This window comes from Paenibacillus rubinfantis (assembly GCF_001486505.1).
In the GTDB taxonomy this organism is placed as follows: domain Bacteria; phylum Bacillota; class Bacilli; order Paenibacillales; family Paenibacillaceae; genus Fontibacillus; species Fontibacillus rubinfantis.
In genome coordinates, this window is the sequence record NZ_LN909065.1 from 1093753 (window position 1) to 1209095 (window position 115343).

Consider the following 115343-nt stretch of genomic DNA (forward strand, 5'->3'; position numbering starts at 1 on the left):
TGATGTCTACGAAATTCTGTTTGGTTGGGACCGCATATTGCTGCCCGTCCACGTTAAATCCGGAAAGCGCGGCTTCCGGTAAAATCGAGCCCCAATTCTCCATGAGATCATTGATCGGTTGAAGCAGATTCCCGGCAACCAACGGTGCCAAATCCGCTCCCGGCCATACGACGTTGATATCGGACAGGTTGTTGGCAGCTGCCAGCGTGCGCAGCTTGGTTTTATACTGGGCGGATGGTACGCCGTCCTGCTTGATCACGATGTTTGGATGCTGCTTCTCGAATTCGGCGATCCGCGCTTTGTAGACTTCGTTATCCACGTTTGGAGAAGTCCATGGATGCATCATGTTCAAGGTAATCGTCTCTGCCTCGCCTGCACCGCCGCTGGCATTGTTAGTGCCGCCCGCCGCATTTTCTTTGCCACAAGCTGCCGTGAACAACGTCAGCACCGCAATTAAACCGAGTAATACCGCTTTCTTTCCTCTGTGTGATTTGCCCATAATCAACCCTCTTCTCTTGTTATTTTGAATAAATTCCATAAACATAACATAAAATGAACGTTTTTATTTCGATTCCTGTTATGTTACCTATTATAAAAGTCGTTGTCTTTCGACTATATCCCACAATCTTTCGATTATATCCGAAATATTAAGCTAATTTTTATGATTTTGAATGATCTGGCAAGAACCTATGTTATATTAATTAACATTATTTGGGTAAGCGCTTGCAAGTTTGTACTTAGAATAACCGCAATCCCGCGGTTATTCGCAAGCATGCCCTTAGGCCTGCGGTTCATTCAAAATATAGTCAACAAGCTCCTCGACCGGTACCGTAGCCAGAGCGATCGCCGTATCGGTCACCCCATAGTAGATGTAAAGCAGCCCGTCCTTAACAACGTTACCCGTCGGGAAAATGACGTTTGGAATCTGATAGCCGAACTTCTCGTAATACGTTTCCGGTTCCATGATGAAGTTTTTCGTGCGGGCGATCACCTTCTCCGGGTTCTCCAGATCCAGCAGCATGGCCCCTACGCGGTAGACCACCTCGTCGTCCACGCCGTGATACAACACGAGCCATCCGCGATCCGTCCGGACCGGCGGCGTCGATCCGCCGATTTTGCGCGATTCCCAGGCCATGTTTTCCGCTTTCGCCAGCAGCTTTGGCTCCTCCCAGTGGATCAGATCGTCCGAATAAGTGATCCACATCGCCGCTTTCTCCGTCCCATAGGCTTCGCCCACGTACTCCTCCGGCCGGCGCAGCAGCACGAACTTGCCGTTAATTATCTCCGGGAACAGAATGTTGTCGCGATCGTTGATGTCCAGCGGCGTCGTATCGGCCACGAACTCCCAATCGATCAGGTTCTTGGAGGCGAGGATTGACGAGCGCGTCAGCCAGTGGCCTTCCTGTTCGCCCCACCCGTCCGGGTATTTCGGAATCGAACGCTCCGGCACGCCCCGGCCTGTCGGATAATAACTCATCGCACACGGGCGTAGTGCGTAGTTTAAATAGAACGTATCGTCGATTTTGACGATCCGCGGGTCCTGCACGCTGCCGTATGGGAACCCCAGCATGTCCGGCGTAACGATCGGCTCGTCCTTCACGTGGGTGAAATGCACGCCGTCTTCGCTTTCCAGCAGCCCAAGGTAGTTTTTGCACGGGGTGAGCGATCCCGCCGTCCGTTCGATCATATAAAATTTGCCGTTATCGATAATGACCGCCGGATTGAATACGGTTACTTTTCTCCATTCGAAACCTCCCGGTACCACGATCGGATTATCCGGATGCCTCGTTATCTTCATCTGTGCTCCTCCTCATGAAACCCTATAGATATGGATCTTTATAGCTATTATAGCCCTGGCCTTCCGGCGGAAATATCCCATAAACTTTCGAAAACATCTGAATAATTCGGATGGTTTAGCGCGATTGTATTCGGTTTTTCGCATAAAAACCCCAGATCGTTGCGCATTCAAGGCAACAACAATCTGGGGTTTAGCGTTCATTCGATCCGCCGCATTACGCGTCATAATCGACGATGTAATTTTGCAGCTCCGTATTGTAGTAGCCCACGCTGTACTCGGCCAAGCTGCCCAGGACATCCCGTGAATACCGCGACCGCTTCAGCACAGGGACTCCGTCGGCCAACTGCAAGAACCGCTTCGCCTCGTCCGGCGGAAGGGACACCGCAAACTCGTCCCGGAGCTTGTCCAGCGAAATCCCCCACTCCTCCAGCACATCATAAAGCGAATGATCGCGGAAATCCTCAAGCTCCGGTTCTTTCCTGGGGCTCTTCACGTAATGCTCGTAAAAAATATAAGGCTGGCCGTCAAGATAATACGCGCGTTCCAGCTTCAGGCAGCGCTCCCCGAACATCCCATGGAGTTCAGAGCCCACCTCGTTCCGCACCGTTCCGGCGCGGAGCCACTCCTTGCGGATTTGGTGGTTCTCCTCCACCAAAATCTCCGTGAAGTGCTTCCACTTGGACCACTTCGCGGCGGCTTTATTGCGGATCACCTTGGTGCCTTTGCCGCTGCCCTTCTCCAGATAGCCTTCTTGGACCAGCTCCTGGATCGCGCCACGGACGGTGATTTTACTGACGGCGAATTCCTGCTCCAGCTGAGGTTCGGAAGGAATATTGGATCCGAGCGGGTAAACGCCGTACAAAATCCGCTCCTTCAGGATGTTTTTGATTTGCAAATATAACGGCCGATCTTTACGGGACAAATTCATGGCCCCAACTCCTACCTTTCTACATCACCGGCAGCGGATTGCTCCATCGCCCGGAGGATGTCTGCCTCCGTCGCCATCGGGGTATCGCCCGGCACGGTATGCGCCAGCATCCCCGCCGCCGCGGCGAACCGGACGGTCCGCTCCGGGGTGAAGCCCTCGAGCTCCCCATGAATAATCCCGCTCGCAAAAGCGTCTCCTGCCCCTATTCTATCATAGACGGAAAAGGTCAACCGATCGGAGAAAACAAGCTGTTCCTCCTTGTACAGAAAACCGCGCAGCGAATGGGAGTTGTCGCCGTGGATCTGGCGGTGCGTTCCAGCGATCGCGGAGATGCCGTACTGTTCCGCCACGGCCGGAATCAGCTCCCTCAGCTGTTCCTCTCGTTCCTGCCGATCCGTGTTCATCCCCAAGGTCAACATCGCGTCTTTTTCATTCATCATCACGATGTCCGCTAGTCGCAGCATCGCTTCGTAATGCGGCTTCGCCTGGGCATATTCGCCTTCCCCCCAAAGGGACGGTCGGTAGTTGCAGTCGAAAATCACCTTGCCGCCCTGACGCTTAACCGCTTCGGCGAATGCATTCATATGCGAGCGCACACCGTCATTCATCGCTAGCGTAATCCCGCAGAAATGAACCGCATCGATACCGGCAGCGATGTCCGCGAAATCGTACGCCCCTTCGGGTGCGGTGTTAAAGCTGCTCTCTAACCGGTTCGAGTACGTGACGCGGCTAGGCCGTACGCCAAAGCCGTTCTCCAAAAAGTACATGCCAACGTACTTACCTCCCTTTACAACGCGTGCAGTGTCAATGCCCAGCTTGCGCAGATAGGCGGTCGCAGCGTCGCCCAACGGGTTATCCGGCAAACGTGTAACCAGCGTCCCGGCATGCCCGTAGCGAGACAAGGCCGACACGACATTCACGCCGGTGCCCGAAAAAGAATACTTCAACGTATCCGCCTGCGCTAACGTCTCGTAACCCGGGACCTGCAGGCGCATCATCACTTCGCCAAAGGCGGCTATGCGGCGTTTAGGCATAAGCATCCGCCAACTGTTTCATCATTTGGGTCAGCCGCAGCACGTCTTCTGTGCGGGTGTTGCCGGTCGCTTTGTCGATGATCGAAGTATAGACGTGCGGAATGACCTGCGGAACCCCAGCTTCCAAGGCAATCCGCAGAATCGCCTCGAAATTGTCCAGATCGATCCCGCCGGTGGGCTCCAGCGCAAACCCCTCCTTGGCACAGGCCGCCGCTACGGCACGAAGCTCTTCTTCGCGGCTCAGCCCTTGCATCGGGAAGTATTTGAGGGCATTCCCGCCCATATCGCGCACCAGCGCAATCGCCGCTTCCACCGGAACGATCGCTGGCTTCTCCTGGGCCGCGCTGAACGGGCCGGTGGAGATGTTCACGTATCCCGCTTGTCCCGTCGGCGAAACCAGGCTGTTAATCCAGCTGTCTTGCCCGCCGAGATTTGCCCGGGTTGCCCCCACCGCCGGGAACACCTGATTGATGTGGCTGCCGGGATAATGCTTGGCGATTTCCGCGACGACCGCCGCCTGGCGGTTATCGCCGGCGCCTAGGCCAATCGATACGGCGTCGTCGATTTCACGTCCGTACGCTTTCATTGCGGTGACGGCTTCCTCAACGTTGGGATAGTCCTTGGACAGAACCCCAACCAGGACGTAACCCTCCGCAGCTTCAAACACTTCCTTGGCGTTCGGAATGTCCTTGGCTAGTACATTGAGTGCCACCCGTTTTTTGTAAAACCGTTTTGCTATCTGTGACATCTTATCGTCCTCCTGCCAATTCGCGAATTCTAGCGGCGATCACCTGGATATCGTCCCCCATAAGCGGACGTGGATCGATATCGAAATATCCCTGTCTAACCCCGTAGTCCCGCGTATAAATCGCGATATCTCCGGTCTGTAGCGCATGCACCATGGCCTTCGCGTCGATGCCAGCCTGCTGCGGATCAACCTGCACCCGGGCCCGATATATCGCCCGACCGGCTTCGTCCTGCACGATGGAAACCCGGATGCCCGGGAGCTCGCTGAGCGGCATTAGCGTCTGCAAAGCCGCTTTTTCCCGCTCGCTGTTGTCCGGTTTGGCGGCGTACTCGTCCAAGGCCTGCAGCAAGCCAAACGACGTCTCCTTCCCCACCTTCATACTCCGTCCGATGCCGTGCAGCTGCACCTTCACCCATTCGATGTAGCTGCGTTTGCCGGCAACGATACCGGAGGTCGGGCCTTCGATCGCCTTGGAGCCGCTGTAGATCGCCAGATCGGAGATTTTCACGTATTTCTGCAAATCCTCCTCCGCCGCCGCGTCCACGATCATCGGCACGTGGTTCCGTTTCGCCACCTCCCACGCCTCTTCGACGGAGATCATGTTCTTCTGAACAGCATGGTGCGATTTTACGTAAAGGATCGCCGCGGTTTTATCGCCGATGGCGTCTTCGATATGCTCTGCCCGGCCTTCGTTGGCATAGCCGACTTCCACCAGCTTGCCGCCGCCGAGGTACACCATCGTTTCTACCGGAGCGCCGTACTGCACGTTGTGGCCTTTCAGGATGATGATTTCGTTCCGCGGAATCTCCTCCTGATGCAGGCGCAAACTTTTGCGTCGGTCGCCCCGCGTCACAATCGCCGCTACTGACAAGGCGATGCCGCTGGAGGCCGAATTCACGATCACCGCCGCCTCCGATCCAACATGCTGGGCGACATAATCCCCCGCCTTATCGACGAGGTCGGCCATTTCGACGTAGCTTTGACCGCCTTGCTTCATCGCCTCCATCACGGTATCGCTAGGCGCGGAAACACCGAGAATACTCATCCGCCCGCTGGCGTTAATGACCCGTTTAAGGCTGTACTTCGCATTTAATGAACTTTCCATGAATGATCACTCCTTTGGCTTCAATACGGCGGTTCGAAACACGCCGTTCGCCTTCCGAATCGATGAGCGCCGTTGGTTCTTCTTTAACGGCAAACAACGTTAAATTCGCCGGGTCCCCCACTTGAATGCGGCCAAGCTCTTCTCTGCCCAGCCACTGTGCGGCGCGGGTGGTCACCGCCGCGATAACCTCTTCAAGCGAATATCCGAGATAGAGGAATTTGCTTAGCACGTTCGCCATGCTGTATACCGGACCGTTCAGCCGATTGCCCCGATAGATGTCGGTGCTGATCGTATCCGGGTTGATGCCGTGCTGCATTGCTGCCTCAGCCACCCGGAAGGAGAAGCTCGCCGTGCCGTGGCCGACATCGAGATGCACGCCCCGAGCGATGGCATCGGTCAACACCGGGAGCGGTTCGCCCGATGCCCCAAACAGATTGTTCGCTTTGCCGTTGAGATAATGAGTTACAATATCTTTTCGCTGTAGCAGCGGAATGACCTCCCGGATATCGGGCGGCGCCGAGCCGATATGCACCATCAGCGGCAGTCCCGTTTCAAGTGACAGCTCCCGCGCGATGCGCAGCGGCGTGACGCCGTTCTCTCGAACGACGCTTTGGCTGATCCGGGCCTTCAGGCCGACGATAGAGTCACGGTAATCCGCCTGCGCTGTTATCACTCGATCACGGTCGATCCAGTCTAATTGGGACAGTTCATCGACGCGTTTTAACCCGATCCGCGAGATGTTCAAAAAGGCCAACAGGTTGGTCTCCGCCCGTTTCCCGTTCGCCACTAAATCGCCGATCCGGTCCGCACCGCAGCTGCCGGCGTCCACAATCGTCGTGACGCCCTGCTTTACGCCGATCTCATCGATCTCGTCGCCGTACGGGTCAAATTCCGGAAACGCATGGACATGCATATCAATCCAACCGCTGGACACGTAAAGGGAGGGGCCTTCCCATTCCAGCTCCCCGCGTGCCTGACCAGCTCCGGTGATTTCAGTAATCGTTCCGTCTTCGATCACGATGTCGATCTCTTCCCCGTTCACTCTTTTGACATGGCGGAGAACAACTCTTTCCTTCATATGGCTCGCCTCTTTTAGTAGATCGTTGTCATGTTTGCGATTGGGTTTAGCATAACACAGAATTTTCCCTCTGAGAATATAACGTTATAACGTTTAAAGGTGACGTGGCTGAAATCCTTCAATCGTCAGCTCGAACCCCACCTCAAACATACGCCTCCACGGAAAATGCAGCCCGTTCAGCCGTATCCGTCGTCCTTCCTTGATATCCGCAAAATAGCGCGATACCGCCTGGTTCATTTTCTCCGCTAGAATCCCTTCAACCTGCTCCAGGCAATGTTCCAACGTATAATAACATGCATTCAGCCGGGGAAGATCGTTTGCCAGCATGTCCTGGCGGACCAGCGACTGATACAGAAAATCTTCCGCCAAACGGTGGTAATAAAAACGGCGGCTCGCTTCATACGCCTCCGCCAACTCGCCCTGTACCCAGCGATCCGCGTAATATGAAGCGATCACCAGGTGGGCAATCACCGTCCCCAGCGTGTTCCCGGAGGTATTCCAGCCGGCATAGGCCGTTAATTGGTCCAACCGCCCTTGCTGCTGCAGCAGGTTCATCAGCACCGGATCGCCGCCGTTACACGTCGCCACGTCGCCTAAGGCCACCCGCTTTCCTTTCTGCAAATAAGCTCCCATCGCTTCGGCGATTTCCCGGTAATGAATTTCCGAGAAGTAGGAGCGATGCCGTTCTTGGAACGGGATCTGCTCGGCCATCCCCGCCTGATCAACCGCCGGCGAGTGGACTAGGAGCACGAGATCCGTTTCGGCGGAATGGTCGGCCAGCACAGCTCCAACTGCAGTGATATGCGATTTGACGCTTTCGTTTAGGCTGCGATCCTCGTATTTGGGTTTGATGAATGGCCCATGGGTAGAGGAGTAACGCACAAAAATCTCCGGCTTGTACTGTTTGATTTCCCCAAAAATTCGGGCAAACATCGTACAGCCGACCTCATCGGCTCCCGGATAGATCAGGACCTTATCCAGCACGTTCAGCACTTCCACGCGATAAACCATCATTTGCTGCTCCGCCCGAGAAAAGCCGTATTGAGAATTGTCGTCCAGCGGGATGACCAAGTGGTCGATCACACCTTCACGGACCAGGGTCAACACGTGTTGGTTCACTTGCTGATTGACCGCACGGCGCTCCACAAAATCACTTAAATACGCTTTGGGGATCAGCCGCATCACGTTTTCCAAGTCTTGTTGTTCCTCGGAGGTCAAAGCCTCCTGCTTCGCTTTGTCCGTCAGATAGCTGTATTTAAAAATCTGCCCGCCATAAAACTTATAATAATCCGGCTCTTCTTCATCCTTATTGTTGTTGGGCACGCGCATAATCAGATTAAAGGCATGGATTTGGACGCGGGGATTGCGGCGCTTGATTTCCCCAAGTACCTCCAGCCGCCGCAGGCACTCCTCTGGAGATAAATGATGCACGCGGGACGGCACGATCCCCCCGTAAACGAGCAGGTCGACCGACACAAGCAAGTAATCCGCCCCCTCCGCGGCCTCGATCAACCATTCCCGAATCGCACTCGTATCTGCGGGGCGTTTCTTATTCCCCAGCATGGAACGGTCTGGGACATCGAGCGTTACGTCCGTCATCTCCGCCAGCTGTCTGGGGAACAACGCATTACACGGCCTTTCATCCAGCGGCACATAAACCACCTTTGCCATAAAAGCTACTCCTCCCGTTCGACTAATTTCCATCGAAAACAGCGCATAGCTCATTCTACGCCTAATGTAATCTTAGCCTCCCGGGAGCTCAGGAAATATCCTATAAATTTACGAAAATATCCTAAAATGTTGTGAATTTGCATCGTTTGATGTGAAAACTTTGAATACTTTTTCGGACCTTACGATCGTAGCTACATCAAACCAAAACAAAAAGAAATAGCCCCCCCACGTGTGAAGTGCACCCCTTAGAATAGACGTTGGAAAAACCCCTGGTTATTCCGATGAATTCTAGGGGGTGCATTTTTATTATGGCAATAAAGGGACAGCGGTTTAAATCATACTCAGAGGAACTGAAGTTGGAGGCGATACGGCTTCATTTGGAGGAAAAGTGGACGTATCGGCAGATTAATGAGCACTTAGGGATTCAAGATAAGGATCGGATGAAACGATGGATGCGGAAATATCGCCAACAAGGAGAGTTTGGTCTACTCGACCAACGGGGTAGACGGAAGGAATATGTGGATCAGAACCGCTATACGAAGCAGTTACAACGGGAGAATGAGATGCTAAAAAAGTGTTTGGAAATCTGGAAACAGGAGGTACGGAACAGAGGTATACGTCCATTCGGAAAGCCTCACAATGGTACAGCATCAGCAGTTTGTGCAAGTTGTTTGGTGTCTCCAGAAGCGGATACTACGCTTATTTGAAACGTCAATCGAGGATGGATCGGGATAACGAAGCGAAAGCCTTAATCCAAGCCGTATATGCTCGCTATCATGGTATCTATGGCTATCGACAAATTCAACTCTTTCTACTGCAGGATGAAGGTGTGCGGATGAATCACAAGAAGATCCTACGTCTTATGCAACATTTAGGGTTACGCTCACACATTCGCCGTAAGCACCGTTTTAACTATGCTTCAAATGTAGACGGGCGTGTTGCTGAGAACGCGCTACAACGCCAATTCAAGGCCGATGCACCCAACCAGAAATGGGTAACGGACATCACGCAGTATCGGGTTGGGGAGACCTGGCTGTATCTCTCGGCGATTAAGGACTTGTTTAATAATGAAATCGTAGCGTATCACATGAGTCTACGCAATGATAATCAACTCGTACTTCAGACCTTTGAGAAAGCCTTTAATAAGACGAAAGACGTGACTGGATTGATCGTTCACAGCGATCAAGGATTCCAGTACACGTCTCACGCATACCACGACATGCTGCCCAAGGTTGGCGCCCAAATCAGCATGTCCAGACGAGGCAACTGTCATGACAATGCCTCCATGGAGAGCTTCTTCTCGCATCTCAAAACGGAAGGGCTCTACCCCTATCATATCCGAACTCTAGACGAGGCACAAAGGCGAGTTGAGGAATATATTGAGTTTTACAATAACAAACGACCGCAAAGAAATCTAAAGAAGCTGACGCCGAGTGAGTATCGACGCCAGCTCGTAGCCTAGGGGCTTTTTCCAATGTCCACTAAACGGGGGCTTGACCACGTGTTAGATAAGGGTCTATTTCTTTTACCAACTACAGCCGACCGCTCTTCTAAGCGGCTGTTGCCAGAGTGAAGATGATTTCAAAAATGCCTCAGGAAACGTGAGGCCGCCCGTTAACCACAGGAACGCAAGCCAATATATTCTCGATTCGAAAAGCCCGGGGAGCGTTGGAAACCAGGCAGGTTGCCCGAACCAATCCTCCCCGCACATTATGAACTTCGATCCGCCGCTGCGTGATCTTCCCCGTACGGTCAACGTAGATGATTTCTACGGTTCGACCAATGTATTTTTTCACCAGGGTCATCTCCAGATAGGAACGTTTGTTTGTATTATATGCAAACAGATGTTCTTTATTCAACTGGAAAATAAAACTTCACTATTCCTTCTCTTTCGTCCTTCCCTGACGATTATTCCCAAGCTCGAATAGCCCCGTGGCCGACAAACCTGCCAAACCTCCCGCCCAAAGTCGCAGCACTAACTCCATTTCCGTAAAAGGGTAAGCCGCAGCTCCGACCAATATGCCGATGATCACCCCGATGAAGGGGATCAGGTTTTTCGGCAGGTTGACGGTTGTTTTGACGAGTTGGACCAAGGCTAATACAAATACGGACAACACCGAGGCAAAGGCCAATACATTGGTTAAAATTTCGTTTTGCATGACTTCCCTCCTTAATTATTTATTGCTCCGGAATGCCTGCGGCACGGCGCAGATAGTTCGCCAGATTGTTAAAATGCTGGGCCCGCGCCGGATTCCCTTCATCCCGTGCCTTAAACCAGGCCGGCGAAAGCCAGCGGAAGATGATTTCCTGTGCATTGCTTTTGGGCAGCGGAATCAGCGGGCCGGCGGAAGAAGAGGAGCCCAGCGGAATCCCCGAAGCGACCCGAAGATTGTTCGCTAGATTGTGAAAATGTGTCATTCCAACCTGATCTCCCTTGGCTCGCGAGGCGAACCAGGCGGGAGAAACATAGTTGTCGATCAGCGATTGCGCGATGGAAGCAGGCAGCGGTGTAAAAGACGTACTCGAGTTTGGCGTCGGGCTAGGTGTACGCATCACGTTGAGTTCTGCCGAGACATCGTCCAGCAATTTATTCAGCGATATTCCGCCTGTGGCCAACGCTTGATCGGGATCCTGTCGTCGGGCGGGATCCAGTTGACGGTGGGATGGGATAAAAACGTAAGGATTCTTGTTCCATTTGCTGCAGCAATAGGCCAAATACCAGACATACCGCTTGTACGCTTCCGTAAAGTTTATGCGCCCGCCGTAGCAAAATTCCACCCCAATCGCCGCATCGTTGGCATCGTAACCAAATAAATCGTTGTCGGTCTTGACGTTGTATAGGACGTGCCAGGCTTTCTCCGCAGGATCGGAACCGGTGCCGGTCGGTATAATCTCAAGGATTTTCGTATCATCAATAAATACATGGGCCGATGCGGTACGATTCGTTTGCGAGTTAAAATAGGCATAATGATTGTCCGCTGTTGCGCCCGGGTTTCCCGAGTCATGAGCCACAAAAAACTCCGGCGTTCCGGTCGACAACCTCGCCCCGGGCCGTACATTCGGCCGCTTCGCGACGTATCGCCTTTCAATATTATATTTTCGTGTATCCATATGCGCGTTCACCCCTTCCATTCATACTATTCTGCTAGGTGGCTAAGTCGCTTGTGCGCTTGTTTGTCCGATTCCAAGGCAGCTAAGAATAAAAGAAAAAGAGCCTGCGATATTAAGCAGACTCTTGGTATAATTTAGCAACTGAACTTGGGTGGGACAGTATCGCCTCCGGAGGGGAGGTGATGCGTATGAAATTTTCGTTTTCGGAAGTGATCATGCTAGGCATGTTTGTCCGGGCACTGCTTACTTACCTGAATAAACGAAAATAACCCGCCCAGGTTAGCGCCAACGGTGCGGGTTATTCTCTGATGAACATTTGGAGGTTTCCCACCCAAGTGTTGTACCGGGGAGGCTGTGGCGCAGCCTCCTTGTTTCTATTGTTAGCTTAGCATACTCTGCCATATACCTCAATAAATTACAGGGTGTTTATTCCTCCAGCCGATCGATCCGCTTATGGGCTTGTTTGGCCGATTCCTCAACGCGCGTCAGCCGCTCGGAGAAGGCTTCAAATCGCTGGCCTTGCAGTTTTTGTTCGACTTTCATGTCGTCAACACCCCGTTTGATGTATTCTACATCCGCCCGCTGCACGGCCTCCGCCTCGGCCGACTCCTCGGCCTCCCGTTTCGCCGCCTTCGCGCGCCCCGCCCACCCCAACGCAACCCCGCTCACCGCCGCCAGTACGGAGGTCACCGCAGTGATTATCGTAATATCCATGATTACACCTTCTTTCGGGGAAAATGAAGAGCCCTCGGGGGACCGAGGACGTAAAAAATATATATTATTCGGATTGTTGTTGCATAGTTTCGTCCTTTAGCTCCGTTGCGGTTATTCCCAGGCTTCCCAAACATAGTTTCCTAACGGTACATTATTAGAGTTTATTTGCCAACCACCATCGAATACTAGGGGAACAGTAGCGTTGCCGGTATTAGAAGACAAACTACTATTATTAGAAATTATTTCAGCCACTCCAAATGCGTTGGTTGACGGAACAAATATATAGAATCTATATGCGCTGTTAGTTTGCAAAGTAGCCCGAACCATAGATGGCTTAAAGCCCAGTCCGCTTACAGTAAACAAAGAGCTTCCAGAAACCCTAGTATCGATACCAGAACCGTATCTTCTACCAGTGATGATCTGTCCTATTTTTGTTGCCAACTGCGCAAATGTATCGCTGCCTGATGCCGCAACCCCTTTGCCAGTAATAGCGGCAGCGACCGCATCCTTTCCGTTACTGGCAGATGTAAAAAGCTCGTTGATTGCAGCGACCGCATTACCTTTGGCCGTCGTAAGTAAGTTTGAGAGAGTACCAACCGCATTATCGACGGTACTTTTCAACGCGATGTCATCGGATGCCGAAGGGGCTGCAACTTTCGCCCGGCCGGCAGCGTCGCGTACAATGATGCGGCTCGCGGTAGCCACTGAGGTTGCACCGTGGGCCGTGGTTAGATTTGCGTGTGACGTTAGTGCGGACTGATCCGCCTTTTCCACCAACTGCGCAGCAAAACTATCACTAACAGCCTTCACCGCCCTAGACGTCGCTGCCCGATCCTCCGCACTACTATCCGTTTCATTCGAAAGCTGCACCTTCCCCTTCACCGTCAACGAGGCATCAGGGAAGTTTATCCCCCCTATTGCTTCATCAATCTTATCCCAGTTCTCATTCAACATCGTTTGAATATTAAAGGTTTCGTTTCCGTCGGCTATGGGGTCTTTTTTGAGCAAATTGAGATTTGGTGTATTAGTTGCCAACCGGATCACCTCCTGCAAATTGGTTTAATGGGATATGTTCCAGTTCATGAAGCGTTAAAACTCCGTGAACATCACGAATCAACATATAGTTAAACTCAAACTCTACCTTCAGATGCGACGGCTTCAATTCCTCGATGGCCGCCTTTAGATCATCCAGGTTTGGCGGTATGCCCACGGTATCCACGAACTTGACCGTAAACCCCCACTCCCCCGGCTGAAAAGAAACCTCCACCCTCCCCCGGTCATACGCCTCCGCCACGTTCTTCACCAACCGCCCGGAAAACTTTCCGCTGCCGCGCAGCTTGGATTCGACGACGGCACGGCGTTGATCCAGCGGTTTAGTAGAGTCTGTCGCGATGCCAAGCTCGCTCTCCCAGCGATCCAAGCCCCAAGTGGCCGTGCGCACAAAGAACTGCTGAAACGTCTCATCCAGCGCCGCGAACAGCTGATCCATCTCCGTGCCTTTGGTGTTCATATCCGCTTGCATGACTCGGGAAGTCTCGTAATAACCCGGAAGATAGGAGAACATTTCACGTCCGCGGGGACTGGTCAACAAAGACTCACTCATACACATCCACCGTCCCCAGCACGGCAACCTGGCCTGTGTAGATCTCCAGATTGGTGTCCGCGTTGCCGTTCACCGTCAATTCGGCATAGTCGATAATCGGCGGAATGTCCAGCAGGATCGCGGCAATCCGCGTAAACCGGACCAGCGGGTCGACAAAAGCCAGCTGCTTCAAATACGCACGTACGCCATCCTCGATGTTCTTTTTCACTTCGACCATCGTCACCCCGCTGGCCAGCGTGAGCTTCACGCGAATATCGATCGGCACCTCCTCGGCGGCCATTACCGTCACGATCGGTCCAGCCGGTGCCGTACCTTCGCCTTGCCCGTCCTGCGTCGGATCGATGTAAGCCTGCGCCGCTGCAACGATTTCGGGATTCGCCGCCCGTTTGTCCGCATCAAGCAAGTAAATGCCAACCGTTCCAGGCCCTTGCCACAACGGCTCCACCTGCGCTCCTCCCACGCCGGGCACCTCCCCCGCCCACTTCAGATAATGCGCTTTGTTCCCGCTCGTCCCCTGATTCCGCACCTGTGAAAAAAACCGCTCCAACAGCAGCTCATCCGACTCGACATCGGCACCGCCCCGCGTAGCCTCCGGGTTCGTAACAGCGGTCACTCCGCTAACAGGCGTAGCCATCACCTGAATAACACCAGCTGGTACGACACCCGCTCGGCCTGGAACCAACGCCCGAATCGACGCCATGCCTTCGCCATTTTGATCCAACATCACGGCTGCCGTCGTTTCATATTCCATCGACGCCTCTGCCGAAAACTCATCCGCCGGCGTCGCCACAACCGTCCCCGCAGGCACCGTCCTCCCCGGCTCCCCGGTAAACCGCACTATCCCCGTCGCTGCCACGGCCGGCCGCCGCGTAACGCCGTGCTCCGCCGCCCGGAGATCGAGATACTCCCCATACGTCGTGCTCGCAAACCCCCGCGCCAGCAGCTGTTGCGCCCACGTCGCAGCCTCCGACAGCATGAAGGCCGCCGGTGCCTCTGCATCCCAAATAAAAGAACCCTCGGATTTATCCAGATCCGAAGGCACTCGTTCCAGCATTCGCTGCATAATCCGCTCTTCCGTCTGATCCTGCAAATAAAGCGGCAAATCCGCCATCACGTCACACTCCCTTCAACCAGCAACTCATCTTCCCTTACGTTTTTGACCCGGCAAGTAAATCGACAAGCATCCACCCGCCAATCAAAAACAAACCCGTCCACGCTCAGCGTCCGCGGGTCCACCATCAGCGTCTCCGTCGCGATCCGCCGGATTTCGCTTTCCTGAACGGCCCTGCTATAACCTTGGCCGATCAACTCTTCAAACTCCTGACCATAGGTACGGGAGTAAATCACATGTCGGTATCGCGGGGTACGGATCGCTTTTTCGCACCACATCTTCCAGGCGGCGATCTCGTCGGCTGGGGCGATTTTTCCCGTAGGCGTCATCACAAACTCCCCGGCTTCAAAGTCAAACCTCCAGCTCCGCCCAAACGTCACACCGTCTTCAACCGATTGCTGCCCGTCCAGTCCTGAGACCTCCCAAGAATCCGCCACCGCCTCCGGAAAAAGATTAGCCATTCCTGCTCACCACCCTGCATAACACAATCGCGTCATTCCCGCCGTTCAGCGGCAGTACCAGTACGCGGTCGCCGGGCTGATATTTTAGCGACAGCACCGTGTCTTTCGTTTCCGAAGGCACAAAGGTAAACTCCCCTTGGCCCTCCACATGGCCACCTCCGCTATCCTTTAATCCGCGGACCCCTCCGGTCAGCGTCAAATCCGGCAGCTTCAGCGTTCCTGGAAACTCCGCAACCAAGTATTCTTGGATTTCGTGCTTAAAACTGTCCAGCTTCAGTCCCGTGCCCGTCACGGTCCCAAGCTCTGCCGTCACACCGGTTAGCACCTCGGCTGCTTTCCTAGCCGCATTTTCCCGCAGCGAAACAGCCAACGCCGAATAAGGATCATAGGTCAAGAAAATACCTCCTTTTCACGTCGTTTATCGTCGCAAGCTCCAGCGTCATATGCCCGGGAACCCCTAACTCATGCGATACGGAAGTCACGATCAGGTTCAGCCCGTTAAAATTCACTTTGTCCCCCGCCCGAATCGTGTTTAGATCGATACATGTTACGGTATAGGACTGCTGCTGGCCGGTCAGCATTGACTCGGCGAATTTTTTGGCGGCCCCGGCGGTTTTAACGTTCTCGTCCTGCATGATCCGTTGAAGCACGCCGTAGTTGGCGGTTTCCCCGCTCGCTACGGCCAACACCTTCGAAGGCGCATTGTCGCCCCGATCCTCTGCCCCTATGACCTTCACTCGCGTCACCGTGCCTTCCAGCGTCCGGGTTTGCGTCGCTTCCTCCAGTTGCTCCAGCTTCCATACCACTTTATTGCTGCCAATTTTGAACAGGGTTAATCCGGCAGGCGTCATTCGCGGAATGTACATGTCCCCGCCAGCCTTCACCGTCTCCTTCAAATCGGACAAGATCATGTTGTAAAGGGTTTGCGGGCGATAGACGGCTTTTTTCAGCTTGGTTTTCGTATCCGGAACCGTATCCAGCGGAATGCCCCAGTCTGCAGCGTATTTCCGGAGCCGCTGAGCTGCGGTTCCCCCTGACGGAAACAGATACTCATCCTCCGATTTCGCCAAATAAATCGTCCGGTCATACACCGTAACCGTCATACGCTTCGTCTGCTTCAAGGTGCTGGAGCAATCCCACACCACACCCGGGTGTAGCAACGGAACCATCTTTCCTCCAGAAGTAACGCCACCGTTCGCACCGTTATACGGCACGCCGCTAATCCGAATCTCCTGCCCCGGTTCAATCCCCGGAAAAGAAGCCGGAATGCTCAGTCCAATCGTGCCTTGATACGAAATCTGATCGAGCGAATCCTTTAGCGAGAGGCTCTCAACCAACTCCCGCAAGTAATATTTGTTTTGCAGCACCACTTCGTAACTCACTGTGGCATCACCAGCTTTTGACCGGGCTTGATTCGGTTCGGGTCCTTGCCGATCGTTTTTTGATTTGCACTGTAGATCTGCTGCCACTTCGAGCTGTCGCCCAGCTCAAGCTTCGCGATTTTGGACAAGGTGTCACCGGATTTCACTACATAGGTTTTTGCCGGTTTCTTCGTGTCCGGGCGGGTTGATTGGGTTGTGGAGGCTGCCCCGCTTGCCCCCGTCTGAGCGTGCACCTTCATCTCTCGCCAAGTCCTGGCGCTCAGATCAAAGTACACATCCCCTGGCTCCCCGCCGCGAAAGGTACTGTTATGTGCCGCAATCGTCACAAGCACATTTACAGCCGTATCGGTAATAATCAGGCGGACCGGGGACTTGCTGTTCATCATCGTCGTAATCCGGTTCATCGCCTCCTGCGGATCGGGGAGGTCTTGATAATTGCAATACCCCGGATCATAATCCGCCGGAAAAAAAGAAGAGAAGGCGATCTCCTTCACCCTCTCTCCAGCCGGAAAATCATATTCCCCCAGCGATGCGATATTTACCGTCTCCACGCCTTTGCTCCGGGAGATCGTAATCTCCTCCGGATTGACGGGTAACACAAAACTCTGCCCCGCACCGTCAATGAAGTGAATCTCCATACGTCTCGGCTCCCCTCCCCTACTTTAGATTTTGCATGGCAAACCGCACTTCGTTGGCGATTTTCCAGCCGGCGGTCTCGGCCAACTTTTGATAGTCCAACTGGTCTTTGTTAACCGTTAAATTGATGGTCCCCTCTGAGAGAGAAACATTAACGGGGGCTGGACTTTGGTTGTAACTGGCTCCACCGATTTTTGACTTCACTTCTTCCGGCAGTTGGTAATAGTTTGGTACCGGGGTACCCATTACCTTTGGAACATTTGCGTTTGTTCCTGGACGTGTAACTCCTTGTAAACTAGGAGCCATGCTTCGGTCGGAATAGACTTGAGGTTTGGGTTTGATTTTCCCATGAAGAAGATCATAAATAAAACCACCAATTGGGTCACCTAATGAATCACCTGCAGCAGCACCAAGGGCAGGAAAAAGAACCGTCCCTACACCGCCAGTTACCGGGGCAGTAAAAGTTCCGAGAGCTGCACCTCCAGTCCCTAGTAATCCCGCTAAAACAGCAGAAGTAACTTTTTGGTATCTCTCCTTGCCGGGTTTAGCCGAAAATATCTCATAACCGTCCATAAGGAGCCCAGCGTAGCCTCCAATCTTTTTTACAAAAGGTGTTACTCTTTTACCCCAGAACTGCGCACCTTTTGTGCCTGCTGCCGTAAATTGCTCCATTTTCTTTGGTGAGATTTTAGTCTCAAGTTTCGATTGCCAACGGGGCCACTTTTCTTGCCAATACCGCTTTACGGAGTTTACGGCTTGCTTGAGTTTACTCTCAAGTGCTTCCTTGTAGCGGTCTTTAAAAATTTCATTAATAACTTTACCGCCGAATTCTAAAACCGATTTGATCGAATTGATACTATTAGTAGTCTCTTCTCTAGGAGCTGTATTTGAACCAAATGCTTGTCCCATTTTAGAAAAGGTTTTTCGCGTAATGTTAATGGGGCTCCATTTACTTCTAACTGAACTTTCAGCAATCTGTATAGGATTTAGCATTGACAGAATAGTTTTATATTTAGTTAGACAAGACCTATTATCATCCTGTCGTGGAACATTGTTTGTTTGTATTTCTGCAAAGCGATGAGACAGAAAGTCATAAGCATCCAACTTCGGAAAGCCTGTAAAGCTAGAAAGTGGGGGGGGTTGCATTTTCCACATTTTTGAGTTTTCATTAACTAACCCCTTTCCCCCACTCGATTGACCATTAATTCCAGTTCCTAGATTTTCATTGATCGTCTTCTTCAACCCGTCTCCCAGCATTTCTCCAATCGTCGAAGATATCCGCCTCAACGTACTCTTCCCCTCGGACTTCATCCAATTGGAAAAAGAATCACCAACCACGGCCTCCCAGTCAACACCTGCGATGGAAACTTGCCACGGTTCAGCAGACAATGCGACGAGAGAAGCCCGAAGCTTCAATGCGGTAGCCGAGACGCGATCGCTCATTTGCACCACAGGCTTCGGCGTTGTTCGGTGCAGACGAGTTAGCACCTCTTCCGCCTTTCGGGCGGCGGACGTCAGGCGGTCGTCCAGGGTGAGAATGGGCTTGATCCGGGTTTTGCCGAACAGCGTCGCACGGCGCTGGGTTTGTTGCATCAGCTTGTCCAGGCTGCGAAGCTTTTTGGCGGTTCGATCCACGTCACGGTCGTTGGTCTCGATATCGAGGATATCATTGTCCTCTCTGGCCATCGTCGTCGTACCTCCTTTCTCTCTATTTCGAGCGAGCTATAACCCTACCGTCCAGGTCGTCCCTTACGCCCATCAAGACGGCAAAATAACGGTACTTTTTACAGTAAGTCTCTCAACCCGCCAAGCGGGTGGAGCCCTTCACAAGGAACACCTCACAACATCTCTAACTCCCGTTCCGAAAAAGCCCGCAGCAGCAGGCGCTCTCCCTTCGGGAGCGACCAATATTCCCCGGGGCGAAGATGATGCCGCGTCCACATATGGAACAGCAGCGTCGTCATGCCGCCGGAGCTGATTAGTTTTTTACGTCTTCGATGTCGACGCCAAACCCGGAAATCTCCAGCACCTTATCGCCCACGGCGTCGAGCTCCCCGGCCAGCAGCAGGCGGCGAACCGCCTCTTCTCCGCCGGACAGCTTCAGCCGGCTGGTCAGACGCTCGTCGCCCCAGCCGCTTAACTTCACGCTTGGCGTCTCCGCGTCGTGATCGCTCCTTCCGTCGGTCTTTTTCACCACTTCCAGCATCGAGGTGGCTTCCTTAATCAACGCCGCGTTAAACAACTCGCTGTCGATCTTCTCGGTCACCTGCCCTTTGGTCGTCTTGCGGACCGTGCAACGTTCGCGGATCGCGTCTACTTTGCTGGACGTCAGGCCGCGCAGCGTCACGCGTAGTCCCAAGCGCCCGATAAATACGGCTTCCTCCGGCAAATTCGCCACCGTCTCAAAAAGCCCGTCCAAAATTTCCTGTTCGCGAACCGGATCCAATGCTGAATATTCACTCATGATCGCTTCCTCCTTCGGATATCTTTAAATGTGTTTCTCGAGCCATAGCGGTACAAAAGGGCGTTATTCCAAACGAAATCGGTCTCCCAAGAAAAATAAGACCCCTTCATGGCCTTATTTATGTGAAATAAACGCAAACCAGGCGTTCAACGGCCTTAACTCCGAAAATAACGCCCTAAATGTCCGCTAACCCCAGACGAACTGGGTCCAACTAGGCCGTTGCAGGTTCGGGCGGTACTATCCCCGCCCTAGCCTGACAGTCGCTCTACTTAAGACGCCACGATCGGGTCCAGCAGCTCGTACGACTCGAACGTAAACGGCGTTTCCTCCGTCACCTCTTCGCCGGCGGTCCAGTTGGCTAGGACGATTTTATCGACCATGCAGTTGTTTAACTGGATGCGTTCAAAGCCGTAGGCTTCCGGATCGTCTAGCTTATGAATGATCGAAAATTTCTGAAAGCCGCGCGCGATCATATCGGACGTGACCTTGTAGCCGCTCATGGTGCCGATGCCTTTTTTGCGCCCTAGCTTGTACACCGTATAATCGGTGCCCACCAGGTTCAGCTCCTTCTTCTCCGCCTCAACGCTGGCCTCCAGGTGGTTCAGGTTCGACTGCCATACCCCTTCGATAAAAATCTGGCCAAACGTCCCCATCATCACGCGGCCGGGATCAAGAAATTGTGCCATCGGTTAACTCCTCCTCAAATGTAAAAATCGAAAAATTATTGCACGTAAAACGTGCCGAAAATTTGCTCCATCACATCGGTATCATCCGCCGTCCAAGCCAGGAACACCTGGTCGTCTTCAGGCGTGAATTGCGGTGCGCTGCCATAGAAGCGCGGATCCAGCGTCACGTCGAACCCGGTCGCCTCGATCACGTTCTCGGCAGCCAACGTCTGCAGATATTGCTTCCCTGCACCGATCAGCGCCAGACGGCCTTCCTCGGTGTTGTTCACCTTGCCGATATAGGCATCCTCGGCAGTCCGCTGCAAATCCGCGTTGATTTGGTCCATGACGCGAATCTTGCGGATCTTCTTCCAGCCCTTGTTCTGCCCCTCTCGAGGCGAAACAAGGCTGTTCACGCCGCGCAGCACCTTCACCCGGCGGCCGTCGTGCACGAGCAGGAACACGCCGCCTTGCACGGCCTGCTCCTGCTCGGAGCGCGTCCAGCGCCGCGTGACGTCGTCGAACGGCGAAGCCGCGTACGTCGTCGACGCCTTCAGCGGCTGGCCGGCGATCAAGCCCGCGACCCAGGCGGCCACCTGCGCCGACGAGTACGCCCGGCCGTTCAGCACCGCGCCGGTGCCGACGTTCACGACGCCCTCGTGATGGCCGTATCGTCGGCGGCGGAGCCGCCCAGCACGGCGATGACGCCCTTGCCTTCACTGCGGACGCGCTTCACCCAAGCGACAACGCTGGTCCGCAAAGCCGCATCCGCTACGCCGTCCAGCGTCAGCACGTGGAAGTCCTGCGTCTCGAACGCAGACAAGGCCGAAGCGTACTCGGCGTTCGTAAGCCCCGCGATCCCGCTGTCCCCGCCGGTCAGCACCGCCCCGGATACATCCGCCAGCGTGCCGTTGCCCAGCGCCTCGGCAACGATCCATGCATTGGCCGGATCGCCGTTCACAGCGGCGGCCGCTTGCTCTGCCGAGCCATCTCCCAACGGGAACGTCCGCAGCAAAGCCGTACCTTCATACAGCTTCAGCTCCTTGCTGCCGGGAAGCGACAGACTCGGCTCAACCGATACGACGAAGTCGTTGCCGCGCTTGCCGGGATATTTGGCCTTTACCTGCAGCATGGCGGCACCTGACGAATCCTGAAGCGTTAACGACGCTTCCGCGGCGGAAGCCCCAGCCAGCCGGTAGGCCAGCAGTTTTTTCGGACCTCCTAGCAAAGCGAGATACAATGTACTAAACGCCGTCGCGCCATCCGATTCGTCCTCCCGGAACAACTCCCGGATCGCCGCCTCACTTCCCACTTCCATGAATTGTCCAACCGGCCCCCAATGGGCCTTTACCGGAGCGACCACGACGCCGCGCGCCCCCGCCTGGATGGCGTTCCCCGCCGCGCTGACGAAATTCATATACAACCCGGGCAACACCGGTTGATCCGTTACATTCCATGTTCCTCCTGCCATGACTTACAGCACCTTCTTTCTCAGAAATTGATCCACGAGCCGTTTCGCCTCGTCGATTTGAAATAAGTGACCTTCCTTGCCTAACATAGCCCCGGCCAAAACTTCCGGTTTGACGCCAAGTACCGCCTCGCAGCAGGACAGCAACTCCTCCATGCGGTAACCGCTAGAGCCGTCTGCCGCTGCTAAAGCCGGTGCGGATTCAGGGCGACTTGATTTTTTTCTTGCCACACCAGTTCACCTCATTGTCGATTGATAAAAAACGGATCGCATCAGCGGCGCTTCCGCCACCGGCTTGGATGTGCGCGAAAGCAACGTGACGGTAAGCGGCCCCTGTACCGGCGAACTTTCCGCCGTTCCCTCCGGCTGCAAGCTCATCTTGGGATCGGCGATTCGCAGATATCGCTTGGCCGCTGCGTCCAGCGGGATTTTTACCGCTGTGCCCAACGCTTCCAGCAGCCGCAGCACCGCCGCATGCTCCCGGTCCGCATCTTCCGCAAGGATAAAAGCCGTCATCCGCTTTTGAACCTCATACGACGACGGCCCCAACGCTCTCACGTCCATGCCGATCATCCGCCACATCAAGGCTGGAGCAGCTGCACCTGCTGGCCACATCCCGCAGTATACTTTCCACTCCGGCCCCAGCACCGCCAACGACCAGCGCGCTAGTTCCGTCATCCAGGGATCATTTGTAATCGGCACCGGTTCCGGAGCTAGAGTCATTTCATCTTCAGCAATGGCAATCACCTCCTTTCCAGCATCCCATCCCCATAGACACATCGCGGTAAGCTGCAAAACTGCTTGGTTCCCTCCAACCGCCCCCAGATGCACCCCTGGCAACGCGCCGGCTGTACCCATTCGGGTTCACATGGATACGGCGGCGTTTTGTTCTGATTTCGCATCGTCCCCCCTCCTTTCCAAAACAAAAACCGCTGACATGTTCAGCGGTCCTCATCAGTCCTCGGTTGATTGGGTTTTCCTTCCCTTTTCCTTCCACGCTACCAATGTAACATGGGAAAAACCAAACGAACGGACAAGTGACGGACACTTGCCGGACAGCTATCGGACAACCTAGAATCCACTTGAACAACAAAAAAAGCCGGCGTTCAGCCGACTCCGTGTTTTGCCGTTTGCGGTTCTTCCTTATAGACCTCCAACTTCAGGGCCGCCGCCAGAAGGCGGATGGCGCTGGCTTTGATGCGACGGTACGTCCGGTCACTGATGCCCATCTCGCCGCAGCTGATAAAATCGTATTCGGCTTTCTGATCCAAATAACTCCGCCGTATGACCTCTCGCTGCTCCTCCGACAGCCGCTCCATCGCCAGATCCAGCAGCTCCGATTTGCGAATCAGCTCCGCCTCCTTATCCACGTTCCCGATCGCCAGTCGTTCTGTCGGCTGATTTACGGCGTGGGTAGCGCCATGATACCGGGGCTCATACCCTGCGGTGATGAACGCTTCCTTGCGGATCCATCCGATCTGCCGATATCGTCTGACTTCCTCCAACCGCTTCTCCACCGCAGCCCGGGTTGCCGCTTCATCCACCGGCAAGGAATCGAATAAAGCATGATACACATGAATGCGTCTTCTCCCCATCAGAATTCCCTCCTACATATAGTATATTGCCATTTTGGCAAATTGAATGTTTCCCCACTAGCTCTTCCACTTGCTTGTCCAAACATACATCCGCCTTCCACTTCGATACGCCCTCCATTCACCCCCTCTTTTTTACCAATTTGGTAACCGTATCCTGATTATATGTTGCCAATTTGGCAATGTCAAGCCGTATTATTACCGTTTTGACAATATAATATAATTCCATTTTCTCCATCTTCTCTTTACCAATTTGGCAACTTGTGCTACACTAAATGAAACGGCAAGGAAGAGGAGTAACCATGCAAACGCTAGGCGATCGGATCAAATATTTACGTGAACAACGTCAGCTCACGCAAAAAGACCTGGCCTCCCAAGCGGACATTTCGGTCGTGCAGTTGTCCCGTTATGAGACGAACGACCGCAAGCCGGATCCGGAGGTGCTGCGCAATATCGTTGACGCCCTGGATACCAGCGCCGATTACTTGCTGGGTCGGACGCCCGACCCGTCTCCTGCAGCGGAGAAAGGGATGAGCCTGTCCTTTTTCGGCGGTCCTGAAGCCTATACGGCCGATGAAATCGCTATGATGGAAGCGGCTTTGAAAGCGTATCGGGAGCAGAAGAAGAAGCTGCTGAACGGGGACGAAGCGAAGTAGGAATAGCATTCGAAACCCATCGAACAGAACGATGGATACTTACATATAAAGACTCCAAAGACGGCCCTGATTCTGAAGGGCCCTTATTTCGGACCACAAACCGAACATACATTCTGATTTGAGGTGATTTGGATGTTATACGCCTATTATCATGAGACCCATCTGGAACAATGGATTAACGCCAAATATTTGAACGACGGGATATCGTCTCCCTCCGACCTCGACATTGAACGAATTGCCGAAGCCTTTGGCATCGGGCTGGTATACGGGAATTACCCCTCCTTTTCGGATAACGAGGAGAACGTGATTTTTCTAAACAAAGGGCTGGAGGTGGTTCAAGCCCGAGTGATCTTCTTTCACGAGTTATGCCATGTGCTGCGTCATGCCGGGGATCAACGGCGGATGACGGAGCTGTTTATGCACGCCCAGGAAGCCGAAGCGGATCAGTTTGTGCTCTACGCGGCTATTCCCTTCTATATGTTCGCCAAGCTGCCGGTGCCGGATCATCGCAACGAGGCGGTGGCTTATATCGCCGAGCAGTTCCATGTTCCGCCGGAGCTGGCGGAGCAGCGGCTGGACCAAATCCAGCGGCGCGTGTTGCACGGCAGCCTGATCGCGGCGGCTCAAGAGGCGAACCGCCGCCAGCGCGAAGCGGAGCGAGGGTGGTCGCCGGAGACTCGGCGTATGTTGTCGCAGCTGGAACGACAAATCGGCGGACAGGGAGGGCGGTAAGGATGCGGATCGCGGCATATTGCGACTTTTATACGGATTCCACCCGCCCGCTGCAACTAATCGTTGATGCCGGACCGGGCGAGTTGGATTGGTCAAAGACGCTCTACCTTCCGGTGTCCAGCCCTTTTGCGCCGTTCTCCGCCGAAGACTTCGGCGATTTGCCCGGCGTTTCCGTCCTGCTGGAAGACCTTGTCCGCCCCAAAGAACCGCCGAAATCTTCCGGCGGCCAAAAGCAGGACCCGTCCTCCCTCGTTCATGCTCAAGCCGTTCTGGGCATTCGTCTCCCGCAAATTGCCGCCCGCTGCGGCGATCCGGATGAGATTCAGCGCTTGGTAGTACAGATGGATGATGTCGAAGAAGTCCTGGGTTATGAGCGAGGTTGATTGGGGCGGTCGTACTTCACCACCGGCCACTTCTGCTTCCGCAGCGCATCCATGAGCAGGGGGCCCACATGCAGATTGTCTTGCACCAGCTCGCGCGGCGTCAGCGCCATCCACTGGTTTAACGATACGTCTACAAACCGATCGCTGCGGAACATCTCCAAGAACCAGATGCTGCGGTCGCCGGTATTTTGAATATAGTGGCCATAGGCAAACGGGACGTACCCCACATCCCCGGCCCTGACGTCAAAGGTGCGGGCGGCGCCCCCTCCGGCGAACACCGTCATGCGCCCTTTGCCGGTCAAATAATACTGCCATTCGTCGTTGTTTGGGTGCCAATGCATTTCCCGCATGGCGCCGGGTTTGATCTCCACAAGGGCGGCTGCAACCGTTTTAGCGATAGGAAAATTGGTAGAATCCGCGATCCGTACGGTCCCGCCCGGCGTGACGATCGGTTTCTGAGCCAGCAAGCTATGCTTGAAGCTGACGGGAACTTCTCCGTAGGGCGAAGTGATTTTTTGGCTGGCGATCGGCCCCGGGACGCGGTCCTGGAAGATGTACACCTGTTTATCGGGAATATGGTCAAACGCTTTACGCGGCACGCCAAAATTCGCCGAAAGCACCTCTTTAGGCGTGTGGGCGAACCAGTCCGAAATCGACAGCGTATTTAAGTCGGAGAAATGGCCGTCATCAAACACAAGCAGAAACTCGCAGCCTTCCTCCAGCCCTTGAATCGAATGAGGGATCCCCGGCGGAAAATACCACAAATCCCCCACTCCCACATCGGCGATGAAGTTCCGTCCGTCCTGATCCACCGCCGTGATCCGGGCCTTGCCCGAGATCATAAACGACCATTCCGCCTGCTGATGCCAATGCAGCTCCCGAACGCCCCCCGGCGTTAGACGCATGTTAACCCCCGCCAGCGTCGTAGCGATCGGCAGCTCCCGAATCGTAATTTCCCGTGACCATCCCCCATGATTCAACTGCATATGCGTATCCGAAAAAGAGAATTTCAGATTTGGGATCAATCCGTTATCGGTCACCGGAGGAACCAGCATATCGGGATTTTCGCGATCCCGCATCACGTCGCGGGGGCCCGTATCGGTAGCTCCGGCTCCGTCATCCCGTATCGGCTGGGGGATCGCCGACATCCCGGCGGCTTGATTCTCCGGCTGCCTTGAAGCGGATGGATCCAAATGATCCGTCATCAACCATCACTCCTCGTTCTGGACATGCCAGTGACATTTTTTCCCAAAACCTAGTTACACAGTGATCCTATTCTCCAATAATCTGAAATATGTTGTGGTTTCTCCTCCGGATTTCCAATAAAATCCGACGATTTCGGAGAAAATAGAGGGAAGTGCTTGATAGTTGCCTAAGCTTCTGTATAATTAGAGTTAGTAAGTTTAGTCAACAAACTAACTAGGTAAAGGGGAATCCTCGTGGAAAAACCTGTACGTCCGAATGAACCTCTCGTTACGCACATTTTTACGGCAGATCCATCCGCTCATGTGTACGACGGCAAGATCTATATTTATCCATCTCATGACCTTGATCACAACGGTCCGGATAACGATAACGGCGATCAATACGCGATGGAGGATTACCATGTCCTCTCGCTGGACGACTTCAACTCTCCGTGCGTCGATCATGGCGAAGTCCTGCATTTGCGGGATATTCCGTGGGCAAGCCAACAACTATGGGCACCGGATGCCGCTTATAAGAACAATACGTATTACCTCTATTTCCCTGCTCGGGACAAGGAAGGCATTTTCCGTATCGGCGTCGCCACCAGCTCCTCGCCTGCCGGTCCGTTCACACCGCAGGAGAACTATATTCCGGGCAGCTTCAGCATCGATCCGGCCGTCCTCGTCGACGACGACAACCGCGCTTATATGTATTTCGGCGGACTTTGGGGCGGCCAGTTGGAGAAATGGCAAACCGGCAGCTTTAAACCGGACGCCGAAGGACCGGCACCGGACGCGCCGGCGCTTGGACCGCAGTTCGCCGAATTAACCGACGATATGCTCACCTTCAAATCCGCGCCGCAGGAAATTTCCATCGTTGACGAAGACGGAAATCCGCTGTTGGCCAAGGACGAAGACCGGCGGTATTTCGAAGGACCGTGGGTGCATAAATACAACGGGTATTACTACCTGTCCTACTCCACCGGAACAACGCATACGCTGGTTTATGCGATCAGTAAAAACCCGCAAGGACCATTCGTATTTAAAGGTAAAATCCTGGAGCCTGTCATTGGCTGGACTACTCACCATTCCATCGTACAATTCCAAGATAAATGGTACCTGTTCTACCATGACAGCTCGTTGTCCGGCGGTGTGAACCATAAACGCAGCGTGAAATACACCGAGTTGCATTACAACCCGGACGGTACGATCCAAACGATCGATCCGTACAAATAAGAACAACAAGGGAGCGCCAACCGGCTTTAACAAGCCGGCGGCGCTCCCTTTTTTATTTATTCAGCTGCTCTCCACCTTCCGCTCTTGGCATCGCCTTATGCTCCGTTGACGCCTCCGCAATCTCGTGGAACGCCCAGTGTGCCTGCGGCACGTCGCGCCATACCGGAAGCGCATCGGCGTTGCCGAACAGCGGCCCCCGGCCCAAAGCCCGGTTGATCACACTCACCGCCTCCGCCCGCGTGACGAAGGCCTCAGGTTGGAAGTTGCCGTCCGCATACCCGCTCACGATGCCTGCCGCTTGGGCGGTCCGGATCGCCTGTTCCGCCCAATGGCCGGCGGTGTCCGAGAAGCCGGTGGCCTGCTGCCCTGCGGCCGACTTCATGAACTTCACGGCAACCGCCGTGATTTCCGCCCGCGTGACCGGTTGTTCCGGCTTAAAGCTGCCATCCGCATAGCCTTGCATCAAGCCCATGCGGGACGCTTGGGCAATCGCCTCAGCCGCCCAATGACCTGCCGGAACATCGCGGAAGCTTACCGCCTCCGCCGTCTCTTTCATGTCTACGGCCTTGGATAGCATAGCGGCCATCTCCGCACGGGTGATGCGGTTCTCCGGTTTGAACAGTCCTCCCGGATATCCGCTAATATAAGCTTGATGAGTTAACAACAACGGTTCGGCCGTCTTCACCAGAGCAAACGTGCTGAAATGGTCCACGGTAAATTTTAACCCTTTACCGTTCGCTAACGGAACAACTTCCCCGGTCAGAAACTCCGTTGTCCCGTCGGAATGTTCGACATACACCCCTAGTTTGGATGGATCTGCCGGGTCCGTCAGTGGCAGAACTAGCTCCACCTCCCGGTTTTGCAGGTTCGTCTCGATTTGAACCGGACGTCCGATGACCGTCACCTCTTGCCCTCCTGTGGCCGCAAGAACCACCTCGGCCTTGTTCGCACGCCCTTCGATTTCCTGGTTCTGGGCAGCCACCTTCACGGGAGTAATTGTTACGGTCAAATCGCCGGACGCCCCCTGCAAGGAAGAGACCGGAATGGTGATCTCCCCGTTTGCGGTTTGAAGCTTTAACTCCAGATCGCGTCCCGTAATCCATTGAAGGAAATCGAGGGCGAGCGACAGCTTCACCGAACTCACTTCATCCTTGGCATCCGGGATCGTCAGGTTCAACGAAGTTGCTCCTTCTTCCGCCAGTTTGTCGATCGCCGCCCGAAGCGTGGCATCGGCGGTCAGCTTGATCTCATCCCGCTTCGTTCCGTCCGCTAACGTCGTCCGAGCGATGTCCACCGGGATCGGGTTAGCCGGGTCCCGGACGACTTCCGTCTTCGCTGGGGTTGGCGATGTCGACGGACCGGAAGGTCCGGATGGAGACGACGGCGGATTCGACGGATTCGTTGGTGTGGTTGGCGTCGTCGTGCCGGGAGCGACGTGGAAGTTCAGTTGATCCGCCAGCAGCCGCTCCCCGGATTTTTTCACCACTTTGATCGTGTGCTGACCGGCTGGCAGGTTGGAGACGCTATACAGCGACTGCTGGGCGCTGCGCGACTCGGCATAGGCGTCTACGGTCGCCTTCAACTGTCCGTCGATATAAACCTCCATTTCACCTTGAACCGGACCCGTCGGCATACGCAAATCGATGCCGGTGCCTTTAAATGTATACTCGAAGTAATCCCCATTCACCTCGGTGGAATGCACGTCATCGTAATAATCGCCCTGGATGTGGAAGGTCAGCTTCAAGCTTCCCGCCGGTTGGGCGGCGAGATATTCCTTCTTGATCGTCACGGTATTCCCCGTAACGGTATAGTCCGTTCCCTCAACCAACGACGTTTGGCCGTTTCGGATACTGCCGAGATTCTCGATCCCGCTAAACACCTCGACTGGGATGTCCTCTTGAGCAGACGGCGTTTTATCAAAAGTCGCTTCGGTGAGGTTAATCAGATCGGAAATTTGTACTTTAAACGCATCCAGCAGCATGAATCGGCCCGATTTTTTCACCAGCTTGATCGTGTGCAGGCTGTCGGACAATCCGGATACGCTGTAGACGGCTTGCATCGGCTGTCTAGCGTCGGCATGAGTATCCACGGTGCCTACAAAAGCGCCATCCAGATAAACGTCAACCTCTCCTTGGGCCGGGTCGATTTCTGTAATGTATTGGATTCCGGTGCCCTTAAAGGTATATTCCAAGGAATCGCCGTTTTGCTCGGCAAAATGCACATCATCCTGATAGTCGCCGAAGTTGCGTCCCGTACTGCGATTCCAGGACCCGGTATAACGAATGCCGGAATCGTTGTTGTTGATCATCAGGAAACGCCCGGACGTATTGACGATATCGATCGTGAGCGTTTGCGGTAGTCCGGCGCTGAACTGGAACGTCAGCTCGGTTACACCGGTTGGCTGAGCGGCCAAGTACGACGCATGAATCCGAACCGTATCCCCCTCGATTGTAAAATCCGTCCCTTCCGCTAGTTCCTCCGCCCCGTTGGCGATGCTGACCAGCGTATTACCGTTTAAGGTCATGGTGGTCGTCACGTCCGCTTGCGCGGATTCCTTCTGATCAAACACCGCCGTCTTCGGCGTAATCGTGCTGTTCACAATCGCCGGTCCGGTGATGTTCACCGTAAAGGCCTGTGAATCGCCGCCGGCAAAATGGAATGTCAACGCAAGCGGTCCCGGCTGCTGCTGAGCCAAGTACTCTTTTTTGATCGTGACGTTGTCTCCGGAGACCGTGTAATCCGTGTTGCGTACCAGTTCGGCAGAACCGCTCGCAATATGGTTTAAGGTATCTCCACCTAGCGACAGCGAAACGGTAATGTCTTGCGGATTCGGCGTTTCAAAGCTGGCCGTTGTGTCCCCCAGCAAGCTGTCCGCATAAACCTTAAATCCGTCGACGATCAGGTAGCTCCCGCCCTTCTTCACACCGGAGATCGTATGCTCGCCAAACGGCAGATCCCGAATGCTGTAAATCGGGATCTGCCCCTGTTGAACGGAGGCCATGGCGTTTACCGTCTCTTGAAATTCGCCGTCCAGTCAGGAAGCCGGGAAACAGACGCCGGTGTTCGTCCGCTTCTCAACGGTCATCGGCGGCGCCGAGTCCCCCGAAACGCTCCGTGATCCCCGCGGATTTGCGGTGAAATTTTATACGGAGGATGGGAACTGGGATTTGGTCGGGAACAACCTGAAGATCTTTTTTATTCGCGATCCGTTGAAATTCCCGGATATGGTGCATTCCTTCAAACCGGACCCGGTCAGCAAGCTGCCGGATCCGGAACGGATGTTTGATTTCCTGTCCCAAACGCCAGAGTCTACGCATATGGTGACGTTTATTTTTTCGCCTTGGGGCATTCCCGCGAACTACCGCCAGATGCAGGGTTCAGGCGTCAATACGTACAAATGGGTCAACCAAAAAGGGGAAGCCGTGTTGATCAAATACCACTGGGAGCCGCTGAAGCAAGGGATTAAAAACCTGTTGCAGCACGAAGCCGATGAAATCCAGAAGACCAACTACAACCATGCAACGCAGGATTTGTATGAAGCGATTGAGCGGGGGGATTATCCGGAGTGGGAGCTGTGCGTACAAATCATGAGTGACGAAGACCATCCGGAGCTGGACTTTGATCCGCTGGACCCGACGAAGCTGTGGGATCCCGAGAAGTTCCCGTTTCTGCCGGTTGGCAAAATGGTGCTGAATCGCAATCCGGAAAATTATTTTGCCGAAGTGGAGCAAGCGGCGTTTGGAACCGGGGTGCTGGTGGACGGGCTGGATTTCTCCGATGACAAGCTGCTGCAAGGCCGCACCTTCTCCTACTCGGATACGCAGCGCTACCGCGTTGGGACAAACTACTTGCAACTCCCCATCAACGCGCCAAAAACGAAGGTCGCCACGAACCAACGCGGCGGGCAAATGGAATATCAGGTCGATCTCAATCCGGGCGCGAACCCGCATGTGGACTACGAGCCGTCGACGAAGAACGGACTGAAGGAAGCGGAGAAACCGGGCAAAGACCATGAGCCGCACTACGACGCCAAGCTGGTTCGGCAGAAGCTGGAGCGCACCAACGATTTTGCTCAGGCGGGCCAAACGTACCGCGCATTTGACGAGGTCGAGAAAAACGAGCTGATTTCGAATCTGGTAAACAATCTGAAGCTGTGCAGTCCTGTCATTCAGGAGACTTGGATCAGCCACTTTACGCAAGCCGATCCCGAATATGGCAGAAGGGTTAAGGAAGGGCTTGAGGCGGCGAAGCGGGAAATGGATACCGCAGGCCAACATACCAGTACGGCGGGTGCGGATGAAGCGATGGAGAAAGCCAAAGGGATGGGACACGAATCTGATCGGTATTAATAAAATAAACCTGCGACAGCCTTTTGGGCGATCGCAGGTTTATTTTTACTCGCCGCGGCCCAGCAATCCAGCCGCAGCGGCGTAAACGTATCCAGCAGCTTGCTTGGCTGAAGCGCCCGGCAACCGTGCACCGCACGGCTTGGGATCCCAGCGTTTCGCCTGCCGATCGTTACGTTCCCGGAACTACCTCGCCGAAAGGGTCGGCTACTCCGACCTCGTCTATTTCAGCAACGCCTACAAACGGGTGACGGGGATGACGCCGACGGAGTATCGGAGGAATAGCGGTTCAGTTTCTCTCTGATAAAAGCAAGCGGCCATCCCTTCTGTATGGAGATGGCCGCTTTATCCAGTTCAAGATGAAAGCTTCTTACTCTTATAGCCGATGCCATAAACCGTCTGAATGATCCCTTGCCGTTGCCCCAACTTCTTCCGGAGCCTTTGGATATGCGTATCCACGGTTCGAGTTCCCCCGTCAAAATGAATATCCCACACCTGCTCCAGCAACGCCGTCCGGGAGTACACCCGTTCAGGGTGTCGGGCGAGCACGGCCAACAGGTCAAATTCCTTTGGCGTCAATTTCAGTTCTTGGCCGTCCGTTCGAACCGTGCGGTTGACCAATTCAATGGATAGAACGCCTAGCTCAATCTTGTCTTGCTTCGGCCCTTCGGACGATAGGGGAGCTGACCGGTTTCGAAGACGGAATAACGCCCTAATCCGGGCAGTTAATTCGCGGATATCGAAAGGTTTGGTCATATAAACATCAGCCCCGCGTTCAAGACCCCGCACTTTATCCGCAATATGATGACTTTCGCTCAACAGGAGCACAGCCGGCTGGTTTGTCTCTAACGAGATGCCGTATACGTCGTACCTTTCATAGTGGGGTTTTGCCAAATCCAGGAGCAGAATGTCAGGTTGGAATAAGGCCGCTTTATGGAGCGCCTCCTCCCCGTCTTCTGCGGTCTCTACCACAAAGGCTTCGCGTTTTAGTGCATCGGCTAATAATCGAGTATTGTTAGGTTCATCGTGGATGATAAGTACTTTGATCATGACCTTTTCCTTCGATCCTTTCGGTTGTTGCTATCGACTTCAGGGCATACTAGTCCTGTGTCACCGATATTTTTATGGAATTCAGACTTTCACAATAATTGGAAGTTGTCCCCAGTGACAAATCGCCTGATTTTGGCTATACTTCAATTCAAATCTGAACGGTGAGAGGTTCATTATGGAGCCAAACCAATTTGAAAATCATTGCGTATCTTCAATCTATGAGGTTTTTCAAAATCTATCTGGGAAATGGACGGTTCTCGTCCTTATTGAGTTGTTAAAGGAACCTCAACGTTTTAATCAATTAAGAAGAAATTTAAATAACGTAAACACCAAAGGCCTAACGGATACTTTGCGTAATTTGGAAGAGCATCAGTTGATCAAACGTACAGTCTTCCCTACGGTTCCTGTAACTGTCGAATATTCAATTAGCGAAAAGGGCGAAGCTTTGGCTCATGTGTTTGAAGAAATCAACCGTTGGAAAACGGAGTGGGATCCCCCCGTCCAACCTGCTTCCGCCATGGAGGGACAATAAGCCGTCTAATCTGCAAAAAGATTTGGCGGCTTATTGTATGCAGTTTAATCTTCAAACTTTATATAATCTTCAATCATGCCCCATAATCGGTCAGGTAACCGCAGCGCGGCCTGATCATTCCGGTACAATTTCATCTTGATTTGATCTTCCTTCGCTTCCCCCGCTTTCTGAACCCACCTCTTCTCTCTCCTTCTCGTCAAATCATAAGCCTGCTCGACAACGACAAGCCCCCTTCTTGCTTCGGGCTCAACTATAGCAGGTCATGATGGGTTACGTAAGAAGGCACTTTTTATTCATCTGCTTTATAAAATGAAAGCGATGGCGCCAGACAAAGGATTATGCAACAAGAAACCCGCCGGAGATTCGGCGGGTTTCTTGTTCAGATTTTAATGCTTCACGTATTTTCCGTAATCCGGGATGGCGATACGGTCAAATTCATCCACCAGCTTCTGCAAGCCCTCCGACAATACTTGGCCCGATACGGGTCTGCCGTGTCCGGTAACCGCAACGGTTGGCTGTAAAGCTGCCAATTTCCTCACGGATTCCCGGGCAGCTGTCCAATCCGTTGTCAAGTATCTAGGCGGTCCGCTAATTTCCATTTCCTGTGTCAACACTTTATAAAGGGAATCCTGCCTAACCGTTACAAATGCATCCGCTGCCATTAAGGTGCGGTCCTTGTCTCTGAACAATGACACATGACCCGGTGTATGCCCCGGTGTGTGAATCCAGCGAAAACCCGCCAAATGCGGCACACTTCCATCGGACGGGAGCGGTTGAACATGTTTCCCGAGATTAATGGGCTCATTCGGAAACAGAGCTGACATTTTAGCCACCATGCCACCTTCTACGGTTGGATCCGGTTCCGGGTAACTCTTGTGTCCCGTCAAATAGGGGATTTCCAACTCATGAGCATATACGGGAATATTCCATTGTTCGATCAGCTCAATGACCGCGCCTACATGGTCAAAATGTCCATGGGTGAGAAGGATGGCTTTCGGTTTCCGTCCTGCTCCGTAACGAGTCTCAGTAACGGAGACAATTTCATTGGCTGATCCGGGCATTCCTGCATCTACCAGGACAAAATCCTGCCCAGCCGGATCCCCAACGAGGCAAATGTTCACGATTTGGAGGGTATGGCAATATAGATCCGGGAGAACCTCTACGCCAAGACCACTTCCAACCGATGTGGCAGGAATATACTTGTAGTCGCTCCCGTACTCCATTTGTTTGTCCACTGTATTTTTTCTCCTTTAAAGTTATGGGATAATGGCCTTATCGTTCCAATCCCTTGGCAGGGTTATTCATGCTTGAAGGAGGATCCCCATGAACATCCCCAAAGGAACTTATGGTTTCCGATTCACTGAAGATAAGGAGCTTCCGCTATGCGTTTTGTTTGCTGCCGGTTATGATTCCATCACCGATCCTTCCTATCGATGGGACGGATTGGAGCGGACCGACGGGCCCTTGCTGCTGTTCCAGTACACATTCTCCGGTGAAGGTGTATTCGAGTCGGGGGAGCGGACTCACCGCGTCAACGCCGGACAAGCATTCCTCGCCGAAATCCCGAGTTCTCATCGCTATTATTACCCCGCGGATTCGAAAGAACCATGGGAGTTCCTATTCCTGCTGTTCCGGCCGAATCTAGTGCTGCCTCTATGGCGGAGATTCCTAAGCGAAGCCGGGGAAGTTGCTCATCTCCCCGTAGACGCAGCCCCCGTTCGGTTGGCCCGAATGATCGTTGCTGATGCAGGGGCTGGTCGAATCTCCGATCCCTACATCGCATCATCCTGCGTTTACCAGTTTGCAACGGAATTGGCCCGAATGCAGGTGATGTCGCGGAAAGATCAAGAGAACTGGCCGGAAAGCGTCAAGCGTGCCGCCGAATTTATAGAGGGCAACTATGCGCGAATGATCAGCATCGATCAACTCTCCGAGCATGTTTCCCTGTCCAAGTACCACTTGATCCGCCGGTTTTCGCACAGTACGGGTCTTACACCTGGCGCTTACTTGACCCGGGTCCGTACGGAAAAGGCCATGGAGCTGCTCCGTGAAACCACGCTTAGTATTGAGGTGATTGCCGAACAGATTGGCTATTCCAGCGGAAGTTACTTGATTAAAGCCTTCCGCCGTTTGACAGGACTTACGCCAGGGGAGTTCCGCAGCGGGAGCGAAAGCCTGTCCTATCGCAAGCTGTTCTTCGATTAAGCGCAATATATTGCTATCGTCGTCTCAAAGTTACTATAGATATTGCCTAACTCCTTGATTAAGATGAACGTGAATAGAGCAATTATCATTCATAAAGGAGTTATATCAAATGGACCATCAGCTTGTTGCACCTACTCCGCCGCTGGGCTGGAACAGCTGGGACTGCTATGGCGCGGCTGTCACAGAAGAAGAGATTCGGGGGAACGCAGAGTACATGGCGAAGCATCTCAAAGCCTTTGGTTGGAGCTATATCACCGTCGATATACAGTGGTACGAGCCGGACGCCCGTTCCTCCCAATATCGCCCGTTTGCTCCCCTCGTCATGGACGACTACTCTCGGCTTATGCCCGCGGAGAATCGCTTCCCCTCCGCCGCCGGCGGCCAAGGCTTCAAACCTTTAGCTGATTATGTACATCACCTCGGCTTGCAATTTGGTATTCATATCATGCGCGGCATCCCGCGCCAAGCCGTCCATGCCGCCACACCTATCCTGGGGACTACCGCAACAGCGCGCGATATTGCGCATCCGAATTCCATCTGTCCTTGGAATACAGATATGTATGGCGTGGATGCTTCCAAAGAAGGAGCCCAGGCCTATTACGACTCGCTATTTGCCTTGTACGCCTCCTGGGGTGTTGACTTCGTCAAAGTGGATGATATCGCCGCTTCCAGGTTATACGACACCCATCAATCGGAAATCGCGATGATATCCGAAGCGATTCAACGATGTGGCCGGCCCATGGTGCTAAGCTTATCGCCCGGGCCGGCTCCAGGGGAATACGCAACCTTCTTCGCCGAGCATGCTAACATGTGGCGGATGACAGACGATTTCTGGGACCAATGGCCGCTTTTGCGGGACATGTTCGACCGCTGCCGGGCCTGGCAAGGCAGACCGCAAGCTGGCTCTTGGCCGGATTGCGACATGCTGCCGCTTGGCCACATCGGCATACGCTCGGTTGATGGCGGTGGGGCGGACCGCTGGACCCGGTTCACGCGCGATGAACAACTGACAATGATGTCGCTTTGGAGTATCTTCCGCTCACCGCTCATCTTTGGCGGCGAACTACGGGATAACGACGAGTGGACGCTCTCGCTGCTGACCAATCGTGAAGTGCTGCGCATGCACCGGGAAAGCCGCGGTGCCAGGGAGGCTGTCCGCCAAGACGAACTCCTCGTTTGGACGGCCGAACATCCGGAAGGATTCCATTATGCTGCTCTATTTAATCTAAGCGAGAGCCCGCTACCACTGGACCTCCCTCTGGAGCAGATCGAATTGACGCACGTTACCTCAGGCAGCGAGCTATGGAGCGGAACGCCAGCGGAGCTTACGGCAGCAGGTGGACTTCGTACCACCATACCGTCGCATGGAGTTTGTCTATATCGGTTAGATTAGTAAACAAAGAAGAGATCTGCCCGCAATAAGGCAGATCTCTTCGTCAAATGCATAAATCCATCAAACGTACTGAACGATTTCATGGATGGGTTTTCTTCTCTTCGGACGTCCTTCCCGAGCGCGATATCCGAAGGCCACCATGACACTAATGCCATATTCATCGTCTCCTAGCAACCCCTTCTTCTGAAGAAGATCATTGACGGCATCCAGGTCAAATCCTTCAATCGGGCAGGAGTCGATTCCAATATGCGCCGCAGCCGTAATCATATTTCCCAATGCGATGTAGGTTGACTTGGAGGCCCAGTCTAACAAAGCTCTATCCGTGTCCAGGTGCAAATCTTCATAAAATTGCTCATAGGCAGGCTTCATTTTTTGAAATATCTCTAAAGGCATCTGTAAAGCTTGAGTCTGATGCTCCACCAAATAAGGAGAATCAAAAGTAAGGTTCTTTCGGGCTAAGATCATCACGAAATGACTTGATGTAGGAAGCTGGCGCACCCCTCCAGATACAAGCGGTGCTAATTCCTTTTTAAATTCAGGGCTTTGTACAACAATAAACTTCCAAGGCTCATTCCCGCCGGAGCTGGGGGATAAACGACCCGCCTCCAGAATAAATTGAAAATCCTCTTCAGAGATTTTCTTCTCGGGGTTAAATTCTTTGGTCGCATGGCGGTAATAGTAGGTTTCTAACAATTCTTTTTTTCTTACAGAGACATCCATTTTATGATCCCACTTTCTAAAATATTTGTTGTCTTATGCGATTTATCTGGAGGATGATTTGTTACCGTCGGTTGAATTTTTGGGAACTTCACACGAACCCTCTTCGCATAGGGCAGCATCCGGATCTAGGGAAGCGGATTGAAATGAAACAAATGGGTTTTCCTCTTTCCAGGCTTGCTGTAACGCCTCGATAAATACCTCAGCGGGTTGTGCGCCGGAGATGGCATATTTATCGTTGATTACGAAGAAAGGTACCCCTCTTATCCCTAGACGACTTGCTTCCAGCTCGTCCGCCCGTACTTCATCCCCAAATTGATTGCTCGCTAGTATCGCCTCCGTATCAGTTCGACTTAAACCGGATTGTACAGCAATCTCCACCAAAGTATCGATATCCCCCAGGTGTAAGGAATCCGTGAAATAGGCCTTATATAGTCTCTCCATCAAATCATCCCCTTTGCCCCATTTCATTGCATATTTCAGGAGACGATGTGCGTTAAACGTATTGGTAGGCTTCGCTGTATCGTAGTTGAATGTTAAGCCAACCTGTTCAGCACGTTTCGAGATCATTACCTGCATGGCCTTCATATGTTCACGGGTCGATCCTTTTTTTGCGGCAGCTAACCCGTATACATCATCCGAAGGATTCACCTCCATATCCGGATCCAACTCGAAGCTCCGATAAACCATGTTTACGGCTTCGGGATGGGCAAGCTTTGCTAAGCCTGCTTCAAGATGACGTTTGCCGATATAACAGAACGGACATACCATGTCTGTCCATACTTCAACTTTCATGCCTCATTCTCCTCAAGAAATTCATAATGTGATTATCCTCGAGGCCAACTATAGCAGGTAATGAAATGAATGATAAGAAGGCGATTTATTTCTATATGCTTTAGAAAAATAAAGCAGGGTCGATGACTTTATATTTTTAAAGCAAACCTAAAAAAAATGCCTCCTTACGAAAAAAAATAATGCCTGTTATAGTGGGTCTCGAGGCCGATGCACCTGCTACTCACTTACTAAAACGAGAAAGGTTGTTGTCAATCATGTAGCTGCAAACAGGAGATTCATGTTCAGGCAACTATGGATTCAATACGATTAAAAGGATGTGACCCTAGAAGGATGATAAAAAACAAGAAGTTCATGATTAGTCTGACGTTAGGTCTAATCTTACTGATCATCGCAGGATGGTCAGATCAACATATACAGTCGCAGCAAGTCACTAAATTTAATGAGTTGGAAGAGAAAATTCAACGCCTCGAAGATATTGAACAGATTAAACAATTAAAAGCTCGCTATTTTCGTTTTGTGGATGAGAAAAAGTGGACGGCGTTTGGAAGATCAGCAGCATGGAGTTAACTCGCTTCCGGATGGAGCCTCTACAGAATTGGGATCCAAATACAGACCCCGTAACCGGAAAGTAAAGGTATCCCCTTAAATATAACTAAATAAACCAAAGGACGTGATCAAGATGTCAGTCTACACCGACCACCAGCTTGCAGCGAAAGTCGCTGAGCTTGAAGAAAAAGTTCAACGTATGGAAGATATGGAACAGATCAGACAATTGAAAGCCCGCTATTTCCGTTATACCGATGAGAAGAAATGGGCGGATTTTGCGGATCTATTTACGGCGGATGCTCAAATTGAAGCGGATGGAGCCGAATATCCCGGAGGCGGAGTAGGATTCGCCCAAATGATTGCCGGACTGGTGGGTAAAGCCCCTTCGGTCCACCACGGACATATGCCCGAGATTCAAATGATCGATAAGGAGAATGCGAAAGCCATCTGGGCAATGGAGGACTTGTTGACCTTCCCCGATACGGAGGAGGCGTATCCAGGACATAATGGGTACGGCCAGTATCGCGAAACGTATAGAAAAGTGGGCGGCGTATGGAAGATCAGCAGCATGAAGTTGACGCGGTTCCGGATGGACCCTCTGGCAAACTGGGATCCTCATACTGATCCTGTAACTGGGGAGCCTGTGGTAAGCAACTAACGCTTGGTTAAAATAGACAAAGTCCCCCCTTTTCGTGCTCGATTCGAGCGCTTAAGGGAGGGACTTTGTCATACAAATCACTCTGCAACTCTCTACCAGATCGACTTCATTTCCCACACTTCCATCGACCTCACAACGAGTTCTCCATCTCCCCAAATCTCCAGCCCCAGCGCATCTCTGCGGCTTGGATAGACCCGGGTGGTCAAGCTTTTTAGGCCGTTGGCATAAGCTTCGACCATGGAACGGTCCAGATAAAGGTGCAGCCTCAAATTCTCGCCCGCGAGCTCCAGCTTGCCGCCCTGGATCCCTCTACATCGTTCTCCCGGATGCAGCGTCGTTTTCGTTCGGTCGACCAGGAGCATCGATTGCTTCGAATCATAATAGAGCAGCGTTTCTTCTTCCCCGTCCGGAGTCCGCCGGAGCTTGATTCCGAATTGTTCGGCGCTGTCCGGTTCGATTTCCAATTGAATCTCGAGCATGTCGCCTTGAACTTCTTGGAGCCGTTCATTTACCTCGGCGAGCGAATTGTCCCGAAGCGACAGCCGCTTCTCTCCGCGCAGCGATTGCAATTCTTGGATCGGCTCGATTCCCAGCCGCCCGTCATCCCGTAAATACACGCTTAATGGTAACCCGGCGTTATGGGCCCAGCCCGATTGATATTCCAGTTCGGACGTCCGATCCCCTTGGGCTATCGTGAAGATGATTTTTCTGCCGGTCTTCGGGTCCACCATGCCGCTCGGGCCGGTGAAATGGAAATCACCAACATCAATCAGCTCGGGTTCCTCCTGATCTGGAATAAACGAAAGCTCCTCCTTATCCAGCCGCCCAATCCAGTAAAACACCTCAACATCCGCACCTTCTCCCACAGGACTGACCAGAAGCAGATGTTTGTTCTCCCCTTGCTTATCCGTGCCAAGCGGAAGCAGCACCGGTAGCTCCCAGATTGGTCCAAGATAAGGATACTTCTGAAGATCCGCTTGGAAAAACGGTCCTTTGTACGTCCAGTTCAACATATCCTTCGAAACAAAAGCCAACGCGGCCCCGCCTTCGCCTTCGATCCCCGATCCGACCAAGGCATACCAACCGTCATCGTCCTTCCAAACGAACGGATCGCGGAAATCTCCAAACGCCCCTATCCCTTTTTGCTGTACGATAAGCGGCTCCCGATGCTTGACCCAACGAACCAAATCCGGGTTACCATCGGCTGGATACGTGCTCCGAGCAAGAGCCACGCTTTGATTAGGCGAAGCACTGTCATTGCCTGCTGTAAAGAACAATACTGGCAAACCCTCCGCATCATACGTGGCACTGCCTGACCAAATTCCGTCCGGGGCAAGTTGATCCTTCTCAGGGGCCAGGGCTACGGGAAGGTCACGCCAATGGACAAGATCCTCACTCACCCAATGTCCCCAATGGATCTGATAGAAGTACGGCCCTAACGGATTATGCTGATAAAACAAATGATATTGCCCTTCAAAATAAATCGGTGCATGCGGTTCGTTCATCCAATGCGCAGGGGGGCTGGCATGATACTGCGGCCTATGCCGATCCAGCAACAGCGGAGTCCGATCCAGCTTAATCTCATCATAGGGCACCTGAGGTATGATGCCGCCATACAGGGAATCCAGCACTTGCCGATACGATGCGGCGATTTCCTCTCCACTTAATGCCCGTCGATAGATCTTCAGCTCATCCAGGATCCCGCTAAACATCTGGAGATGAAATACTCCCGCCCATCGGCTGCTGTGATTATTTTTGCCGATAAGTAGATCCGTGCCTACAGCCTCAACCATTCGGGAACCAACAGGAACCTCTGACGAAGCAATTTCCCGGCCATTTAAGAACAGCTTGATTACGCCTTGCTCCCCATTAAAAACAGCGTTTACGTAAGACCATTCATGCTTAGGCAGCTCATCGCCGTCCGGTGACCAAACTTCCTTCCAGCCTCCTTGATCAAGCCCCACCTGAAAGGACCAGCGGCCGTGTCGGAACATGCCAAGCAGATATCCCTGCTCGCATTCCCTATTGTGACGGTTCACAATAGCAGCCAGTTTCCCTTCATACCCCCAATCATAGGAGCGTGGCGCCACCCACACCCCTATGCTCAGGGCTGACAACGGCTCCGCCCCCCGATTCCTGTCTAATTCACTAGCTGGCCGGGCGATCGAAGTTGAATATCCATCGAACAGGAGCCCGCTTCCTACTACGCCTTGTCTCCACTGCGGATCAACGGGTTCAGTGAATTCGGCTTGATTCAATACATACTGAATCTCATCCCGCGATTGGGATACCTGTTCCAGAGCACTTCTTCCGGCTCCTTCATCAAAAGCCCAATGCATCATTAATCCTTGCTCACCCGTGAGCTGACTCATCGATTATCCCTCCTGACACGCCACTTGCTTTGGAAAAGCGTAGGGAATTTCAACGGATTTCAGGGTATGGATCTGAACGGAATCCAGTACAACCTCCCCGGATCTCGTGATGATTTCAACCTGATCCAACGGAACTTTCGGAAAAATTTGATCCGTCAATACAACGAGACCTTGATTCCCGTACACTTCAACCGCATTGCGATCCAGCCAAAGATGCAGTTGGATCTTTCCGTCTATCGCCGCCATTTTAGCCCCATGCTTGCTAGCGAATGACAGATGGAAATCCGTAACCCCGGAATGGGTACGATCGATGAAGAGCCATTGATTCCCGGGATCATAACCGACAATTACCTCGTCCTTCTCTGAGGATTTCAACCTGATCAGCACTTCCTCGCCAGACCGGATATCGAGATCCACTTCCATTTCAAGCAAATCCTCTTTCACGTTCTGCCAAAAAGGAGCTTCTCGCGTAACCGTGATCTCCTCCCAACGCAATGACGCTTTACGCAGTTGCTCGATTTCCCGGACAGGCATTTGGGATAATACGACACTCCCATCCTGTTCCGTTAATGACAAGACGCGGGGTAAAGTCATTGCGCCTCGCCAGGCCCCCGTAGGCGTCTCGTTGGCGTATTTCCAATTACTCATCCATCCGATGATCACTCGCCGTCCGTCTTCTTCCGGGAGATCCGACCAGGTGACCCCGGCATAATTGTCTCTCCCGTAATCCAGCCACAGGATGTGATCAGCCGAATTGTCATTAATGAACGTCTTTCCATCAAACTCTCCGATGAAATATTGCGTACGGGATCCTTCTGGACCCTTGGGATGATCGCCAATACTGATGATAAGCACCCATTTCGAACGCCCGGTATCGCCTATCGGCAATTCAAACAGATCCGGGCATTCCCAAACACCGTCATGGGACCCTTCTTCCTTACCGAATACACCGGACAAGGACCATTTCAATAGATTTTGAGATTGATAGAACCGAACATGATCCCCCGCCACAAGCACCATAATCCAACGTTCGCTTTCGGAATGCCAGAACACCTTCGGATCGCGGAAATCAACCAGCTCCTCCTCGGCGAGAACGGGATTTCCTTCGTATTTGTGCCAGGTTAACCCCTTATCGCTGCTGTAAGCTAAACTTTGCCGTTGGCGGGGCTGCCCGGTTTCCGGATGGGTATCCGCATGGGTGAAGATGGCCACCAAGCCATGGGAATCTTCGAACAATCCGCTGCTATTCTTCCAATCCACCACACAACATCCGGAGAAAATCGCGCCATGTTCATCCGGGAACAAAGCGATCGGCAGATGCTCCCAATGAACAAGATCTTTACTTACTGCATGGCCCCAGTGCATCGGACCCCATTGATTCCCGTATGGATGGTGCTGATAAAATAAATGATAGCTTCCTTCGTAATAAACCAATCCGTTAGGGTCGTTTAACCAATGAGATGGCGGGGAGAAGTGAAACCCCGGTCTAAATAGATCTTCTTCTTTAAGCTGAGGATTGGACTCTAGCATCTGATGAATCTCTTCGGTTGTTGGCATGGCTCTCAGAGCCCCTTTCCGTGTTGTGACCAGCGCTCCGCCGGCATTTGCAAAAGTCAGCATGTTCGTAATCTGCGAGGGAGTCAGATCTTTCAGAGGGCTTCCGGCCTCCAGGATTTTAAATAACAAGCATCCGAGAAAAGCATCTCCGGCGCCCGTCGTGTCAACGACCTTAACTTGAAACCCCGAGACATAGCCGTCTTTACTTCCGATCCGGTAGTAGCAGCCTTTTTCCGCCAAAGTGACGACGATCAACGCAATCTCAAATTGTTGCGCCAGCTTCAGGGATCCTTCTTCGATATCGTGAGTCCCCGTAATAAAGGAAAGCTCTTCTTCGGAGATTTTCAGAATATCGGCGTATTTCATTCCCCAAAGGATGTGCTGCTTGGCCTCTTCCGGGCTCTCCCATAACGGGAACCGGATATTCGGATCAAAGGAGAGCAGAACGCCCGCTTCCTTCGCCTGAAGAACCGCCGTTCTAGTTGCGGTACGAGCCGGTTCATGGGTCATGGATACCGTCCCGTAATGCAAGATTCGGCTGTTCACGATTTTCTCGTGCGGAAGATCCATGGACTGCAAGAAGGTGTCCGCCCCTGGCTTCCGAATAAAGCTGAAGGATCGGTCCCCGTGGTCGTCCAAATGGACAAAGGCCAGCGTGGTGCTCGCTTCCTTCGTATACGAAACTCCGGCAACATCCACACCGGCGTTTTGCAAAGTCTGATGCAGCAGGGAACCAAACTGATCTTCCCCCACCTTGCTAATCAAAGCCGATTTGGAGCCTAACCGGGATAGCGCAGCCGCCACGTTAGCCGGAGCTCCTCCGGGATTACATTCAAACTGCTCGTTTCCTCCAGTTGAACGGCCTGCCGGCGTAAAATCAATTAATACTTCCCCGATTGCGATGACATCTAGCACGGTTTCTCCCCACCTATCGTCTATTTATTTAGGTTTGCATGATAGCGATCCAGCCCGGTTTGATAGAGCTCCATTAATTCATTAAGGCCCATTTTTTCCAGTGTTTTGACGTAGCTGTCCCACTGCCCATCCACGCCGCCATCCACGATGAATTTCCCTCTTTGTGTATTTACATATTTGATTAACTCCGGCTCAATTTTGTTGATTTTGTCCAATTCCTCGGGTTCAAAGAAGATGCTTGGATAGTTTTCCTTCTCCATATAAGGGTTGTAATACTGTTCCAGATCCTTGGCACGCTGCTGGGCACGTGGTTCCATATCGACTACTTTGCCGAAGTCCTCAAATGTGATCACGCCGGGTCCGCCCGAACCTGGAGCAACCTTTTGACGGAATTCACCTGCAGAGGTGCCCTCCGGAAGCGGCAGGTTCACCAATTTCCCATTTTCATCCTTCTCGAACACGACATCCAGCGGCCCCCAATGGATTTGAGCGGCCATGTAGGGTTCATACTGTTGATCGATCCAACGCATGGTGATTTCCGGATTCTTGTTTGCTTTCGTAATCACAAAAGACCCGCGTCCCGGCCCCCCGCCATTAGCGCGTCCGATTAACTGATCTCCATTGGGTCCCTTCAGCGGAGACAACAGAGTATAGTCCTTACTGCGTTCTGTCCCGACAACCTCTTCGATTTCCCACCAGATATAGGAGCCCAGCGTCTCATCCGACGATTTACCTTTAGCCAGATACTGTGCAGCGTCCTGGGTAAAGGACTCGGGATCGATCAGACCTTGTTTGTACCATTTTTCGTGGAAGTATTTGAGCGCTTCTTTATATTCAGGCTGAGTGGCGGTGAAAATGACCTTGCCATCGCGAACGACTCGATGCTCCAGGTTATCCGGAAGTCCAAATGCACCAAAGATGCCGGCAATATCCATACACCATTGCATGTGCATAAAGCTGAGCGGAATTTCATCCTGCTTGCCGTTCCCATTGGGGTCCTGAGTTTTAAAAGCAACCAGGGCCTCCGTATATTCATCCAGGGTTTGCGGCATTTTCAGCCCCAGCTTATCCAGCCAGCTTTTATTGATCACATGAAAGAACGGGTTGGTTCCCAGATTATTATCTTCCCAGGATGGAAGTCCGTAGATATGACCATCCGGTGCGGTGATCGTCGATTTGATGTCCGGCCGACGTTCAAAAAGCGCTTTCAAGTTCGGTGCGTATTGATCAATTAAGTCCTCAAGAGGAATAATGGTTCCGTCTTTACCGAAATTAATCAGCTCATAGTCGGTAAATCCGGCTGCGTAGAATGCATCCGGCAAATCCCCACTTGCAATGAGCAGGTTTTTCTTCTCTGTATAGTCAGTATCCGGAATGTTCTCCCAGTTGATCTTTACGTTCGTTTCCTTCTCTAGTCGCTTAAAGATTTCCATCTCGGAATATTCCGGCGCTAATGCCGCTTTTGGGGATACCATGGTTAAGGTCACGGTGTCGTTTACAATCGGAAGACCGGTCTTGTTAAAATTCGTGTCTTCCACCGAGCTATTGGCCTGGTTCTTCGAACCCTCGCTACTGTTCCCTTTACCCGAACACCCACTTAGTACAAAGGCTCCCGCTAAGGCAAGAATCCCCGCTTTTTTGTACCATGATTTCATTGAACATAACCTCCCTTGATTTCGTCCTACTCGTTTAATCCCACGATTGTTTCCTTGCGATGAAATGGCCCTAAGCCCGCATCCCCCCCTTCAAGTCGCTTGTTCCTATTAGCCCTTGATCGATCCGATCATGACGCCTTTAACAAAATACTTTTGCAGGAAGGGATATAAAATCAGCAAAGGTAAGCTGGATACAATGATGACGCCGTATTTAATCAGCTCGGTGACGCGCATTTTGGCCGCGTAAGATTCCACATCAATCATCATCCCCGAGTTCACCTGATTTTGGACAAGGATGTTGCGAAGCACCAATTGCAAGGGATACTTGCTCTCATCATTCAGGTAAATCAAAGCGTCAAAGAAGCCATTCCAGAAACCAACCACATGATAGAGGACCATGACCGCCAAGATGGACTTGGACAACGGCAGAACGATACTCCAGAAGAACCTGGTATTGGAACATCCGTCTATCGAAGCGGCTTCCCACATTTCATCCGGGATGGTCGATTGAAAGAAGGTTCTTACGATGATCACATTAAATACGCCGCCCGCTCCGGGGATCACCAGCGCCCAAATCGTGTTCAGCATGTGAAGATCCTTAATCAGCAAATACGTTGGGATCAACCCGCCGCTAAAAAACATGGTGACCATTAGAAACCACATAATCACTGATTTCCCCACCAAATCTCGACGAGCCAGCGGATAGGCTGCAAATACGGTGACGGCCACCCCTATGATGGTTCCTAAAGTCGCATATAGGATCGAATTGGCGTACCCTATCCAAATGGAGGAATCGTTAAAAATCCGCTCATAACCATCCAAGGTGAAGCCTTTGGGAAACAGCCAAACTTCTCCTGAGTAGATATAGTTGGGATCACTAAATGACGCGATCAGAACAAAGTACAACGGGAATAACACGAGCAGCATCACGATGGTTAATAGGGAATAGTTGGTTACGTCAAACCATACGTCCCCTCTGCTTTTTCTTTTCAGCAATGAATTCAAGGTGGACCCCTCCTACCACAAGCTAGTTTCTGTCAACTTCTTGGCGACTCGATTGACGGTGACAATCAGGATAATATTGATCAGCGAATTAAACAGGCCTACTGCCGTGGAGAAGCTGTACTCTGCTTTCTGAATCCCCATTTCATAAACATAGGTTGGGATGATATTGGAGGTGGCATAGTTCAAATCGCTTTGCATCAGGAAGGCCTTCTCAAATCCGATGCTCATAATGTTGCCTAACGCGAGAATCAACAGAATCACAATCGTTGGCAAGATCCCTGGAATGTCCACATGCCAGATTCGCTTCCATTTACTCGCACCATCCATAATTGCCGCTTCATGCAGCTCCGGATTCACTCCGGCAAGCGCCGCCAGGTAGATGATTGTTGAAAATCCGGTTTCCTGCCATATGCCGGACAAGATATACAAAGGACGGAACCAACCCTCATCAGCCATAAAGAGAATGGGCTCTCCACCAAACCATGTGATGATATGATTTACGATGCCGCTGTTGGGAGATAAAAAAACGTTCAGCATGCCGACCAGCACAACGGTAGAGATAAAGTGCGGGGCATAGATCACTGTCTGAACAAATTTCTTATATCTCTTGCCGAGCATCTGATTGAGCATAATGGAGATGATAATGGGTGCCGGAAAGCCAAATATCAACGATAGAAAACTAAGGGAGAGCGTATTGGTAATGATGGTCCAGAAGTTATAGGAATCAAAAAAATCGATAAAGTGCTGAAACCCAACCCATTCACTCCCCCAGATCCCCTGACTTGGCGAGAAATCCTTAAAGGCGATTTGGACGCCGTACATCGGATAATACTTGAAGATGAGATATAGAATAATAATGGGAAGCAGGAACAGGTACAGCTCATAATCGCGTTTGATCCGGCTCCATCTCCGATTCCCATGAGGTTTGATCACCCTTGGTTCCCCCCCGCTGGTTCTTGAGGTCATTGAAATACTCCCTTTCCATGGTAAAATAATCTTCTATTTTGAAACGTTTCCAATTTGTTATGTGCAGAAGGCCGCAATCTATCCCATCCATCAACTGAAACCTTTGATGTTTTGCAGTTTTTATCGCACAGACACTCAAACTTGAAACGTTTCCAATTCTGAGAAGAAAAACGTCAGTTTCTCATAGAAATCGGAATAAACTGATGTTTTTCTTTCCTTTTGAAGGAATCAAGTTGTTTCGCCCTGCTTGAAGGTGACCGGAATCCGATAGACCTGCTCGATCAGAGGTTCACCTTCCATCTTGCTGTATAGCAGTCGAATCGCCATGCGCGCCATCTCTTCCACCGGTTGTCTAATCGTTGACAAGATCGGGTGAAAATAAGGATTGTCCTGAATGCCGTCATAACCTACGACCTTGACATCCTCCGGAACACGAACACCTCGTTTACGTGCTCTTTCGATATAGTTGGCAGCGAGCATATCCGTAATGGCAAAAATGCCATCCACGTCACCATGCTCATTAAAAAATTCATTAAAGTAGGCTTCGTCATCCACAATAGGGTCCGGCTTCTCGTAAACTACGCAGTCGATACCTAGAGCCTCCGCCTCGTGCATGAATCCTTTTTTTCGATTCATGGTTTCGCTAAATACGGAAGTGACGCTCCCGATAAAAGCAGGCTTTCGAGCACCGGCTTTAACTAACTCCCGTAAAGCCATACGTCCGCCTTCATAATTATCCGAAGTCACGCAGGTGATTTTCTTATTAAAGTGTCGGTCAATACTTACGATGGGAATATCATGGCTCACATTATTTTCGATATCGTTGTAAGTGATTCCCACAATGCCTGCCACTTTGTTCTGTCGAAGCATATCCAGGTAGTACAGCTCTTTTTCGGGCTTGCCCCCGCTGTTACAGAGCATGAGTTTGAAGCCTTCCTGATCCAACTCATCCTCAATGTAATAAGCCAGTTCAGAGAAGAAGGGATTCCAGATACTTGGAAGCAAGAGAGCGACCATCTTGGATTTTTGCATCTTAAAATTTCGAGCGACTTCATTGGGGATATAATTTAACTCCCTGATTGCCTCTTCCACTTTTCTGCGCGTCTTGGGTTTGACCGCCCCCGAGTTATTGATGACTCTGGATACGGTTCCCACGGCGACGCCAGCTAAGTTGGCTACGTCCTTAATGCTTGCCATATAACCCCCCCGAGTTCTCTTATGAACCTATCATAGCACCAAAGTGGAAACGTTTCAATAATAAATTTGGAAACGTTTCAAATTCTTAAAATTTAAGGTTGTACGAAACACAAAAAGCCGCTGTTGCGGCTTTTTGTTCGATTGTTGTTGCTCCCTTGATACCGGATGCTTCCCCATACTCTAACGCGTTCCCTACAGATCCGTTTTTTAATACACCTTTTTCAACAGCTCAATCAGCTCATCTAAGCTAAGACCAAAGGACTTGTAAAAGGTCACCTCATTCACCAGTTGTTCCATGACCATTTCGTTACGTATGCGCTGCATCTCGTCGGGAGAGAACTCGGCTACAAAACATCCTTTGCCGGTGACCGTGTTAATTAAGCCGCGCCGTTCGAGTTCTTCCCATGCTTTTTTGACGGTGATGACGCTAACCCGCAGCTCATGGGCCGCTTGGCGAATGGGCGGGAGGATATAACCGCTCTCCAGCTCCCCTTTTAAAATCTGCGCGCTAATCTGCTCAAACAGCTGTTGATAGATCGGTTTCTCCGAGGTATTGGAAATCGCTACGTTCATTGGATTTCCACTTGAAGGAACCGTTTGACTGCTATTTGATTAGCCAAGGCGGTGAGTCCGAAGAAAATGACGATTCCTGCAATCAGAATGACAGCTTGTAGTGTCACACTGCTTGCTTCCGTCCCATAAAAAATACGGTTCATCCCCGAATGTGCAATCCCAATCCACTGGGCGATCCCGGCAAATAACGTGGCGGCCACAGTGGAGGCTAACAATGCCATCCCGAATTTATACGCCGTCTTGTAATACATGGGAATAAACACAAGGTTAAAGATCGCCAGCATCGCCAAGCAGAGACCAAAGAATCCCAAATTCGGCGGGAAGAAAACGTAGGTCAAATCTGGATATAAGCGTTGGCTGATCAAGCCAAAAACCAAGGCCACCACCACATGGGCTAATTCTAATCCCGCAATCACAAAGATCCGCGCTTTCACGATGTCCCGTTTCGTGACCGGCATCATCGAGGTAAACATCAAATCGTTTTGCGATCTCAATTGGTTAAACATATTGGGTATCGTGATCCAGCAAAAATACAAGATCACAATGAAGTAAATCCAGCCAGGGATAAACATTAAAGCGCCGGTCAACAAAGGCATAATCAAAAACAACGGATGTACGCCCAGTCGGATATCCTTTCGGATTAAGTTAACCATGGAGGTTCTCCCCCTTTTTCGTATAGTAGATCAAAATATCTTCTAAGCTTGGGGTGGCGGCTTTGATACCTGAAGACGGATCGAAGTCATTTGCTTGGATTAAGCCCGTAAAACCAAACGAATTCGTTTTATAGGAAATCATCCGATCCTTGACTTGGTCCAGTTGGCTCTTAGAACCGTTCACCAGGAGATAAGCTTCTTTGAATTCTTCCTTCTCTCCGCTAAGAACAATTTGCCCATTCGCGATAAAAGTAATAAAGTCCGCGCACTTCTCCAAGTCAGAGGTAATATGGGTGGAGAATAGAATGCTGACTTCTCCTTCTGCGATCAGTTCCTGAAAAAGATCCAGCAGATCATCCCTGGAAGCCGGATCCAGCCCGCTGGTCGGTTCATCGAGGATCAACAGCTTGGCCCCGTGGGATAAAGCAAGCGCCAAACTGTATTTGACCTTCATGCCCGTCGACAGGTCCGCGACTTTTTTATTTTCATCCAATTTGAATCTCCGCATGTAGTTGGAGTAGATCTGATCGTCCCAATTTTCATAGAACTTTTTAATGGTATCGGTCAACGTCTTGATTTTACTGCGCGTATAAAAATCGATGCTCCCGAAGGCAAAGCCAATCTCCTGCTTCAACTCCAGCTCATGTTCGGCCATGTTCTTGCCCAGAATGTGGACCTCACCGCTATCGATATGAGTTAACTTCAAGATCGATTTGATCGTGGTTGTTTTCCCTGCCCCATTGACCCCGATAAAGCCCATGATATATCCCTTTTCCAGTTGGAACGAAATATCCTTCAGCTCAAAGCTGGGGAATTTCTTGTTGATATTGCGAATATCTAATGCCAGCATGGAGTACCCCCTCCTCAATATTGTGTATATCGTGTATGCACAATATATCATCGATTTTAGGGAACGTCAATAACAAAAACACCCGCCCGACTCTAAAAGTCGGCGAGTGTCATGGATAAGCGCCCTCTGTACAGTTAAGGAATGCTCTAAGCCAAAAGCTTCTTCGTAAATTTCACATCAAAGAAATGGATGATGGGTCCTAGGCCAAATGCGGACACGAGTGTCCCCAAACCGATTAGGCCTCCTGCCAGGAAGCAGATCAAGGCGCAAAGGGCATCTGTAAACATCCGATGCCAAAAATAAGAGATTTTCGGGAAGTGATTTTTCATAATCAAGGACAGACTATCATAGGGAGCTATTCCTACATTCGAGGTCTGATACAGAGACACCCCAAAACTGCATATAACCACCCCAATCGCCACTACGACCACCCGCTGCCATAAAAGCTGAGGTTCGCCGAACAGGTGTAGCGAGGTATTGTGAAAGAAAGTAACGATATAGCCCAGAAGAATCGCATTTACGAATGTCCCGGATCCGATAAATTTTCTTCCCAAGATCCATTCGATGACAAACAAAATCAGGTTTAGCAGGATCAGAAAATGAGCATAAGCGATCCCAATAGACTCTGCTAATGCCATCACCATGCCGCTGAAGGGGTCGTTGCCCATGCCGGACAGCTTAAAGATACTAATCCCCAACCCCAAAAATACATTGCCAAAAACCATGATGATCAGTCTCTTTGCATCTACTTTAAAGAATAATCTCTTCATCGGGTCCGTCCTAATCATTTGATATTTTGCTCCTGCTGCTCTCCATCAACGACGTCATTGTATCATAATTTCCATAGCTTGACTGTAAAATAAGCAGGACCGAGCATGGCTCGGCACAATCGTGCCATCATCCAAATGCAAATACGTTCTAAACTCACGGGAGCCTTCCTGCAACTCGATGATTCGGGCCCCCCGCTGCAAACGGCCATAGGTGTTGTAGCCGGTTACGCGTCCATAACACAGCTGAATGCCATGGAGCCAGCCTATAAAGTCATTATCATGATCATGCCCGCAGAAGGTAGCAAAGACATCCCCTTGATCCAGCATCGCGGTGAACAGCCCCGAATTCAGGTCCGGGCAGCATACCTTCTCAAACTTGTGCCCAACCGCTCGACCGCGGATTAACGAGGTCTCATACTCCGGAATTGGAATATGGAAGAAGGCTAATGAAGGTAATGGAGCTCCATGCTTCTTCGTGATCTGGCGCGAGGCGGAGAGATACCACGCTACTTGATCGGTATGAATCCACTCATAACCACCGATCTCCTTCGCCGCTTCGATGCCGGAATCCAGAAAGTACATCCCTAGTTTCTCGTCGTCTTCCTTTGATCCATGAACCGTGAGCAGAAAGTTGCCCAGTCCCGAAATCTCCTCCGGCCCCGGCTGCGTTAAGCAGTTTTCCTGCTCAAGCAGAATATCCAACAGCTGCTGTCGCGTAACATTTACTTCGGCGTCATGATTGCCGAAAATACTTGCGAATGGAATACCAGATTCCACCGCAGGGGAAATCGCAAGACGGAAATTAGGAATCGGATCCTCGCTGGCATGAGACCAGATATGATCGCCGGTATGCACAATAAAATCAGGCTGTTCTTCGGCGATTAGACGTTTCATTAATGCAATCGTCTTCTCATCCTTCTCCGCGCCTTCCCCGATATGAAGGTCTGTAAACTGCAAAATCTTAAAGGTACCATCCTCGCGAAATTTTAACTGTTTCCCCATACGCCCATCTCCTCACCGTCTCATCTATATGTAAATTTCGGCCGAATCGAACCAAACATTTTAATTCACTAAGGAATTGAGTCAACTTTCACAAAATGCGAAATGCAGCATATCAAAAAAGGCTTCCCAACTCGTGACACATAGCTGCGGCTGATGCCGAGCTCCTTGGCGATTCACGCTGGGTCCGTTCTTCTCCCCCATGCTTCAGGCCAAACCGCCCTTTAATTACTTCCTGCTCTCGTTCGTCCTGGATATCCAGGTTCTGATAAATTTTGCTCCTCTCCATTTTGGGTTGAACCCGATCCACCACATCGTCCGCTTCCGTCCCCAAAATATCGATCAAGGTGATTTCATTGCCTTCCTTATCCGTTCCGATCGGATCGTGCAAGCAGTGAAAGTAAACTTCGACGTTTTCAGCAGATTTTCTGGCCCCCTTACACTTGGGCTATTCCTGGAATAAGAAATCAAAAGCATCCGGCAAATTCGTATGCATGACTTGCTGGAGAAGGTGGGGGGAATGGAAGTGGCGGTGCAAGGATCATCCTTGCACCGCCATTGCATGAAGAAATTTATAAAGGTGAGCTTTGACCGTTAGATTTCAGAATATAATTTTGCTCAATAGGAAGTTCGAAGCTCCAGTCTCCGTCGAGCCTAAACTGCTGAGCAAAGTCAGGGGTTATGTCTAAGCCTTTTACATTGAGTTTCAATGTGAAACTGCTTGGAGGAGGGTCCTCCGTGAAATCGTAACTGAGGGTACCGTTATTGGCAAATATGGTGTCTAAATTCATGGCTTTGATGCCGGGAACTGCTCGTTCCGTTGAAGTATCTAATTTAAAGTCCGGCTTCACCGATAGTGTCGACCATTCCGAATCCGTAAATTGTCCAGTGTGTCTCATGGAGTAACGGATATGTAAGTTCTGACCATTGAACATGTAATCATGAATAAGAAGTGTATAACCATGGTCTGTTACACCGTTAATAATCACCATCGGGCTACTAGCTTTTGTTGGCAAATTAGCTTGATCGTTATTGTCCTGGTTGGTATCCATTTTAGTCATGAATTTGGAGGTGAAAGGAGAATTAATACCAAATAAGACCGCCGTACAGACGAGCAACAGGATCATCAATATCGCGGGTACACTAGTCTGGAGTAGGCGTCGTTTACGAGGGAATGTTCTCTGCCTTGGCGAGACGCCTTGTTCGGCAAGAACGGTAGACGCTCGTCCCATATCATTAGGAACTTCTCCCGAAATTGCCGTATATCCCTTGTTGTGACCAGACATCGGGAACCGTGTCTCAAACATGGTAGCCCTTCTGTTGCTGTGCGCAGTAATGCATCCCCCGTGGACATCAACAATGCTTTTTGTGATCGCTAGACCAAGGCCTGTACCTCCTGTTTGCTTCGACCTGGAGCGATCCACCCGGTAGAAGCGGTCGAAAATAAAGGGCAAATCCTGTTCTGGAATAGGGTTGCCGTAATTCTGTATCCGTACGACCAGCATATCTCTATCTTGAGCAATATCGATATCGATATATTTGCCAGCACGCCCGTACTGGAGGGCATTGGCGATGATATTCTCGTACGCCCTTACCAACAATCCTCCGTCCGCTTGAATCTTAAATTCTCCTCCTTGCATATTCATCCTGATTACCATGCCTGCGTTCTCCGTAGCCGGCACAAATTCGTCAGCAAGCTGGCGGATGAGCCCGGCGATATCGATCTCGCTCAGTTCCAGAGGCATGCCATTGTTGATTCGTGTATATTCGAATAATTCGTCGATTAATCGGCGAAGTGCCAAGGATTTCTCATATGCGATGTTGATGTAATAACGCATCTCTACTTCATCTTGATACCGGTCCTCCTGAATGACTTCGAGAAAGCCGAGAATGGAGGTCAGCGGAGTGCGCAGGTCATGGGATACACCGGTAATTAAGTCGTTTTTGGTCTTCTCTGCCTTGCGCTCCTCCATGATCGAGTGCTTCAGTTGCGTACTCATCTGATTAATACAGTGAGCGACCTCTCCAAGTTGGTTACCTAAGATTTCTGGAATTTGATGATCGAACTCCCCGTTGGCGATCTCCTCTAGACCACGAGTGATTTCTGTTAGATAACGCTCCCATTCGTAACTCAATTGATTTAAACTTTCTGCGATAGCGCCTAACTCATCCTTGTTTTTGACCATAGTCACAACACCAAACCGACCTGCCGATATTTCCTGCAGCTCTGTGTTGATGTCGTGTAAATCCAGAACCAAGCGGCGGCTAGCAAGGAAGAACATCATAGGAAAGAGAATGATACCGGCTAGGATCAGCACGCGAACGGAACCTGCATGATTAATGATCCAATTGATCGGGGGAGCGAAGTATGGGACTTGTTGCAGTTCTCCAGCTATGAAATATCCCAAAAGAAGAGCAACACCTGTTAAACCAAAGCTAGCAACCAGAATCAGCATTAATCTCCAACGAATCGTATACAGCCATTTGATCTGGATCCTACTCACCCCTTGCGGTTTGATCGTTTTCGATTTTGTATCCGACCCCCCACACGGTTTTGATAATTCGTGGTTCGCGTGGATTAACCTCGATCTTCTCACGGAGCTTGCGGATTTGAACCATCACGTTATTCTTTGACTCCATAAAGGGCTCATTCCAAACTTCCTCGTAGATGTGGTCCATGCTCAGCACCTTTCCTCTATTCACTGCCAGTGTGTGAAGGAGTGTGAACTCACGGGGAGTCAACTTGATTTCCTGCTGATCGACTGTAACCGTATGGGACGCAACGTTAATAACAATGTTTTCGATATGTATTTCGTTAGCATTCGCCGGGATGGAGTTGAATAGGTTCATCCTTCGCAGCTGCGACTTGATACGTGCGATCAGCTCGAGTGGATTAAATGGTTTGGTCACGTAGTCATCAGCACCGATACTGAGACCTGATATTTTGTCGATATCTTGGCCTTTCGCTGAGAGCATGATGATGGGAATGGGATTCGTTTCTCGTATTTTCATACAGGCCTGTAATCCGTCCATCTTGGGCATCATGACATCAAGCACAATTAAATCGACTTGCTGGGACTGTAGAATCTCAAGAGCTTCCAGTCCATTCGATGCTTGCAGAAGCTTGTAGCCTTCGTTCTTGAAATAAATATTCATTAACTGGATGATTTCCACTTCGTCATCTACCATTAAAATCGTGCTTGTCGCCATTGATGTTCTCCCGACTTCCCTATTTGCTAGCAGATATTTATTGAGTAGCACTATCATTATAAGCGATATAGTTAGTTCATTAAATCATTGTCAGTTTAAATTAAGGAAATGATAAGAAGTTTTGTAGGTTGCTGATAAGCTCTCTCTTCTATACTTAGTTCAGCAGAAGCGAATCATCGTTCGAACAAAAACGAGTGGAGGTTTTATTTTGAAGAGTCAGTTGGTAAAGAAGGCATTCATTGTTAGCTTGAGCTTCATAATTTTGGTTATTTCAGCGGGTTCTAGCTTAACTAACAGAGTTTCCGCAAGTCCAAGTATCCAGGCAGACACGAAGCAAACCTTAAAGGTGATGTACCAAAACAAAAGTTTCTTTGATGTAAATCAGTTCAAACAACAATTTCCCAATGTAGAGATCAAAGAAGTGGGATGGGATGGGAAGTCAGATCTAAAAGATTTTATCTCCAAGCAGTCACCTGATGTGATCATGTTGAACACCCTTGACTATAAGCAGTTGTCCAAGCAGAACCAATTAGCAGATTTGGGGCAGTTCATTAAGCGTGACCATTATGATACGGCATCCATCTACCCTGGACTGTTGGATGCACTGAAAGTGAATGGGAAACTGGGTGGATTAACTCCCATCTTCGAAACCCAATCGATTTTTTACAATGCCGACTTATTTAAGAAATATAATGTACCCTTGCCGAAGGACGGAATGACTTGGGAAGAGATATTGAAATTAGCTGCCAAGTTCCCGACTGGAGGAACTAAAAACACTCGTATTTGGGGTCTTCAATATCCTCTTGATAAGTATACCTATCTAATCAATGACATTGCCGATGCCGAAGGGTTAGCTCGCTATAATCCTAACACCCTAAAGGCAACAATTAACACAGCTTCTTGGAAAAAGGTGTATGGTACCGCGATCACCGCGATCAAATCCAATGCCATCGAAGGATCGAATGTAGGTGGTAAAAGCTATAGCGAAGATCCCTTTATTATGGGGAGAGCGGCAATGAAGATAGATTCTTCTAGCATTGAGTATCTAAGGAGGGTAACGGCAGATAAAAAGGCTATAGCAAACTATAAACCTTTTACCGTAAAAATTGCAGCGGGTCCCGCAGATCCGAAGGATCGAACAACGACACGAAGTCTCATTCTCTTTTCGATCATGGCGATTCCAGCGAATTCCGCGAATCAAGATCTTGCATGGGATTTCATCAAATTTTATAACGGAGTCGATTACGCTAAATTCATGTCTGAACAACCTTTACTGTATTCCCTAACACGTATGGATTATAGTAAAGAATACAATGGGATTAACTTGGGGGCCTTCTATAAATTGAAGCCAAACTTGGAAACATCGCGTTATCTCCAGCCCCAAGGGAGTCCATTTAATCAAATCGTGTACTCCAATGTGCTGAATCGTGAGGTGAAGCAGGTAATCAGCAACAAAAAGACATTAGACAAAGCGCTTGTTACCATTCAAACCGAAGTTCAAAAAAGCCTTGATGATGCAGTGAAGAAGCAAAAGAAATAGTTTATTGTAACAACATAGTCGGCCAGGGGGGTTCACCTGTCCGACTACATCCTTAGATCAAACCAACAACAATTAACCCAAAGGTGATGGATCTCTCCTTTACCTTTGGGTTAAACTGTTCTGTGCTTAATAGAAAAACTTTTTCCGAAATTTTTATTTATTTCTTCTTATAAAACTCATGATACAACTTCATGAGCGCTCTTTTCTCGATTCGTGACACGTAACTCCGGCTGATGCCGAGCTCCTTGGCGATTTCGCGCTGGGTCCGTTCTTCTCCCCCATGCTCCAGGCCAAACCGTCCTTTAATGACTTCCTGCTCCCGCGCGTCCAGGATGTCCAGGTTACGATAAATTTTGCTCTTCTCCATCTTCAGTTGAACCCGGTCCACCACATCGTCTGCTTCCGTACCCAAAATATCGATGAGGGTGATTTCATTCCCTTCCTTATCGGTTCCGATCGGATCGTGCAAAGAGACGTCCTTACGTGTTTTCTTGAGCGATCTCAAGTGCATGAGGATTTCGTTCTCAATACAACGGGCCGCGAAGGTCGCAAGCTTCGTCCCTTTATTCGGCCGAAAGCTCTCGATCGCCTTGATCAGACCAATCGTCCCGATGGAAATCAGATCCTCCAGATCCTCGCCGGTGTTATCGAATTTCTTCACGATATGCGCCACCAGCCGCAAGTTATGCTCAATCAGGATATTGCGGGACACCGCGTCCCCTTCCGCCATGCGCTGTAGGTGTTTCGTTTCCTCCTCCTCGGTCAGGGGCTGGGGAAACGCATTATTTTTCACATACGATACGAGCAAAGTCAGCTGTTTAATGAACAAAGCAATTGCGGTAAACAATCCGGGCAAAGATGACACCTCCTGCTGATTCACATCACAATGAGTACAACCTCGCTTCATTTTGGGTCATTTCATTGTATGTGGGCGGAGGCCTAGGCGTGCCTGTACGGAGGAAAAAGAACACTTTTTAACGCAAAAAGACAGGATTCGGCCAATCTCCGATCCTGTCTTTGCTTCCCATCTGATGTTCGTCCCCCTCAAGCATGAGAGGTGATTTCTACGATTGGGTCAGGCAGCTTGCAGCCCTAGTTTGCTTTTCAATTCTAGATAAATCCGGGTATACAGCTTCTGCCGCGGCGTCGAATGATACACAGCCAGCACCAGGGTCACTACGATAAGCGCAGCAGGCACAAGGTACATGACGGGATGGTCCACAAAAAATCCGAAAACATCGTAATCCCGGTCGATATAGGACCCATAGATAAAAGCGGCAGCCACCACCAACAATACAGGCAGGGCAAACAATCCGGACAGAAGATTAACCCTTTTCATTTTCTTATGTATCGATTGAAAATCATTCCCCCCGAGATATTGCTCGATCAGCATCACTTGCTGATCAAAGGAATCGCTTAAGGGCACCGGTAGCTCATTGTGCTTAATATACTTGTGCAGCAAATTAAGCTCTTGACTGAACTCCAGCGTCTTTAGTAGGGCTCTTCCAGCATTCATTAATCATCAACTCCCATCAGTTATCTACACACAATACGGTATTATATCACGCAAGAACGGCCCCGCCAATAAAGTTCCATTTTTTCCAAAAATTCCACATTGACTTTTACACAGCAGCATTTGCTATGTCCCCATGATCTACTTCTTTGAACCTAACCGCCCCGCCAGTTGCTCTATAGTTTCATGCATCGCCAGTTTACAACGCCAGGTTTCCGGGATCGCCTCATACCCATAGAAGGCCCCCGCCAGCTGGCCATACACGGCGCCCGTCGTGTCCGCATCATCTCCCAGGTTGACGGCCCGCAGCGCACCTTCCCTAAACGAAGAGCTTTTCGCAAAAGCCCATAAGGCTGCCTCCAGCGATTGAACCACGTACCCCGATCCTTGAATCTCCGGCGGCTCCTTAGACAGGAACGATCCTCGGCGAATTTCTTCAATCTTCGGAACCAGAGGCGCTCTGCCCAGCCATTCGTCAAAAGCAGCAGGATCCATCAACTCGTCCTTTGTCCGACCCTTCAACGCCCCTACGAGAAATGCAGCAAACAATTTGCATGCATCAACGCACTCCGCGGCAGCATGGGTCGTTCTGGAACTCCGCGCCGCATAATCTATGGCTTTCTGAGGTTCTTCCACGTAATACATCGGCACAGGCGCAAGCCGCATGATCGATCCATTGCCTGCCGCATACGGATCTTCCGAGCCGCAATATCCTTCTCCCGTTCGTTCGAATCGCAGGAGGGCTTCTCTTGTTGCATTCCCGATGTCAAAGCATACCCCCGTACTGCTCAGATCCCCTTCCCGCATCCATTTCAGATACCGAGCCATTTGATCAACGGGGTCAAATCCTTCCTGTTCAAGCAGGCTCTCCGCCAGGCAAAGCGCCATCGACGTATCGTCCGTCCATTGCCCGGGCTGTAACTGAAATACCCCGCCCCCAACCAGATCCGTAACCGGAGGAAAAGAGCCCGGCGGACTAAACTCCACCGTTGTGCCCAAAGCATCACCCACCGCCAATCCGGCGAGGCAACCCTTGAATCTGTCCATTCTATCCGAGGTCATTGCCATGAAATCACCCGTTTCATTTTTATTAATACTTATTTGGATCAAGTTCACTTTGAACATCCCATCTACATCATTGTACCCCCTGGATGCGAGAAGCGCCCACAAAACTCAAGCCAAATCAAAAAAATAAGCATGATTTTCCTCCTTTTACAAACACTACATCACAATCGATTAAAGGAGGCAGATTTTTCATGTGTCAACGGTTTTCCATGGCGGCCGAGCTGCCGGAGGTTCAGGAACATTTTCAAATCGGGCGGGTCATGTGTTATTACAAAAACCGCTTTAACATCAGCCCCACACAGCCCACGCCGGTTGTGCTTCAGCAGGACGGGGAGCGGGTACTCGACGAGTTCCGCTGGGGATTCGTCCCTTATTGGGGGAAAGATGCGGTGAATGCAGATCTGCGAAACGTGCATCAAAATCCGACTTACCGCCGGATCATCAGCACGCAGCGCTGCGTTATCCCGTGCAATGGCTTCTATTATTGGAGGAAGGAAGGCAAGAAGGAATATCCGGTCCGGGTCGTTCTGAAAAACCGCGGCATGTTTGCCGTGGCCGGGCTGTACGAAATTTGGCGGGATACGCGCGGTGAGCCGCTGCGCACCTGCACCCTCGTTATGACGGAGGCGAATCCGCTAATCGGGGAGTTTGAGCAACGGATGCCGGCGATTTTGTCCACCGAGGACATGACCCGATGGCTGGATGAAGAGATCAATGACCTCGATGCGCTGGACCCGATCCTGCGTCCGCATGCGGCGGAGGAAATGCAGGCTTACGCGGTGACGCCGCTGATCGATAACAACCGGTACGACACCGACGAATGCATCCGGGAGATGGATTTGCAGCTGGCTTGGGTGAAGCGATAAACCAGAGTCTTCTCCAATCGGGTAGGAGGCTACCCATTAATTGAGTAGCCGACCTCCCACACCACCGTACGTACCGTTCGGTATACGGCGGTTCCTAAGTTTTCGCAGTTACTTGTCGATAATAATCCGAGAAGAAGAGAAATCCTAAGCCCTTGAGGGTGTTATTTCCGAGGGACTTCGAGAGGACGGGGCTATTGGAGATTCTCCAGTAGCCCTTTCTCGTGTTTGCGTATTCCCATGCTTTTTGTCCTTGGATTCCGAGCGATTGCAGTTTCTCGAATTTCGTCCTCACTCGTTTCCACTGCTTCCAGAAGATCATGCGAATCCGCCTTCTCATCCATTCATCCGTGGATTGGAGCATACTTTTCATATCCGCTATTTTGTAGTAGTTGATCCACCCCATGATGTAGCGTCTAAGCTTTTCGGCTCGTTCTTCATTTCCCATCCCGTTGCTTCTGGACGTGAGCTCCTTTACTTTGGCTTTCATCTTGGCAGCGGATTTCGGATGAATGCGGACTCGTGTCTCTCCTTTCCTTTTGTAGAAGGAGAACCCAAGAAATTTAACCTTCCACGCCTCGTCCACCACTGTCTTATCCCGGTTCACTTTGAGAAACAACTTCTTTTCAATGAAGGGAAGAATGTTCTCCAGTGTCCGTTCCGCGCTCCTTTTGCTTTTGCTGAAGATCAGGAGATCGTCCGCATAGCGCACGAAGCGGTGCCCGCGGCTTTCCAGTTCCTTGTCCAGTTCGTTCAGCATAATGTTGCTGAGAATTGGACTCAGATTGCCCCCTTGCGGTACGCCGATTTCCGTATCCTCGAAGCGGTGCTTCACGACAACGCCGGCTTTCAGGTACTTGTGGATGAGCGAGATGACCCGCCCGTCTTTAATGGTTCGGGATAAGACTTCCACCAATTTGCTTTGGTTAACGGTGTCAAAGAATTTCTCCAAGTCCATATCGACCACGTATTTGTACCCTTCTTCGATGTTTGATTGGCTTCTCTGAATAGCGTTATGTGCGCTTCTCTTGGGTCGGAATCCGAAACTGTTCTCCGAAAACTGTTTTTCGTAGATCGGGGTAAGCACTTGAGCGATCGCCTGTTGGATAACTCGGTCAACAACCGTAGGAATTCCCAGGTTTCTCTTCTTTCCGTTCTCTTTCGGGATTTCTACCCTTCGAACAGGATTCGGACGGTAGGTTCCGTCCAGAATGGATTCCTTGATGGTTTCTCCGTTCTCTCGGAGATATTGTAGAAGTTCATCTACTCCCATCCCGTCGATTCCGTGAGATCCTTTGTTAGTTTTGACCCGCTTGAACGCTTCGTTCATGTTGTCTCTGCTAACGATTTTCTCAAGCAACTCGTCCTTCGACTCGGTTGCGTCGGTGCTGTCGGTTTCAGGTATCCGCTCAGGACTGTGCGCTCCCGCATATTCTCCATGTTCCGCATGTACGTTTTGCGTCGAGCCTTCTCTTCGAAGTTGGCTGCACTTGACTCCTGTTTCGGTACCATTCATTAACCCACACCTCCTTAGGTTCAGCCCTTCCCTCAAGTTGTCGACTAACCGAGGTACTATGGCGTCTGCTGACTTCTCATGATAAATCTTGTTTCAACCATGATTTGAAATTCATCTCCTCACGTCCATGAGACCTCCCACGGTAAGACGCGTAACTTTCATCCCGTATACCCGCCGCATTTACATCCGCGTGTCCGTGCAGTTTATTGGATTTCGTCTTGTTTAGCAGACTCATCCCACTTTGGATGCCTGATGCGATTCGTGTTCCTCAGGCCGGGACTTTGCCTCCAGCTTCCTTCAGATTCCACCTCACGATGGACACCCTTGCTCTTGGCTAATGGTTGGCAACTGCCAGCCCCCATAGCGGACTTTCACCGCCTAGCTACGCGCCATGCGTGGCGCACTAAAAAAGCTCTTGGACGCAGCCGTCCAAGAGCTTGCTTTTTCGCGAGTTCAGTTATTTCTGCCGTAATAGAGCTTCAGATTTGGGATATCCACCAGATACAGGATATCTACACCCTTGGGGCTGCGCTCCACCGCAAGCCGTTCAATTGGCTTACCCGGAGCTAGCGAAGATTCAGTCCAGCCGGTTCCGCCGGAGTTCACGGCCACAAAAGCCCGATCCGCACCACTCTGCTTCACGTAATAAATTCGGGCTTCCGTGCCCGTCCAGGTGATGTCCACCGCAGCCCGCGTTGCGGAGTCATCGTAGACGGTTTGCAGTTCCCAACCTCCTGGGCTGTAGGTCGCCTGCTTCACGGAGAAGTACGCGCTTCCCGGCTCGCGGTAACGATAGGCGATGATCGGCTGTCCTGCGGAGTCAACCGTCAGTTTGGCGCTCTGCACGCCGGGTCCGCCTGGATCGTCGCCGCTTTGCACGTAAGTTTCACCAGGGGCTAAAGGTTGGACGATATCCGCCGTAGACAACGTCGCCGGCAGCGACACCGGCGTACCATCCGCCTTGGAGAAGACGCCCGTAGCCGGACTGTACTTCAGGTAGGACAGCTCATGACGCAACGCGCTGGCGGCAAAATGCGCCCACTCGAACAAAATATGCATATCCCCGTTAGCATCAAAAGCCAAATCGTCCGGATAAACCGACCGATTCAACGTGGATACAATGACACCGATCTGGCTCCAGGTTGAGGCCGCGTTATCCCAATGGAACAGGACGCCTTCCCGTTTACCCGCAGGATCCTTGGCCACCCGTGCGAAGAGATACAAATCCCCGTTTGGTGCCGTTTTGACGATCGGATAGGAGATTTTCATGTCCGGCCCTGGCATATCCGCCGAATGATTCTGGGGAGCTCCGCCTACCGTATCCGAACGAAAATACCGCCAGTTGTTGTCATGCATCGAAGCAAACACATGGAACCGACCGCTGCCGTCCCTCGCAATCGAGGGTTGATTATGCCCCAAGTCGTCGATATACTCGGCCACGGCGGATCCGTTCATCACCGGGATATTGCTCCAAGCCCCGGTACCGTCTCTTCGGGCGATATATACCTTATGCACTCCTGCGGTACTCCCCGGTGCATTATAAGCCATATAAGCATATTCATTTCCCGTCCCATACGTCTCCAGCGGCGACCACCATCCCGCCTGGTTACTGGAATCCATCGGGTAAGGAACCTCCGTAAGCTCCGCGGCCGCATACCCCGTCGTTGTCGGCAGCAGCGTCATCAACGCCACGAACCAAAGTCCAACTCGCCAACCTTTTCCCCTTTTCACGTGTTCCCGCCTCCTCAAATTGAAATCGTTTACAAGTTTATCCCCCGATAACCTTGGTCCTCCCGGTACCGGTACAAGCGTATCACGCCCTCCCGAGCCGGAATAGAAACAAAACAACGATCCGAATAGAACGGAATTACGCATTTTTGCCAGAGATAGAACATTTCTCCGTTTTTATGAAACGAATTACCGAACCCCAGCGGGGGATCACCCGCGTTCGTACCAATATCCCGGGTTACCGTGGCCCAGACGCATCAACGCTTCGAGAAAAAAGTAATCCCCCCAGATCACATAATCATCGGTTGCGATGCCGCCTCTCACATAGTAGGAGCCGTGGCGCAGGAAGCCCTGACCCTCGTCTTCACCGTTTACCTCACCTGAGAAACAACACTTTGCCAAAGCTGCCACGGAACGCTCGGCAAAAGCCAGCAGCTCCGCCCGGTCCGGATCATCGGCGGGCAAATGCTCCACAAGCTCCAGGACGCCGCACGCAGCGATGGCTGAGGCCGAGCTGTCCCGCGGTTCGCCTTCGGTTTGCGGCGCGTCAAAGTCCCAATACACAATCTGATCCTCGGGCAGATGTTCGATGAAGTAGCGCGCCAGCCGTTTGGACGTATCCAAAAAAGAAGCATCCCGGAAATAACGATAAGCCAGCGCGAAACCGTAGATCCCCCAAGCCTGCCCCCGCGTCCAGGTCGAGCCGTCGCGGAAGCCCTGATGCGTGCCGCCCCGGACCGCATCGCCCGTGACGGTGTCGAAGTAAAACGTGTGATACGAGGAGCCGTCGCCTCTCACCAGGAACCGTTGGCTTTGCTCAGCATGAGTGCGGGCGATGTCGGCATATTTGGGATCCCCGGTTTGCTGGCTGGCCCAATACAATAACGGCAAATTCATCAGGCAGTCGATGATGATACGTCCGCCGTTGACTTCATCGCCCTCGGGACCCCAAGCTTGCAGGATGCGAGCGGTCGGCCGCCACCGTTTCAGCAGCAAATCGGCCGCTTCCAGGGTCGACTTCCGGGCAGCTTCATCGTGCTCAACGATCCACTGCGCCCCGGTGGACAACAGATACAGAAATCCGATGTCGTGATGGTCCAAATGACTTCGCTTCGTCAGTCGTTCCTGGAAGGTCGCCGTGGCCGCAGCAGCGGCTTGACGGATCGCTTCATCCCGGCTGTACTCGTAGCTTAGCCATAAGATGCCCGACCAGAAACCTTCCGTCCAGTCGGTATGCTCCACCAGCTGGTACTTGCCGTCACCGTTGCTAACATGCGGAAAACCGGATTGAAAACGGGAGAGATTCGTTCGCGTTATGTCCAGCGTTTGTTCGATCACTTGATTCCAGTTCATTTTTCTCCTCCTGTAGGTTGGTGGGGTGATATTCAGATTACATAACGACATCCACACGGACGGATGAGCGTCCAGGATAAGCCGGCAGGACATGACCCTCCAGCGGCTGACCGTCGACGGTGATGGATTTTATGCCTTGGCAAACTCGGCTTTCGTTGCGAACCATAATCTCGTAGTCGCAGCCGCGGAACCGGCGCTTCACCGTGAACCCTTCCCAATCCGAAGGAATACAAGGGTTGACGGACAGGCCATCGAGGACCGGCTTGATGCCCAGGATATATTGCGTTGCGGCGACGTACATCCAAGCGGCCGTCCCCGTCAGCCAGGAAACGTTGGCTAATCCGAACTTGTCGGACTCCGGCCCAAACAGGTTGGAGGCATAGACATAAGGCTCCGCTTTGTACCGCCATAGGCCGGCTTTGTCCATCGCCACGTTCGGGAGCAGTTGGCGGTAATATTTGTAGGCGAGGTCCCCACGTCCAAGCAAGCATTCGGCAATGATCGCCCAGGTGTTGGCGTGGCAAAAGACCGCTCCGTTCTCCCCCGTCCCCTTGTTGTAATTCGTCAAAGGATCGGCGGGATCGGGGAACGTGCTGATGGAAGGATGGATCTTCTTGATGCCCAGCTCCGTGTCCAGCAGCTCACGAACGCTATCCATCGCTTGCCGGCCTTTCTCCGGATCAGCCATGCCGGAGAGAACTGCCCAGGTTTGGGCGTTGAGCCAGATTTTCGCCTCATCGTGTACATCGCTGCCAAGGAAGCGGCCGTCATCCATAATGGCACGGCGGAACCAGCGCCCATCCCAGCCCAGGTGGTTGACCAGCTCCCGCTGCTGTACATACATCGCCTCATATTTCGCGACATCCTCGGGATGTCCAGCGGCGACGGCGAGATCCACCATGCGCTGCAGCACCCAGCCCAGCTGCATAGCGGTCCAGATGCTCTCCCCTCGACCTTCGCGGCAGACCCGGAACAGCTGGTCGTTCCAATCCGACCGCAGCATCAGCGGGAAGCCGTTTGGCCCCAGCTTCGACGCCGTAAAATCGATCGCGGCCTTCAAATGCTCGTATACCGTACCTTGGCCGCCATCGTAATAAGGCACTTCCGCTTGCAGGAATCCGGCATCCCCGGTTTCCGCCAGCAGATCCCTAGCCGCCAGCACCGGCCACAAATGATCGTCGGAATGGACGCTCGTCACTGGTTCCCAGCCTTCGTTCGGGAAAAAATAGTGATTCGCATGCCCATCCCGGTACTGCTGGCCAAGCAGCAGTCGCAGCTTGCCCAGCGCTTGCTCCGGATCAAACGGGACGACCGCCAAAATATCCTGCGACGTGTCCCGATATCCAACGCCGCGGAACGTGCCGGTGGCATAAAAGGAAATATTGCGCGAAAACAGGAAGTTGCGATGGGCTTGATACGGATTCCAGAGGTTCAGCATCCGCTCGGCGTCGGAATCCGGCAGCCGGCAATCCCAAGCGCCGAGATAACCGTCCCAAAAAGCCCGCAGCCCTTGAAACGAACGCTCCACAAACCCGGCTTCCCGGGAGTGAGCCAGCGCCTGCTCCACCTCAGCTTCATCCCGGGCTGTGCCCAGGAAGATGTGAAGGGTTCGGCTTTCGCCCGGCTCTAACCGAACCTTAAATTGCAGCGCACCACAGGGATCGCCGCCCATCAGCGTGGAGTCGTGGCAGCCTCCCTCTTCAATCGCCGCCGGATTCGCCTCGCTTCGATAGCTCCCGATAAATTCCTCACGGTCGCCGTCATATCCGGCCAGCGGCGTATCGGAGGCAAAATAGACGAGCGGTGTCTCCTCCGGCTTGGGTTGATTTTCAACGCCATATCGATATACCAACGCTTCCGACGGGTGATATTGCACGGAAACCTGATGTTTGTTGTAACATTGCCACTGCAGCTCGCGCATAAACTCCATCATCCCGAACTCCACGTAAGCGTAAACGTTCAGCTCCTTGGCTACCGCAGTCTCATTGGACAAGCTTAGTTTCCAAATCAGCGAATTTTCATCGGGGCCAACAAAATACAACGTTTGGGCCGCGATGCCTTCCCGCTTGGCTTCGAACCGGGTGTAGCCGAGGCCATGGGCGCTTTTCCATGTATCCGGTTTGTCGGCGGCAGGTTCGTTGGTCGGACACCAGTAAGTTCCCGAGCCCGCGTCCTGGATGTAAATATAAGGGCCCGAGCGGTCCATCGGCAGGTGAAAAAACCGATAGCGCGTAATCCGCCAAATTTGCGGCGATTTATAGAAAGCCACCCCGCCGCCCGCATGGGACAGCATCGTATGAAACGTACCGTTGGACAAATAGTTCATCCACGGGGTGGGCGTGTCGTGCCGGTGGAACTCGATTTCTTTTTCCGCATCGCGGAAGGAATAATAGCTTAGCGGGTCATTGGGTTTCATGGGTATCTACTCCTTACTCCTATGTTGGTTTCTAACGGACCTCAGCGCCGTTAATTCCCCCGGAGCCGCCGGTTTCCAGCTGTAACGGACTCCACCGGCCTTATTGTGCATCTATGCGGCTGATCCAGGCGATTTGGGAGCGAATAGCGGCTTTCCGGTCCGTTAGAAACAGAAAACATGCTTTTTCTAGCAAATAAGGCCTTTCAGGTCCGTTACCGTAAACCAGTAAACCCGAGGGAACCGAGGCGGGTTACTTCGGCTCCACCTCGTCCAGCGTCAAGCTGTACGACAGGTCCTTCATATAGCGCCCGTCGGGATGCAGGAAGACCAAACCAAAGTCGAGATCCGCGCCGGTCCCACGCGCGATGGCGATCAACCGGTTTAAGCCCGGATGTAAGACCAGCTCCTGTTCCGGCTCCGGCACCCGTTCGCCGTTTAGCACAATTTCAACTGTGGTCGAGGCATCGGCGAGCACGCGCAGCCGCCCTCGGCGGAGAGCCGCCTCCTCTTCCGGCACCGTCACAAAGCAGCTGAGAAACCATGGATCTTCTCCCGCGTTGGCGATGTGCAGCAGGCCGGTGGAGCGGCGTTCTTTTTTCTGCATCCAGCCGTACAGGCCTTCGCCCAAATTGTTCAGCGAAAACTCCGGATCGGTGTAGTAGGCTCTCATCGCTTCGTAATCAACGTAAGGCGGACAAGGCAACGCCATCATGGTTTCCACCGCCCATTCGCCATCCCCCTTCTCCTCGTGCAGCAGCTCATCGTCAAAAGACGCGCCCAAGTTAGCCAGCAAGCGAGTATAGAAGCGTTGCGCCTTGTCGCTATCGGGATCCGGCAACAGCTGGGAGCAAACGACCGTTCCGCGCCCCACCTTGGCTTCGATCACAAAGGAGCCGGAAGGCTGCGCTTTCTGGCGATTGAACTCCACCAGCGCGAGGCGGCTGTATTCGGCGGTGTACCCGTGCACGAAGAAGTCCTTCCAGGCCGTGCCTTCCACGCTGGTGCAAAGCACGTCCACGCCTGGGGCTTCCAGGCGGTGGGTGGCGAGGACCCGGTTGACCACTTCCCGCGGCGACAAGAACACCTTGTCGAAGCCAAACAGGTCAACCGGGCTGAGCCCGCGGGCGGCGGCGTGCGCGTAGTCCGCCGCCAAATGATACGTCTCGTGCGGCGCCACGCGCACGGGACGGTCCAGCAGGCGGGCCAGCGCCGCCTGCTGCAAGGGCTCCGCCGGCAGGACGAGCACGCGTCCGCCGGCTTCGGCATGGCGCCCGGCCGCTTTCCCCCCCCCCCGCGCCCCCAGCAGGCAAGCCTCCGCCCCCCACCCGCCGCAACCCCGCCCCCGCCCCTCTCTTCTTACCATCTCACTGGTCTTTCCCTACACGTCGCACTTCCGATCTGATGTTCCGCTTGCATCGCTGTCGCTTATACCCATCTGCAAGCCTGCGGCACGCGATCGGCGTGGGCCATCAGCTCCAGCTGATTGGCCACCATCCGGCCGCGGCCGTGCTTGTATTCGAGCAGCGGCGACCACAGATCGCCGCCGTCGCCAAAATCGCCCGCGCTGCACTCCAGCAGCAGCGTGAAATCACCGCGGACCGGCTTCTCGAAGGCCGCGCGGATGATCGGCAGCGGACCTTCCTCGGCAAGCTCCGGACGCCAGAACATCAGATCGTCGTCGCCGATCCCGGTAAGCGCCGGATGGCCGTAATCCCCGGCATGGGCCCGCTGGAATGGACGCCGCGACAATGTCAGCTTCCCCAGCGACAGCTGGTTCTGTTCCAGTAATAGCAACCGTCCTCCTTGCGCGACGTACGCCTGGAGCAGCCGTTCCAACGTGCCGTCCGCATCCTCTGCGTAACTTCCGATGACCAGGAGCCCATCGGCCGGCATACGTTGATCGGCCAAATGCTTCCGATCCACCCGTTCACAGCTCGGCACAAGCCTGCGGATCGTCTCATAATCCGCATCATTCCCCCAATAAGTCGCCGGCCGGGTGACGGGGACAGGACGACTCCGCAGGCTGGTGGAGAGGATGCGATAGTTCAACCGCAGCTCATGCACCGGCTGTCCGTCGTGAAGAAGCGTGGCCGTGAGCTCCGCCTTCCCTTCCGATTGGACAGGCAACGGCTGCCAGCTCATCCGGAGCACCTTCGGCTCCGCCGGGCCTTGCGTGAACTCGAAGTGATCCTCATGGACAAGCGTCTCTCCTTGCTTCACGGTCAACTTCACCACGACGTTTCGGCTCGACAGCGTGTCATTGTACACGTCAAAGCTGCGGTCGACCGGCTGGTCGTCATAGAAACAGCGATCATATTCAGCCGCAATGATCGTCGTCGCCTTAAACGCCTCAGCCATCACCGCAAAAGCGGGATTCGACCGATACCTCGGCTCCTCCTCCGGCAGCAGGCCGTTGTGGATCGTTAGCGAATAAGCCGGAATCTTCTTTGGCTTCACGCCGGGGAGCCCAACGTCAACCGGCGGCGGGAGGAGCACCTCCCGTTCGGGCATCGCCCGCATGAAGTAGTGGGCGAAGTTAAATGTCGATATGCCGGAAACCCGCTGGCGTCGTGCATACTCCACGAACAACCGCTCTTTCTCCGCCAGGCCGAGGGTGCTTTCATCGGTACCGCGGTAAGCCCGCAGCCCGATGTACATACTGCTGTTCTGCGGGCAGATGTACCACCAGCCGCCATGCTCGCCGAAGGTCAGCGGAACGGTGCGATCCCATTGTCCAATCGTCCCGTCGATGTTGTAATGGCGGCTTTCCACCTCGGTATGCACTTTGGAGAGCAGTCGGTTATCCCCTTCAGCAATAATCGCCCGCGTCGGGTCCATCTCCCGAATGGAGGCCATCAGACCGGGGAGATGCTTCTTGAAACCATCCCGTCCGTCCACCCAGCGCATCTCGTTTTGCACGCTCCAGAGGATGACGGAGGGATGGTTTTTATCGCGCCGGACCAACCTGCGCACATGCTGACGGCAAGCCTCCAAGAAGTCGGGATGATCCGCTTGCATCGATTTGCTTGAGCCGTAAATGGCCGTTTCGTCGACGATCAGCATCCCCTCCTCGTCAGCGATCCGTAGATAGTCCGCCGGATAAGGCTCCGCGTGCAGCCGGATACTGTTCACCTGGACGGAGCGGCACATGCGGTACCAGTTGCGGATATAACCTTCCGTCTGCTGGGCTCCACCTTGAAAATGCCACGAGTCACCGCGCAGATTTAGCGGAATCCCGTTCAGCATAAACTGCGGGCCTTCGCACCAAAACTCGCGAAAACCAAATGTCTCCTCCCGCCGATCAATGACGCGTTCCCCGTCCAGTAGCTCGAACTCCGCCCGGTACAGGAACGGCGAATCGGGGCTCCACCACTTGGCGTCCGCCCAATCCAAATAGAACAACGCGCGGTACACTTCCCCGCCGAATTCGTTCTCACATAACCGGTGCCACCGGGCTGTCTCCGAGGAAACATGCTCAATCGGCCGTTCCACCAGAAGCACCTGCTGCCCCTCCCCGGTCGTCCCCCTTGGAGGTCGTCCATCATCGGGACTCGAAGCCAGCACCCCCAGCTCGCGAACGCGAAGCCGGACACGCAGCGTTCCATCCCCTGCATTCGCCGCCGCTATCCCTTCCGCTCCGCCGATCACGGCCTCTGCCTCCAGCCGTCCGTTCCGAACGGAGGTCCGCAAGGTGACGTCCTCGACGGCCAGCAGCGGGTAGCTCTCCAGATATACATCCTGCCAGACCCCCCGGCATACGCTGCCATACCACGAGCCAACCAGTCCGGTGACCTTGTGGGCACCGGAGGGCAACGTCGTTCGATCGAAGCTCCCGCAAACGACGTGCAGTTCATGCTCCCGCCCCGGCGTCACGTAAGACGTAATATCCAGCCTTAGCGGCAGATAGCCGTCCTCCCAGACGGCGACTTCCCTGCGGTCCAAATAGATAACCGCTTTCTGCATGATGCCGTCCAGTCTCAGCACCATTCGCTGACCGGTCATCTCTTCCGGCACCCGAAAGCTGCGGTGCAGTACGCCAGCCTCAGCGTCCTCCCATTCCTTCGGGTACCCGTACAAATCCATCGGAGTATAGGCATGCTCCGGGATTTCGCCAAAGCGTTTCCCCGCCGCCTGCGCGTAAGAATGCCTCCAACTGGAAGGAACCCTCACCTTCTGCGCCTCATAGACGAGAGATTCCGGCAGCGTGCGGCGCCGCGGCTCGCCATACAGCGGCATAAAATCCCAATCTCCGTTTAGGCATAACGTATGACGCATCGTATCTCCTCCTCCATCCGGTCCAACGCCGCGTGCAGCACCCGCTCCAGCTTCCGCCAAAGCTCCTGTCCTGCCGGAACCCCCGTCCACGGGACAAAATGCGGTTCCATCGTTTCGGCCCAGCGTTCCGGCTTAAGCGATGTGTTTAGCTTTCCTTTGTAAGTTGCGGGCTCAAAGGTCGCAGGCTGCTCCGAATAGAAAAACAACAAGCTCTCGTGCAGCCCAATGATCCCGTACTTATCTCCATCGCCCGGCTTTTCCTCTTGATATTGATAATGGTGGTAGATATAGCTCGCGGCGGCTTCGGGGTTCAGTCGGGCTAGCCTGCCGTAAGGTTCGGTCGAGCGATTCGGGCGCCGCCATGCCGCACCTGCAACTGGTTGATGGTAATGAAAAATATCCGTCATCGGCGCCCACCGCCGCTCCATTCCCGTTCCGAGCCCCGTCTCCGTTTCTCTTCCCGGCCAAACGGCCAACCGTTCACCAGCCGCCATCAGTAGCTGTTCCGGCGGAATCGACTCCCCCAAACACTCATAATACAAATAGTACCGATTCCCGTCGGCAAACAAGCTGAGCTGATCAACCTCCAGCCGTTCCATCGCTTCAGTCAGCCCCAGCGAAACCTCCGGACAACGCCAAAGCTCGGCCGTTCCTACTCCCTCTATGCCCTCGGCCCGGTAAATGCGCCGTTTCATCGCTAACCTCCCAATAGATCGGGGAAATCTATTCGAAAAATCGCATAGATTTCCCCCGTTTACGTCGATTTCAAAGCCATCTACTTGAAATTTCATATACATAAAGGCTTCCGGACGACGAAGGCCACGAATCTATATGAAAAATCATATAGAATCTCGATTTCAGGCCTCGTTTGAAGAAATATACTCGAAAAACCGAATACAATCCGTTCAGATCACGGATTCAGCGATACCCGAATATCGTCAAACAACAGATAGTCGAACCCGCTGACATAGAAGCCAACCTTGCCCCGCGGCCGATGGTTCGGATCGGTCCCGGCGACACGCAGCGCACCGTCAACGTAGGCTGCGACGTCGCCTTCCTTAACAACCACCTTCACCGCGTATTCCGTATCGGGCTGCAGATCTAGGCCCGGCAAATCGGCTTCCGCCAGCTTCTGCCAGCTGGTGTCGTACAGGATCCAGCCGGAGGTCCCGTCCGCCCGCGTCCGGTAACCGATGCGGGTAGACCCCGCCGCGTCCTGCCGGTCGAAAATATACATCACACCGCCGTTCTCGGGCATCACCGTCGGCGTCTTCAGCGTGAACTCCAGCACATAAGACTCAAAGTCACGATCAAGCAAACCGGTCGCACCGTTTAAGATCTTGTAGCGCCGGTTGCCGTCCGGATCAGCCGCAATGCTGCGGTTGGGATCCACCGGCCAACCGTTGCCGCCGTTTTCAAAGTCCGTCTCATGCATTACGTTGGATACGGTGATCGAAATGTCCGCTTTAACCAGCGGATTCACCGCCGAAACCGCCATGACGATCGTTTCCCCTGCATACACGGCGTTTACGACGCCCATCGCATCCACCGTCGCCACCGCCGGATCGGCCGTCTGCCACGTAACCTCCGTCTCCGGCGTATCGCTAGGGTCGAAGGTGAGCTGCATCTGCCGTTGTTCCCCGGGAATCATCCGAATCTGACTCTCAACCGGAAGGATCCCGGCTAACTCCGTCGACAGCGCCTTAAACTGGATATCGTCAAACAACATGTGACTGACGCCGGCGACGTAGAACCCAACCTTCCCCTCGGCGTTATGTCCGGGATCCATGGCCTTCAACCGGAGCCCACCATCCACATACACGCTGATGTCGCCGCCTTTAACGAGCATTTTCACCTCATATTCCGTGTTAGGCTGCAAATCATGGCCTGGCAGCTTCACTTCCTTCAGAATCGCCCAGGCCGGATCGTAGAGCAGCCAGGCCGAGCTGCCGTCCGCTCGGGTTTTGTAGCCGACCCGCGTGGAGCCGCTGCCAACCTGCCGATCGAAGATGTACAAGGTCGCCGCATTCCCGATCGTCTCCGGCGTCTTCAGCTTGAAGCTGAGCTCGTATTCGGAGAACGACTTGGAACTCAGCGCCGTTGCGCCGTTCAGCACCTTGTACCAGCGGTTGTCGCCTTCCTTCACGATGCTGCGGTTCGCATCCTGAGGCCAGCCGTTCGCCCCCGATTCGAAATCGGTGAAGTCCATCACGCCGTCACCGGCTTCCACCGTGACGTTCACCATAGCCGTGAGCTGCGGATTTTCCGCCGACGCCACCGTGATCGCCGTCTGGCCTACCGCCTGGCCGGTAACGACGCCGCTACCGTCCACCGAAGCGATGGCCGGATCGGCCGAGGTGAAGGTCAACACCGGATTGTCGGCGTTCCAGGGCAGAACCGCCGTCCGCAGCTTCACCGTTTTCCAGCGGTCTACGGTCACGTGGTCGTCATAAACCGCGACGCCCTGCACCGGGTAGCTGTCTTGGCCCAGCGTTGTGCCCGCCTTGCCTTGGATGCCGATCTGATCAAACGGGATATTGGGGAATCCGGGAATTTGCTGGAACACTTCCGCATCCGGACGTAGCGACAGGTCTCCCCCCGCCAGATCCACAAAGCCGGGATCTTCCGCAGTCACCCAGTTGTTGGCGTATTGAATCAGCCCAAATTTGTCGTACGCCCCATTTTCATTCGTTGTCGAGCTGCGCGGGACCACAGGATTGTAGATCACATTCCCCTGAAACGTATTCGTGTCGGGATAATAGCGATTTTCCGTGAAGAAATCAGCCAATTCCGGGTATTTCTCCAAGTACGGCGTACCCACAAAGTTGTTGTTGGCGGCAAACAAGGCCAGCCATTTTGGCATGTAATGTTTCGGAACCTGATCGTCCGGATCATCGCCAAGATACAAATCTGCGTAATCGTAAGGCACCTTGCTGTCCACGAAAATATTGTTGCGCGACAGGATGTGCGAGCCCCCGTTGTTTTTAATCGCCGAGTTGCCCATTTTATAGAAAATGTTCTCGTCGATCTTCAGCCCCATCGTAAAATTGTCGGGATACACGCCTTCCACCCCGGGTTCCGTTTCCCCGATATGATGGAAATAATTGCGCCGGATCACGGTCCCGCGCTCCTGCGGCGTTTCGCCTGCATTCATGTAGATCGCACCGAGATCGGAGAACGTTTTGCATACATCGTAAATATTGTTGTATTCCACCACATGGTCATTGCCAAAAATCAACACACCGGGATGAGGCGCATCATGCAGCTCGTTGTGTTCCATCCGGTTGCCTACACCCGACAGGAGAACACCGGGATTATAAGCCTTGTGATAATAGGCAAAATCGTGGATATGCGAGTTCCTCACGACGTTTCTGCCGGGTGAGAGCGTCGTTTTGTTGCCGCCCGTCAGCGTGACGGCCGTCCCGCCGATATGATGGAGATGCGTGTTCTCGATCGCATGGTCCGTGCCGGGAACGCCGTCAAAATCGTTGTAATAGAAGCGGCTTTGCGTGTTCACCAGGACACCGCTGTTGGTGAAATTGCGAATTTCGCTGTTTTCGATCCGCATATGGCTGCCGCCCATAAACACCGCTGCCGAATCGCGGCCATTCTCCAGGATCAGCTCGGAGAAGTTGATGTAAGAAGCGTTCAGCGCATTGATCATCGGCGATTTCAGCATTGTGACTTCAATCGCGGGATCCGCCGTCATAAATTCCGCATTCGGCAGAAAATACAGCTTCCCCGCCTGACGATCGATGTAGTACTCGCCGGGCATATCGATTTCCTCCAGCAGGTTTTGCGCGAAATGGAAATCCGGGTACCAGTTCTTGAAGATCCCGCTCATCTCTCCGTAACGAAGCGTAATGGTCTTGGCGGCCGGATCGATGGAGGCGATCTTGTTGTACGACCACTCCCAACTGTAGCCAAAAATCCCGTCCAGCCAAATGTCGTCCGCCTGCATCCAGTACTGCGGACGATCATACGTGTACGTAAACGTCCCCCCTCGCGTATGCACTTCCCCATTAGGGTCTTTCCGCGTTGGGCCGGGATCGAGAATTTCGTCCATCTGAACGGTACCCTCGTTCGGCCAGCGCGCCAGCGTCATGCCCTGCCCGTTGACGTACAGCTCCATCGGCGGAACTTCGCTTAGATCGTTGGCGAGATAGTACCCGTGACGGCTTAAGTTTCCATAGTCCGTAATGCCAAGCGCCGCCAAATCCGCCACCAACACCTTCTCCCGTGCTTCCGGGCTAATGATTCGGCTTCGTACCGCCTCGTCGGTAACCGGAACAAAGACGGACTTCTCTAGACGCTCGGAGCCGGACAATACAACCTTCTCGCCGGGGTATGCCGCGTACGTGATCGGCTTGCCCGCAGCACCCGAATCCTGTTCCCGCAGCTCGAAGCTTGCGGATCGCTCGTAGCGGCCCTCGCGCAAATAAACCGTGACGCCTCCAGCTGGCAGCCCTTTTGCCGCTTTCAGTTCCCGAATGGCGTCCCGGGCTTTCTCCAGGGTCCGAAACGGAGCCTTCTTACTCCCGTTGTTGGTATCACTGCCATTGGTAGCCACGTAATAAGCCGTGGCGCGGGGATGGCCGGTATTGCCTAAATCGGCGGGATGGCCGTTTCCCGTTGCGGAAACCGCTGACGTTGCTACAGGACTTAACGTGAATAACAGACTGGCGATCATCAGGGTGAGCCAACTCTTTTTCTTCATCGCGTTTCTCATCCTTTCGCATGTGATATAAACGGCTTTGCCCCATAAACTCTGCGGCAAAGCCGTCTCTCACAGCTGGTTTCTCCCTATCTCCGCTCCACGTACTTTAGTTCAGGCGAGTCCGATTACTTTAATCCTTTTTCCTTCAGGAACGCTTCAAATTGACGAGTCACCTCTGCCACATATTTCTCCTCGCCCGCTTCTTTCAGCTTGCCATACAGCACAGGCCATGTTTCGTCGAAGTCCAGCGTACCGGTGAGAATCCCCCGCTTATACTCGCCCCACACGGCGTTCAAGTTAGCGATCTCCGTGTTCACTGGTTCGGAATTAAACTTGAAGGCGCCAATCGGGTTAACTTCGGCTTCTTGATTGATCTTTTTCGTTTCTTCCCAGATGTTCTCCGGCTGCCCTTGCTTCAGGTATGAGTTGAACACGCTGCCGAAAACCCAGTCCATATTCGGACGATAGCGGGTATCCGCCAAGGCTTCAATGTAATCCCCGGACACCTTTTTGTAATGGACGTCTTCAATCCCGTTACAAATCAGGTTGTAGAGCTCTTTGTCGGTATTAATCAGGTTGAGCAGCATCATCGCCCGCTCCGGATTCGGCGAAGTACGGCTGATCGATTGGTTGGTCGTTGCCGAGTAACCGTTGGAATACCAATTGCTGATCGGAATCGTGATTACTTCATTGCCGCCGTTTTTCGCCTTCACCTCGGCCTCGACGCCCGGCTTCAGCGTGACGTTAAATTCCACCGCGATTTGCCCTTTGGCTTCATAATCGGTGAAGTTGGCTGTTGCTGCATCCTTGTAAATATAGCCTTCCTTATACCATTTGCTGACCAGCCGGTAATTGTTCAACTCTTCCTCAGGATAACGGTGCAACGTGTAGGTCGGATCGTTGGTCTTGATGAAGAAATGGTTGTCGAGCCCCGGAACGCCCCAGAACTGATCGTCATGCACCTGCGGAATGAAATCAAAGTAATTGCCGAAATTGCCAAACGGGATGATGTCCGGTTCGTTTTGCTTGATTTGCGCCAGGAATGGTTCGATGTCCTCGATTTTTTTGATGGACGCCGGATCCAGTCCGTATTTGTCGGCAAATCGCTTCTGCACGATATAACCGTACCGGTTGCCGTTGATCTGCTGGTTCGGAATTCCGTAGATTTTTCCGTCGACGGTCAGGCCGTCCCACATCACCTGCGGAACATCTGCTTTCAGCTCGGGAGCGTACTTGTCAAGCAGTTCATCGATTGGCTGAATCGCCCCTTTACGCACGAGCTCCTCCGGCTTCAGCATGTAGCCGGTCCAGAGAATATCAAACTTCTCGCCTGCCGCCAGCACGGTGTTCATCTTTTGCACATAGTCGCCGATGGCGATTGGCATCATTTTCACGGTGGCGTTCAGCTTCTCCTTCACGATCTTGTTGATCGCTTCCTCCACCTTTGCTTGATCCGCCTGCAGCTGGGTCAACGGATAATACCAGGTCAACGTGACGGGCTCAAGCTCGCTTGTACCTCCCGTCTCCGTCGTTGGAGCGTTCGTGCTTTCCCCGCCGTTCCCGGCGTTAGCGCTGTTGCCGCTGTTGCCTTTTCCGCCGCAGGCCGCCAGTACGGACGCCGTCAGCAAGACCAACGCCAAAATTCCGATTAGCCTTCTTCTCATGTCATGACCTCCTATGTTTCATTGAGATTTGTTGGTTTATGTTAACCCTTGAGGGAGCCAACCGTAAGCCCTTTCACGAAAAACCGTTGAAAGAATGGAAAGATCACCAGCATCGGTCCGCCCGCCAGAACGGCGATGGCCATTCGCGCCGAGTTGTTCGGGAAGCTCGCCAGGTCGATGCCCAACTGCTGCGTAAACTCGGAATTGGAGGTAAGAAAATCGATGCTCTTCAGGGTGCGCACCAGCAGCAGCTGCAGCGGCACCTTGTTTGGATCGTCGATATACAGCATCCCGTTAAACCATTCATTCCAGTAGGTGAAGGAGATCAACAGGCCCAGCGTGGCCAGCGCCGGCGTGGACAGCGGCAGGATGATGCGAAAGAAGATACGGAACTCTCGCGCCCCATCGATTTTGGCCGACTCGATGATCTCAATCGGGATTTTCGACATGAACCCTTTCATGACCATGATATTAAACGGCGAGAGCAGCACCGGCAGGATTAATGCCAGCAAGCTGTCCTTTAGGTGCAGGTATTGCGTCATCAGAATATACGAAGGAACCAGCCCGCCGCTGAACAGCATCGTGAAGAACACATAAAACGTCGTAATCCGGTTATACCGATAGTCTGGCCTGGAGATAACGTAAGCGGTCATTGCAGTTAACAGCAAGCCGGCCAAAGCCCCGATTACGGTCACCGTAATCGTCACCCCGTAGGCCCGAAGCAAAATATCCGGAGCGTCCAGCATATACCGGTACGCGTCCAGGCTAACCGATTTGGGGAAAAATTGGTAACCGTATTGAGTGATCGCCTTTTCGTCCGTTAAGGATACGGCCACAACGAGCAGAAACGGCAAGATGACAATCAGCGACAGGACCGTAAACAGGAGATGGAGACCGATTTGGGAAGGCTTGATCGTTTTCTTCATGGTTGCCTCTCCTCCTTACCATAGCGAATGATCGGGATTGATTTTGCGCACGATGCCGTTGGCTAACAGCACCAGGATGAACCCGACCACCGATTGATAAAATCCCGTTGCCGCGGACATGCTCACGTTCCCAACTTCGCGCAGCGCCCGATAGACGTAGGTATCGATAATATCCGTAGAACCGTACAGGAAACCGGAGTTGTTCGGAATAAAATAATGCAGCCCGAAGTCCCCGCGGAACATGTTGCCGATCGAGAGGATCAGCATGATGATAACGAGCGGTGCCAGCAGCGGAATCGTAATTTTCAGCGCCATCTGCCGTTTCGTGGCCCCGTCGATCTTCGCCGCTTCGTAATACTCGCCGTTGATGCCGATAATGCCGGCAAAATAGATCAGCGTGTTGAACCCGACCGCTTTCCAGAGCTGAACCAGAATCAGAATCGCCGGCCACGGCCCGGCGTTTTGGTACCAGCTAATCGGCTCCATGCCGAAGGCCTCCAGCGTGCGGTTGATAAATCCGTCCGAATGATTTAAGAAGGCGTAAGCTACATACCCCACAAGTACCCAGGATAAAAAATAGGGCAAAAACAAGGCCGTCTGGTAATACTTGCTCCATTTCGCCTTCACTTCATTTAGCAGGATCGCGAGCAGGAGCGCCGCAGCCGCTGTGGTTAAGATGTAGGCGGCGTTGTACAGCACCGTGTTTCGCGTAATCCGCCAGGCCGCATCGGTAGAGAACAAATACCGAAAATTCTCCAGCCCCACCCATTTGCTGCCGAACATGCCCAGGTCGTACCTGTAATTCTTAAAGGCAATAATGAGTCCAACCATGGGGAGGTAAGCAAAAATCAGCTTGTACACGATCCCCGGCACCGACAGTATGAAGAGCTCCCGGTTGTTTCGAAAATGGTGGAGCTCCCTTCGAATCCATGAATCCCTTTTCAACATTTCAAAGCCCCTTCCTTTCCATCCGTCTTGCCTGCGACAATGGCTTTGCACGTCTAACGATAGCGCAGCTACGGGCAACATCGTTACTGTACAATTTCAGGATTGCTGTACCGGGAGGCTGTAATGATTTCGGATTCCTGTATCGGTACGCCAAAAACCCGCAGGCGGTAGCTTTCCGCTGCGGGTCCATGTGGATAGGGGATTCATGTATTGCGGTCGATGGCCGCTTTCAGCCGGTATTCCTTCGGCGTTGCACCGTAACGCCGCTTGAACAGCCGATAAAAATAGCTTTCGTTGCCGAAGCCAACCTTCTCCATGATTTCCGCCACCGTCAGTTGCTGCTGCTCCAAATACAGACGGGCCTGAGCCAAACGGACTTCGTTGATCCGGTCGACGACTGACAGCCCCTCCTCCGCCTTGTACACCTGGCCTAAGTGAACGGAGCTCATCTTCAGCATTTCGGCGATCCGCTGCACGTTCAGGTCGGGATCCGCGTAATGCTTATCGATGATTTCCATGACGGTATCGGCCAGCAGCCGGTTTTTGTTCTCGCGCCCGCTGCGGCGTTGTTCCAGCACCTCCCGCACAACCTCCAGGAGTACAACCTCGATTTCGTGAAGTGTTTCCTGCTCCAAAATACGCCGGTTGATCGCCTGCAGGTTAATCGACACCGGGTTGACGTTGTGATGGTTCATCTCGCCAAGCGTATTACTTAGCGCCACCGTTAAATGCAGCAGTCCGGAGTACATATTCTCGAAGCTGAACTCTCCAAGGAGCTGGATCCAGCTGCGAATCGCTTGCTCCGTTTCCTCTGGGTCGCCGCTCTTCAGCCCATCCGTCAGCCGCCGCTCCAGCTCTTGCGGGACGCGGAACGCTTCATTGGTTTCGTTAGCCCGCAGCCGCTTCGGTTCAAGGATCGCTCCTTTGCCAAAAATCATGCGGTAGTTCGCCCGTCGCACCGCCAGGTTGTAATGCTCCGTCAGCCGGCGGTAATCCTCGAATACATCACTAAACGTTACCGTAAAGGTGATCCGGTAATAGCGGAGAATGGTGTTTTGCAGCTCGCCGAAACGGTCTCCCAGCTTCTCCAGCTCCTCAGACTCCCCGCCGACAATAAAGACGAGATGTTCGCTCTTCATATCCGCTGCCTCGCAGGAAGCGCCGTTCCCAAGCAACTCCTGGCCGATATTGGCCACGGCGAAGTAGAGCAGCGATTCCGCCGCAGGGCCTTGCTGTTTGGCCAATTCGCGGGCATCGTCAATCTGCACCAGCGCCAGCCGTAACGGCGACGGATACGCGATGTCGATGCCGTATTGCGATTTAAGCTTTAAGAAGGCTGGCTCCTCCAAGCTTTCGCTCAAGCTGATCAAGCTGCGCAGGTGATACTGCTTGGCGATATTCCACTGCGATGCCCGCTCCTGCTCCAGCCCTTTGAGTTTCCCCAGCATTTCCGTCACGTTATCCGCGATAAGCGACAGCTCATCCTTGGCCGGCGTCGTCCGAGATCCTCCCGGCGGGACCAGTGTAAGCAGATGTCCCACCGGTTTGTACAGCCGCAGCGCAAAGAACACCGACAACAATACAGCAAGCAGCGCCACGGAAAACGTCACCGCGATTTCCGTCCACCGCATCTGCCGAACGCTGCCTAACACATCGTCATAATCCTGCAGGCTGATGATTTGCCAGTTGTTTAAAGCCTTGCTTAAATAGGTGACCTTGTATTTGCTTCCATCTTGCGCGTAGATAAACGAGTCCAGCGGATGATCCGAGCCGGCGATCTGCCGGAGAACCTCCTTGGTATCAAGCCCTTCGGGCAGCGAACGATCATTGGACATCAGCAGCCGACCCTCGGCGTCGGTGACGAACAGCATATCATTTTCTCGGTCGACCACCCGATTAAGCGCTTTCAGGTTGTCTAGCATCCAACCGGGCTTCACCGTTAGAATCAGTACATCATTGTTAACGGAACCCAGCGTAAGCCCGTCGTACACGAAAAAAGCAAACACGTCGATCCCTTCGTTCCCGCCGTCAAGATCGAGCGGCAGCAGCTGCAGCTTCGGCAGCTCGTTGTCAGCGGCCATCACCTTTTCCAAGGCGCCGTACAATTGGCTGTTATCCATCCCGTGGTTCAGTGACGAGAAGAAGCGTTCTTGCTTCCCGTTGTAAAATACGATGGCGTGCAAATAAGGGGAGCTGGCCACCGTTTTGTTCAGTCGTTCGATTTTCAAAATGCTCTGTTTATAGTCCCCTCCGGACTTCAGCGCGATCATCTCTTCCTCGTTGTACAGAGAAACCGCCAAATCTTTGACGATGCCGTTCATGTTTTCGATATTGTAGTTGAGTTGAGTGAGCAGTTTGCGGTCGGCGTCGTTTTGCAGGCTCAGCACCTTATCGCGCGCGACGGAGTTCAGGACGAGAGAGGCAATCGCAAGCATGGCGACAACGGGCATAAAGCTGAGCATGATCCGCTGCAAATATTTACGCGAGCGGAGCATTTGCAGCACATTCATCGGTTCTCACTCCCTGTTGATAGCTTGGGGTAGTTGGTGTTTAAACATCTTCTATTTCGGCATCGGGAGAATGCCAGGTATCGGGTGCCCTTACTATATCGTTCGCTATTTGGGTTGTCAATCCTCCTCTGACCTTCACACCGTGAAATGTGACCGCAATCACCTTGCTGCTCCTTCCGCAGCGTTATCTTCGAAGAGATAGGTAAATGACAAGATATAGAGGATTTAGGAGGAGGCAACATGGAGAAAATCGAGGTTAATTTTGAAAAAATGTACTATGGTTTTCCGGTTATTCTAACCAGCTTTTACGATGAAAACGGAGTTGCGCACGTAACGCCGTCTTCGTCCTCTTATTCGCTAAAGGACATGATTGCCCTGGGCTTCAACAGCAAGGGCTTTGCCGCGCAGCACCTCAAGGCGGGCGCCGACTTCGTGGTGAACCTGCCGGACCGTTCCCTGCAGGAGTCGATTAACTATTGCGGCTCACGTTCCGGCGCAGAGGGCAGTAAATTTGAAGCATCCGGCCTGACGCCGGAAGCTTCCGCACATGTCCATGCCCCTGCCATCCAGGAGTGCCCGATCTCGATCGCCTGCCAGGTCGTAGAAGTTGTAGAAAGCGAGCAGTTCCCGGGCCTGACCCATATTTTAGGCCGAATCGTCAGCCGTTCCGTAGCCAAGGACTATTTGAACGCGGAGGGACGCCTACAGATCGATAAGCTCAATTCGGTAATTTATGCGGGGGATGGAGTCAACAAAGGGTTCCGGTTTTTGCAGGAGAGCTAACCGCTTCGGCGGGGCTCCTGAGTGAAAATGTTGTATTTTATACAACATTTTCGGCCGGAATCAGCGGAATAATCGCAAAATGTTGCATGGAGTACAACATTCTTAGCGTTTTATCCCCGAGGGGTTATGAAATGTTGTACATTTTACAACAATTTCTTCGGGAGAGGGTTGTACTCGATGGAAATGTTGTACTCGGTACAACATTTCTCACGCAAAAAAGCTGCTTCGTCGCTACCAAAGCGAGAAGCAGCTTTTTTGCGCGTTCAATCCACCAGCCAACGCCGAAGCACGTTCGCGTGATTATACACCGGGTCCTTGGCGGCGTACAGCAAGGTGACCGGGCGTTCGCCCGCGAGCTCGCGGATGCGGTCCGCCAGCACGGCACACTCCGGGCTCGTGTTCAGCTCCCGGAGGTAATTGGCGCTAAAATCCGCATACCGCTCCATCCGGTGCGCGAATTCCTTGCGCAGCTCCGGGCTTGGCGCGATCCCCTTCATCCACTCGTCGATCGCCGCATCCGCTTTGGTCATCCCGCGCGGCCATAAGCGATCGACCAAGATACGGTACCCATCCTCGGGGGCAGCGGGCTCGTAGATCCGTTTCACGCGGATCTGCTCTTCTAGCGTTGTCGCCCGGAACGAACCCGCTGCCGCAAACCGCCGCACTTCTTCCCCCGTCGGCATGCCCGCCTGGGCACCGAACTTCGTCACCGCCAGCGCGGAGGCCAGCGATGCGAAGCGCATCGCCTCTTCCAGGCTTTGGCCTTGGGCGAGCGCCGTCGCCAGCGCGGCGTTAAAGCAGTCGCCTGCCCCGGTTGTGTCCACGACAGAAACGGGATGCCCCGGCACCGTGCGCACCTCCCCGGCCTCATCCAGGTAAGCTGATCCGTTGGCTCCCAGCGTTGTCACGATCTGGGTGGCGCCCAAGTCCTTCAGCCGGCTCATCGCCAAGCGAAGGAAATCGCGGGTCGCTGCCGGTTCCATGCCGGCATAACGCCCCAGTTCGGTGAGATTGGGCGTCATATAGTCCATGTAGCCATATAGCTCATCCGGCAGTTCCCGGGCCGGGGCCGGGTTCAAAATCACCGTCTTGCCCAGTGATTTGGCGATCCGTGCAGCGTAAAGCACCGTCTCCACCGGGATTTCCAGCTGAAGCAGCACGATATCGGCCTGCTCCAGCTTGTCCGCGTGGAGGTCGATATCCGCCGGCGTCACCTGATCATTGGCACCGGAGACAACAACGATGCGGTTGTCGCCATCGGCGACATAGATCGATGCGACGCCCGTGGCCGCATCGGGAAGCTGCTTGACACCGCCTATATCCACACCATCCTGGCGTTGGGCGGCCAGCAGTTGGTCACCGAAGGCGTCCGCCCCAACCGCGCCGATCATCGAGGTGTCCGCCCCCAAACGAGCGGCGGCTACCGCCTGGTTTGCGCCTTTACCGCCCGGGATAAAGCGGACCCGATCGCCCAATACGGTCTCTCCGGTCTGTGGAATTTGCCGCGTCTCCACCACGATATCCATATTTAAGCTGCCGATAACAGCCACCTTAGGTATAGCCATGACCATCCATCCTTATCTAGGTCTCTGCCTTTAAGTTTCTGCCTCCAGTTTATGTTAGAAGCGTTCTTTCAGCAAGCCGTCGATTCGGTTCGATTCGGACAAAGCCTTCTCTGCCCTTGGTTCCCTTCGTGTTCTCCCTTCAGTTTAATGCTGAGGAGCTTTCGCCCGGTACAGATCGGCCTTCGCAGCCTGGAGTACTCCTTGCCCTTGCTTGGGATACATGCCAATCCCCACAGCTGCGCTTACTCGGCATGTGGGATCCAGTTGGAACGGCCTTATCTCAAACGCCGCAGTCAGCCTCCGCCCAAGCATCATCGTTTCCGCCTCCGACATCTCCCACACCAGCGCGGCAAACCGATTTTCTCCCAACCGGCACAGTACGGCCGCAGGCGGCAATACGTCGTACAGTTGGTCTGCGATCTGCTTAAGACAATCGTCTTCAGCAACCTGGCCAAACCGTGTATGTAAAGTCTCTAATCCGGAGATTTCAAGATAAAGGATGGCAAACGAACGAGAACTCTCCATATCCTGCCGCATCGCCTGCTGCAACCGTTCCCGGAAAAAAGACCGGTTCGGCAGCCCCGTAACTTCATCGTAATAACGACAACGATGCAGTTCCTCGCGCATTTGCTGTCCTTCTATCGCCAGATTCAATAACCGCCCTGCCATGTCCAGGAGCGCCAAGGTATCGGCAGATGGCGGGAGATAACGCGTGTAGTGCAGCTCAAAAACCGCCTCTACGCTTCCGTCCGGTGCCAGGATTGGAGCTGCCCAGCATGATCTCAACTGCGGATGCTCCAGGAGCAAGTCTCGGTAATACTCGCACCGCGCGTCTTGACCGGTATCCGGCACAACAACGATCCGCCGCGTATTAACCGCACTGGCACTTGCCCCCATTGACGGGCCTAGCTCCAGACCTTGAACCCGGCGGATATATTCCCGGGGCAGCCCGGAGGCCGCAACCAAACGCAGCATATTTTCTCCGTCCTCCCCGTCCGGCACATAAACGGCGCAACCAGCACCGCATAGCCGCTCGGCAAGACCGGCAAGCTCCTGCAGGATGAGCCTCGGCTTCACCCCCTTTGCGATCATATCCAACATGCGGCTCTGCTGTTCAAACAGTTCCCTCAAGCCTTCCTTCCGAGCGCGGAAAGTGGCTTCTATCCCAAGCAAACCTCGAATGCTCTGAAATAATCCGGCAAAATGCTTTACGATCCTCATCGTTCCCACCCAACTTCACACTTTTCGTATGGCGCTAGTACATTTACCGCATTTTCGCATATCAAACTCTACAAATTATCGACATTCACGGAAGTAAATCAATAAAAAAGCCCCCCCAACAACAGTTTAAAGGCTGTTTTGGGAAGGGCTTTGATGGGTTTGAGACCAATCGCGGTACCACTGAAGGATCGAAGGGCTTGGCGGTTCGTTAAGCTCTGCGGCTAACACCTCTTCGAGTCTTCGGTATTGGCGCAGCACAAGGGCGCGTTTATCTAGCGAAGCATAGAGCTTCATCAGGGCTAAATGGGCATCTTCCTCCAGCGGATGCCGATCGCATATCCCTTGGTACATTTCGATCGCCTTGTCCAGTTGACCTTGCCCCTTGTGCCATTCAGCCATACGGGTGGCCATGCGGAGCCATGATGATTTGAATCGATAACGTTCGCTCTCCGCCCACCAATAATCGTAATCCTGCAGGTAATCCCCCTGGTACAAGTCCAACACCGCTTCAAGCTCGGCGGCGGTCCGCTCGTCCAACGTCGTGACGGAACCAACAAACTGTTCCCAGGTTTCCACGTCCAAATCGACGTTATCGAGCTGCAGCACATAACCGTCTGTGGCGCTGTTGATATGCATATATTCGCTGTAAGGCTCCAGGGTTTTGCGGATGTGATACACCGCTGTGTACAGCTGCGAATAAGCCCGGCTAGGTTCATATCCCGGCCATAACAATTCAACGAGTACGGACTTACGGACAAGCTGCTCCCGGTGCTGGAGCAAGTGCAGGAACAATTCCTGCGCTTTAGTCGTGCGCCAGCGGATCTGGACAGGGTGCAGGGTCGAGGAGGCTTCGATCTGAAACTGTTGAAACATCCGAATCTTCAGCCGCCCTTCTTGAAGGGAGCTCGCTTCGACTTCTCCCTGAGTTTTCCGCCCGTCCATACGTTCCTGAATCCGTCGCAGTGTGATTTCCAGCCGCTCCTTCTGGACCGGCTTCAAGACATAATCCAGGGCATTTAATTCAAAAGCTTTAATCGCGTATTCATCATACGCCGTAACGAATACCACGTTAAGCTGCGGCTTGTGCTGCAGGAGTTGTTCGGCCAACTCGATGCCATTGATTTCGGGCAGATGGATGTCCAGAAATACCACATCTGCTTCCGTCTCCAGCACAAAACGTTTCGCTTCGAACGGATCGATAAATTTACCGAGAATTTCGATTTGCGATACCTTCCGCAACTGATGTTCCATATACTTTAAGGCTAGTTGCTCATCATCAACCAAAATGACCTTCATCCCGGACTCCCCTTGTGAGATCTTCAACCCTATCCTTTAGTATACCTGAGATCACAAGGAATTCCATCTGCGAAGGCGACAAGATCTCTCTTTTCCCCGCACTTTATCGCCAAGCTGCAATCAACACACCTAATCCCTCGATCGGGTAGGAGGCTACCCATTAATTGAGTAGCCGACCTCCCACACCACCGTACGTACCGTTCGGTATACGGCGGTTCCTAAGTTTTCGCAGTTACTTGTCGATAATAATCCGAGAAGAAGAGAAATCCTAAGCCCTTGAGGGTGTTATTTCCGAGGGACTTCGAGAGGACGGGGCTATTGGAGATTCTCCAGTAGCCCTTTCTCGTGTTTGCGTATTCCCATGCTTTTTGTCCTTGGATTCCGAGCGATTGCAGTTTCTCGAATTTCGTCCTCACTCGTTTCCACTGCTTCCAGAAGATCATGCGAATCCGCCTTCTCATCCATTCATCCGTGGATTGGAGCATACTTTTCATATCCGCTATTTTGTAGTAGTTGATCCACCCCATGATGTAGCGTCTAAGCTTTTCGGCTCGTTCTTCATTTCCCATCCCGTTGCTTCTGGACGTGAGCTCCTTTACTTTGGCTTTCATCTTGGCAGCGGATTTCGGATGAATGCGGACTCGTGTCTCTCCTTTCCTTTTGTAGAAGGAGAACCCAAGAAATTTAACCTTCCACGCCTCGTCCACCACTGTCTTTTCCCGGTTCACTTTGAGAAACAACTTCTTTTCAATGAAGGGAAGAATGTTCTCCAGTGTCCGTTCCGCGCTCCTTTTGCTTTTGCTGAAGATCAGGAGATCGTCCGCATAGCGCACGAAGCGGTGCCCGCGGCTTTCCAGTTCCTTGTCCAGTTCGTTCAGCATAATGTTGCTGAGAATTGGACTCAGATTGCCCCCTTGCGGTACGCCGATTTCCGTATCCTCGAAGCGGTGCTTCACGACAACGCCGGCTTTCAGGTACTTGTGGATGAGCGAGATGACCCGCCCGTCTTTAATGGTTCGGGATAAGACTTCCACCAATTTGCTTTGGTTAACGGTGTCAAAGAATTTCTCCAAGTCCATATCGACCACGTATTTGTACCCTTCTTCGATGTTTGATTGGCTTCTCTGAATAGCGTTATGTGCGCTTCTCTTGGGTCGGAATCCGAAACTGTTCTCCGAAAACTGTTTTTCGTAGATCGGGGTAAGCACTTGAGCGATCGCCTGTTGGATAACTCGGTCAACAACCGTAGGAATTCCCAGGTTTCTCTTCTTTCCGTTCTCTTTCGGGATTTCTACCCTTCGAACAGGATTCGGACGGTAGGTTCCGTCCAGAATGGATTCCTTGATGGTTTCTCCGTTCTCTCGGAGATATTGTAGAAGTTCATCTACTCCCATCCCGTCGATTCCGTGAGATCCTTTGTTAGTTTTGACCCGCTTGAACGCTTCGTTCATGTTGTCTCTGCTAACGATTTTCTCAAGCAACTCGTCCTTCGACTCGGTTGCGTCGGTGCTGTCGGTTTCAGGTATCCGCTCAGGACTGTGCGCTCCCGCATATTCTCCATGTTCCGCATGTACGTTTTGCGTCGAGCCTTCTCTTCGAAGTTGGCTGCACTTGACTCCTGTTTCGGTACCATTCATTAACCCACACCTCCTTAGGTTCAGCCCTTCCCTCAAGTTGTCGACTAACCGAGGTACTATGGCGTCTGCTGACTTCTCATGATAAATCTTGTTTCAACCATGATTTGAAATTCATCTCCTCACGTCCATGAGACCTCCCACGGTAAGACGCGTAACTTTCATCCCGTATACCCGCCGCATTTACATCCGCGTGTCCGTGCAGTTTATTGGATTTCGTCTTGTTTAGCAGACTCATCCCACTTTGGATGCCTGATGCGATTCGTGTTCCTCAGGCCGGGACTTTGCCTCCAGCTTCCTTCAGATTCCACCTCACGATGGACACCCTTGCTCTTGGCTAATGGTTGGCAACTGCCAGCCCCCATAGCGGACTTTCACCGCCTAGCTACGCGCCATGCGTGGCGCACTAAAAAAAGAGCTTTCGCATGACGATGCGAAAGCTCTCTTTATGAATAAGTTCTGATTAAGCTTGATGCGGAGCGGAAGCTTGCGCGCCCAGTGCCGCCCCTTCTTCGCCGCCTTCCTTGGAAGTCTGCGGAGTTGGCGCTTGGTTTGTCGACCGAAGCGGCAGCTCTCTCAGGAAGAAGACCAGCACGAAGGCCACGACCAACACCAGGGTTCCGGTCAGGAACACGGTGGACAAGGTCGTTCCCAGCGCATCGCGGATACCTTGGATCATTTGTGCGAACAACGGCTGTGCATCCGCCGGCAAGCTGGCTTGTGTCTGCTCCAGCAACGGTTTGTTCATCAACGTTTGCGGGTTGGCGAAAGCGGTCATTTGCTGCACCAACTGCGGATCCATCTGGCTCATGTCCGGCGCCGCGGATGACTGCAGCGCTTCTTTCAGGTTTTTCGTCAAATTGTTTGACATGACGGTACCCATGACCGCAATCCCGATCGTACCGCCGAGATTCCGGAACAGCTGCGTCGAAGCGGTAACTACGCCAAGCTCTTTATGCGGCACGGCGTTTTGCGTGGCCAGCGAGAACACCGGCATCCCGACGCCTAGACCCAAGCCAAACACGATCATGCTGAGGATCGCGACAGGCACGCTGTTCATGAAAATCATAATGGCCATCCCGGCAATCATGATCGGAATGCCAAACAGAGCAAATTGCTTGTATTTGCCTTTCTTCGCGATCATTTGGCCGGTGATGGCGCTCGCGACGACCATGACGATCGACATCGGCATCGTCACATAGCCGGCATATGTCGGCGAAATGCCCAGCACGCCTTGCACGAAGAACGACAGGTAAATCAAGGCGCCCATCATCCCAAAGTTCATAATGAAGCCGATGATATTGGAAATGGTCACAACATCGTTTTTAAACAAGTGAAGCGGCAAAATCGGATTTTTTACCTTCGATTCCACAAACACAAAGATCAAAGCGGATACGACCGAAGCCGCGAGCAAGCCGATAATTTGCGCTGAACCCCAAGCGTACGTCGTGCCTGCCCAAGAAAAGGCCAGCAACATCGGCACGATCGTTGTCGTCATAAACAGCGAGCCAACATAGTCGATGCTTTGGGAGCTGCCGCGTTCCATTTTCGGGAACAAAGACAGGATCATGATAAACGCTACGATACCCAGCGGCAGGAAGATCCAGAACAGCCAGTGCCAATCCATATGATCGACGAGGTAGCCACCCAGGGTTGGGCCAAGGACGCTGGAAAAGCCAAAGATCGCTGTCATCAGGCCCATCCATTTGCCGCGCTCACGCGGCGGGAACAAGTCGCCTACAGCCGTAAAGGCGGTCGACTGAATGATCCCGGCGCCGATCCCTTGAATCCCCCGGTAGGTGATAAACTGGAATACGTCCGAGGACGTCCCCGTCATAAAAGCGCCCGCCATAAAGAGCAGGATCCCGATCAGCAGGAACGGCTTCCGCCCGTACATATCGGACAGTTTGCCGACCAGGACGGTAGCGATCGTAGAAGTCAGTAAGTAAATATTGATCGTCCAGGTATAGTAGTCCATGCCGTCAAGGATCGAAATGATCCGCGGCATCGCCGTGCTCACGATCGTCTGGTTAATGGCAGCGAAGAACATCGCGGCCATGATGGCGATCATGATCGAAACTTTTCGTTTAAGTGTTAAGTGTTCCATGTAGTTTCTCCATCTCCGTTATGATTTATTTTCTATATTTGCAAGCACTACGCCAAAAATTCGTCGCAAATGCTGTAAATCTTCCTCTTGCAGTTGATCAAAAAAACCTTCGAGCATCTCCTTCTGCCGTTCGGTGACCTGGTTGATGATTTCTCGGCCTCGATTGGTAATCGAGATGTTCACGATCCGGCGGTCGTTCTCCCCGCGTTCCCGACTTACGAAGCCTTCCGTGACCAGCCGGTCTGTAATTCCCGTGATCGCTGCGGAGGTAATCCCCAGCGCCTCTGCCAGCTGGGATACGGTGTGCGTCCCGGAGGCGTTCAGCATGTAGAGCATTTTATATTGCGGGAAGCTAAGGTTAAACTCGCCTCCGCGTTTGTTCCACTCCTGTGTGATCGCTTTGATCAGCGTTCGAAACATCGAGGTCACTTCGAACAGCTCTTCTTTTTTTACCAATGCCGCTCCTCCTTTCTGCTTGAGCCGTCCGAATTATTTAAGATTTAAATTAATTTACTATTTAAATATTTCAGCGCTTAATAATATACTCCCTAACGAATCTCTCGTCAAGCCCTCCTTGCAACAAAAAAAAAGCCGTTCTCCGGCCGCAAGGCCAGGGAACAGCTGATTACTTATTATAGTAGATCTTCTTCTATTCCTCTTCCTTAAAAACGGGTTGGATCGTTACCGCAAAATCAATCGACTTCTCAGCAAACTGATAAGGCTCCGCCAACTGCGGTCCGCAGGAGCCGGACCCCGCACCGCTCATCCGGTAATCAAGCGTCACGATCGTTTCAGGACGACGCTGAAGCTCATACGTGTGTTGCGCCGCCGTCAGGTCTTCGGCGGTGTAATGCAACGCCTGGAACGAGAATGGCTCCCCGGCCGTAAATTTCAGCCCCATACCTTGGACATTGGAAGCAATCGCCCAATCGGTGCCGTAACGGGAACCGGTCTCCTGCGGCATCACGTAATTCTCGAACATATCGTCCACGGACAACAGGTACTTGCCTTTGCGTACGCTCGCCCGCTTGTCGATATAGCTCTCATGCGGGCCGAAGCCGTAATACTCGATCTCCTCGGTCCCTTTTGGCATCGTGAGTTCGAGGCCGAAGCGAGGTAAAAACGGGAGGTTCTCACGCACGTCAGCATGAACCGCCAGCTTCACTTCCCCCGTTCCCTCAACCGTCCAAACGGCGCTGCCGCGTACGAACGGTTCGAAGGTGTAGCTGGCGAGCGAGAAGTCGACGCGGATTTCGACTGAAGCGTCCGGCTTTTGCTCCCAACGGCTGGCGTATACCTTCATGGCCGTATGATGGAGACCGGCAGCTTCCCATTCCTTACGGATGTGCATGTCATTGTCCATCGGTGCCCGCCACAGATTAAACCGCGCCGGCCGAGAGAGCAGCGGAATGCCTTGCTTTGTTATTTGCTGCGGCATGCCTAACTTCAGATCAAAGACGTGTTCGAAATCAAATCCGGTCACCGTAAGACGTCCTTCTTGTTCCTCCGCTTTCATAAAAGCAGCGTACTCCCGGAGGACCGGCAGCTCTTGGCGCAACAGGCCTTGCGCCCCCGGCAATTCAAATTGATAGAAGGCGATTTCATAGCCTTCCTCCGCCCAAGCGGTATCCTGCTGCTGCCGAACAGAGCAGGTCAATACGATCGGTCCCGGCACCTCCTGCGGCAGATCGTATGGAAGGTTCAACTCTTGGGTCTCCCCCGGTTCGGCGGTTAGCAGGCCTGACCGCCCTTGCTGCAGCACTTCTCCCTCCCGCTCCAGCTTCCAGCTCACCGCTAGATGCGACAGATTGCTGAAGTCATACCGGTTCAGTACGCGGAACCGTCCTTGGCCGGCATCCTCGGCGTCGATGTGAACGGGCGCAATGACCTGCTTCAATTCCAACAAGCCGGTGTGCGGCCGACGATCCGGAAATACGAGCCCGTCGATGCAGAAGTTCCCGTCGTTTGGCTGCTCGCCAAAATCGCCGCCATAGGCAAAATAACGCTGTCCGTCCGGCGTTTCCGCGGCTATGCCGTGGTCGCACCATTCCCAAACGCAGCCGCCCATTAGCTTCGGATAGCGATAAATCACATTCCAGTAATCCTGCAAATCCCCGGGTCCGTTGCCCATGGCATGGCTATATTCGCATAGGAACAGCGGCTTGGTGCTGTTCTCATCCAGGGCATAGCGCTCGATCTCCTTAACTGAAGTGTACATACGGCTATCCATGTCAAGACAAGACGTGTTCGGATCGCTGTAATACCGGGGATCCGCTCCTTCGTAATGCACCGGACGGGAGGCGTCCCGCGCTTTCGTCCACTCCGCCATCGCCATATGGTTGGGTCCATAACCGGATTCGTTGCCCATCGACCAGATGATGACGGAGGCGTGGTTTTTGTCCCGCTCGACCATACGAACCGCCCGCTCCACAAACGCTTCCCGCCATTCCGGAGCCTTCGACAGCTTGTGGAAGACCCCTTCCTCCAGTTCGCCCGTACGGGTTACGCCATGGCACTCCAAGTCCGCTTCATCTATAACGTAAAACCCGTATTCATCACAAAGGTCAAGAAACTTCGGATCGTTGGGATAATGCGACGTGCGGATCGTGTTGACATTATGACGCTTCATTAACTTTAGATCCGCAATCATATGATTTACCGGGATCGTCTGTCCCAGCTCTGGATGGGAATCGTGGCGGTTAACCCCCTTCAGCTTCACGGCGCGGCCGTTGATGCGGAAGATGCCGTCTACGATCTCTACCTTTTTGAAGCCCATCCGAAAACGCAACACCTCTTGCCCCGCCGTCAAAAACAGTTCATACAGCCGAGGCTGCTCGGCGTTCCACAACTGCGGCTGCGGCACGTCCAGCTCAATCGTCCCTTTGCCGTCGATTTGCGCCTCCTGCCGTCCAACCAGCTTGCCCGACGGATCCCATATTTCCGCTTGTACCTTCAGGTTGCCCGTCGTTTCGATCTCGGAACGGAGCTTGCCTTCGGTCAGATCGCCCGACAACAGCGGTTGGTTAAATACGTCGCGGATATGCGCGGTATCCCGGGACAACAAATAGACGTCGCGATAAATGCCGGAGAAGCGCCAAACGTCTTGATCCTCCAAATATGTACCGTCGCACCACTTCAACACCAGCACGGCGATGCGATTGCGGCCCGCCGCAACGAACGGCGAAAGATCGAATTCCGCCGGAATCCGGCTGCCTTGGCTGTACCCGACGAAGCGGCCGTTCACCCACAAATAAAAACAGGCGTTCACCCCTTCAAACACGATATGGGTCTCTTTCTTCGTCCACGCTTCCGGGAGATTAAAATCCCTCACATATGCGCCCGCCGGATTGTCGTCCGGTACATACGGCGGATCATAAGGAATCGGATAGTTGACGTTTGTATAGTGCAGCTGATCATAACCGTTAGTTTGCCAGCAGGAAGGTACGATCAGGTCATCCCAAGCGCTGGCGTCTGTTTCTGCTTCAAAAAAACGCTCGTCGACCTCGCGAACCCGCGGATGATAACGGAATTTCCACATCCCGTTAAGCGTTTGGTAATGCGGTGAACGGCCGCGTTTCCCCGTCCGCGCCGTCTCGGCATTAGCGTACGGAATAAAGGAGGCGCGGGCCGGCAGCCGGCCGATGTGCAGACACGATAGATTTTCCCATTCACGATTCAGTTCCAAGCTCATTCACACTCCCAAAACGATTTGCTCTCATTATAGAGGTGAGCTATAATCGGGCGGAAGCCACAAATCGGACAATCCACCAGACAAAATGGACAAAATGGAGTGAACCGCCATGGACCTGCTGCCGCTCAAAAGCAATTTGACCCCCTCGCACAACGAGATTCTGCCGCTGACCGTGTATACGGTAGGAACGGAAATTCAGCCGCCGCTTACGCGGATGAAGGGATTTTCCGCACATCAGCTGTTCTTGACCCTCTCCGGGGCGGGGCAGTTCCGCCGGTTACATGTCGACAAGGACAAATGGGACATCCTCCATCCCGGCCAGCTGCTCTTCATCCCGGCCGGATGCGCCCACGAATATATGCCTTACGGGGAACAACCGTGGTTCGTCGGATACGTTACGCTGCTGGAAAACTTCGGTGATGTGCTAAGCCGCTGGGGTTTTGGCGATGCTCCACGTCTGCTGCAGCTCTCGGACGTCACCTTGTTTACAGACCGCCTGCTTGCCATTTGGCAGTTATCCGGCAACGAGCATGACCCTTGGCAAACGACGGAGCTGTTGTACTCGCTGCTGCTGGCGATCCTCAAGGACACGTCAGGCCAAACGAGCCGGCAGACCGATTCATCTATCCCATCGCTTCAGCCCTCTGCTCCCCCTGTCTCCTACCGGACATCGGTCGTGGATGTGGCGGTTCGCTTCCTGCATGACCACTTGAACCGGCCGATCACGATCGCCGGGTTGGCGGGTCATGTCGGCTATTCACAGAAGCAGCTGACCCGGCTGTTCCGGCAAGCGATGGGATTAACGCCGCTGCAATACCTCCATCAGATCCGGCTGAAAACGGCTCGGCATCTGCTCCTCGAGCATCCCGACATGACGATCCGCCAGGCCGCGGCGTATGTCGGCTTGGAGCCGGTGTATTTTGCCCGGCTGTACAAGCGCGAGTTCCAGCGCCTGCCGTCGGAAGAGCTGCGCGAGGGGCGGTAGACCGCCGCCCGAGGAGGTCGCGGACACCTGCCTATGGTGCAGTGCGCACCAAATGCCGCTTGATAAATTCCGGCCAGGCCGCTCGCATCTCCGCGGTTTCCATATGGCCGCCGCCGGTGATGACGGTCTGCCAATGGTCCGGCCTCCCGACGGCCGCATAGGCTTCCCGCAGGCCCCGATCCAACAGCTGCACCCCTTCGATCGGGCAAAGCCGGTCGTTTCGGCCAACCAAGCTCAGCCGGGGCCGGGGAGCGATTAGCTTTTGAATCTCAAGGGTCGTAAAATGCTTCAGCAGCCCGGGAACGTAAAAATAGAACCCGTGATGCTCCAGGCCTCGCTTGGCGATCAGGGTTTCTGCATCAACCTGACCGCAGAGGTCAACCACGACGCCCACCCGCTCGTCAAGCGCCGCCAGCCACCAGGCCATCAGGCCGCCCATGGACATCCCGATCGTTCCGATTCGCGAGGCATCCACATCCTCCCGGGTACACAGGTAATCGATCAGCCGATGATGATCATAGAGCATCATGCCCCATAACGACCGCCCGTTCCACAACATCTCCTTGACCAGTTCGCCTTCGCTTTTGCCGCTGCGTTCGTTGAAGGCCCACATGTCGATACTGCACACCGCACACCCTAAATCCGTCAACACTTTGGCAAAAGACGGCTCTTGAAGGTAACCGCTGCTGCGAATCAGCTCCTTGCGGCCGTTTCCATAATTGCCGCCATGAGAATGATTAAACACGACAAGCGGGTAAGGTCCCTCGCCCTCCCTTGGCTTGGCGAAATAGGCCGGCACAAGCTCCAGCCCGTTTAAATCCAGCAGCAACGTCTCCAGCTCATACCCGTCAAACGTTTCTCGCTTCAGCAGCCGAGCCGAAACGGCTCTTTCGGCGGCGGGCAAATCCCCAAGCAGTTCCCATAATTTTGACCGACTTTCCTCCACGCGCATGTCCTCCTCCCTCCCATTGATTCTACCTGATATTATAGCGCTTACATCCGTCCGTCAGCAAATTTTATTTTCACGTGTGCAAAGCCTGTTTTTCTTGACTTTTTGAAGTTATGGGGCATACAATGAAAACGTGAAAATAACAAGCAACTCTTCTGCGAAAGATGAGGTTCTATGATTACGATCAAAGACATTGCCCGCGTGGCTGGTGTGTCTCATACCACGGTGTCTCGGGCGCTGAACGGCAGCCCGCTGATTAAGCCGGAGACACGGGACAAAATCGAAAAAATCGCCGCCGACATGAATTACGTTCCCAACGTCAGCGCCAAAAGTTTAGTGATGAAGAGGACGTATACGATCGGGCTGTTTTTCTCCAGCATCGATCAAGGCACGTCAGCCAGCTTCCTCGTTGATGCGATTAAAGGCATACATCATGCGCTGGACGAGAACTACAGCCTGACTGTGCACGGAATCGACGGGATCCGCCATTTGGAGGGCATCTCGCCGCACCGCTTTGACGGCATTCTGGTGATGAGCCAAAGCGATGCGGACAACGCGTTTATTTATCACGTCAAGAAGGCGGGCATTCCGCTGGTCGTCCTCAACCGCCATCTGGACGATCCCGGCATGGCCAACGTTGTGGCGAACGACCGCGAAGGCGTGCGGGAAGCGATCGATTATGCGATTGGCCAGGGCCATCGACGGCTGGCGATCATGGAAGGCAAGGCCGGCTTCCGATCGGCGGCCGAACGGAAGCAGGGCTTCCTGGAAAGCCTGCTCGCCCATGGGCTCTCCCTCCCCGCCGAATATCAGGCGGCCGGCGATTACAGCATCGACAGCGGGTTCCGGAGGATGAACGCTTTGCTGGATCTGCCCGAGCCGCCTACGCTGGTGTTTTGCGCGAACGATGATATGGCGATCGGGGCGATGAACGCTTGCTACGCTCGGGGCGTGAGCGTGCCGGATCAGGTGTCGCTGATCGGATTCGACGATATCGTGTTCGCCAGCTACACGAATCCGGCCCTGACGACGATCCGCAAGCCGGTCGCCGAGATCAGCGAGCTAGGCACCCGCAAACTGATCGAGCTGATGCAGCCCGCAGGTCCGGGGTCGAGCCAAGCGGACAAGGAGCCGCCCACGGGGGCGCCGAGCGAGACCCTGTTTGTCCCAACGACGCTGATGATCCGCCAATCGGTTGCCGCAATCTAGCAGCGTCGTCTGCCGACAAGAAAATAACTGCAGGGATGCAGTTATTTTCGGGTGTTTGGTCGTGTTTGCGGCCAATAGTTGCAATAATGCAGTTATTTGGGGTCCATATCGCTCGAACTAGAGATTTGGCCAGAAATAACTGCACTATAGACGTTATTTGCCCAAAATCGGCGATCCAGGCAAAAATAGATGCATTCTTGCAGCTATTTTCTCCTGCCCGGGTCGCGTCCCAAATTGTTCACGTGTGCAAAACATTTAATCTAGTGCGTTATCTCGTTCCTTTCCATGATGAATGATGCGAAAAAGGAGTTGTGAAGCCCATGGATACACCCCTTCATCCGCCATTATCCCGAGCTTTAGTTCCCGACTTGCCCACCTATCCGGAACGGATGATTCAGTTCGGCGAGGGCAATTTTATGCGCGCCTTCACCGTCTGGCAGGTGCAACAGATGAACCAGCAAGGCCGGTTTCAAGGCAGCGTGGTGATGGTCAAGCCGCAGGCCAGTCCGGTATCCGAGCACTATGCGAGGCAGGATCACCTCTACACCGTACTAATTAACGGGATCGCCGAGCAGCAAGTCGTGAACGAATATGAGATCCTCCACTCCGTCAGCCGGTTGATCAGCCCGTACACCGAGTACGAACAGTTTCTCGCCCTGGCAGAGCAAGATTCCCTCGAGTTCATCACCTCGAACACAACCGAGGCCGGCATCGCTTACAACCCGGAGGATCGCCTGACGGATAGGCCGCAGCGCAGCTTCCCCGGCAAACTAACCGCCCTGCTCTATCGGCGCTATCAGTTGGGGAAAGCAGGATTTACGATTATCCCCTGCGAGCTGATCGATCGCAACGGCGAGAAGCTGCGGGAGATCGTGCTGCGTTACGCTGCGGATTGGAAGCTCGGCGACGGGTTCACGGCGTGGCTTGAACGGGAAAATACCTTTTGCTGCAGCTTGGTGGACCGCATCGTCCCCGGATTCCCGCAGGAAAAAGCGGAGCAGCTGGAGCGCGAGCTCGGCTACCAAGACCGCTTGATGGTGACCGCCGAGCCTTACCTGCTGTGGGTTATTGAGGGCCCGGCCTGGCTGCCTGAACGGCTGCCGCTGACCGAAGCCGGATTAAACGTCATCTTCACCGATGATCTGCGCCCGTATCGCGAGCAAAAGGTCCACCTGCTGAACGGCCCCCACACTGCGATGGCCGCTCTAGGCTTACTCGCCGGACTGGAGACGGTGGAGGAAGTGATGAACGATGAGGATTTGTCCGTATTCGTCCGGGAGCTGATGGGCGCGGAGATCGTTCCGATGCTGGATTTGCCCAAGACGGGGCTGCTCACTTACGCTGCAGCCGTGCGGGAACGGTTTATGAACCCGTTTATCCGGCATGAGCTGGCTTCGATCTCCCTGAACAGCATCGCCAAATTCAAGACCCGGCTGCTGCCCGTCCTTCTGCGTTACCAGCGGGAACGCGGCGAGCTGCCGAAGCGCATCACCCTGGCTTTCGCTGCGCTGCTGGTCGGCTACCGAGGCGACCGGCTGGAACGCAAGGACAGCCCGGACGTGCTTGCCCTTTTCGATGCGGCTTGGACGCGGCCCAAGGAAGTGATTCCGACCCTTTTAGAGGAAGCCAAGTTATGGGGTGAGGATTTGACCGGCGTTCCCGAACTCGCCGAAACCTTGGAGCAATATGTGCGGAAGCTGGACGCGTTTGGCGCCAGGGCCACGTTACAATGGATAGGAGGCGGCAGCCCATGCGGCGATTAATGAGAATGAACCCGCGCGACAACGTTGCGGTTGCTTTGCGGCCGATCGAAGCCGGGGAACAGATCCCATTTGATGAGGTGACCGTTCAAGTCAAGCAAGACATTCCTCAAGGCCACAAAATCGCGTTATCCGACATCCCCGCCGGTTCGTCCGTGACCAAATACGGTTCCCCCATCGGCCATGCGGTTACGGCCATCGCCCCGGGCGAATGGGTGCATACGCATAATGTGAAAACGAATCTGGCCGGCGAGGAACAGTACGAATATCAACCCGACCTGCATCCCGTGACCTTCCCGAAACGCCAGCTCACCTTTCAGGGCTACCGCCGGACCAACGGGAAAGCCGGCATCCGCAACGATCTGTATATCGTGCCTACCGTCGGTTGTGTGAACGGGATCGCCGAGCAAATGATCAGCGCCTTTAAGGCGGAGCATCCGGATCTCGGCCCCTTCGACAACATCACTGTGCTGAAGCATCCGTACGGCTGCTCGCAGTTGGGGGAAGACCATCTCATGACGCGCGATATTCTGGCGGATGCCGTGCTGCACCCCAATGCGGGCGGCGTGCTGGTGTTCGGCCTCGGCTGTGAGAACAACGTCGTGGCCGAGTTCCGCCAGCGGCTGGGTGATTACGATGAGCAACGCGTCAAATTCCTCGTCGCCCAAGAGGTCGAAGACGAGCTGGAAGCTGGGCTGGCGCTGCTCGAAGAGCTGGTGGAGGCGGCCCGGAACGACCGCCGGGAGCCGATCCCGCTCAGCGAACTGAACGTTGGGTTGAAGTGCGGCGGCTCCGACGGCTTCTCCGGGATTACGGCAAATCCGCTGCTTGGCGCGTTTTCCGATTTCCTGATTTCCCAGGGCGGCTCCACGATCCTGACCGAAGTGCCTGAAATGTTTGGGGCCGAGCAGATGCTGATGGCCCGCGCGGAAAGCCCGGAGGTGTTCGAGCAAATCGTCGCCCTGATCAATGATTTTAAGCAATACTTCCTATCCTACGGCGAACCCGTTTATGAGAACCCATCGCCCGGCAACAAGGCCGGCGGCATCAGTACGCTGGAGGACAAATCGCTGGGCTGCACGCAAAAAGCCGGGACTGCTCCGGTGGTCGACGTGCTGAAATACGGCGAGAAGCTGCGCAAGAAGGGACTTAGCCTGCTGCAAGCGCCGGGCAACGATTTGGTCGCCTCCTCCGCGCTGGCCGCCGCCGACTGCCAGCTGGTCCTGTTTACGACCGGCCGCGGCACCCCGTTTGGCAGCTTTGTCCCAACGGTAAAGGTCGCCACGAACAACGAGCTGTTCGCCCGCAAGCAGCACTGGATGGATTTTAACGCCGGCTCCTTGCTGGATACGCCGATGGAAAAGGTGCTGGAGGACTTTATCACTTACGTCATCGAGGTGGCAAGCGGGCAGAAAACCCGGAACGAGCAGAACGAGGTCCGCGAGCTGGCCATTTTCAAAACCGGGGTCACTTTGTAATTGAATCACACCAATAAGCCATTGCCCGGACGTTTAACGTCCAGGCAATGGCTTTTTTAGGATGGTGATACCGTCTCCTCGTGGTGACGACGATGCCTTGCTTGACGAACCGTAACAAGCAAGAGAACTAAAGATCCTAACACCAGCGCGAGACAAAGGACGAAAACCATCCGATAACCGTCTGCGCCGGCTATTAACGCGCCGCCTGCCGCAGTGCCAAACATCATGCCAAGATTACGCGACAACGCTAGTAAACTGCTGATGAAACCCAAGTGCCCATGATCCACGCGGCCCATCACCAGGCTCGTATTAGGCGAAGTGATCATCCCCATGGATGCACCAAGCAATACAATCAATATTATTAGCAGAAGCATCGGATACGAGGTTGATAGAAAACCTAAAGCCGCTAACGTCGCAGCCATCCCCAACAATCCGGCCGTCAGCAGCGGCATGGAACCATGCTTGTCCGACATACTGCCGAATAACGGGGATGCGACGATCAATGCCAGCGGATAACCCATCATCATCAATCCAGCCATCGCCGGCGGGACACCCAACTCATGACGAAGAAATACCGGCAATACGAGTTGCGTCGAAAAAGCGGCCATATACGTAACGATGGTGATCCAGATCCCGGCATTCGTCGCAGCATCCCCAAGCAGCTTGAGATCGATAAAGGGGGAGCCGCTGGCAGGTTCCTGTACCTGCGGGGATCCGACAGGGGCTTGACTTGCCACCACGCCCCACCGGGATGAGAGACTCCACATCACAAACCCGGCGGCACAACCCGCGAACATGAACAACAGCGAGACCACAGGCAGGGATCCCCATCCCCATTCCGTGCCTAGATGAATAGCTGTGACAAGGCCTGTTAACGAAGCCCCAAACAGAAGGGCTCCGGTTACATCAATGTGCCCTTGCTCCTCCGGCATATCCTTTGGAATATACCGTTGAGCCATCATCCAAGCCATCAACGCGGTGCCGGCCAGCAGCCAGAAGCATGCCTCCCAAGAGATCCATTGAATCAGTACGCCTCCCAGGCTGGGACCAATCATCGAACCGGCGGCCACGAAGGTGCTGATCATCCCTAAAGCTCTCCCTCTTTTCTCAGGAGGAAACAACGAGACGATCAGCGCCATGTTCGTCGCCTGATACATAGAGGCACCTACGCCCTGCACAATACGGAAGGCAATCAACCAGCCCAGTGACGGCGCAAGCGCGCAGCCGAGTGCCCCTAACGCAAAGCCGAAGTAACCTAGATTATGCACGAACCGCCGACCACGGGTATCCCCGAGCTTCCCCATCACCGGCAAGAGTACGGAAATGACCAGCAAATAAGCCGTAACAACCCATTGTGCGGAGGCGAGACCTACCTTATAATTTCCGGCGATGTCAACCAGCGCGATGTTGAACATGCCGGCGGAACAGTTGGATAAGAAAGCTCCCGTACAAATGATATATTGAACCCGTGTACGGGTTGTACCGTTCATGCCCATGCCTCCACCTGCTTTACACTTGCGTCATCGTTATCGGGTTCGCGGTTGCCTTCCAAGCCCGTTCCCACAAGGAAATGACTTGCCGGGTGTCCGTGACTTCACCGAAATATCCTTCGATATTTTTCATCGTCATTTCATGAGCCTGATTCGAATAAGAGGCGCAGGCATCGCGAAGCAGCACAATGTGATAATCCAGCATAAATCCGTCCCGGGCCGTCGATTCCACGCACACATTGGTGCTGACGCCGGTCATAATCAGCGTTTCGATCTTCAGGCTCCGCAGAACTGAATCGAGCCTTGTATTTACAAAGGCGCTGTATCGGTGTTTGTTAACAACTACCTCATCCGGCTCAGGCGCAACTTCGTAGAAATCCGCCCCCCAGGTGCCCGTCCGGCATACCGCCATCGATTTTCCATTAGATCGTTCTCTCCAAGCTTCGGAATCCGTTGCTTCTTCATGAAAGGTCTGGATAAAAATAACCGGCACTTCGAATTCTCTGGCCGCCGCCAGCAGGTGATGTAAATTCGGCATCATCCCGGCGACAGCCCCCACGTCATTCCCCGCCTGGGCTAAAGCGCCCTCCGGGTGACAGTAATCATTCTGCACATCCACCACCACGATAGCCGCTCGGCTATTAATCAGCTTTTGATCTAGATTCACTTCGTTTCACCTTACCTTCCTTAGTTGGATGAATTGACGAACTGCATGTCGACCAACTGATCATAAGCGTATTCGCCCGTAAAAATCCCGGTTTTGATCAGCACGTCCATGTCCTGTTTCACGGCGGCTTCCGTAATGAACCCGTCCGGACTCCATAGGTTGTCTGCATAAGCGCGGTCTAGGGAGGCTTGAATCGCATCATCAGATAACGTTGGGAACTCGGCTTTCATGTTTTGCATCGCCAGCTCCTTGTCCTCTTGAACAACCTTAAGCGCCTCAATAATGGCATCGGTGAACAGTTGCACCGTTTCCGGATCTTTTTCAATTGTAGACTGTTTAACGCTGAGCACGGAGTAAGAGAAATCGCCAAAATCATGGAACTTATAAAATGGCTCCCCCCATACGTCCTTAGAGATCCCGTCGCTAATTTGCGGCTCGGCCCCATTGCCGATATCAGCTGCTCCCTGCTGTACCATCGTCACAACCGTCGAGGCATCAGCTGGCTCTAGCAGAGTGACATCTTTCTCCGGGTCCAGTCCCAAGTAGATCAACAAATAACGGATCAGCAAATTGGGAGTACCGCCATGACGTCCAGCGTTGATCTTTTTCCCCATGAAAAATTCTTTCAAATCCGCCTCCGAATCACCGGCCGGGGCCAGCCCTTTCTTGGCTACCAGATATACGTTAGCTCGGTTAACGACATTGACGATCGAGACGATCGGGTCGGAATTTTTCTTGTTCGCCAGCGCATTGGATTCCGTCCCGCCGATAACTCCCCATGCGTCGCCGCTAACCACCGCCGTGACATGCGCTCCGCCGGCAGCCTGAATCACTTCCACATCCAGTCCCCGTTTCTTAAAGTAACCCTCCCGTTGAGCCAAATAGAGCGGAAGGTATCCCGTAGAGTGAACCGGTTCGGCGATCACGATTTTTTTGAGCTCGGTGCTCCCTTCCGCCGCTTCCGCGGTTGGCTCGCTTTTCCCCCCGCATCCCGCGAGTAAGCTGCCAGTCAAAGCCAATCCCAATAGTAACGGTAACATTCTGCTCTTTTTCATTCGACTTCCCCCTCATGAACGATTTCTGATTCCGGTGGACGGACCCATTTCTTGGGCTATTTGACGCCCAAACCTTTGGATAGCCCTTTTTCCAATAGGACAACCCCCCAATACATAGCCATGGAGAGCACAGATAATACCACCACGCCTACCCATACGAGATTGATGTCAAGAATCGTCCCCGCATACATGATCATTCGTCCGACGCCTTGGCTGGAGGCGATGAACTCGCCGACGATAGCCCCGGCAAGCGCCAGAGCAATATTGATACGCAAGCTGCTGATGATCCAGGGCATCGACCATGGAATAACGACTTTGGTAAATACCTGCCAGCGTTTAGCCCCCAGCGAATACATCAACTTCTCCATGTCCGGATCTACGCTCTTCACCCCGCTGTAGGCGGACAAAGCCGATACGACAATCGTCATGGAGAAAGCCAGCGCCACTTTGGAGAAGAAGCCGATCCCCAGCAAAATGACGAGTACAGGCGCAAGAGCTAGTTTAGGCATCGCATTCAATATGATCAGATAAGGTTCGCTGATACCTGCATAACTCCGTGACCACCAGAAGGACAGGCCTAGCATAGCTCCGCATAACGTGCCGAACACAAAACCAAGTACGGTTGAGCCTGACGTATAGGCGATATCCCCCAGCAAGCCGCCTTCTGACAATTGCAGCCAAGTTGTTTGCCAAATCGCGCTCGGGCTGCTCCAATAATAGGGATCCAGCCAGCCGATCCGGGTAAACACCTCCCAGACGATGAATAGCAGGACGGCTACGGCCAACCTTCCCCAGCCGATTCTGCGCGCTTTCTTCCGCTCTGCCGCCTCCTCATCATAAATAAGTGGTGCTGAATTTGATGCTGACGCTGTCTTCAGCTTTTTCTCAGCAACCGGTACCGCCGCATCCGTGGACAGAGAATGGATCACAAAGGTCGATTTCCGCACAGTTTCTTCCACGCTTCACCCCTCCTAGATTGTGTTTTTTTATCCAAACGGTCAAAGCGCGAGTTCTTCCTCCGCATGTCCCGCCGATAACTGGTCAAGCAAGAGATGTTTCAGTTCCATAAAGTCCGGGGATGTCATATCTTCCGTTTTGCGCGGGCGTTCCATCGTGACCGTGATTTTCGTTTTGACCCGGCCCGGCCGTGAAGAGAAGACATAAATATCGTCAGACAAATAAATCGCTTCATCAATGTCATGGGTGACGAACAACACCGTTTTTCCAAAGTCGGTCCAAATTTGCAACAGCCAATTTTGCATCGTAAGTCGGGTCTGTGCATCCAGCGCGCCAAATGGCTCGTCCAGTAAAATGATGTCGCGGTCGTAAAGCAGCGTTCTCAGCAGCGCAGCCCGCTGCCGCATGCCTCCCGACAATTCCTTGGGATAATGCTTGTCAAAACCCTTGAGTCCGTACTTCTCCATCAGGGGTAAGGCTCGATCCACCGCTTCCTTTCTTGGGATGCCCCGGATTTCCATACCCAGAATGATATTCTCCAGAATCGTCCGCCAGGGCAGCAACATATCTTTTTGCAGCATGTAACCAACATATCCCGTCTTCCCAACAATGTTCTCCCCGTCCGCAAGCACTTCACCGGTCGAGGGTGGAATGAGTCCGGCAATGATGTTGAACAACGTAGACTTGCCGCAACCGCTGGGGCCAATGATGCTGACAAACCGCCCCGCTTCGATTTTCAGGCTCGTTTCTTGCATGGCAGGAATATCCCTGCCGTTCCGGCGAAACCATTTACTGACTCCGTTAATCTCGATTTTGGGTTGCATGTTCCACTCCTCCACTCTTTGAATTTTCATATTTGGTTATAAAAAAATCGCCAGTCAAAACCCATAGCGCATCCTAACGATGGCGCTGCGAGTCCAAACTGACGATTGGCCGGCTCTTTCGGTTAGCGAAGTTCCGACGACTCCTTCAGATATTGCTCCACGTCGCGATCCAAGACGACGATCGTACCGGATAATTCGGTCTCTGCATCGTAATCTTTGAGTACGGCGACGATATTCAGTTGAAATTGCCGTTCGAGAGCTGCCTTAATCTCCCGCTTGAACACCTGAAACAATAAGTAATCCAGCTGTCTTGTGGACTGAGGATAATCCTCATCCAATAGCTTTAAGATCGGCACACGCCCATTCAAAGAAAAAATCACGATTTTATTGCCGACGAAATCCACTTTTTGCTGTTTTACACCCACGTTAAAGATTTGCTTATTTATCGCGTTGTAAATCCTCAAAATGTCCTGCTTCCATTCGCCTGCCGTTGGGATGGCCATATCCACACCCCCCTATTTTATGTTAGGTATTCTACCATACCCTTGGGTGTGATGGGTGAAACTATGATTCTTGTGATTAATTATAGGCGATTAGCTGGTATTGTCAATACATTTACGTCAAAAAAAATAACATCCACCTATAATGATGTGATGTTATTTAACATGTTAGCATAATTTGATTTATGGCTTAGGATTCAACGTGTCCACAATCAACCGGTGAGCAGAGCCAACCTGTCGATTTGCTGGTATAACCGCTCCGCCTCGTCCGCCAAGCTGGGTTGATTCAGCCGGATCGACATGGCAAGCAGCCGGTCGGCTTTCTGTTTAAGCCTTTTCATCTCCATCATGACCACTTCTTGATCCATCCCCGGATAACGTTTCACGAGCGTTACTCCTTTCACCACATTTTCAAAAAACATCCATTCACCTTTCTTCAATTTACTTCATTTTGCAGTAGTGACCATTTCCTGGAGTTTTGAAATAGGGACATTTTTTGTGTCGTCTTGATTTAGATCAAGAATAGGTCAGCGGCTTGATGTTACCATAAAGAACAGGAAGACATCATTCCAACGACGATGAACAGAAACCCTATACAATCATCCGGTCTTTGCGGCCGGCCAAGGAGGAACAGATCTCATGGAAAAGCTTGCAATCACTGCGCTCCAGGACTACCAAACCGAGAAATTCACCAAACGCATCGCCTTTAAGAAAGGGGAAAGCGTCGTCTTTGTGCTGAACTTTATGCCGGGGCAAGAGCTGCCAACCCATACGCATCCAAATACGGACGTGTTCATTTTGGCCCTGCAAGGCAGCGGGTCCATCACGGTGGACGGTACGGCCTCGCCGCTGGCACAAGGCGAAGTGCTGCATCTGGAAGGAGCCGAAGCCTTCTCCTACCGCAATGACGGAATCGAGCCGGCCAGTCTGTATGTCATGCTCACCAAAGTTCCTGCACCGGAATACGCACAGAACATATAGGTCGAAAACATCCTGCACATGCCAAGGGGCGCCCGGCTATCTTGTAGATAGCTTAGGCGCCCCTTCGCTTTGTTGGTTTATTTACTTCGCAATGAGATCTCCCAGCGAAATGGAATACCCCTTAGTGAGGTTACCGGAAGCGTCAACGGCTTTGAATTGGACCGTGTACCCATTCGGGTTTTTCACCTCCGGCAGCACCGCGGTTTGCACCCCACGCACCACTTCCAACGTATTGCCGATTTGCTTCTTGTTCTTCAGCAGACGGATCTGAACCTTCACCCCGTCCACATCGTACGGACCGTCCCAAGTGAACCGAATCTGTCCGCTTTCTCTCACCGCGCGCACATGCTCAACCTCTCCCGGAGGCGTATGATCGCGAGGCGGCTCGGGGTTCACAGGCGGTGCCGTAAATACGGCCGGATCCCCGAATGTGAACTTATCCAGGTTAAACAGCCAATCCGAGCCTTTAAAGCTCAGGAATACGATATGTTTGCCGCGAACCGGGGCGGTGACCTCCGCCGAGAACACCTTAAATTCTTGCCAGCCCCCGGTTCCAGTGACCTTCGCCTCCGCAATCACGGGGCCGCTTGCGCTGTCCAGCCGCACTTCAATCGTCCCTCCGTCGGTATCGCTAGCCGCATTCACATGGAACTCTGTTGCGCCGCCATCGCCAAAGTCAATGCAGTTGTACATCGCATAAGGCTGGTTCGGGCCGTACATCCCGGCGAGATACGTCTGTCCGCCGCCCTGCTCCGTGCCAAAGCCTGATCCAAGGGTATAACTCTCCGCTTCTACTTTGCCGTAAGCGTCTTGAGCCCAGCCTTTGACGGTCGTAAAGTTGAACCAGTCGAGATTACACGGATAGTCGCTGCCGTCCGTGCCATAGAACACCAGGTAGACGTCATGAACACCCTTTGCTACTGTATCATCGATTGTGGACATCACATCGATCCACGTCGACCCGTCGCCTGCAGCGGGAATCTCCAGGGTCCCAACGGTAGGCCCGTTCAAGTTGTCCAGCTTCACTTCAATCGTCCCACCGCGGTTCCCGCTCGCCACATGCGCCGTGATCCCGGCCGCACCGCTACCGAAATCGATGCCCTCATACCGAACGTATGCGCCGTTCGTAATCCCCTCTAGGAAGCCGAATTCGCTGTTTCGGCTCACGCCGGAGCTGGCGTCGAAATCACCGGCCTTCCGTTTGGCGTAGGCATCGGTTCTCGTCGGATCGTTCTCCGTAAACCGGAACCAGTTCAAGTTAAACAGATAGTCATCGTTCGCTTTGACGAAAGTGAGGTACACATCATGCTTGCCGGTTACGGTCACTGGCTGACCCTGTTCATCCTTGAGCGAGGCAACCGCATCGATGAATTGGTTCCAGCTGCCCGTGCCTTCGACCCGAACGGTCCCAATCGTCGGTCCGTCCCCAGCGTCCAGCCGGATTTCGATCATACCGCCGGATGTTGCGCTGGCAGTCCGGGCGATAAAGCCAACAGCTCCCTTCGACCCAAAATCCACGTTCTTGTAAACGGCGGTATGTCCATGCTGGATTCCGCCCAGCTGCAAAGTGCCTTCCGCGCTGCCCTCCAGCCCAAAGCCTTGGCCGATGTTGTATTTTTCCGCTTCGATCCGTTGATAGGCCGGCTTCATCGGATACACCGGAACCGCCCGCTTCGGCTGCACGACCGTCACGGCCTGAACCGCGCTGGAGGCGGACCAGGATTCATACGTACCGGACAACAACTGTCCGATCCAGTTGCCGTCAACGATCCCCTCTGCGTTCCGATGACTCCAGGCCATCGCCGCGTTAAAAGCAAGCCAATCGTCGAACTTCCGCTCAAAGTCCCGATGCGCCTTGGAATTGCTGCCGTCCACCGTTTCCTGCAGATAAGCTAAATTGCGCAGCAGAATCGTTTTTCCGCCTTTCAGGTCCCCGTGCGGGCCTTCATAACCGAGCAATCCGTTGGGTTCCGTCTGATGGGCCATCGTAAATTGGGCGGCCTTGATCGCATCCTCCAGATAGACCTTGTCGCCTGTCACACGATGAAGCCCCACGGCTGCGCCGATAAACGTACCTTGATTATAATGCGTGGCATCCGGCACGGGTCCGCGATCCGGCTCGATCCGGTCGAACACCTTGCCGTTTCCGTCCGTCAGCATCGTTTTGCCCCAACGATAAATCCGGGTCGCCGCCTCCAGATAATGCGGGTCATCCGTAATCTCGTACAGGAACACCGCCGCTTCGGCAGCCGGGAAGTTGATGCAGGCGTTCTTCGTGACATGCTCGCTGTTCAACCACCAGATACCACCGCCTGCAAACTCGTCATCCCACTGGGTATCGTAGACGAAATCGAAGTAATATTTCGCTTTGTCCAGATACCGGGTTTCCCCGGTGATTTGATAAGCTCTGGCACTGGCCATCGCCCACCACATGATGTCGTCGTTAAACGGATTGTTCGTCCAATCCTCCCCATATTTGAGAACGGCCCCATCAAAAATATCGTCGATCTGAGCGCGTAGCTGCGCCTTGAGTTCCCGGTCCGAGGTGCGAAGATAAGCGTCCATGACCAGTTCCCACAGCTCGGCCTCCACCCAGAAGCCTTGGTAGTTGGAGCCGCGATTGGAATCGGCCCAGAAAAACTTGGCCTGCGGATCCCAGAACTTCGCGTTAAACGCCCGGATTGCGGCGTCCGCATCCGCAGAGCTGAAGCTGGCCGCTTGAGCCTCCGATGCCTTTGCCCCGGTCAGCAGCGAGATCGAGAGTACCATCGTCAACGTAAGCGCAACGAACTTCGACAAGATGCCTTTCTCCAGATTCCGTTTCACGGCAAACCCTCCATTTTCCGATAATGAATTCCTTCCGTACCGAGATCTAGCGCATGGCAATTTCCAGACCGCATAAACTCAGAACAAATTCAACGTACATCGCGTTGGACCAAGAGAACCATTCCCGCGTATATTCCGCCGGGTTATCCTTATGGAACCCTTCATGTACCAAGTTTGTTCCGGCATCCGTCCGCTCGAACATGTCCAGAATCTCCAGCTTTTCCGATTCCTCCCGCGCAGTGATCCCTTGGATGGATAAGGCGATGTGCCAAATATATTCCGGCGGGGTGTGCGGGCTTCCGATACCTTTGGCATAAGCTCCCTCATAGTAGTAAGGATTGCGGCGACTCAGAATCATCCGGCGTGTGTTCAGATAGATCGGATCGTCTTTGCTGCAGTAATCGAGATAAGGCAGCGACAACAGGCTAGGTACGTTGGCATCGTCCATCAGATTTACGCCGCCAAGCCCGTCAACCTCATAGGCGTACACCTTTCCAAACTCCGCGTCCTCAATGATGGCGTATTTTTCAATCCCCTGTCGAATGTCCTCTCGCAGCGAACGCACCTCACCAGCAAAAGCGTCATCGCCGTAAAACTGCTCATTGATCTCCAGCAAATATCCCAAGACCACGATGGCAAAAAGGTTCGACGGAACGAGATAGCCGTATTTGCATGCATCATCGCTGGGACGGAAGCCGGACCAGGTCATGCCTGTATATCCCCCCGGTCCCGGGAGGCGATCCGTTTCCCCGCTGTTTTCCCGGACGAACGTGTACTTTGAAAGTTCCTCATGCCGCTGCTCGGTCCGCCACGTTTGCAGGATCAATTCAGCCGCTTGCTTGAACTCCTGCGTGAAGTGGCGGGTTTCCCCGGTGTTTTTCCAGTAGAGATACGCCAGTTGCACGGGATAACATAACGAATCCACCTCGTATTTGCGCTCCCAAATCCAGCCGGACATCTCGGTTAAATCCGACTGATGGCCGCGGAAATTCTCGAATTCGTTAAACGCGTTGGCATACGGATCCCGAAGGATCGATTGGCATTGCGTCCTCAGCACACCTTCGATAATCTCGCGCAAGCCGGCATCCTGCGCCGCCGGGATCAGATACGGCCGGAGCTGGTTCACAGAATCGCGCAGCCACATGGCCGGAATGTCACCGGTCAGCATAAATACCGTCCCGTCCTCATGGCGATGAATCGTTGTTTCTAATGTATTTTCGTAACACCGCTTAAACATCTCTACGATTTTTGGGCGATGCTTCATTTTCGCCTCAACCAGGGCGATGATGTCGGCTTGGTTTAGTTGCACAGTCATGGATAATCTCCTCCGTGTTGTCTAGTAGTCGTTGTGGTCGTTCGTTGGCGCCTCTTACGGTGCTGCAGCTTCACTTTCTCGTGCCGTTGCTAGCCGCGCCGCTGCTTCCAGCAGCATCAAACCGCTCAACTGGACGCTGAGCTGGACCGGCAAGGTCGGCGGCTCTTTCCAGGAAGGTCCGCACAAGAAAGGGTTCTCCAGCAGCCCGTCGGATCGGAGCGTCTCCGCATTAGCGAGAATGACCGCCTGCACGTGCGGGCACGCCGGATCCACCTCCAGGAGACGGACAAGGTAGCGGATCAGAATCCCTTTGAACAACCCGGTATCGTCGATTCCCTCCTCGGGAAGCAGGAAGGTGCCAGGCTCGCACAGCTCTTCGAAGCAGGCGGCAGCGGTTCTTCTGGCATCCTCCAGATAGGCTGAATCGCCGGTGTAGAAGTATAATTCAACCCCCGCGCCGATAAAGACCCCCTGGCAATAAGTAAATCTCCAGTCCTTGTCGATCGTCCCGTCCCCGGTGCGATTCATGCCGTCCCAGACAAAACCCGTCGCCGGGTCGACCAGATGCGCTTTGTTCCAATCGTAAATCCGTTTGGCCCAAGCGAGATCGTCTGGCCGGCCAAACAAGCCGTAGAGACGGGCGGCCAGGATCGCTGCGGGTGCATTAGCCGGGGTATTTTTGTAATCGAGCTGATCCTTCTTCCACGCCATTCCCCCGCCGCAATGCTCATTCCAAGCGGTTTGGATATCCGCCCACAGCTCTTGGACCTTCTCCACATACCACGCCTCACCGGTCGCCCGGTAAGCCCGCAGCAACGCGAGCGCCGTCCATTCCATGTCATCGTAATAATTATGCGTCAACGTCCCGCCGTTACAGCGCTCCAAACTTCGGCAGAACTGCCGCATCTGATCCGGCAGCGCCGGGTCGCCGGTCCGCTCATAGGCATCCACCAGTACGTCGAGGACGTGAGCTTGCCACCAGTAGTAGAAGTTTTCGCCGGCCCGGCCCGCAGTGCGCGGATACCACTGGTCGAGGATGCCGGTCCGCTCATTCCCGTAGCAGGCGAACAGCTCACGGTGCATGCGATCCGCCAGTTGGGCCCAGCTTAGCTCGCGGCGGTCCATCACGGCGTCTCCTGCTGGGGTGCAGCATCCGGCGTTCGCCCCGCAGCAGCCTCTTCCGCCTCGGGCTCAAGCGCTGCCGCCGCCTCCAACAGCATCACACCGCTCAGGTACGAGCTAAGTGACACGGTTGCCTCGGGTGCGGGACGACGACTCCAATCCGTGCCGAACCTCGGTTGCTGCGAATTGGTAGCCTGTCGGCTCCAGGCGCGTTCCGCCTGAAGGGCGACGTACTCGGCAACTTCCGGATGGTCCGGAGCCGCTTGCGCCAACTGCACCAAGTAGCGAATCAGGATGCCTTTGAACAGTCCGGCATCGCCATCCCCTTCCTCCGGCAGCAAGCCGGTTTCGCTGGAGGTAAACTCCTGAACGACGACGCGAAACGTACGAAGCGCCGCCGCCAAGTAGGCCGTATCGCCGCTGACCCGGTACATCTCCACCGATGCTCCGATAAAGACGCCTTGGCAGTAAGTGAACCGCCAATCCTTGTCGATCGTCCCGTCCCCGGTGCGGTTCATGCCGTCCCACACCAGCCCAGTGGTCGGGTCGACGAGGTTCGCCGCCTGCCACTCATAAATTCGCTGCGCCCAAGCCCAATCCTCCGGATGACCAAAGGCTTGATACAACCGGGCCGCCAAGATGACAGCAGGGGCGTTCGCCGGGGTGTTTTTATAGTCCAGCTGCGTTTTCTGCCAGGCAATCCCGCCGCCCATGTGCTCGTTCCACCCGGTTTGGATGTCCTGCCACAGCAGTTGGGAGGCCGCCTTGTAGCGCGGTTTACCGGTGGCCTGATAGGCGCGCAGCCAGGCGAGGGCCATCCATTCCATATCGTCATACAGCTCATTGGGCCAAGCGCCGCCGTTGCGATGAAGCAAGCCGTCGTACAGCGCTTCTAGCCGCTGGGCATACCGCTGGTCCCCCGTGCGCCGCAGGCCGTCAACCAGCACATCCACCGCATGCGCCATCCACCAGTAATGAAAAATCTCGTTGCATGCCCCATTTTCGCAAGGCGTTTGAATATCGTACATCCGAGTCTTTTCGTTCCAGTATAATTCGTCCAACGCGGTCTGAGCCAAGTCGGCCCGTTGCTTGCGGACTTTGGTTTCCTTCATGGTGGTCTTCATATGATCTCTCCCCTCTGTCCTATCCCTTGATTCCACTAAACGCGAT

At 53.2% G+C, this 115343-nt stretch carries 102 protein-coding genes and 3 pseudogenes (2 of these 105 only partly in view); 21 read left to right on the forward strand and 84 right to left on the reverse strand.

The features are described from left to right. The 8 genes from BN3277_RS16500 to BN3277_RS16535 all read right to left on the reverse strand — a co-directional run. On the reverse strand, positions 1 to 499 hold the beginning of the coding sequence (locus BN3277_RS16500; protein ID WP_059044420.1) for an extracellular solute-binding protein. The gene continues 827 nt to the left of window position 1, outside the view; 499 of the gene's 1326 nt are visible here — the first part of the coding sequence; it begins with the start codon at positions 497 to 499; the stop codon falls past the left edge of the window. 279 nt (positions 500 to 778) lie between these two features. After that, entirely contained in the window at positions 779 to 1798 is a 1020-nt protein-coding gene (locus BN3277_RS16505) for a glycoside hydrolase family 130 protein (RefSeq protein ID WP_059044421.1), read from the reverse strand. Positions 1799 to 2012: 214 nt separating this feature from the next. Next, complete coding sequence (locus BN3277_RS16510) at positions 2013 to 2726, reverse strand: GntR family transcriptional regulator (protein ID WP_059044422.1); 714 nt, start codon at positions 2724 to 2726, stop codon at positions 2013 to 2015. An 11-nt stretch (positions 2727 to 2737) separates the two neighbouring features. Next, entirely contained in the window at positions 2738 to 3760 is a 1023-nt protein-coding gene (locus BN3277_RS16515) for a sugar kinase (protein WP_059044424.1), read from the reverse strand. Next, positions 3753 to 4508, reverse strand: coding sequence for a 2-dehydro-3-deoxy-phosphogluconate aldolase (gene dagF, locus BN3277_RS16520; protein ID WP_059044426.1), 756 nt, complete (start codon positions 4506 to 4508; stop codon positions 3753 to 3755). The genes BN3277_RS16515 and dagF overlap by 8 nt, the downstream gene beginning before the upstream one ends. A gap of 1 nt (position 4509) precedes the next feature. Continuing rightward, positions 4510 to 5613, reverse strand: a complete 1104-nt coding sequence (locus BN3277_RS16525; RefSeq protein ID WP_059044428.1) for a DgaE family pyridoxal phosphate-dependent ammonia lyase — start codon at positions 5611 to 5613, stop codon at positions 4510 to 4512. Next, on the reverse strand, positions 5579 to 6691 hold the full coding sequence (locus BN3277_RS16530; RefSeq protein WP_059044431.1) for an amidohydrolase/deacetylase family metallohydrolase: 1113 nt from the start codon (positions 6689 to 6691) through the stop codon (positions 5579 to 5581). The genes BN3277_RS16525 and BN3277_RS16530 overlap by 35 nt, the downstream gene beginning before the upstream one ends. A gap of 93 nt (positions 6692 to 6784) precedes the next feature. Further along, on the reverse strand, positions 6785 to 8362 hold the full coding sequence (locus BN3277_RS16535) for a DUF4127 family protein (protein ID WP_059044433.1): 1578 nt from the start codon (positions 8360 to 8362) through the stop codon (positions 6785 to 6787). A 308-nt stretch (positions 8363 to 8670) separates the two neighbouring features. Between BN3277_RS16535 and BN3277_RS26075 the strand changes: the two genes are divergently transcribed. Both BN3277_RS26075 and BN3277_RS16545 read left to right on the forward strand, forming a co-directional pair. Then, entirely contained in the window at positions 8671 to 9069 is a 399-nt protein-coding gene (locus BN3277_RS26075) for a helix-turn-helix domain-containing protein (protein WP_059044434.1), read from the forward strand. After that, positions 9012 to 9824, forward strand: coding sequence for an IS3 family transposase (locus tag BN3277_RS16545; protein ID WP_232436456.1), 813 nt, complete (start codon positions 9012 to 9014; stop codon positions 9822 to 9824). Before BN3277_RS26075 ends, BN3277_RS16545 begins: the two co-directional genes overlap by 58 nt. Positions 9825 to 9954: 130 nt before the next feature. Here BN3277_RS16545 and BN3277_RS16550 read toward each other — a convergent pair whose 3' ends face one another. The 19 genes and pseudogenes from BN3277_RS16550 to BN3277_RS16635 form a co-directional block, all read right to left on the reverse strand. Then, the gene (locus tag BN3277_RS16550; protein ID WP_059044899.1) at positions 9955 to 10161 is read right to left on the reverse strand and encodes a hypothetical protein; all 207 of its coding nucleotides are present in this window, start codon (positions 10159 to 10161) and stop codon (positions 9955 to 9957) included. Positions 10162 to 10239: 78 nt separating this feature from the next. Beyond that, positions 10240 to 10521 (reverse strand): holin, encoded by a 282-nt coding sequence (locus BN3277_RS16555; protein ID WP_059044436.1) that lies wholly within the window; start codon positions 10519 to 10521, stop codon positions 10240 to 10242. Positions 10522 to 10540: 19 nt separating this feature from the next. Beyond that, positions 10541 to 11473 (reverse strand): peptidoglycan recognition protein family protein, encoded by a 933-nt coding sequence (locus tag BN3277_RS16560; protein WP_232436443.1) that lies wholly within the window; start codon positions 11471 to 11473, stop codon positions 10541 to 10543. 426 nt (positions 11474 to 11899) lie between these two features. Next, positions 11900 to 12187, reverse strand: coding sequence for a hypothetical protein (locus BN3277_RS16565; protein ID WP_059044441.1), 288 nt, complete (start codon positions 12185 to 12187; stop codon positions 11900 to 11902). 111 nt (positions 12188 to 12298) lie between these two features. Beyond that, entirely contained in the window at positions 12299 to 13222 is a 924-nt protein-coding gene (locus tag BN3277_RS25805; protein ID WP_059044442.1) for a tail fiber protein, read from the reverse strand. Beyond that, positions 13212 to 13790: a YmfQ family protein gene (locus BN3277_RS16575; RefSeq protein WP_059044444.1), complete on the reverse strand. Its 579-nt coding sequence runs from the start codon at positions 13788 to 13790 to the stop codon at positions 13212 to 13214. Before BN3277_RS16575 ends, BN3277_RS25805 begins: the two co-directional genes overlap by 11 nt. Next, positions 13783 to 14901: a baseplate J/gp47 family protein gene (locus tag BN3277_RS16580; protein WP_059044447.1), complete on the reverse strand. Its 1119-nt coding sequence runs from the start codon at positions 14899 to 14901 to the stop codon at positions 13783 to 13785. Before BN3277_RS16580 ends, BN3277_RS16575 begins: the two co-directional genes overlap by 8 nt. Then, the gene (locus tag BN3277_RS16585) at positions 14901 to 15362 is read right to left on the reverse strand and encodes a DUF2634 domain-containing protein (RefSeq protein ID WP_059044449.1); all 462 of its coding nucleotides are present in this window, start codon (positions 15360 to 15362) and stop codon (positions 14901 to 14903) included. Before BN3277_RS16585 ends, BN3277_RS16580 begins: the two co-directional genes overlap by 1 nt. Then, complete coding sequence (locus BN3277_RS16590; RefSeq protein WP_059044451.1) at positions 15355 to 15756, reverse strand: hypothetical protein; 402 nt, start codon at positions 15754 to 15756, stop codon at positions 15355 to 15357. Before BN3277_RS16590 ends, BN3277_RS16585 begins: the two co-directional genes overlap by 8 nt. Continuing rightward, complete coding sequence (locus tag BN3277_RS16595; RefSeq protein ID WP_059044453.1) at positions 15746 to 16744, reverse strand: XkdQ/YqbQ family protein; 999 nt, start codon at positions 16742 to 16744, stop codon at positions 15746 to 15748. Before BN3277_RS16595 ends, BN3277_RS16590 begins: the two co-directional genes overlap by 11 nt. Next, positions 16741 to 17382, reverse strand: coding sequence for a LysM peptidoglycan-binding domain-containing protein (locus BN3277_RS16600; protein WP_059044455.1), 642 nt, complete (start codon positions 17380 to 17382; stop codon positions 16741 to 16743). The genes BN3277_RS16595 and BN3277_RS16600 overlap by 4 nt, the downstream gene beginning before the upstream one ends. A gap of 19 nt (positions 17383 to 17401) precedes the next feature. Next, positions 17402 to 19066, reverse strand: coding sequence for a hypothetical protein (locus BN3277_RS16605; protein ID WP_059044456.1), 1665 nt, complete (start codon positions 19064 to 19066; stop codon positions 17402 to 17404). 152 nt (positions 19067 to 19218) lie between these two features. Next, entirely contained in the window at positions 19219 to 19344 is a 126-nt protein-coding gene (locus tag BN3277_RS26250; protein WP_260071006.1) for a hypothetical protein, read from the reverse strand. Between the two features lie 14 nt (positions 19345 to 19358). Further along, complete coding sequence (locus BN3277_RS16610) at positions 19359 to 19844, reverse strand: phage tail assembly chaperone (RefSeq protein ID WP_059044458.1); 486 nt, start codon at positions 19842 to 19844, stop codon at positions 19359 to 19361. 269 nt (positions 19845 to 20113) lie between these two features. Beyond that, on the reverse strand, positions 20114 to 20530 hold the full coding sequence (locus tag BN3277_RS16615) for a phage tail tube protein (RefSeq protein WP_059044460.1): 417 nt from the start codon (positions 20528 to 20530) through the stop codon (positions 20114 to 20116). 35 nt (positions 20531 to 20565) lie between these two features. Next, positions 20566 to 21980: pseudogene (locus BN3277_RS16620) on the reverse strand (phage tail sheath family protein). Between the two features lie 3 nt (positions 21981 to 21983). Then, a complete protein-coding gene (locus BN3277_RS16625; RefSeq protein WP_059044462.1) occupies positions 21984 to 22208 on the reverse strand; it encodes a YqzN/YkzM domain-containing protein in 225 nt (74 codons plus the stop codon). A gap of 6 nt (positions 22209 to 22214) precedes the next feature. Continuing rightward, the gene (locus BN3277_RS16630; protein ID WP_059044464.1) at positions 22215 to 22835 is read right to left on the reverse strand and encodes a hypothetical protein; all 621 of its coding nucleotides are present in this window, start codon (positions 22833 to 22835) and stop codon (positions 22215 to 22217) included. A 248-nt stretch (positions 22836 to 23083) separates the two neighbouring features. After that, positions 23084 to 23572, reverse strand: a complete 489-nt coding sequence (locus tag BN3277_RS16635; protein WP_059044466.1) for an ArpU family phage packaging/lysis transcriptional regulator — start codon at positions 23570 to 23572, stop codon at positions 23084 to 23086. 299 nt (positions 23573 to 23871) lie between these two features. Between BN3277_RS16635 and BN3277_RS16640 the strand changes: the two genes are divergently transcribed. From BN3277_RS16640 to BN3277_RS16650, 3 genes are all read left to right on the forward strand, one after another. Further along, positions 23872 to 24225 (forward strand): helix-turn-helix domain-containing protein, encoded by a 354-nt coding sequence (locus BN3277_RS16640; RefSeq protein ID WP_059044468.1) that lies wholly within the window; start codon positions 23872 to 23874, stop codon positions 24223 to 24225. Between the two features lie 132 nt (positions 24226 to 24357). Then, entirely contained in the window at positions 24358 to 24957 is a 600-nt protein-coding gene (locus BN3277_RS16645) for an ImmA/IrrE family metallo-endopeptidase (protein WP_059044470.1), read from the forward strand. Positions 24958 to 24959: 2 nt separating this feature from the next. Further along, positions 24960 to 25340: a hypothetical protein gene (locus tag BN3277_RS16650; protein ID WP_059044472.1), complete on the forward strand. Its 381-nt coding sequence runs from the start codon at positions 24960 to 24962 to the stop codon at positions 25338 to 25340. On the opposite strand, the gene BN3277_RS16655 is transcribed toward BN3277_RS16650, so the two are convergent. Then, positions 25325 to 26488, reverse strand: coding sequence for an oxalate decarboxylase family bicupin (locus BN3277_RS16655; RefSeq protein WP_059044901.1), 1164 nt, complete (start codon positions 26486 to 26488; stop codon positions 25325 to 25327). The genes BN3277_RS16650 and BN3277_RS16655 overlap by 16 nt on opposite strands. A gap of 291 nt (positions 26489 to 26779) precedes the next feature. Here BN3277_RS16655 and BN3277_RS16660 point away from each other — a divergent pair, with 291 nt between their 5' ends. Beyond that, a complete protein-coding gene (locus BN3277_RS16660) occupies positions 26780 to 27760 on the forward strand; it encodes a glycoside hydrolase family 43 protein (RefSeq protein ID WP_059044474.1) in 981 nt (326 codons plus the stop codon). Positions 27761 to 27812: 52 nt separating this feature from the next. Here BN3277_RS16660 and BN3277_RS16665 read toward each other — a convergent pair whose 3' ends face one another. After that, a complete protein-coding gene (locus tag BN3277_RS16665) occupies positions 27813 to 30761 on the reverse strand; it encodes a X2-like carbohydrate binding domain-containing protein (RefSeq protein ID WP_059044476.1) in 2949 nt (982 codons plus the stop codon). A gap of 34 nt (positions 30762 to 30795) precedes the next feature. On the opposite strand from BN3277_RS16665, the pseudogene BN3277_RS16670 reads away from it, so the two are divergent. Then, positions 30796 to 32109 (forward strand): annotated as a pseudogene (locus BN3277_RS16670) (catalase); the annotation flags it as partial. On the opposite strand, the gene BN3277_RS26255 reads toward BN3277_RS16670, so the two are convergent. Beyond that, positions 32106 to 32240, reverse strand: coding sequence for a cupin domain-containing protein (locus BN3277_RS26255; protein ID WP_262362884.1), 135 nt, complete (start codon positions 32238 to 32240; stop codon positions 32106 to 32108). The pseudogene BN3277_RS16670 and the gene BN3277_RS26255 sit on opposite strands and share 4 nt — an antisense overlap. 8 nt (positions 32241 to 32248) lie before the next feature. Between BN3277_RS26255 and BN3277_RS26435 the strand changes: the two genes are divergently transcribed. Then, a complete protein-coding gene (locus BN3277_RS26435; protein ID WP_392396637.1) occupies positions 32249 to 32410 on the forward strand; it encodes a helix-turn-helix domain-containing protein in 162 nt (53 codons plus the stop codon). Between the two features lie 50 nt (positions 32411 to 32460). On the opposite strand, the gene BN3277_RS16675 is transcribed toward BN3277_RS26435, so the two are convergent. Further along, on the reverse strand, positions 32461 to 33156 hold the full coding sequence (locus BN3277_RS16675; protein ID WP_059044478.1) for a response regulator transcription factor: 696 nt from the start codon (positions 33154 to 33156) through the stop codon (positions 32461 to 32463). Between the two features lie 175 nt (positions 33157 to 33331). On the opposite strand from BN3277_RS16675, the gene BN3277_RS16680 reads away from it, so the two are divergent. Beyond that, positions 33332 to 33688, forward strand: a complete 357-nt coding sequence (locus BN3277_RS16680) for a winged helix-turn-helix transcriptional regulator (protein WP_059044480.1) — start codon at positions 33332 to 33334, stop codon at positions 33686 to 33688. Between the two features lie 44 nt (positions 33689 to 33732). On the opposite strand, the gene BN3277_RS25580 is transcribed toward BN3277_RS16680, so the two are convergent. Together BN3277_RS25580 and BN3277_RS16685 are read right to left on the reverse strand one after the other, a co-directional pair. Next, positions 33733 to 33888, reverse strand: coding sequence for a hypothetical protein (locus BN3277_RS25580; protein WP_157688725.1), 156 nt, complete (start codon positions 33886 to 33888; stop codon positions 33733 to 33735). A 186-nt stretch (positions 33889 to 34074) separates the two neighbouring features. Further along, positions 34075 to 34923 carry an MBL fold metallo-hydrolase gene (locus tag BN3277_RS16685; RefSeq protein WP_059044482.1) on the reverse strand — a complete coding sequence of 283 codons (849 nt, stop codon included), beginning with the start codon at positions 34921 to 34923 and terminating at the stop codon, positions 34075 to 34077. An 88-nt stretch (positions 34924 to 35011) separates the two neighbouring features. On the opposite strand from BN3277_RS16685, the gene BN3277_RS16690 reads away from it, so the two are divergent. Together BN3277_RS16690 and BN3277_RS16695 are read left to right on the forward strand one after the other, a co-directional pair. Further along, positions 35012 to 35893: an AraC family transcriptional regulator gene (locus tag BN3277_RS16690; protein WP_059044484.1), complete on the forward strand. Its 882-nt coding sequence runs from the start codon at positions 35012 to 35014 to the stop codon at positions 35891 to 35893. 109 nt (positions 35894 to 36002) lie between these two features. Next, positions 36003 to 37286 carry a glycoside hydrolase family 27 protein gene (locus BN3277_RS16695; protein ID WP_059044486.1) on the forward strand — a complete coding sequence of 428 codons (1284 nt, stop codon included), beginning with the start codon at positions 36003 to 36005 and terminating at the stop codon, positions 37284 to 37286. Positions 37287 to 37346: 60 nt separating this feature from the next. Here BN3277_RS16695 and BN3277_RS16700 read toward each other — a convergent pair whose 3' ends face one another. Next, positions 37347 to 38006: an NAD(P)H-dependent oxidoreductase gene (locus BN3277_RS16700; protein WP_059044488.1), complete on the reverse strand. Its 660-nt coding sequence runs from the start codon at positions 38004 to 38006 to the stop codon at positions 37347 to 37349. A gap of 42 nt (positions 38007 to 38048) precedes the next feature. Beyond that, on the reverse strand, positions 38049 to 38798 hold the full coding sequence (locus tag BN3277_RS16705) for a DsbA family oxidoreductase (protein ID WP_059044490.1): 750 nt from the start codon (positions 38796 to 38798) through the stop codon (positions 38049 to 38051). A 330-nt stretch (positions 38799 to 39128) separates the two neighbouring features. Between BN3277_RS16705 and BN3277_RS16710 the strand changes: the two genes are divergently transcribed. Next, positions 39129 to 39365, forward strand: a complete 237-nt coding sequence (locus tag BN3277_RS16710; protein WP_059044492.1) for a nuclear transport factor 2 family protein — start codon at positions 39129 to 39131, stop codon at positions 39363 to 39365. 112 nt (positions 39366 to 39477) lie between these two features. Further along, positions 39478 to 40002 carry a nuclear transport factor 2 family protein gene (locus BN3277_RS16715; RefSeq protein WP_059044494.1) on the forward strand — a complete coding sequence of 175 codons (525 nt, stop codon included), beginning with the start codon at positions 39478 to 39480 and terminating at the stop codon, positions 40000 to 40002. Positions 40003 to 40094: 92 nt separating this feature from the next. Here BN3277_RS16715 and BN3277_RS16720 read toward each other — a convergent pair whose 3' ends face one another. The 14 genes and pseudogenes from BN3277_RS16720 to BN3277_RS16785 all read right to left on the reverse strand — a co-directional run bounded on the left by BN3277_RS16720 (position 40095) and on the right by BN3277_RS16785 (position 56724). Then, positions 40095 to 42374 carry a GH32 C-terminal domain-containing protein gene (locus BN3277_RS16720; RefSeq protein ID WP_059044496.1) on the reverse strand — a complete coding sequence of 760 codons (2280 nt, stop codon included), beginning with the start codon at positions 42372 to 42374 and terminating at the stop codon, positions 40095 to 40097. 3 nt (positions 42375 to 42377) lie between these two features. After that, positions 42378 to 44846 (reverse strand): PfkB family carbohydrate kinase, encoded by a 2469-nt coding sequence (locus BN3277_RS16725; RefSeq protein WP_059044497.1) that lies wholly within the window; start codon positions 44844 to 44846, stop codon positions 42378 to 42380. A 20-nt stretch (positions 44847 to 44866) separates the two neighbouring features. Further along, positions 44867 to 46501, reverse strand: a complete 1635-nt coding sequence (locus BN3277_RS16730; protein ID WP_059044500.1) for an ABC transporter substrate-binding protein — start codon at positions 46499 to 46501, stop codon at positions 44867 to 44869. Between the two features lie 108 nt (positions 46502 to 46609). Next, on the reverse strand, positions 46610 to 47506 hold the full coding sequence (locus BN3277_RS16735) for a carbohydrate ABC transporter permease (RefSeq protein WP_059044503.1): 897 nt from the start codon (positions 47504 to 47506) through the stop codon (positions 46610 to 46612). Between the two features lie 12 nt (positions 47507 to 47518). Further along, the gene (locus BN3277_RS16740) at positions 47519 to 48472 is read right to left on the reverse strand and encodes an ABC transporter permease (RefSeq protein WP_059044505.1); all 954 of its coding nucleotides are present in this window, start codon (positions 48470 to 48472) and stop codon (positions 47519 to 47521) included. A gap of 228 nt (positions 48473 to 48700) precedes the next feature. Next, positions 48701 to 49669, reverse strand: coding sequence for a LacI family DNA-binding transcriptional regulator (locus tag BN3277_RS16745; protein WP_059044507.1), 969 nt, complete (start codon positions 49667 to 49669; stop codon positions 48701 to 48703). A 207-nt stretch (positions 49670 to 49876) separates the two neighbouring features. Further along, complete coding sequence (locus BN3277_RS16750; RefSeq protein WP_059044509.1) at positions 49877 to 50242, reverse strand: GntR family transcriptional regulator; 366 nt, start codon at positions 50240 to 50242, stop codon at positions 49877 to 49879. Next, entirely contained in the window at positions 50239 to 50895 is a 657-nt protein-coding gene (locus tag BN3277_RS16755; protein ID WP_059044511.1) for an ABC-2 transporter permease, read from the reverse strand. The genes BN3277_RS16750 and BN3277_RS16755 overlap by 4 nt, the downstream gene beginning before the upstream one ends. Next, the gene (locus tag BN3277_RS16760; RefSeq protein WP_059044513.1) at positions 50888 to 51745 is read right to left on the reverse strand and encodes an ABC transporter ATP-binding protein; all 858 of its coding nucleotides are present in this window, start codon (positions 51743 to 51745) and stop codon (positions 50888 to 50890) included. Before BN3277_RS16760 ends, BN3277_RS16755 begins: the two co-directional genes overlap by 8 nt. 146 nt (positions 51746 to 51891) lie before the next feature. After that, entirely contained in the window at positions 51892 to 52515 is a 624-nt protein-coding gene (locus BN3277_RS16765; RefSeq protein WP_059044903.1) for a YczE/YyaS/YitT family protein, read from the reverse strand. Positions 52516 to 52569: 54 nt separating this feature from the next. After that, positions 52570 to 53517: a metallophosphoesterase family protein gene (locus tag BN3277_RS16770; protein ID WP_059044515.1), complete on the reverse strand. Its 948-nt coding sequence runs from the start codon at positions 53515 to 53517 to the stop codon at positions 52570 to 52572. A 68-nt stretch (positions 53518 to 53585) separates the two neighbouring features. Further along, positions 53586 to 53905: pseudogene (locus BN3277_RS16775) on the reverse strand (sigma factor-like helix-turn-helix DNA-binding protein); the annotation flags it as partial. Between the two features lie 181 nt (positions 53906 to 54086). Further along, a complete protein-coding gene (locus tag BN3277_RS26310) occupies positions 54087 to 55970 on the reverse strand; it encodes an ATP-binding protein (protein ID WP_187380085.1) in 1884 nt (627 codons plus the stop codon). A 40-nt stretch (positions 55971 to 56010) separates the two neighbouring features. Then, positions 56011 to 56724 (reverse strand): response regulator transcription factor, encoded by a 714-nt coding sequence (locus BN3277_RS16785; RefSeq protein ID WP_059044517.1) that lies wholly within the window; start codon positions 56722 to 56724, stop codon positions 56011 to 56013. A gap of 208 nt (positions 56725 to 56932) precedes the next feature. Here BN3277_RS16785 and BN3277_RS16790 point away from each other — a divergent pair, with 208 nt between their 5' ends. After that, positions 56933 to 58264 (forward strand): ABC transporter substrate-binding protein, encoded by a 1332-nt coding sequence (locus BN3277_RS16790; RefSeq protein ID WP_059044520.1) that lies wholly within the window; start codon positions 56933 to 56935, stop codon positions 58262 to 58264. Between the two features lie 157 nt (positions 58265 to 58421). Here the strand turns inward: BN3277_RS16790 and sigK are convergent, their stop codons facing one another. The 3 genes from sigK to BN3277_RS16805 all read right to left on the reverse strand — a co-directional run bounded on the left by sigK (position 58422) and on the right by BN3277_RS16805 (position 60839). After that, complete coding sequence (gene sigK, locus BN3277_RS16795) at positions 58422 to 59120, reverse strand: RNA polymerase sporulation sigma factor SigK (protein ID WP_059044522.1); 699 nt, start codon at positions 59118 to 59120, stop codon at positions 58422 to 58424. Between the two features lie 219 nt (positions 59121 to 59339). Next, positions 59340 to 59780: a DUF6097 family protein gene (locus BN3277_RS16800; RefSeq protein ID WP_059044524.1), complete on the reverse strand. Its 441-nt coding sequence runs from the start codon at positions 59778 to 59780 to the stop codon at positions 59340 to 59342. Positions 59781 to 59918: 138 nt separating this feature from the next. Further along, entirely contained in the window at positions 59919 to 60839 is a 921-nt protein-coding gene (locus tag BN3277_RS16805) for an ADP-ribosylglycohydrolase family protein (protein WP_392396635.1), read from the reverse strand. A gap of 194 nt (positions 60840 to 61033) precedes the next feature. Here BN3277_RS16805 and BN3277_RS16810 point away from each other — a divergent pair, with 194 nt between their 5' ends. Next, positions 61034 to 61708, forward strand: a complete 675-nt coding sequence (locus BN3277_RS16810) for an SOS response-associated peptidase (RefSeq protein WP_059044526.1) — start codon at positions 61034 to 61036, stop codon at positions 61706 to 61708. 94 nt (positions 61709 to 61802) lie between these two features. On the opposite strand, the gene ltrA (BN3277_RS16815) is transcribed toward BN3277_RS16810, so the two are convergent. The 12 genes from ltrA (BN3277_RS16815) to BN3277_RS16870 form a co-directional block, all read right to left on the reverse strand. Then, positions 61803 to 63221 carry a group II intron reverse transcriptase/maturase gene (ltrA, locus tag BN3277_RS16815; protein WP_059040950.1) on the reverse strand — a complete coding sequence of 473 codons (1419 nt, stop codon included), beginning with the start codon at positions 63219 to 63221 and terminating at the stop codon, positions 61803 to 61805. A gap of 453 nt (positions 63222 to 63674) precedes the next feature. After that, entirely contained in the window at positions 63675 to 64952 is a 1278-nt protein-coding gene (locus tag BN3277_RS16820; RefSeq protein ID WP_198342960.1) for a BNR-4 repeat-containing protein, read from the reverse strand. Between the two features lie 207 nt (positions 64953 to 65159). Beyond that, positions 65160 to 66302 carry a glycoside hydrolase family 88 protein gene (locus BN3277_RS16825; RefSeq protein WP_059044528.1) on the reverse strand — a complete coding sequence of 381 codons (1143 nt, stop codon included), beginning with the start codon at positions 66300 to 66302 and terminating at the stop codon, positions 65160 to 65162. A gap of 37 nt (positions 66303 to 66339) precedes the next feature. After that, on the reverse strand, positions 66340 to 68718 hold the full coding sequence (locus tag BN3277_RS16830; RefSeq protein WP_059044530.1) for a GH36-type glycosyl hydrolase domain-containing protein: 2379 nt from the start codon (positions 68716 to 68718) through the stop codon (positions 66340 to 66342). A 250-nt stretch (positions 68719 to 68968) separates the two neighbouring features. Continuing rightward, positions 68969 to 70081 carry a hypothetical protein gene (locus BN3277_RS16835; protein ID WP_059044532.1) on the reverse strand — a complete coding sequence of 371 codons (1113 nt, stop codon included), beginning with the start codon at positions 70079 to 70081 and terminating at the stop codon, positions 68969 to 68971. A 62-nt stretch (positions 70082 to 70143) separates the two neighbouring features. Then, positions 70144 to 72993 carry a glycoside hydrolase family 2 protein gene (locus BN3277_RS16840; protein ID WP_059044533.1) on the reverse strand — a complete coding sequence of 950 codons (2850 nt, stop codon included), beginning with the start codon at positions 72991 to 72993 and terminating at the stop codon, positions 70144 to 70146. Further along, entirely contained in the window at positions 72972 to 73688 is a 717-nt protein-coding gene (locus BN3277_RS16845) for a hypothetical protein (protein WP_059044536.1), read from the reverse strand. The genes BN3277_RS16840 and BN3277_RS16845 overlap by 22 nt, the downstream gene beginning before the upstream one ends. Before the next feature lie 215 nt (positions 73689 to 73903). Continuing rightward, positions 73904 to 77710, reverse strand: a complete 3807-nt coding sequence (locus tag BN3277_RS16850) for an Ig-like domain-containing protein (RefSeq protein ID WP_059044538.1) — start codon at positions 77708 to 77710, stop codon at positions 73904 to 73906. 125 nt (positions 77711 to 77835) lie between these two features. Then, a complete protein-coding gene (locus BN3277_RS16855; protein WP_059044540.1) occupies positions 77836 to 79374 on the reverse strand; it encodes an ABC transporter substrate-binding protein in 1539 nt (512 codons plus the stop codon). 41 nt (positions 79375 to 79415) lie between these two features. Beyond that, positions 79416 to 80300 (reverse strand): carbohydrate ABC transporter permease, encoded by an 885-nt coding sequence (locus BN3277_RS16860; protein WP_059044542.1) that lies wholly within the window; start codon positions 80298 to 80300, stop codon positions 79416 to 79418. A gap of 15 nt (positions 80301 to 80315) precedes the next feature. Then, on the reverse strand, positions 80316 to 81248 hold the full coding sequence (locus BN3277_RS16865) for an ABC transporter permease (protein WP_059044544.1): 933 nt from the start codon (positions 81246 to 81248) through the stop codon (positions 80316 to 80318). A 203-nt stretch (positions 81249 to 81451) separates the two neighbouring features. Then, positions 81452 to 83758, reverse strand: a complete 2307-nt coding sequence (locus tag BN3277_RS16870) for a helix-turn-helix domain-containing protein (protein ID WP_059044546.1) — start codon at positions 83756 to 83758, stop codon at positions 81452 to 81454. Positions 83759 to 83998: 240 nt separating this feature from the next. Here BN3277_RS16870 and BN3277_RS16875 point away from each other — a divergent pair, with 240 nt between their 5' ends. After that, positions 83999 to 84541 carry a flavin reductase family protein gene (locus BN3277_RS16875; protein ID WP_059044547.1) on the forward strand — a complete coding sequence of 181 codons (543 nt, stop codon included), beginning with the start codon at positions 83999 to 84001 and terminating at the stop codon, positions 84539 to 84541. Between the two features lie 263 nt (positions 84542 to 84804). Here the strand turns inward: BN3277_RS16875 and rbsK are convergent, their stop codons facing one another. The 7 genes from rbsK to BN3277_RS16910 form a co-directional block, all read right to left on the reverse strand. After that, complete coding sequence (rbsK, locus tag BN3277_RS16880) at positions 84805 to 86106, reverse strand: ribokinase (protein ID WP_082691486.1); 1302 nt, start codon at positions 86104 to 86106, stop codon at positions 84805 to 84807. A gap of 144 nt (positions 86107 to 86250) precedes the next feature. After that, on the reverse strand, positions 86251 to 87327 hold the full coding sequence (locus BN3277_RS16885; protein WP_059044549.1) for a sensor domain-containing diguanylate cyclase: 1077 nt from the start codon (positions 87325 to 87327) through the stop codon (positions 86251 to 86253). A gap of 126 nt (positions 87328 to 87453) precedes the next feature. Beyond that, complete coding sequence (locus tag BN3277_RS16890; protein ID WP_059044551.1) at positions 87454 to 88623, reverse strand: response regulator; 1170 nt, start codon at positions 88621 to 88623, stop codon at positions 87454 to 87456. A gap of 218 nt (positions 88624 to 88841) precedes the next feature. After that, positions 88842 to 90260, reverse strand: a complete 1419-nt coding sequence (gene ltrA, locus BN3277_RS16895; protein ID WP_059041683.1) for a group II intron reverse transcriptase/maturase — start codon at positions 90258 to 90260, stop codon at positions 88842 to 88844. A gap of 460 nt (positions 90261 to 90720) precedes the next feature. Continuing rightward, the gene (locus BN3277_RS16900; protein ID WP_059044554.1) at positions 90721 to 92364 is read right to left on the reverse strand and encodes a DHA2 family efflux MFS transporter permease subunit; all 1644 of its coding nucleotides are present in this window, start codon (positions 92362 to 92364) and stop codon (positions 90721 to 90723) included. A gap of 18 nt (positions 92365 to 92382) precedes the next feature. Beyond that, positions 92383 to 92820, reverse strand: coding sequence for a MarR family winged helix-turn-helix transcriptional regulator (locus tag BN3277_RS16905; protein ID WP_059044556.1), 438 nt, complete (start codon positions 92818 to 92820; stop codon positions 92383 to 92385). A 193-nt stretch (positions 92821 to 93013) separates the two neighbouring features. Further along, the gene (locus BN3277_RS16910) at positions 93014 to 96055 is read right to left on the reverse strand and encodes a glycoside hydrolase family 2 TIM barrel-domain containing protein (RefSeq protein ID WP_059044557.1); all 3042 of its coding nucleotides are present in this window, start codon (positions 96053 to 96055) and stop codon (positions 93014 to 93016) included. Between the two features lie 109 nt (positions 96056 to 96164). Between BN3277_RS16910 and BN3277_RS16915 the strand changes: the two genes are divergently transcribed. Beyond that, positions 96165 to 97040, forward strand: a complete 876-nt coding sequence (locus tag BN3277_RS16915) for a helix-turn-helix domain-containing protein (protein ID WP_059044559.1) — start codon at positions 96165 to 96167, stop codon at positions 97038 to 97040. A gap of 31 nt (positions 97041 to 97071) precedes the next feature. On the opposite strand, the gene BN3277_RS16920 is transcribed toward BN3277_RS16915, so the two are convergent. Beyond that, on the reverse strand, positions 97072 to 97992 hold the full coding sequence (locus BN3277_RS16920) for a dienelactone hydrolase family protein (protein ID WP_059044560.1): 921 nt from the start codon (positions 97990 to 97992) through the stop codon (positions 97072 to 97074). 171 nt (positions 97993 to 98163) lie between these two features. Here BN3277_RS16920 and BN3277_RS16925 point away from each other — a divergent pair, with 171 nt between their 5' ends. The 3 genes from BN3277_RS16925 to BN3277_RS16935 all read left to right on the forward strand — a co-directional run bounded on the left by BN3277_RS16925 (position 98164) and on the right by BN3277_RS16935 (position 102436). After that, complete coding sequence (locus tag BN3277_RS16925; protein ID WP_059044562.1) at positions 98164 to 99198, forward strand: LacI family DNA-binding transcriptional regulator; 1035 nt, start codon at positions 98164 to 98166, stop codon at positions 99196 to 99198. A gap of 320 nt (positions 99199 to 99518) precedes the next feature. Next, positions 99519 to 100961, forward strand: a complete 1443-nt coding sequence (locus BN3277_RS16930) for a tagaturonate reductase (protein WP_059044564.1) — start codon at positions 99519 to 99521, stop codon at positions 100959 to 100961. Then, positions 100949 to 102436: a UxaA family hydrolase gene (locus tag BN3277_RS16935; RefSeq protein ID WP_082691487.1), complete on the forward strand. Its 1488-nt coding sequence runs from the start codon at positions 100949 to 100951 to the stop codon at positions 102434 to 102436. Before BN3277_RS16930 ends, BN3277_RS16935 begins: the two co-directional genes overlap by 13 nt. A 56-nt stretch (positions 102437 to 102492) precedes the next feature. Here the strand turns inward: BN3277_RS16935 and BN3277_RS16940 are convergent, their stop codons facing one another. The 7 genes from BN3277_RS16940 to BN3277_RS16970 all read right to left on the reverse strand — a co-directional run bounded on the left by BN3277_RS16940 (position 102493) and on the right by BN3277_RS16970 (position 108315). After that, positions 102493 to 103926, reverse strand: coding sequence for an MFS transporter (locus tag BN3277_RS16940; RefSeq protein WP_059044568.1), 1434 nt, complete (start codon positions 103924 to 103926; stop codon positions 102493 to 102495). A 19-nt stretch (positions 103927 to 103945) separates the two neighbouring features. After that, a complete protein-coding gene (locus BN3277_RS16945; RefSeq protein WP_059044570.1) occupies positions 103946 to 104593 on the reverse strand; it encodes a cysteine hydrolase family protein in 648 nt (215 codons plus the stop codon). 20 nt (positions 104594 to 104613) lie between these two features. Further along, a complete protein-coding gene (locus BN3277_RS16950; protein ID WP_059044572.1) occupies positions 104614 to 105648 on the reverse strand; it encodes an ABC transporter substrate-binding protein in 1035 nt (344 codons plus the stop codon). Positions 105649 to 105704: 56 nt separating this feature from the next. After that, on the reverse strand, positions 105705 to 106526 hold the full coding sequence (locus BN3277_RS16955; protein ID WP_392396638.1) for an ABC transporter permease: 822 nt from the start codon (positions 106524 to 106526) through the stop codon (positions 105705 to 105707). A gap of 120 nt (positions 106527 to 106646) precedes the next feature. Then, complete coding sequence (locus tag BN3277_RS16960) at positions 106647 to 107429, reverse strand: ABC transporter ATP-binding protein (RefSeq protein WP_059044573.1); 783 nt, start codon at positions 107427 to 107429, stop codon at positions 106647 to 106649. 122 nt (positions 107430 to 107551) lie between these two features. Then, positions 107552 to 107932, reverse strand: a complete 381-nt coding sequence (locus BN3277_RS16965; protein WP_187380086.1) for a Na-translocating system protein MpsC family protein — start codon at positions 107930 to 107932, stop codon at positions 107552 to 107554. A gap of 209 nt (positions 107933 to 108141) precedes the next feature. Beyond that, complete coding sequence (locus BN3277_RS16970; protein ID WP_157688727.1) at positions 108142 to 108315, reverse strand: hypothetical protein; 174 nt, start codon at positions 108313 to 108315, stop codon at positions 108142 to 108144. A gap of 253 nt (positions 108316 to 108568) precedes the next feature. On the opposite strand from BN3277_RS16970, the gene BN3277_RS16975 reads away from it, so the two are divergent. Then, on the forward strand, positions 108569 to 108910 hold the full coding sequence (locus BN3277_RS16975) for a cupin domain-containing protein (protein WP_059044580.1): 342 nt from the start codon (positions 108569 to 108571) through the stop codon (positions 108908 to 108910). 81 nt (positions 108911 to 108991) lie between these two features. Here the strand turns inward: BN3277_RS16975 and BN3277_RS16980 are convergent, their stop codons facing one another. The 5 genes in view from BN3277_RS16980 to BN3277_RS16995 are tightly spaced (at most 54 nt apart) and all read right to left on the reverse strand, a layout consistent with a single transcriptional unit that may run on beyond the window. Continuing rightward, positions 108992 to 111736, reverse strand: a complete 2745-nt coding sequence (locus BN3277_RS16980; protein ID WP_059044581.1) for a carbohydrate-binding protein — start codon at positions 111734 to 111736, stop codon at positions 108992 to 108994. 46 nt (positions 111737 to 111782) lie between these two features. Then, a complete protein-coding gene (locus BN3277_RS16985; RefSeq protein ID WP_059044584.1) occupies positions 111783 to 113051 on the reverse strand; it encodes a glycoside hydrolase family 125 protein in 1269 nt (422 codons plus the stop codon). Positions 113052 to 113105: 54 nt separating this feature from the next. Further along, on the reverse strand, positions 113106 to 114176 hold the full coding sequence (locus BN3277_RS25810) for a glycoside hydrolase family 76 protein (protein WP_316244812.1): 1071 nt from the start codon (positions 114174 to 114176) through the stop codon (positions 113106 to 113108). Further along, on the reverse strand, positions 114176 to 115297 hold the full coding sequence (locus BN3277_RS25815) for a glycoside hydrolase family 76 protein (protein WP_232436444.1): 1122 nt from the start codon (positions 115295 to 115297) through the stop codon (positions 114176 to 114178). Before BN3277_RS25815 ends, BN3277_RS25810 begins: the two co-directional genes overlap by 1 nt. Before the next feature lie 19 nt (positions 115298 to 115316). After that, a protein-coding gene (locus BN3277_RS16995) for a carbohydrate ABC transporter permease (protein WP_089153359.1) crosses the window boundary here: on the reverse strand, positions 115317 to 115343 show its end. It continues 900 nt past the right edge of the window; the window shows 27 of its 927 coding nt (coding positions 901-927); the start codon falls outside the window, past its right edge; it ends in the stop codon at positions 115317 to 115319.

What these genes read in the sequence shown, in the direction of transcription:
- BN3277_RS16655 (WP_059044901.1), bottom strand. Translation starts at nt 26,488, where the DNA reads ATGTCGGCGATCCCCCAGCCGATACGGGATGACGGAGCCGGAGCTACC.
- BN3277_RS16865 (WP_059044544.1), bottom strand. Translation starts at nt 81,248, where the DNA reads ATGTTGAAAAGGGATTCATGGATTCGAAGGGAGCTCCACCATTTTCGA.
- BN3277_RS16860 (WP_059044542.1), bottom strand. Translation starts at nt 80,300, where the DNA reads ATGAAGAAAACGATCAAGCCTTCCCAAATCGGTCTCCATCTCCTGTTT.
- BN3277_RS16695 (WP_059044486.1), top strand. Translation starts at nt 36,003, where the DNA reads ATGGACCATCAGCTTGTTGCACCTACTCCGCCGCTGGGCTGGAACAGC.
- BN3277_RS16805 (WP_392396635.1), bottom strand. Translation starts at nt 60,839, where the DNA reads ATGACCTCGGATAGAATGGACAGATTCAAGGGTTGCCTCGCCGGATTG.
- BN3277_RS16900 (WP_059044554.1), bottom strand. Translation starts at nt 92,364, where the DNA reads ATGGAACACTTAACACTTAAACGAAAAGTTTCGATCATGATCGCCATC.
- BN3277_RS16505 (WP_059044421.1), bottom strand. Translation starts at nt 1,798, where the DNA reads ATGAAGATAACGAGGCATCCGGATAATCCGATCGTGGTACCGGGAGGT.
- BN3277_RS16675 (WP_059044478.1), bottom strand. Translation starts at nt 33,156, where the DNA reads ATGATCAAAGTACTTATCATCCACGATGAACCTAACAATACTCGATTA.
- BN3277_RS16710 (WP_059044492.1), top strand. Translation starts at nt 39,129, where the DNA reads ATGATAAAAAACAAGAAGTTCATGATTAGTCTGACGTTAGGTCTAATC.
- BN3277_RS16885 (WP_059044549.1), bottom strand. Translation starts at nt 87,327, where the DNA reads ATGAGGATCGTAAAGCATTTTGCCGGATTATTTCAGAGCATTCGAGGT.
- BN3277_RS16665 (WP_059044476.1), bottom strand. Translation starts at nt 30,761, where the DNA reads ATGGCCTCCGTTCAACAGGGGCAGATCCCGATTTACAGCATTCGGGAT.
- BN3277_RS16615 (WP_059044460.1), bottom strand. Translation starts at nt 20,530, where the DNA reads ATGGCACAATTTCTTGATCCCGGCCGCGTGATGATGGGGACGTTTGGC.
- BN3277_RS16715 (WP_059044494.1), top strand. Translation starts at nt 39,478, where the DNA reads ATGTCAGTCTACACCGACCACCAGCTTGCAGCGAAAGTCGCTGAGCTT.
- BN3277_RS16530 (WP_059044431.1), bottom strand. Translation starts at nt 6,691, where the DNA reads ATGAAGGAAAGAGTTGTTCTCCGCCATGTCAAAAGAGTGAACGGGGAA.
- BN3277_RS16610 (WP_059044458.1), bottom strand. Translation starts at nt 19,844, where the DNA reads ATGAGTGAATATTCAGCATTGGATCCGGTTCGCGAACAGGAAATTTTG.
- BN3277_RS16705 (WP_059044490.1), bottom strand. Translation starts at nt 38,798, where the DNA reads ATGAAAGTTGAAGTATGGACAGACATGGTATGTCCGTTCTGTTATATC.
- BN3277_RS25810 (WP_316244812.1), bottom strand. Translation starts at nt 114,176, where the DNA reads ATGGACCGCCGCGAGCTAAGCTGGGCCCAACTGGCGGATCGCATGCAC.
- BN3277_RS16730 (WP_059044500.1), bottom strand. Translation starts at nt 46,501, where the DNA reads ATGAAATCATGGTACAAAAAAGCGGGGATTCTTGCCTTAGCGGGAGCC.
- BN3277_RS16740 (WP_059044505.1), bottom strand. Translation starts at nt 48,472, where the DNA reads ATGACCTCAAGAACCAGCGGGGGGGAACCAAGGGTGATCAAACCTCAT.
- BN3277_RS16745 (WP_059044507.1), bottom strand. Translation starts at nt 49,669, where the DNA reads ATGGCAAGCATTAAGGACGTAGCCAACTTAGCTGGCGTCGCCGTGGGA.
- BN3277_RS16920 (WP_059044560.1), bottom strand. Translation starts at nt 97,992, where the DNA reads ATGCGCGTGGAGGAAAGTCGGTCAAAATTATGGGAACTGCTTGGGGAT.
- BN3277_RS16555 (WP_059044436.1), bottom strand. Translation starts at nt 10,521, where the DNA reads ATGCAAAACGAAATTTTAACCAATGTATTGGCCTTTGCCTCGGTGTTG.
- BN3277_RS16760 (WP_059044513.1), bottom strand. Translation starts at nt 51,745, where the DNA reads ATGCTGGCATTAGATATTCGCAATATCAACAAGAAATTCCCCAGCTTT.
- BN3277_RS16845 (WP_059044536.1), bottom strand. Translation starts at nt 73,688, where the DNA reads ATGAAACGGCGCATTTACCGGGCCGAGGGCATAGAGGGAGTAGGAACG.
- ltrA (WP_059041683.1), bottom strand. Translation starts at nt 90,260, where the DNA reads ATGAATGGTACCGAAACAGGAGTCAAGTGCAGCCAACTTCGAAGAGAA.
- BN3277_RS26075 (WP_059044434.1), top strand. Translation starts at nt 8,671, where the DNA reads ATGGCAATAAAGGGACAGCGGTTTAAATCATACTCAGAGGAACTGAAG.
- BN3277_RS16600 (WP_059044455.1), bottom strand. Translation starts at nt 17,382, where the DNA reads ATGGAGATTCACTTCATTGACGGTGCGGGGCAGAGTTTTGTGTTACCC.
- BN3277_RS16925 (WP_059044562.1), top strand. Translation starts at nt 98,164, where the DNA reads ATGATTACGATCAAAGACATTGCCCGCGTGGCTGGTGTGTCTCATACC.
- BN3277_RS16975 (WP_059044580.1), top strand. Translation starts at nt 108,569, where the DNA reads ATGGAAAAGCTTGCAATCACTGCGCTCCAGGACTACCAAACCGAGAAA.
- BN3277_RS16580 (WP_059044447.1), bottom strand. Translation starts at nt 14,901, where the DNA reads ATGGCGGATTTGCCGCTTTATTTGCAGGATCAGACGGAAGAGCGGATT.
- BN3277_RS16950 (WP_059044572.1), bottom strand. Translation starts at nt 105,648, where the DNA reads ATGAAAAAGAGCAGAATGTTACCGTTACTATTGGGATTGGCTTTGACT.
- BN3277_RS16510 (WP_059044422.1), bottom strand. Translation starts at nt 2,726, where the DNA reads ATGAATTTGTCCCGTAAAGATCGGCCGTTATATTTGCAAATCAAAAAC.
- BN3277_RS16890 (WP_059044551.1), bottom strand. Translation starts at nt 88,623, where the DNA reads ATGAAGGTCATTTTGGTTGATGATGAGCAACTAGCCTTAAAGTATATG.
- BN3277_RS16915 (WP_059044559.1), top strand. Translation starts at nt 96,165, where the DNA reads ATGGACCTGCTGCCGCTCAAAAGCAATTTGACCCCCTCGCACAACGAG.
- BN3277_RS16680 (WP_059044480.1), top strand. Translation starts at nt 33,332, where the DNA reads ATGGAGCCAAACCAATTTGAAAATCATTGCGTATCTTCAATCTATGAG.
- ltrA (WP_059040950.1), bottom strand. Translation starts at nt 63,221, where the DNA reads ATGAATGGTACCGAAACAGGAGTCAAGTGCAGCCAACTTCGAAGAGAA.
- BN3277_RS16855 (WP_059044540.1), bottom strand. Translation starts at nt 79,374, where the DNA reads ATGAGAAGAAGGCTAATCGGAATTTTGGCGTTGGTCTTGCTGACGGCG.
- BN3277_RS16560 (WP_232436443.1), bottom strand. Translation starts at nt 11,473, where the DNA reads ATGGATACACGAAAATATAATATTGAAAGGCGATACGTCGCGAAGCGG.
- BN3277_RS16770 (WP_059044515.1), bottom strand. Translation starts at nt 53,517, where the DNA reads ATGGGGAAACAGTTAAAATTTCGCGAGGATGGTACCTTTAAGATTTTG.
- BN3277_RS16525 (WP_059044428.1), bottom strand. Translation starts at nt 5,613, where the DNA reads ATGGAAAGTTCATTAAATGCGAAGTACAGCCTTAAACGGGTCATTAAC.
- BN3277_RS16755 (WP_059044511.1), bottom strand. Translation starts at nt 50,895, where the DNA reads ATGGTTAACTTAATCCGAAAGGATATCCGACTGGGCGTACATCCGTTG.
- BN3277_RS16935 (WP_082691487.1), top strand. Translation starts at nt 100,949, where the DNA reads ATGCGGCGATTAATGAGAATGAACCCGCGCGACAACGTTGCGGTTGCT.
- BN3277_RS16800 (WP_059044524.1), bottom strand. Translation starts at nt 59,780, where the DNA reads ATGAATGCTGGAAGAGCCCTACTAAAGACGCTGGAGTTCAGTCAAGAG.
- BN3277_RS16870 (WP_059044546.1), bottom strand. Translation starts at nt 83,758, where the DNA reads ATGAATGTGCTGCAAATGCTCCGCTCGCGTAAATATTTGCAGCGGATC.
- BN3277_RS16720 (WP_059044496.1), bottom strand. Translation starts at nt 42,374, where the DNA reads ATGAGTCAGCTCACGGGTGAGCAAGGATTAATGATGCATTGGGCTTTT.
- BN3277_RS16850 (WP_059044538.1), bottom strand. Translation starts at nt 77,710, where the DNA reads ATGAAGAAAAAGAGTTGGCTCACCCTGATGATCGCCAGTCTGTTATTC.
- BN3277_RS16825 (WP_059044528.1), bottom strand. Translation starts at nt 66,302, where the DNA reads ATGAACTGGAATCAAGTGATCGAACAAACGCTGGACATAACGCGAACG.
- BN3277_RS16960 (WP_059044573.1), bottom strand. Translation starts at nt 107,429, where the DNA reads ATGCAACCCAAAATCGAGATTAACGGAGTCAGTAAATGGTTTCGCCGG.
- BN3277_RS16605 (WP_059044456.1), bottom strand. Translation starts at nt 19,066, where the DNA reads ATGGCCAGAGAGGACAATGATATCCTCGATATCGAGACCAACGACCGT.
- BN3277_RS16690 (WP_059044484.1), top strand. Translation starts at nt 35,012, where the DNA reads ATGAACATCCCCAAAGGAACTTATGGTTTCCGATTCACTGAAGATAAG.
- BN3277_RS16630 (WP_059044464.1), bottom strand. Translation starts at nt 22,835, where the DNA reads ATGGGTACAGCCGGCGCGTTGCCAGGGGTGCATCTGGGGGCGGTTGGA.
- BN3277_RS16940 (WP_059044568.1), bottom strand. Translation starts at nt 103,926, where the DNA reads ATGAACGGTACAACCCGTACACGGGTTCAATATATCATTTGTACGGGA.
- BN3277_RS16785 (WP_059044517.1), bottom strand. Translation starts at nt 56,724, where the DNA reads ATGGCGACAAGCACGATTTTAATGGTAGATGACGAAGTGGAAATCATC.
- BN3277_RS16840 (WP_059044533.1), bottom strand. Translation starts at nt 72,993, where the DNA reads ATGCGTCATACGTTATGCCTAAACGGAGATTGGGATTTTATGCCGCTG.
- BN3277_RS16640 (WP_059044468.1), top strand. Translation starts at nt 23,872, where the DNA reads ATGCAAACGCTAGGCGATCGGATCAAATATTTACGTGAACAACGTCAG.
- BN3277_RS16565 (WP_059044441.1), bottom strand. Translation starts at nt 12,187, where the DNA reads ATGGATATTACGATAATCACTGCGGTGACCTCCGTACTGGCGGCGGTG.
- BN3277_RS16965 (WP_187380086.1), bottom strand. Translation starts at nt 107,932, where the DNA reads ATGGCCATCCCAACGGCAGGCGAATGGAAGCAGGACATTTTGAGGATT.
- rbsK (WP_082691486.1), bottom strand. Translation starts at nt 86,106, where the DNA reads ATGGCTATACCTAAGGTGGCTGTTATCGGCAGCTTAAATATGGATATC.
- BN3277_RS16635 (WP_059044466.1), bottom strand. Translation starts at nt 23,572, where the DNA reads ATGGGGAGAAGACGCATTCATGTGTATCATGCTTTATTCGATTCCTTG.
- BN3277_RS16910 (WP_059044557.1), bottom strand. Translation starts at nt 96,055, where the DNA reads ATGAGCTTGGAACTGAATCGTGAATGGGAAAATCTATCGTGTCTGCAC.
- BN3277_RS16750 (WP_059044509.1), bottom strand. Translation starts at nt 50,242, where the DNA reads ATGAACGTAGCGATTTCCAATACCTCGGAGAAACCGATCTATCAACAG.
- BN3277_RS16515 (WP_059044424.1), bottom strand. Translation starts at nt 3,760, where the DNA reads ATGCCTAAACGCCGCATAGCCGCCTTTGGCGAAGTGATGATGCGCCTG.
- BN3277_RS16700 (WP_059044488.1), bottom strand. Translation starts at nt 38,006, where the DNA reads ATGGATGTCTCTGTAAGAAAAAAAGAATTGTTAGAAACCTACTATTAC.
- BN3277_RS16585 (WP_059044449.1), bottom strand. Translation starts at nt 15,362, where the DNA reads ATGGCTAATCTTTTTCCGGAGGCGGTGGCGGATTCTTGGGAGGTCTCA.
- BN3277_RS25815 (WP_232436444.1), bottom strand. Translation starts at nt 115,297, where the DNA reads ATGAAGACCACCATGAAGGAAACCAAAGTCCGCAAGCAACGGGCCGAC.
- BN3277_RS16830 (WP_059044530.1), bottom strand. Translation starts at nt 68,718, where the DNA reads ATGAAACCCAATGACCCGCTAAGCTATTATTCCTTCCGCGATGCGGAA.
- BN3277_RS16650 (WP_059044472.1), top strand. Translation starts at nt 24,960, where the DNA reads ATGCGGATCGCGGCATATTGCGACTTTTATACGGATTCCACCCGCCCG.
- BN3277_RS16930 (WP_059044564.1), top strand. Translation starts at nt 99,519, where the DNA reads ATGGATACACCCCTTCATCCGCCATTATCCCGAGCTTTAGTTCCCGAC.
- dagF (WP_059044426.1), bottom strand. Translation starts at nt 4,508, where the DNA reads ATGTCACAGATAGCAAAACGGTTTTACAAAAAACGGGTGGCACTCAAT.
- BN3277_RS16985 (WP_059044584.1), bottom strand. Translation starts at nt 113,051, where the DNA reads ATGACTGTGCAACTAAACCAAGCCGACATCATCGCCCTGGTTGAGGCG.
- BN3277_RS26310 (WP_187380085.1), bottom strand. Translation starts at nt 55,970, where the DNA reads ATGCTGATTCTGGTTGCTAGCTTTGGTTTAACAGGTGTTGCTCTTCTT.
- BN3277_RS26250 (WP_260071006.1), bottom strand. Translation starts at nt 19,344, where the DNA reads ATGACGACGCTGCTGTTCCATATGTGGACGCGGCATCATCTTCGCCCC.
- BN3277_RS16765 (WP_059044903.1), bottom strand. Translation starts at nt 52,515, where the DNA reads ATGAAGAGATTATTCTTTAAAGTAGATGCAAAGAGACTGATCATCATG.
- BN3277_RS16810 (WP_059044526.1), top strand. Translation starts at nt 61,034, where the DNA reads ATGTGTCAACGGTTTTCCATGGCGGCCGAGCTGCCGGAGGTTCAGGAA.
- BN3277_RS16575 (WP_059044444.1), bottom strand. Translation starts at nt 13,790, where the DNA reads ATGAGTGAGTCTTTGTTGACCAGTCCCCGCGGACGTGAAATGTTCTCC.
- BN3277_RS16835 (WP_059044532.1), bottom strand. Translation starts at nt 70,081, where the DNA reads ATGGTAAGAAGAGAGGGGCGGGGGCGGGGTTGCGGCGGGTGGGGGGCG.
- BN3277_RS16535 (WP_059044433.1), bottom strand. Translation starts at nt 8,362, where the DNA reads ATGGCAAAGGTGGTTTATGTGCCGCTGGATGAAAGGCCGTGTAATGCG.
- BN3277_RS16875 (WP_059044547.1), top strand. Translation starts at nt 83,999, where the DNA reads ATGGAGAAAATCGAGGTTAATTTTGAAAAAATGTACTATGGTTTTCCG.
- BN3277_RS16645 (WP_059044470.1), top strand. Translation starts at nt 24,358, where the DNA reads ATGTTATACGCCTATTATCATGAGACCCATCTGGAACAATGGATTAAC.